Origin of the sequence: Sulfurimonas sp., assembly GCF_026988655.1 — a bacterium.
Classification (GTDB): Bacteria; Campylobacterota; Campylobacteria; order Campylobacterales; family Sulfurimonadaceae; genus Sulfurimonas.
Genome location: NZ_JALSKT010000074.1, coordinates 1 through 88,928, shown reverse-complemented (window position 1 = coordinate 88,928; position 88,928 = coordinate 1). Strand labels below are relative to the sequence as shown.

The following is an 88,928-nucleotide window of genomic DNA, read 5'->3' as shown; positions in this document are numbered from 1 at the left end:
GAGAATTATTTTAGCCGCTGCCTCTGGATTGTTCTTGCAAAAATCTATAGCTTCTTGTTCTGTCATAATATGTATGTTTAAGCAATTTTTGTGCCTATTTTTTTGTTTGGTGCTGAATGGTTACCTTATGTAAAGGTGATAGTGATAGAAAGAGTTTTACGGGATGAACCCGTAAAAAATACTTTGTTTAGTAAAGTCCCATTATTTCAAATTGAACATACCAAATGATAATAGAGATAATATAACCTACTAAAATCGTCCATGAATGTTTCATGTGGGCACCAAAAGTATAAATACCACGAAGTTTACCCATCACACCAACACCTGCAGCTGAACCAAAGGAGATAAGTGAACCACCAATACCAGCAGTCATAGTCACAAGCATCCACTGATCAATTCCCATTGTTGGAGATGATTTTAAAATAGCACTCATAACCGGTACATTATCAACAATAGCAGATAAGAAACCAACACCGATATTCGCTGCAGTAGAACCAACAGTACCGTAAAGGTCATGCACGTAATCCAAAAAGCCTAAAAAGTGTAAAGCACCAACAGCTGAGAGAATACCAAAAAAGAAAAGAAGTGTGTCATTTTCAACTTTTTGCATATTTACGTATATATCAAAGCCATTTGAACCTTTTTTATTAAGACCAAAAGAGTAGAGTTTTAAGATAGCAAGACCAAACATCATACCCCACATAGCAGGAAAATGAAAAAACTGATGTCCAAGAACAGCGATAACAATAGTAAGTACACCTAGATAAACGACTACCATTCCTCCATCTTTTACAACTGGTTTTTGCTCAGTAGAAGCATCAAAAGGTGGTTGTCCAGAAGGTACAGACATACTCAGTAAGAATGCTGTCACACCCCAACCAACGACAGATGCAGGAAAGAGATAAAGAAAATCTACAAATTCTCCCTTGTTTGCTGTCCAAGCCATAAGTGTTGTAATGTCACCAAATGGAGACCAAGCACCACCAGCGTTGGCTGCTACGACAATGTTGATAGCACCAGGGACTAAAAATGCAATATTTTTCTTGTCAATTGTAAAAAGTACAGTTGAGAGTATCAATGCTGTAGTCAAGTTGTCTGCAACCGGAGAGATAAAAAATGCTAAAACACCTGTGAGCCAAAAAAGTTTTTTATACGAATAGCCTTTTGAAACTAATTTGTACTTCATTAAGTCAAATACACCCCGTTCAATTAGTGTCTCGATAAAGGTCATAGCAACAAGCAAGAAGAAGAAAATTTCTGCGATTTCTAAGATTAATTTTTCTAACTCTTCATGCAGCGGCATTGGATCCAAGCCATTGATAGCATAGTAAATGCCCACAAGCATAAACATAAAAGTTCCGGCAAACAGTGACGGCTTAGCCTTATTTATTTCATACTTTTCTTCTGTAGCGATAAAATAGTACGCTATAACAAAAACAGCTAAACTTAGCCATCCCACCCATGTAGTTGCAAGATTTACATCAGACGCTGCATGTGCTACTGCCTGAACTGCCCCTTCTACTGCTGAACCGTGTTCCATTATTTCTCCTCAATTGTGTGAACCCCAATGGATTCATTTCTGTTTAATGCTGAGAGTACTATCTCTCTCGCCGTTAGTAAACGAAATTTCAGTAGTTTACCAATATTTTCATTTAAAAGCGCATTAATTGTGCTTAAAGCATCATTTAATCCACTTTTTGTTCGAACGATAGATACATTCTCCCACATTATGCGTCTTAACTGATTTTTAATCATTTTATCATTTTTCAGACTCATCACCTCATCGAGAATATCAAAATAAACAAATTCTTTCGCAGATTCATTTTTTAAGATATCTTCTGCTGCGCGCCTTCCAAAGACCAAACCCTCTAAGAGTGAGTTTGATGCCAATCTATTTGCACCATGTACTCGTGTTGAAGCCACCTCTCCTACAGCATAGAGATTTTTCACATTAGGCACTCTTGCATTTAAATCTGTTCTAATCCCTCCAATAGCATAATGAAATGCAGGGGAAATGGGGACTCTTGCATTTGGCACTTCATAGCCTAAAGCGCGAAGATAATTAAATATATTTGGAAATCTATGCCTAAAATACTCTTCTTCAAAATTATTTAATGCAAGATAAATCTGCATTCCTGTTTTTTTAGTGTAGTTATACATTGCTTTACTTACGATGTCTCTTGAAGCAAGTTCTCCTCTCTCATCATACTCAAACAAGAAACGTTTGCCACTTTCATCTTCTATGGTTGCGCCTTCACCTCTGAGTGCTTCAGTAAGTAGCATTTTTTGTGCATTCGCAGAATTGACAAAAACTGTAGGGTGAAACTGCAACATTTCCATGCGGTCAAGTGCAATGCCTTTCATAACACAAAGACCCTGCATATCAGCGCTAATGCAAGGTGCATTTGTATGAAATTCATAGAGTGAACCAACACCGCCACTCGCGATGATTACATTCTTAGCATAAATATTTCTGCTTTTTCTGTGATCTAGCACAGTCACACCGTAACATTCCCCATTTTCTATCAATAAATCAACGACTCTTGCATCACTTAACATTGCATGAGGATTTTGTTCTAGTAAAAAATGGTGCAAATATCTCCCAGTAGCATCACCCCCAGCATGTAAGATACGCTCACAAGAGTGGGCAGCTTCTTTAGTGTAAAGCAATTGTCCATTTTCATCAGTATCAAAGTTAAACCCATGCGCTATCAGATCATCTATAGCCTTACGAGAATTTTCACTCAATACTTCTACAGCTTCAGGATCACAAAGACCATCTCCCGCAGCAAGTGTATCTTTGATATGCGTCGGAATATCTTGCTCATCTCTAGCTAATGCTACTCCGCCTTGTGCATAAAAAGTATTGCACTTAAAAGTTTGTCGTTTATTGATTATTAAAACTTTTTTATCTTTTGGTAGATTTATAGCAGCATATAAGCCTGCTACTCCTGCACCAATTATTATTACATCATACTGTATCATTATCTACAACTTTCATTATTATCATTTTTCATCTTTTGTTTTTGTATAAAAAAATCTACATTCTCATCACCTTGCGGTGCTTTTTTTTCATAATATGGGTTAGCTTTATATCCACAAGCGCTCAAACTTAACAAAAAGCTTGCTATAATTACCATATGAAAAATGCTAGCGATATTATTAACTCTATTCAAAATAAACCTCAATTTTCTAAACTTTCTTATTATAAGTGTATAAGCAGGATACAGGCTATTTTTTCCCCACCCCTACAAAAGATGATTAAATTTGCTTACATTAAAAATGACACACTCTTTTTTGTCTTAAATCATCCGGGTGCCAAACAAGAGTTTGATAATAATATACAAAGCATTAAAAGTGCTTTAAAGTTTCATAATCCAGAGGAATGTAAGGAAAATAGTATCCTAGATATCAAAGCATTCGTCACACATACACCAGATAAGCCCAAAGAAGAGTATATCATTCAAACGCAGCATTATAAAGAACGAGCAAATGGTAACTTTAGCATAGCAATTAAAGATGAAAAACTAAGAGAACTTGTTCAAAGCATCCAAAAAATCATAAAAGATAATCATGACACTTGAACAATCAATCAAACAACTCCCCACATCTGCAGGAATTTACCAATATTTTGATAAAAATGGAAAATTACTCTACATTGGAAAAGCAAAAAATCTTGCCAATCGAGTAAAAAGTTACTGGTCTTTTACACCTTCTTTAGGTCCAAGCACAAAGCTTTCATCACGTATAAACAAAATGATACTACAAACTGTTTCAATGAATTATATAGTAGTAAATTCTGAGCATGATGCACTTATCTTAGAAAATTCACTTATCAAACAACTCAATCCAAAATACAATATTTTATTACGTGATGACAAAACATACCCTTATATTTATATTGACAATTCACAAGCATATCCTCGTTTTGAAATTACACGAAAGATTATCAATGCAAAAGAAATTAGCTACTATGGTCCCTACTCTGTTGGAGCACGAGATATCTTGAACTCTATCTACGACACCTGTAAACTTGTCCAAAAAAAAGGCTGTCTTAAATCTAAAAAACTTTGCCTATATCATCAAATAGATAAATGTCTCGGTCCATGTGAGCTTCCAATCTCCAAAGAGCGTTATGCACAAGAAGTAGCTTTAGCCACACAGCTTATAAAAAACAAAAGCGTACTTATAAAACAACTGCAAGAAAAAATGCTTTTTTATGCAGAAGAACTGCGTTTCGAAGAGGCAACAGAACTCCGTGACCGTATTGAACGCATCAAACGTTCTGAAATAAAAAGTGAAATAGACTTTGCTTCTGAAGAAAATTATGACATTTTCGCTATTGCCAACTCTGATAGTCGGGCAGTTGTTGTAAGAATCTTTATGCGCCACGGTAAAATCATCTCTTCTTCGCATGATTACATAAATATCAATGAAGGTTTTGATGAAAATGAAATTTACTCTCGAGCACTTCTAGATTTTTATAAAGATGAAAAACCACCTATTATTGCTCCTATTTTACTCAGCAATAGCTTTGAAGATATTACTCTTATTCAAGACTATCTCACTAAAGTATTTGAAAAAAAAGCACAAATAGTTGTTCCAAAGAGAGGAAAGAAAAAAGATCTCATAGCCCTAGCAACTCTAAACGCAGTAGAACTCCTCAAAAAAGATAAACGCAGTGTTGATGATAAAATTCTCAAAGAGATACAAGAGTTGTATAAACTTCAAAAAACTCCAAGCAGAGTCGAAATTTTTGACAACTCTCATATGTCTGGTATCGCTACTGTTGGGGCTATGGTTGTCTACAATGATGGGAAGTTTGATAAAAAATCTTACAGAACCTACCATCTTCATGCGCGTGATGAATATGGACAAATGAGAGAAACTCTCTCGCGTAGAGTTGAGAGTTTTGCTAAAAATTCTCCCCCAGACCTTTGGATACTTGATGGAGGAGCAACTCTTTTAAAATTAGCACTTGATATTTTAGATTCAAACGCTGTAAATCTTGATGTTATAGCAATTTCAAAAGAAAAAGTAGATGCTAAAGCACATAGAGCAAAAGGAAAAGCAAAAGACATTATCTATACTAAAGATGAAATCTTTCGACTCAAAGAGAGCGATAAAAGACTACAATGGGTTCAAAACCTTAGAGATGAAGCACACCGAAGTGCTATCACTTTTCATAAAAAAACAAAATTAAAACTTGACCAAGAGAGTAAACTTTTAAGTTTACATGGAATTTCTCCTGCAAAAGTACAAAAACTTTTAAATCATTTTGGCACATTTGAAAATCTAAAAAAAGTTACATTAGAGGATATAACTTCACTTTTAAATACAAAAGATGCAAAAACTATCAAAAATATTTATAAATAAGTTTTTTTTTCATAGGTTTATGATATATTTGTGATAATTCTAGTTAGACACTTAATTATAAGGTTTTTTAATGAGTAAAGTTGTTCCTGTAGATAAAGAATATTTCTTTGACCAAAACATAATAATCAGTCAAACAGACACCAAAGGTGTCATCACCTATGCAAACAGGTCTTTTTGCAAAGTTTCAGGTTATACAAATGATGAGCTAATTGGTAAACCACACAACATCCTTAGACATCCAGATATGCCTAAAGAAGTTTTTAAAAAAATGTGGGAAACTATCCAAAGTGGACAAGCTTGGAATGGTCTTGTAAAGAACCTAAGAAAAGATGGTTTATTTTATTGGGTAGATACTGAAATTCTTCCTATAAGAGATACCCATAATGAAATTACAGGATATATTGCTGCAAGAAAACCTGCTTCAAGAAAAGATATACAAGAAAATGAAGAAATCTATAGCAATATGCTTGAAATGCAAAACTAAGGAAGCATGATGTTAATTTACAATTTTCAAAAAGAATTTTTCGGGATTGATGCAGCTGATTTACAAACACTTGGCTACAACGATCTATCTGCCTTACGTGCTGAGGCGACAGATATTGCAGACTTGTTTGTAAAAACACCGGGATATATCCATAATTTTAAACATGTACACTGGATAGACTTCGTTGCATGTTCTGATGCTTCAGAAATTCAAAGAGTTATTATTCACGCAAATGGAAAACACTTTCGGGCAACTGTATCAGTTACAAATGGCTACCTTATAGAAAATACTTCGGCCAAAGCATATTTCGTCTATTTACATAATTTACACCAACTCAATAACGATGAAATAGATAATCTTCAACATGGTTTATCACCAGCGATTACAACACATACAAGAGTGCTTGAACAAAAAGATGCAATTCAACAAGTGGATCATCAGCCAAAACCAAAAATCAAACAAGAAGTTTCTCTTGAACCTACCCCAGTTCCAGTAGCTCCAGCAGTTTCTAAAGAAGCTCCGTCTGTTACAGTCCAAGCTCCAACCATAGAAGATAATTCTAAAATAGATATAGATTTTGAAGAAACCAAGTCAGAAATTCCAGTAGAACCTGTAAAAGAAAAAACTACAAAGCTAGCGCATAACAAAGAAAAATTTGATAATGGCTATCTATATGATCCTGCTCTAGCATCCAAAGAGTTAGGTTTACCCGTAGATTTAATAGAAGAATTTATTCAAGATTTTATAGCCCAAGCAGATGATTTCAAAGATGAACTTTATGCTTCTTTAGAAGATGGAGATATAGATAATGTCAAATCATTATCACACAAACTTAAAGGGGTTGCAGCAAATCTAAGAGTTGAAGATGCTTTTGAAACCTTAAGTGTTATTAATACAACTTCAGATATTGAAGTGATCAAAACTAACTTAGACTTATTCTATAAAATCATGGCAAAACTTGCCGGTGAAGAGGTAGAATCAGATCTTATAGACGAGATAGAAGCAGCAGAAGAAGAACTAATTATAGAAGATACAATTGAAGAATCCCTAGAAGAAGTACCAGAGGCAGTACAAAACGAGAACACTCTTGATACTGATGATGACTTTATGCTCGACTTTAAAGAGGATGAAGTATATACGCCTGAACCTAAAACAGATGTTGAACAAACAGAGGACTTAAGTTTAGGATTTAAAGATGATTTTACTTTAGAACCTGAGATGGAACTAGAAGAGACTGAACCAGAATTGGCAACTGAAACTCTTGAAATACTTCCTGAGCCTGAAACTAAACTCGAAGTTGAACCAGAAGTTGAAGTCCTTTATTCAAAAACAAAAATTGCGAATGAGATTGGACTTGATCAAGAGAGTTTTAATGAACTTTTCAATGACTATATTCAAGAAAGTTTTTCGCTTCTTGATGAACTAAAAAAATCCTTAGAAAATGATAATTTAAGTGAAATAAAAATTGAAGTTTCAAAACTAAGAGGAATGAGTGAGAATATGCGAGTAAATGATTTTGATGAAGAAATCAAACATCTAATGTTTGCAACAGATCATCAAGAACGAACCAAAGCAGTACAAAAGATAGAAGCAATTATGAAAAAATTATCTGAGCAGGGAGAGTAATTATGCAATTTAGCCTAAAGAATAGATTAAGACTTATTAGTCTTTTACCAATTATTATATTATTTATCGTGACAAGTTACTTTGTCTATAATTCTTACCAAAATTATGTGGCTGCACAACAACTACAAAATAAACTCTCAACAAATAGAGAGTTAAATGAACTTGTAAACAACATTTCTCGTGAAAGAGGAATGACTGTTATTTATTTAGGAAACTCTTCTCCAAATACCCTTAAGTCTTTAAAAAAACAGAGAAAGATAGTTGATACACTTGAAGCAAAATATCTTCATAGTATCACGGAGACTCCTTCTTTACATGATCATTCAAATGGTATTTCTAATTGTCCAACATGTAAAGCAACGAGTGAACTTGAGAGAGCCCTGAAAAATATAAAAAATCTGCGTTCTCGTGTTGAGAAACATAAAACGAACTTTGATGAAGTTTATGAAAATATTTATGGAAAAGCAGAAACTATTGCCATTAATGAACTCAAAAAGATTACTTCAGCACAAATTGACAACCAAATTAATCAATACGCTGAAAGATACATCACTTTCGTACGAGCAAATAAGTTTACGACAGCTGAACGTGATTATCTCTCATATGCCATTGCAAGATCTACGCCACTCGAAGAAGAGGATATCAATAAATGGATTTCTTTAATTGCTAAAGCTGATTCTCTCAACTATGATACTTTAAAAGATAAATCTTTAATTGAAAAGCTAAATAACATTTTTAAAAATGAAGATGCGCAAGAGCTTTTTGAAGATATTAACAATGAACGTGCAGCAATTTTGATTGCTGCTTCAACGGGTAAATACGAAACAAATGCAGGTGTTTGGTTTGCAATGCTTTCAGAAAAAACTAATATCATCTCAGAAGCAGAAAATATTCTCTTAACTGCGATGGATGAAAGAGCAATGAAAGTTAAAACTGATGCCTTACAATTACTCGCAATAACCCTAACAATCTGGCTTGTTTCTGTAATTTTGGCAATACTAGGCTTTTTACTTTCTAATGAAATTGCAAGGAATATCCTTAATCTTGAAAATGTTTTAAAAAGAGTTGCTGAAGATACAAGTGATGGGGAAAAACATTCCAATATTAACCTCCATACGGCAAAAGGTACCGAGGAAGCTTACAGACTTCTTGAAAACATCATTGAACAAACACGACGAGATAAAGAATCTGCACAAGAAGCAAGTGAAGCCAAATCAATGTTCTTCGCAAATATGTCTCATGAGATACGTACTCCACTCAATGGAATCGTTGGTTTTACGGAACTTCTCAAAGATACAGGTCTCAAAGAAGAACAAACAGAATTTGTAGAGATTATTGAAAAAAGTTCAGAAAACCTTCTTGAAATTATCAATAATATTCTTGATTTATCCAAAATTGAAAGTAACAAACTTGAGATTGAAGATGTAATATTTAATCCTATAGATGAGTTTGAGAGTGCTGTTGAAGTTTACGCAGTCCGTGCTAGTGAAAAACAAATTGATCTTGGGTGTTTTATTGATCCACAACTAGAGCAATCCATCAAAGGTGATCCAACTAAAATCAAAGAAGTCCTTATTAATCTTCTTTCAAACGCAGTTAAATTCACAAGTAGCATGGGTGCAATCAATGTTGAAATTAGAAAACTCGAATCAAAACAAGAAAACATTACAAGAATTCGCTTTGAAGTTCAAGATAGTGGTATTGGTGTAACAAGCGAGCAAAAATCTAAAATATTTGAAGCTTTTTCTCAAGCTGACACTTCAATCACTCGTAAATATGGTGGTACTGGTCTTGGGCTTACAATTTCTGCAAGATTTATAGAGCTAATGGGTGGACAACTTGATCTCAATAGTGAGCCAGGAGTAGGAACTACTTTCTTCTTTACCTTAGATTTTGAAGAGATTGAAACTGTAAATGAAAGCTCAAAAGGAGTCTATTCAAGTATCAATGCGCTTATTTTAGAGTCAGCACATAAGAGAAAAAAACAAGATGCTTATCTACGTGAATATTTAGATTTTTATGGTGTAAGCTATACAACTTTTACAGACTTACATGAGCTTGAAACATTACAAAAACAAATCAATTATGACTTGACGTTTATAGATTACGATTATACAAATGAGGAAGACCTCAAGGCTTATGGTGAATTATCTCAAAAACTAATTCTACTTACAAAATCATTCTTTATGTGTGTAGTAGAGAAAATGCAAATCAAAATTTTCAAATCTATTTATGAACCACTGAACAATTCAAAACTAAAAGTTGCTTTACAAAATTATCAAGAACTAACACAAAGTGAACGAAAAGAAGAGCTTGAAGAGGCTGCCGTATTTGATACGCAAAGTGCAAAATTCGATGCCAAAGTTCTTGTTGCAGAAGACAATATAATCAATCAAAAACTCATCAAAAGAACCCTTGAAGATTTAGGGCTTAATGTTGATATTGCCTCAAACGGTCTTGAAGCATTTCAAAAAAGAAAGGATGGTGATTATAATCTTATCTTTATGGATATACAAATGCCTTTTCTTGATGGTATAGAAGCAACACACGAAATACTTGAATACGAAGAGGATAATAATCAAGTGCATGTTCCTATTGTTGCCTTAACTGCAAATGCACTCAAAGGAGATAGAGAGAGATTTTTAGAGGCTGGACTTGATGAATATACTACAAAACCTCTTGTACGTACTGAAATCATTATGTTGCTCAATCACTTTCTTTCCCAATATATTGTTAAAACAAAAGCAGCACAAGTCAAACAAATAGATGAAAATGTAGAAGTTGAAGAAACTGTACAAGTTCAAGAGCCGATGGAAGTTGAAAAACCTGCAAAAGTTGAAAAACCTAGCTATAAAGCTGATATTTTGCTCGCGAAAAAGACTCCCTTTGAGACAAAACTTTTCAAAAAAGTTTTAGATTCACTGGGTTATAAATATGATATTGCACAAAACATGGATGAACTCAATAACGCAGTGCAAACAAATAGCTATAAAGTCATCCTATTTGATAAAGAATTTCCAGGAATGCATCTTGAAAACTTTACCACACTTGTCAAAGCATCAAGTGACTTACGAGATTTACCATCTTATCTTGTTCTTATCAATGACTCCTCTGCTGTTGAAGATCCAAATGACATCATGTATGTACATGAGACAATAAAAAATGTAGTAAACAAAGACTTACTTCGATTAGTAATTGAAAAATTTATCTAAGGAAAATATAAATGAAAAGAACTGACTTAGTTGTACTGGCTGTAGATGATGACATGATAAATTTAAAACTTTTAAAGTTAATGCTGATGAAAAGTGAACACGTTAAAGAAGTTTTAGAAGCAAAAAATGGTTCTGATGCTATTGGAGTATTAAAAAGTAGAGATGACATAGACCTTATACTTTTAGACATCATTATGCCAGTTATGAATGGTATAGAGATGCTCAAAGTGGTAAGAGCAGACGAAAGCCTCCGTCAACTTCCAATCATTGTCCTTACAACCGATGAAACAAAAAAAGCAGAAGCTTTAGAGTCTGGAGCAAATGGTTTTTTAATGAAACCTATACGAAACAACGATTTACTCAAAAAAATGGCTATGGTTATACTCTAAGCCTGATACTGCGTTTAAAACAAGTTCTACACTAGAACTTGTTTTAAAACTTCTTCTACCCTTTTTACAGGTATAATTTCTAAGGCTTCTCTAACCTCTTTTGGAATATCTTCTAAATCCCTTTCATAATTTTTTGCAGGGACTAAAACCTTTGTCATATCAGCTTTATAAGCAGCAATTAACTTCTCTTTCAATCCACCAATAGGTAGGACATCCCCAGTTAAAGAAACTTCACCCGTCATTGCTATTTCTGAACGAATTTTATATGAACTTAAAATTGATGCGATAACACTCACCATAGCGATACCTGCACTTGGTCCATCTTTAGGTGTTGATCCATCAGGAACGTGTATATGCAAATCATAGCGTTTATATACTTCACTTGGATCTACAGTAAGCTTTTCCTCTTTTTCTTTAAAAGTCAAAGGAATATTCTCTTTTGAAATTCTCAACTTTCTCTTATCAATCAAGGTTTTAACAACACTCATCGCAATTCTTGCTGACTCTTTCATTACATCACCCAAGCTACCAGTAAGCTGTAAATTGCCATTGCCTTTGATACGGATACTTTCTATTTTAAGAACATCCCCACCCACTGCTGTCCATGCAAGACCATTAACAACACCAACAACTGGAATCTTGTTTGTTTTCTCAATTTCAAATACACTCTTGTCAAAAAATGTTTTTAAATTTTTCAACGTGATAGTGACCTTGTTAACTTCACTATGTTTTAAAATTTCCAATGCTGCTTTACGGCATACCTCTGCCATACGACGACGAAGATTACGCACACCTGCTTCACGAGTATAACTATGTATCAACTCTTTAAGTGCTGGTTTAGAGATAGTTAGTTCAGACTTTTTAAGTCCATGCTTTTTAAGTTCTTGTGGTAATAAATAACGACGTGCAATCTCAAACTTTTCTTGTGGTGTATAAGAGCTTAAGGTTATAAATTCCATTCTATCACGCAGGGGAGCTGGAATACGCCCTACATCATTAGCTGTAGCTATGAAAATAACATTACTCAAATCTAAATCAAAATTCAGGTAATAATCTCTAAATTCACTATTTTGTTCAGGATCTAAGATCTCCAAAAGTGCTGCTGTTGGATCACCTCTTTGTGAACGTGTTATTTTATCTATCTCATCAAGAACAATAACCGGATTCATTTTTTTCGCATCTATGAGTCCCTGCGTAATACGTCCAGGCATAGCCCCTACATATGTACGTCTGTGTCCACGTAGTTCATTCACATCTTCAAGTCCACCTAATGCTATTCTCACAAGGGGACGCTTTAATGCTGCGGCTATAGAGTTAGCCAATGAAGTTTTACCAACACCAGGAGGTCCTGAGAAACAGATGATAGCACCTGAACTTTTTTTTGCTTTGACTCCACGAAGTTCAAGTAACTCTTTAACAGCAAAATACTCCACAATTCTCTCTTTTGGTTTCTTCAAAGAAAAATGATCTTCACTCAGTTGTTTCTCAACAGCTTCAATTTTAAGTGGTTTTTTTGCAAGCTCACCAAAAGGGATATCTAAAGCCCAATCAAGATAGGTTTGTGTCATAGATGCATCTGAAGAATCTGGATGCATACGAGAAAAACGTTCTAACTGTTTACTTATCTCCTTAAACGCATCCTCACTCATCTTCTCTTTTTTAGCTTCAAGTTTTTTCTTATACTCTTCTACCTCTTCATCACGTGAAGTATCAACACCAAGCTCTTTTTGGATTTGTTTTAACTGCTCTTTTAAAAAGTATTCTTTATTAATCTCTTCCATATGAGTATGAACTTTAGAGCGTATCTCTTTTTGAAGTTTATTCGCTTCGATTTCATCAATAAGAAGATCAATTAAATCTAAAAATCTTTTCTCTGTATCCGTCTCAACAAACAGCTTATACGCTTGTTCTTTTTTTAACTTTATAGTGGAACATACAAGATCAATAATACGGTTATGATCATGATTTTCCTCTATTGTACGCAACAAGTCTGGTGGGAAGTAATTACTAACAGCAGATAAAGCTCTTACTTTTTCACGTACCACTTCCAAAATAGCGTCAATTTTTAAAGAATCAACTTCTAATGTTTTTAAAATATCTACATGAGCAATCAATGGATCATCAGAAACTTTATAAAGTGATTTTGCTCGTGCAAGCCCTTGAAAAAGTACTTTAATTCTTCCATCTGGCAGTGAAACCTTTCTCATAATAGAGCCAACAACACCAGCATCATATAGTGCATCATAATCACGTTCACCCTCATGTAAAGGTTTTGTTGGGCAAACAATGACCAACGAGTTATCGTCAATAGCTTTAGTTACTGCCTTAATATTTTTTTCATCACTCAAAAACAGTGGTGAAATCATAAAGGGATATAAAAAAAGCTCATCTTCTGCTATTACAGGAATATCAGCAGGAAATTCTCCATAGTTACTTAGTTTCATAAAATAGTATCCTTTTTATTTTGTTAAATTTTCATCTGTGTCAGGAACACTGTTACGTGAAACAACACTTTTTGTATCTGGTATAAGAAAAGCATACCAACTTGAAGTACCGTCACCCTCAAACCACTCTCGATACCATGGAGTCTGAGCACGTTGTACTTCATCCCAATTAATCCATGGTTCAGGTTTTATAGCCCTATAAAACTTTGCAGATTTAGGCTTGTCAATGCGCTCATACAATTGCGCAATACTTTCATTAAATGAAGCATCACCAAGATAAAGCCGTGTCAATATAGAATCGACTAAAGAGTAATACATTGAGTGTGGGTGCTTTATTTTAAAAGCTTTTGCTTCTTCAATCGCTTCTTGTACAAATACCTGATCACGTCTTGGGTGTGGCAGTGATTTGTATTTTGCTTTAATTCTCAAAAACTCTGCAAACTCTATCTCATTAGTGTTAGCATATCGTTTGATGTATTCGTTTAAAAAATGTTCGCTCAAGAGATACTCTTCATTGTGCATGTGGGCAATAGCCAATATCATCGTAGCTTCAGGTAAAAGTGGTGAGCCTATATGTTCACCCTGCAATGACGAATAATAATCATCCGCCTTATCATAGTTTCCATTCGAAATAGAATCAATAATCTTACCATACCAATAAACAGCCGGCTTGTTGTATTCGTCTACCTCTTTTGAGCAAGCACTAAAGAGAATGCTAAACGCAGTAAGTACAATGAGCATACGCATTTTTGTTTTCATAAAAGTTTATTCCTTCTTGTAAATAGGCTGTTATTTTATCTAAAAGATATATAACAAGGATTAAACTTCTTAGATTTAACAATATATAAGAATAAGATATTATCAAATTAGTGTAAATCTGTTTACTTTCAGCTTTTCTAAAGCAGACTAAATGGATAATCTATTATAGCAACTGCACTTTGCTACTGAGCCCTGCTTGGGTGTGCAGTGATTTTTGTGAAAAAGGGGATTGTCATGAAAGGTAAATTATTAAAGTTAATAAGTTTTTTCACTTTCTTCATTTTTACACCTGTTCTTTTTGCTGCCACGAACTGTGTCAATACTTCCACAGCAAACTGTAAATATGATGTAACAGCGACAGAACTTGCATCCCAAATTCAAGGTATAGGGATTACAATTACTAATCCAAAAATAACATTTGGTGAGGCAACACAAGTCGGTACGTTTTCTAATGGAGTTGGTGGTGCAAAGCTAGAGATTGACGAAGGAATTATCTTAACTGCCATGTCAGTTCAAGAATCTTTTACTACCAATAGTAATTGGCGAACATCAATTACCCATACTGCTAACCTTAATGATCCTGACCTCTTAGCTATTGATCCTCGTGCGAATTTTGATACTGTTGTTTTTGAGTTTGATGTTACTTTGGATGAAAACACAAGATTGTTACTCGTTGATTACCAATTTGCTTCTGAAGAGTACAACGAGTATGTAGGTTCTAGATTTAATGACTCTTTTGGTTTTTTTGTTTCAGGTGGTGATTTAAATCAAACATATAATATCGCAAGAGTCATCGACAATCAACACTATGTAAATATCGATAATATAAATAACTATGACACAGTAACCGTAAACAATGTAAATAATGGACTAGTTGGAGTATACGATGATGGCACACCAGAAATTTTGACCAATACACAATACTATATAGATAATTGTGTTAAAGGTAAGGGTGTACCTAACTGTACACAAACAAAAGCTCCAATTAACGTAGAATATGATGGACTAACACACAAACTTCATGCTACCTTAGACAAACTAACACCAGGAGAAACATACCACTTTAAAATGGCCTTAGCCGATACCTCAGATGATCAGTGGGATACGGGCGTTTTTGTCAATAAAATCAATGGACTAAGAGAACCTAGTATCTGTTACGATTATGCTTATAAACAAAATGAACTTTATTTAACGGAAGGATATGACCCAGCAAAAGGACCATATATTAGTGGTGATGCGGTAATAAACAATACAAATGAGCCTATCGAAGTAGCAATGTACTTTCGAAATATGAAAGATTCAGAAATTGTTGCTACTGATATCTTTTTTAACCTTATTGATATTAATACTTCACAAGCCTCATACAAAGCAAATAGTACTTGGGTCACAGAACCAAATAGTTTTACAAGAACAAAAATTAGTGATGGAGTTTTGGATACTAGCAGTAGCTACGTTAAAGGCATACCTATTACTTCATTTGATGCCTATGATTATTTTTATATTTATGTTTCACTAGATCCTTATCAAACACCCTTATCTCTTCCTATAAATGCAAGAATTGATTACAATTTAACTATTCCTCTTTCAGCCGATCCAAATGATGTACTTATTATTTCAAGATCAAGCGTCATAGATCAAGATGTGCCTATATGTAGTAATGGTTCACACAATTATGCACCTGTTTATGGGAACTTCAATATCATAGAAAATGGTTTATATACTGATGAAACAAATTACTATTATAATATAAATACGCAAGTCACAAACAGAAAAGGTAATCTTAGTGTTATATCTGTAGATACCAATGAAAGTCTAAATCCAAGCCTCCATGTTCTAAAGGCTACAAGTACAGTAGTTGCTGTTGATATGCTGGACTTAAAATCATTTCACTTTACAGAAGCTTCTTGTAGTGAGATAACAAACTCTATCAGTGATAGAGAGTGGGTTGTGTTTGAAAATGTATCAAAAGTACCTTTAAACCCTGACAATGTCACCTTTAATCAGATTGCAAGAGAAGATGCTGCTTTTCGTATAAGTTACAATGTAGACCCAGATACAGGCGAGATTATTACTCTTGAGACATTAAATAACAATGGTGAAAAGCGATATAATGTTCTTAATTTTCCAGATGCTATCAAAGAAGGGGTATGTGCTGTAGGCACTAATAAAGTAGAAGATTATTGTAGCGATTCTGGGACCTCTTTTGATTCCGCAATGACAAAAAATGAGCTTGACCTTTGTATGGAATGTGTTTATGGGCTCAGTACAAAACTTGTCTGTTCACGTGATAATTTCTCCATCAGACCAGAAGCATTTTTGGCAAATATAGATGACCAAAATCAGACAAACCCTAATACTCCTAAAGTACGATTAACTACAAACTACTCAGGAGCTACAACGCTAGTACCCCAAACACTTCATTTAGCAGCTGGCTATCAGTATAACCTTGAGATTAATGCTACGAACCATATTGACAACAATGCATCAAGGGGTTATAACACTGTGCTAAACGCAGTAACAGGAACGACATCTTCGTATCAGTGGTCGCCAACAACGACAAAAACCGGCTGTAATGACACAACAAATAAAGACTTAAATATCACTATAATCAATGGGATACGAGAGATGAACTCATCTATATCTCAAGTGGGAGAGTATACACTTGCTCTTTTAGATACAACTTGGACTTCAATAGACAGAGTTGTACAAGCACATCATACTGGTAGCTATTTTACAACAACTCCTGATTGTGTAGTTGGAAGTTCTGCAGTTCCAAAATCAATCACTTTTGACCATTTTACAGGGTGTAATATTAGCTCTGTACACACAAACTTAGACAATGGCTTACAATATGTCAACTTGAGACCAACATTTCACCCCTATGAGTTTGACCTAAGAAGTATCGTACCATCAGTCGGACTCAATGATGATCCAGATATAGTGAATAGTCCATTTATCTATATGGCAGATTTAAGTAAAGATGAAAATATGTCTTATCATCTCAATGGAAATATTAAAGCAGTTGGAAAGAATGCTATTGTTACTACAAACTTCGTAGAGGGATGTTATGCAACTCCTTTGGACATCAACATTAGTAGAGATATAATCGATCTTCCGGTAGCCTACCAATATAGGGTACATATTCAAGATGAAAATGCTACAGACATACGAGATGTACTAAAAGATATAAACAACTCAAAAGAGGTTATAGCCTTAGCAAGTTCAGATTTCATAAAAAGTGCAAAAGGAGAAGTGAAAACTATTTTAAATCTCAACTATCAGAGGAAAGTGAATAAAGCAATAAATCCTCAAGCAGTAACTTTTATAGATTATGATGTTAAATGTTCAAACAGTGCAAACTGTGGATATGCAGCTGATTTTAATGTTGCGAATGAAACAAAAGGAAACATACAATTAAATCACAATATAAAGCACTACTATGCTCGTTCACATGTGCAAAGACAACGTTATTTTGGAAATGAAGGAAATGCTTCTATAACGTATGAAGTTTTTTGTGATATTTCAAATGATGGAAATAAGACCTTACTCCAAGATGATATAAACTCCACATTTACTGATGACCCAAGATGGTTTGTAAATACAAAACATACAAACAACTACGGAAAATCAGGCCAAATCAAACAAAAAGGGGCAAACTACGTTAAAATAGTTGCTGGTACAGAACCTACTGGAAATTACCCCGACATCATTACATTAAAATATGATGGGACTAATGGCTATCCATACAAAGCTACAATGCAAGACAAGGCATCCAATTGGTTGATTTATGGCAAATACAATCCAAACGCAGTAGTAAATGAGTTTGAAGTTGAATTCATAAATAATTCTGGAAATTGGGCTGGACAAGCTGAAACAGATACTACAACCAAAAAGAATGCAGCAGATCAAACAAATAGGAGACTAATGTGGTAAGAAAGAGTGCGTTTACTCTTATTGAGCTTATTTTTGCCATTGTTATTATAGCGATAACTGTAATCTCTTTGCCTATGATGAATCAAGTAGTTTCTAAAGGGATAGATAGCAATATAGTGCAAGAAGCAATTTTTGCATCTGCTACAGAGCTTAATGAAGTGGTAACTGGACACTGGGATGAAAATTCTATTGAACCTAATTCGCCAAATTCTTATGCAAGAGTTATAGATATTGGTGGCTTTTGCGATAACAACACTTCATCACCAAGATACAGACTTATGCCCGGTCATATCAATCAACCGCTTCACCGAAGATGTTTAAACAGTAGTGCGACTACTCCGGCAAATGCCAGTGCTACAGCTGTTGAAAGTCTAGAAGACAGTGAACATGTTTATCTACCTATTTTTCTCGGGTCAGCACCGAGTGCTAGCGGATATAAAGAAGAATACAAGTCTAAAATTGAAGTGGACCACAACATTACCTTTGCTGGTTCAAACAATCCAAATATAAAACGAATAACAGTAACAATTACTAATTCTAATGACAATATTATCAGTTCTTTAAGAACATACAGTGCCAATATCGGTGAAGTTGATTATTACAAAAGGACTTATTGATGAAAAGACATGCTGCCTTTACTATGCTGGAGTTGATTTTTGTCATTATCATCATGGGGATTATCGGAAAGTTCGGTGTTGAATTTGTAGCACAAGCCTATAAAAGTTTTATCTTTGCAAATGTAAATAATGAACTACAATCAAATAGCGAAACTGCCGTAGAAATTATAGCTTCACGACTGCAATATAGAATTAAAGACTCTGTCATAGCTAGGAAAAGTACAGGTGATACTCCAGTGGCAATAGCAGATGCAAGTGGAAGTACTTTTACGGTATTAGAGTGGATAGGATATCATGATGAAGGATTTCGCGGTAGTTCTGAGAACAATGCAACACCATATCTTCCAGACTGGAGTGGCATCATAGACCTCAACGGGGGAGATAAAGATAAACTCATCTCACCTGCAACGGATACAACAAAAATAGACACCATGATTTCTAAACTTTCTAGTGGTGGAAGTTCTCTCTCAAACGCAGCACTTTATTTTTTAGGTGCAAATAGTAATATTCAAACAGATTATGGCTGGAATGGCGAAATCCTCAACCAACAAGGAGCTATGCATCCAATAAAAGCAGGAGCGAATTCTAATGAGTTTGCCCCAAGAAAAACTGACTTTTCAGGCATAGATATTTATGAATATTATCAACTTGCTTGGACAGCATATGCCATTGTTTATGAAGCTGGAACAAATAACAAAGGGGTTTTGAGACTTTATTATGATTACCAACCTTGGGATGGAGACAAACTCTCAGATGCCACTACAAAAAACACTGTAATTATGGAAAATGTAAGTACTTTTCAGTTTATGTCTATAGGTTCTATTATGAAAATTCAAGTCTGTACTAAATCTGACTTAGTTGAGGAGTATTCTTTATGCAAAGAAAAAACAATATTTTAAAAAGAAGCTTCCGCTCTGGTATGGCTATGATTATGGCTATTACAATTATTGTTGTTATGGCTACCATAATGGCATTAGCTCTAGCACTCACTTCACAAACAACAAAAAAAACAGCAGATTTATATCTGTATGAGCAGTCTATTTTACTTGCTCATAGTGCAGCTGAGTATTCCTTACTAAAAATAGCACAAGATGGACCATGTAGCCATGAAAATGATCTTCATTTTCTTCAAAATGGTATCTACAATATTTCAATAACAAATCGCTTTATATATACGGCTCCAGCACCAGCAGGATGTACGACTTATACTACAGTGACTACCCCTGAACAAAATGGCTCAGTTCTTATGGATATCTCGGTTAGTGTGACAGATCCTACCGTTATTAGTGAGCCAATTAGGTATTTTAAAAGAAGTATCCAAAAATTATAATTTTATAATATTCTATAAACTTTTTAATGCTATAATTTATATAAGTGCCTGACAAGAATAAATGTCATTTATCCTTGTCAGGCACTTACATTAGAACAAAAAAGGATTTAACATGAATATTAGTATGACAGGAAGAAATTTAGAACTTACTGATGCTATCAAAGAGCATATTTCAGCTTCTATTGAAACACTTAGAAAATTTAATCTTGATATTATTTCGACAAATGTTATAGTATCATCACAAACAAAAAAAGGCAAAGAGCATTTTGTAGTTGAGTTCGTTATTAATTTAGCACATAAAAATACTATTGTAATAAAACAAAATGATCAAGATATGTATGCAGCTATAGACTTAGCTACAAACAGAGCACAAAAAGCACTTCGTCGTTTACATGATAAAGTGACAGACCATCAAAAAGTTGGTTTAAATGAGGCAAAAGCGGAAACTGTTGATGTTAAAGAAGCAGCGCAAGAGATTGAGGATGAGATTATCCCCGTTGAACTTGACCTTTACAAACCTCGTGAAGTAGAAGATGTTTTAGAAGACTTAAAAGAGAGCGGTAAAATGTTCGAGATTTTTCTTGACAATGAAAATAAAACGCGTGTTCTCTACAAAAGAAATGATGGTAAATTCGGACTATATTAATAGTCCGGGTTTACACACCTAAATCATTTTTTACTTCTTTAACTATCTTTTCATCTTCAGCAAAATCAACCCAGATAAATTGACTTCCGCTCTGACTTAAACCTTTTAACAAATCGCCACTTTTTCTAAACTTCAAATCAAGATTCGCGATGTCAAAACCACTCGTCGTATTTACAAACTCATCTAAACGTTGGGATTTGTTTTGATTTGTATAGAGATAACAATACCCCTTTAAACCTGTTCTACTCACACGACCGCGTAATTGATGCAAAGATGAGAGACCTAATCTTTCTGCGCCTACTATGACTACTGTTGTCAAACGAGGTAAGGATATACCCACTTCTACAACGGTTGTAGATATTAAAATATCTCCCTTATCCCGAAAGTCCAATAATACCTGCTCTTTATCTTTATCTTTTCCATGTGTCACATACACATTAGCAAAATTCTTTTCCCAGTACGCTCGTGCTTCATCTATGCTTTGATAATCAAGCACCTCACTTTGTGTCACTAAAGGATATACTAACAATACTTGATTATTCTTTTGTATCTCATCTTTTATCTTCGTTAGTAAATCTTTAAAATCAGATTTATGAATCACTTTGGAATCTATATCTTTCGTAAAAGGAGTAGAAGTAATCAGACTAACATCAATGTGTGCGCTCTCAATCATCGCCTGAGTTCGTGGAATAGGTGTTGCTGAAAATTGTAGGTAATGTGGTCTTTGTTCACCCTCACTGACGAGTTTTTCAAGCATATTTCTTTGCAAGGTTCCAAAACGATGTTGTTCATCCACCATGACTAAAGAAGCTTGGGGAAGTTCTCTGTATAAAAGAGCATGCGTTCCAATGATAAAATCATAAGCACTCAAATCAGATTTTTTGGTTTTATTTGTCACTAAAATAATTTTAGCCTTGGGTAAAAACTTCTCGGCCTCCTCAAAAAGCTGATTTGCGAGTATCGTTGTTGGTGCCATTAAGATAGAACGCTGCGGCAGTGACATATATGCAGCTGCAAGAATGACCATCGTTTTACCACTTCCAACATCACCCACTATCATACGTTTGGCTGCAACACTCTTACTTAAATCTCTTTGAATATCATCTACTGCGTTTAGCTGCTCTTGTGTTAGCTTAAATGGTAAAGTTTCACTCCATGGAATATAATCATTAACCTTTGAAGATATTGCCTTAAAATAGCGTCGTTTGCCTGCTAAAAGCCGCATATAAGAAAATAACTCAGTATATTTCAAAGCATAAAGCGTTTTTTCATCCAACTCTTTGTTTACAACACTTATATTTTTTGGAAAATGCAAATTTAGTAAGGCATCTACGACATCTTCTTTCAATCCTTCGCCCAAGAGATGCTCTTTTGTTAAAACACTTTCTACTAAACGCAGCATAACATCTGTTCTGAGTGCTGTTTTATATTTTGGTGTTATCTTCCCTATTTTACTAACTTTTTTAGGCATACTCATAGAGCAGTGTCCCTGTTTACAATCAATCATGCCATAATAATAATCTCTGTCTCCCACTTTATACTGATGGAGCATGTAAGGCTTAGGACGAAAAAGCACTCCTTGAACTGTATAGCCAAGATTATGTGCAAAAAAAGTTATTTGAATAGAGTTTGGAGCACGAAAAACAGACTCAACCGTTGCATCGAGCAGTTGTGGTTTTTGAGGAAGGAGTTCTTCATGAAGTTGTAAATCTTCATAAGAGTGAGGAAGGAGTAAAGCTAACTCTATATAAGAATTAATACCGAGTTTTTTAAACTTTGCTTGTGTATCTTTAGATAAATTCATAATCCCCTCGTGCAGTTCATTTGAATAACTATACACTAGAGAATGAAAATTTACTTTTTATATTGCAAAATGCAATATAAAAAGTATTATCCTTGTACTCTTTTTATTCTATCAGCTTCTTGTGCTTTATAAAGTTCAGCACAGCCTTTTGAGAGTTCACGAATTTTTAGGATATAGTTTTGTCTTTCTGTTTGTGAGATAGCTTTTCTTGCATCAAGAACATTAAAAGTATTTGAAGCCATCATACATAAATCATATGCTGGTAGTGGCAATCCTGCTTCTAGTGTTCGTAAGCACTCTGTACTTTTTGCATTAAAGTCAGCAAAAAGCATTTGAGTATCTGCCACTTCAAAATTGTACTTAGAGAACTCTATCTCACTCTCTTTATGCACGTCTTTATAGAGTGTTTTATTTCCATCTTTATCTTCATTCCAAACAATATCAAAAACAGTATCAACACCTTGAAGGTACATCGCAAGTCTTTCAGTTCCGTATGTAATCTCAACTGCAACCGGATCACACTCAATACCACCAACTTGTTGAAAGTAAGTAAACTGCGTTACTTCCATACCATTGAGCCATACTTCCCAGCCAAGTCCCCAAGCACCAAGTGTTGGAGATTCCCAGTTGTCTTCTATAAAACGAATATCATGTTTTGATACATCAAGACCCAGATACTCTAAAGATTGTAAATAGAGTTCTTGAATGTTATCTGGAGATGGTTTTATCAGTGCTTGAAACTGATAGTATGAACCAAGTCTATTTGGATTTTCTCCATATCTTCCATCTGTAGGACGGCGAGAAGGTGCGACATAAGCTGTTGCCCAAGGTGTAGAATCAAGTGAACGAAGAAAAGTAGCAGGGTGAAAAGTACCTGCACCCGCTGGAATGTCATAAGGCTGTACGATATTACATCCTTGTTTCATCCAAAATTCTTGTAGTTTTAGTAACATCTCGCTAAAAGTAATCATTTTTCTTCTCTGTCCTCATAAAGTAATTGTGCAATTATAGCTAACTACACTTTTTTAGTATTTAAACGCAACTCCAAACTTAAGATATTGGTTGTTTGCATTACTATCTGGTTCAAGATAACCAGTACCATCACTACTGTACACAATATTTGATTTTGTAATCACTTGGTTTTCATAGAGATACTCTATAAATAAAGATGTAGTTTCGTCTATATTAAATTGTGAATTCAAACTAAGATGAAAAGTATCAGCCGAACCAAGTTCAAAGTTATCTTTAATGCCTGTTGCTGTCATAATTGGACTCAATCCATATTTATACCCCAATAGTAAACGCAGTGAAATATCCCGTGTAGCAGTAAAATCCAGTCCAATTTCAGGGTTGAGATAAGCCCAGCTATAAACTTCTACTTGGTAAGAGGACAACTCTCTTCTCCAACTTCTGTATCCAACAGATCCACCTGCTATGGCATCAAAATTATTAGCAATTCTTACTCCATATAAATACTCACCCTCTACATCCAATATCGTATTGACGCTGCTACTAACCACACTACCATAACCACCGCCATTATTTAATAATGCGCCTACATACTCTGTAGTTCCCCATAATGTAGTCAAATGTAAGCCAACTTGTGAATAATCTTGCGCACTTGTATTAACAATATAATCCATCCCAAGTTCAACTCCAATAATTCCAGACAAATCAGATTTTTCACTATCGAGTATTTGATTATTATCATCATATTCACGATAATCCATACTCATACCCACTAGCCCAACAGAATATCTACTGCCCTCTTCTTTTGCACTAAGATGAATAACAAGCAAAACCAATATTATAAAAATTTTTAACTGCATCTACACTACCTTACAAATGATATCGCCAACTTCTCTACCTAAAGAGTTAGCTACTACATTACATTTTACTTTTAACAAAAAACAAACTTTATCCCTATGCGTTGGGCTTAAAGATTCATAATTTCCCATGCCTTTACTGATAACAAGATCAGCTTCATCAAATAAAATTTGAGCCTCTTTACTTGCACGGTTATACGCAAATCCAGGAGTGTTTACCCCACTATCAACAAAATTACAAAGCTTATCAAAACCAGCCTCTTTTGCTTCTTTCATTGTTACATCATTAATGATTGGTTTTCCTCGAACCATATATGTGTATACTACGTTTGGATAGAGTTCTTTGAGTGTTTGAATAAACAGATAATCAAATATATGTTCACCAACATTATCGCCCAATATGACAACTTTAGCTGCGTTTGATAGCATCTCTTCTAATGCACCAAAATCATCATGAGAAAACTCTGTATGAAAAACTTTTGAAAGTTCCTCATCCAAACTAAAAGCAACCTGTGCTGCTAAATCTATAACATTCCCAGCAACGGCAATTTTAGTAGCTGTTAGAAGTTTCTTATCTGAATTCTTGAGTTTCTCTTGTAAAAAAGGAAGAAAAGATTGCGCTTTTTTTGTAGAGAGTTCCTTAACCTCATCGTAGAGATCTTGCTTGTTGGCAATTTCTGCCATTATTTCATATACATCAGCAGCAATTTCAGGAGGGGTGTTAGCATAAGAAAAATCTTTACTCAAATGCTCAACAGTAGAGAAAAGCTTATCTTTTAGTTCATTATCAGCATGGATTGCATCAGCGACTTTTAAACTTTGATTGACGATACAACCAACACATTCATTTGCAATATTCATCTAGTTTGCATGATCATCTATGGCTTTATTCCACATAAGTTTATACTTACGTCGCATAAATTCCACTTCTTGTTGTGAGAGTTTGAGTTGTTCTTGTAGGGTATGTATAGTTTTTCTATCTTCATCATAAAGTTCTTGCAGTGAACCTAAAGCTTCACGGAGAAATTCATTTTCAACTCGCACTGCTTCTAATGTTTCGTCTTTAGCATCTAAAACTTTTTCATGAAGATTGATAATAGTACCTATTGTTTTTTCAACAAATTCAGGTTGTACCATCATTTCATGTGTATTATTTTTAGCAAGTTCTTGAAGTTTAACCGGAACAACCGTTTCAGTTGCCCCTTTTGAAGGGTCAATATAACGCACTCCATCTTCAACTTTTACAGTTAATTTTCCTCGTTTTATTAAATCATCTATAGATGAGATGTCCAAGCCAGTTAACTCTGCGTATTCGTCTTCTTGCATCCATTTCATACACGCTCTCCTTTTAGGGCACTTCTAAAAACCCTAATATTTCTCAACATTATAGCAGATGTGCTAATGCAAGGCAAAACTACGAAGGAGCTACTAGTAGCTTCAAGTGGTTTTAACGCAGCAGTAGTGCATCTGCTATATTGCCCTTCGGGAGCCAAAGAGAGGAGCAATCTTGCACAAAAATTTTTATCACTGTAGCTTTGGCTACGCTTCAAAAAATCTTTTGCACAATCTTACCCCTCTTTTTGGCTTTGAGAGATATTAGGGTTTTTAGAGGTGCCCTTTAGCTACTTACTTGATCATTGTTTCTATTTCTAAAGAATCCATTTCGACTTTTTTTGCTTTTGCTATGCGATCTTCTTGAAGTTTGATAGTTAACTCTTCATTATCAAGTGCAAGTATTTGCATTGCTAAATATGCAGAGTTAATCGCTCCAGCTTTTCCTATAGCAACAGTTGCAACAGGCATTCCAGCCGGCATTTGAACAGTTGAGAGTAAGGCATCTATACCGCTAAGTGCAGAAGCAGACATAGGAACACCAATGATAGGTTTAATCGTTTTAGAAGAGAGAACACCTGCTAAATGAGCAGCCATACCAGCCGCAGCGATAAAGACCTGCGCTCCTTTTTTCTCAGCTGTTGCTATATACTCTTTTGTACGCTCAGGTGAACGGTGTGCTGAAGAGATTATCATCTCATAACTAACACCAAAAACTTCAAGTGTGTCTGAACACGACTTCATTACTTCATAGTCACTTTTTGAACCTATTATAATTGATACAAATTTCATTTTTTACCTTTATTGTTTAATTTATTTACGCGTTTATTGGAACTCTAAAAAATGTAAACGCAGGGAATGTTGTTGGCAGTTCTATCGGGTTTACATTTCCACTATGAACCTCATCCCAAATTTTTCCATTTTCTGCTTTAATCTGTTTGAGTTTCATAAAAAATTTACCATCTTTTTCATACGTAGAGCCTATTTCATTATCTACCACTGCTACTTCACTCCCAAGAGGGAACACAACTTCCATCTCATCACCCGGGACTGTTTTATATTTACATAAAAAATGTGTTCCTTCTGGGTTTACGACACCGCTTACTTGATGTGTTCCATATTGCATAGAAAAATCAAGACTTTGGGTATCATGCTTTTCAAATGGACGAGATACAAGATAAGCATCTGTATAGCCACGGTTTTGTAGTGATTGAAGTTCATATTGGTACCTATCACTATCAACTCTATCTTCATAATAATCATCTATCGCCATTCTATATGCTTTTGCTGTAGTAGCTGCATAATAGGCTGTTTTTGTACGCCCTTCTATCTTGATAGAATCAACAGCACCACTATCTAAAATCTCTTTAATATGTGAAGCAAGATTCAAATCTTTTGAATTCATGATATATGTCCCAACACCCTCATCCTCTTCAAGCTTAAAGAGTGTACCTGTTTCAGGATTGGCTGCATATATTTCATAAGGAAATCGACAATCATTTGCACAACTCCCACGATTTGGTACACGACCACTTTGCAGGGTTGAAATAAGACAACGTCCGCTATAAGCAAAACACATAGAGCCATGAACAAAAACTTCAAGCTCCAAATCAGGCAATACCTCTTTTATCTCTTGTAAATCACGTAAAGAAATTTCACGAGCTGTAATGATACGCGTTGCACCCATTTCATGATATATTTGTGCATCAAGTACATTCATCACATTTGCCTGAGTTGAAAGGTGCAGTGGCATATCAGGAACCAAATCATGACAAAGTTTCAACACACCCGGAGTTGCAACTATAAAAGCATCAGGCTTCAGTTCACCCATCTTTATGATATGTTTTTTTAAGAGATTGAGTTGTGAGTTAAAAGGAAAACCATTTATAGTAGCATAGACTTTTTTCCCTCTCTCATGTGCGTATTTTATTCCCTCTTCAAAGTCTTCAAAACTAAACTCTTTTCCAGAGCGAATTCTAAGCGAAAAATGACTCACTCCACCATATACTGCATCAGCACCAAAATCAAGTGCGATTTTTAATTTTTCTAAAGTTCCCGCAGGAGAAAGTAGTTCTACTTTTTTCGTATTCATTATTGTCCAAATTTTTCTAATAAAGCTTCAATATCATCTGTCGAAGCCACATCTGTACTTGTATCACCCACAATATGTTTTGCAGATGATACACGTTTTTCATCCTCTATTTTACCTTCAAAAAGCGTACTCATATAACGAGAAAGTGAACGCATAACATTCACAACCCTTTCAATTTTTTGTCTATGAATATCTTGATACTGCATAATGTCCATAACATTCATGATGGCATCACCACTATTTTGCAAAGACTCCATCGTTGTACTTGCACCTACAAGTGCTTTTTCATTTGCTTCGAGCTGCGTTTGAAAAGTTTCTATATCAGGAAATTTTGCAAGTAACTTTTTAAATAATGCTACGTTGGAGTTCAATACCTCTACAATTGCATTAAGAGTCTCTTCCTTTTCCATCAAATCAGAGCTAATTCCCTCAATAATGTCAAAAATTTCACTCGCTTTTTCTTCACTCTCTTTGGTCACATCATCTAACTGATGCACCATTTTATTTTCATCAGTTGCCGGCAAAGGAAGCTCTGCTGCTTCTATACTTGCAGCTAAATCATCTTTATCGTCATCCTCTGTTACTGTTTGCACAGCACTCTCATCTTCAGCAAGAGTATCTCCAGCCTCAGACTCTTCACTCTCAAGAAGTTCATCACCCTCTAGCGTTTCATCTTCTGATACTTCATCATCCATCTCTATCCCACCGCTCATAAGTGCGTCAAGTTCTTCTTGAGTCATGTAATGTTCTCCAAAATTGAATAAGTGCCTGACAAAAATAAACAACATATTCAACAAGCTTTAAAAGGTTTAGATTCAAGGCAAACTTTATTTGGCGATACTAGTATCGTTGAATGAAGTTTAACGCTAAAGATAATCCTTTTAAAGTTTGCCCTACGGGTGAGAAAATAAGCTACAATCTGCTTCGTTAAAAACACTTGAAGCTACTAGTAGCTCCTGCGTATTTTTGCCTCACATCTTATAGCTTCTTTTCTCATTGAATTTTGTCATTTATTCTTGTCAGGCACTTAATTTATTAATTTTCACTATAATAGCATAAAATATCTAATACGAGAAAAAATATGATAGTAGATTTACACAACCATACACCTCTTTGTAATCATGCCGAGGGCTCAATAGATGAGTACATAAACGCAGCTATAAAACAAGGTACAAAAGTGTTTGGTTTTTCTGACCATGCACCTATGGATTTTGATCCTGAGTATCGCATGAAATTTGAAGATATGCAGCAGTATGAGCAAGATGTTCTCGATGCAAAAACAAAATATCAAGATAAAATAGAAATTTTACTTGGATATGAGGTCGATTTTCTTCCTGGACACATGGATGAGAGAGTACTAAACGCAGTAGTTGACTATCTCATTGGTTCGGTGCATTTTATAGAAGAATGGGGCTTTGACAACCCTGAGTTTATCGGTAGATATGAGCATGAAGACATTAATGAAATCTGGCAAAAATATTTTAATGCCATAGAAGCAATGGCAAAGAGTAGGCTTTTTGATATTGTCGGGCATTTAGACCTTATCAAAGTTTTTAAATTTATGCCAACAAAAGATATCAAAATCATCGCAAAAAATGCTCTTCTTGCCATCAAAGAGGCTGGAATGGTCATAGAGATAAATGTAGCAGGATACAGAAAGCCAGTCGCTGAAGCTTACCCTTCACAAGAATTACTTCAAGAAGCCTTTAGGCTCGGTATCCCTATCACGCTCTCTTCAGATGCACACAAGCCCGAACAAGTCGGACTCTACAATGATCAAGTGATGAAATTAATTAAAGAGGTTGGCTATACGCGATGTGCCTATTTTAAAGAGAGAAAACTACACTTTTTAGAACTCTAAGCCTAAAAACTTTTCTACTCTGATTTTGTATTTACTACCCACATAGAAAAGATGTTGAGATAATTCCAAAATGATTCTATATATTGTGTAGTAATTCCTTCTTTTTCTAACTCTTGAAGTAGTGGAATATAAAGCTCAAGCCAAACTTCTCTCGCTTTTTCATCTATGCGAAATGGTGCGTGACGCCCAACCATTTGATGTTCACCCCTACTTTGTGTAAAAAAATCTGGTCCACCTGAGATCTCTATAAGGAAATCTGCCGCATGTTTTTGTGCTTCAGCAAAATCATCATCATCAAATATAGGAAACAAAAAAGCTATATCGCTACTCTTAATTGACTCGTAGTGATCAAAAACAAGTTTTCTAAATCTTTCTTCACCTACTTCATGATAAAAGCCGGGATGTGGCTTCGCAACTGATGGTCTTATATCAATTTCACCTTTCGTAATTTTTAACTCCATATTTTACCTTCTATATTTTTTTGTAGAATGATACAAAAACTATTGAAAAATATAAATTAAAAAAATAATTTATCTCTAAAGTTAGCTTTAATCATTTCATTTGTATAATACTTACTTAACTAACAACAAAAAGGATTTACTAATGGGTAAATATATAGAATTAACTGGTGCAAATTTTGAAGCAACACTTGCAGAGGGTGTATCTCTTGTAGACTTTTGGGCTCCATGGTGTGGACCTTGTCGTATGATTGCTCCTGTAATTGAAGAATTAGCTGAAGATTATGATGGAAAAGCTAAAATCTGTAAAGTAAATACAGATGAAGAACAAGACATTGCTGTAAAATTCGGTATCCGTTCTATTCCAACTATCATGTTCTTCAAAAATGGAGAAATGGTAGATCAAATCGTTGGAGCACAATCTAAACAAGCTCTTTCAGAAAAAATCGACGCTTTATTAGCGTAATTGTAAACCTATGAGTAGAGCAAGAAAAGGAGGCAAAAGTCTCTTTTCTCTTTCTACTCTCCTCGCTTCGTTTTTTGGTGCAGCTCTCATTGCACTCGCTTTTGCTTACTTCAACTATAAGTTTTCAGAGTATAAATTTATCGACTTTAAAGAGTTTGTTTTCTATGAAAAAAGTGACATCTTTCAAGCAAAAGAACAGAAGTACATTGTAGTTTTTTATTCATCACGCCAAAGAGGAACTATGGATATGCTAGCAAAACTCAATCTCAACCTTCCTATTTTAGCTATTGATTACTACAACACAGCAAGAGCAAACAGTAAATATACAACCTTTTTACGTAGTGGAACAAATACTTCACTCAAATTCATCCAACGTTTCAACATCTATAACGCTCCTTCTATCTTTTTTATAAAAAGAGTAAAAGATTCTCTTTATAAACAAGATAGTATGATACGAAAACTCGATAATTTAAAAGAGCTCTCAAGAGAGATTAATACACTATAAAGGAAACAAAAATGATTTTAGACTGTGCAATTATAGGTGGAGGACCAGCTGGTCTGACTGCTGGACTTTATACGACACGTGGTGGACTTGAAAATGTGACAATGTTTGAAAAAGGAATGCCTGGCGGTCAAATTACACAAAGTTCTGAAATAGAAAACTATCCTGGTGTCACAGGCGATATCACAGGCATGGATTTAATGATGCCATGGCCTGCGCAGTGTCAAAAATTTGGTCTTATCCATGATATGGCTGAAGTGCGCAGACTCTCCAAAGAGGGAGATATCTTTACAATTACCAAAAGTGATGACACGACTATCCAAGCACACAGCGCTATTATCTGTACAGGGTCTTCTCCTCGTCGTGCAGGCTTTAAAGGTGAAGATGAATTTTTTGGTCGTGGAGTCAGTACCTGTGCTACCTGTGATGGATTTTTCTACAAAGGTAAAGAAGTGGCTGTAGTGGGTGGTGGAGACACAGCTCTAGAAGAAGCTCTCTACCTTGCAAAAATATGCTCTAAAGTCTATCTTATCCACCGACGAGATACATTTCGCGCTGCACCAAATACTGTAAAAAGAGTCAAAGAAAATGAAAAGATAGAATTAGTCTTAAACTCTGTACCCCAAGAGGTCTACGGAGATGCAAGTGGTGTCAATGGTATAAAGGTAAAAAATAATGAGGGAGATATTCAAGATATCGGAGTTCCTGGTGTATTTACTTTTGTGGGAAATGATGTAAACAATCAAACACTTATACAAGAAGACGGAACATTTTTGTGTGATGTCAATGAACAAGGACAAGTCATCGTTGATTTAAGCATGAAGACTTCTCTACCTGGGCTTTTTGCTGCAGGTGACATGCGTATAGAAGCGCCTAAACAAGTTGTAAGTGCAGCTGGTGATGGTGCTGTAGCAGCTCTGAGTGTAATTTCATATGTTGATGAGTTATTAAACTAAAACCTACAAAATGTTTGGTATTATTAGAAAAAAAATTGAAGGCTAAATAATGATAAAAGTTGGTGTATTTGGGGCAAGTGGAAGAGTCGGGAAACTACTTATTGAAGATTTAAAAAAAACTGAGGAGATGAGCCTCAGCACTGTGTTTGTTAGAAACACACTTGATTTTACAATTGATCCCTCGTTATTAGTTACTTCAGATATGCATTCATTTTTAAATGCTTGTGATATTGTCATAGATTTTTCACTGCCTGAGGCTTGTGAAATTCTTCTTGAAGAGGCGATTAAAACACCAAAACCTTTGGTGATAGGTACAACCGGACTGAACCAACATCAATTAAACTTACTCAAGCAAGCAAGTGAGCTTATGCCAGTCCTCTATGCTACAAATATGTCTTTAGGTGTCGCACTCCTAAACAAGCTTGTTTATCAAGCCTCAGCTGCGCTTGAAGATTTTGATATCGAGATTGTTGAGATGCACCACCGCCACAAAAAAGATGCACCAAGTGGAACTGCTTTAACTCTAGGAGAATCTGCTGCAGCAGGACGTAATTTGGACTTAGATAAAGTAAGAGTAAGCGGAAGAGATGGAAATATAGGTGAGCGCTCTAATGATGAGATAGCAGTTATGGCACTTCGTGGTGGCGATATCGTCGGTCGTCATACAGTTGGTTTTTACAATGATGGTGAATTCATCGAGCTCAACCATACAGCTACTTCTAGAAACACTTTCTCAAAAGGTGCTCTAAGAGCTGCAAAATGGCTCACAAACAAAGATGCAGGTCTTTACTCGATAGCCGACTGTTTAGAACTTTAGTATTCATTCAGCGGTTTTACCTTCAGAAGAACCTTTCCCATCTTCTTGAAGTTAATCGCTATAAGATATACTACATTTTTATTCGTACTTTTATATACTCTAAAACTATTCACGTCTCCAAGAAAATCAATATCAAACTCTGCATCACTTGACATTTCATAGCTTGATATCTTTTTAAGTGACTCCAAACGGTAGAGCTTTTTATTTTTTACCATATATATTATATAAGGATTAATTCTTCTATGAATAGAGTGAGAGCTTTGAAAATGAATAAAATCTTCATTACTTTCTCTATTGTCAATTGTAATAATTTCATTAGGCTTATAAAGAGCTAGAGAATAGTCTAAAAAAACTACTTTCTTGAGAGCTTCTATTGTTTTTATCTTATTTGCTTCAACCTTGAGGTTGTCATTAGAGATATTTACTGTCGAATAGGTCTTATAAAGATACAACATCATAATAGAAAAGATACTAATTGCAACAAGCATCTCAATAAGAGTAAACGCAGTTCTGTTAAACTTTTTCATTGTACACGCAACCGTAACATAGCAGCAGAACTCTCACCAAAGTTGAGTACTGAATTGCCAAGTTCAAGTACAATGTTAGTTCCACTTGCATTTTCATCTTCACTCAAATCAATTGTTTGTAACTCTTGATAAATAACTTTTACTTTTTGATTTTTTAGTTCACGACGCAGTTGCTTATCCATGTCAAATTCCTGTGCAAGATTATAAAGATAAGTTTCTTTATTTTCAAAACCATAATCTTTATTTCCTATAAGTAAAGAGAGATACTGATTTGCTTGACTTTGTTTTTTGTAAGAACTAAAAAGGAAAGTATTGTTAGAGTACATACGAATAAGTGCCATAATAACAACTGAGATTATCATAACAGCGACCATTACCTCAATGAGGGTAAAAGCACTGCGTGAACTCTTTTTAGTCATCACCTAAGCCGATACGTATAGCTTCATCAAGTGAAGTATCACCCGCTAAAAGCATATCTTTTAACTGCATAGAGATGGTTTGCAAACCATCCTTAACTAAAGCTACTTTTATAGTATGTTCATCTGTTGTTGTTTTGAGCATATCTTTGACTTTATCGTTCATTACAACTAACTCACCAATAGAGCGACGACCACTGTAACCAGTATAATTACAAGCTTTACAACCATGTGCCTTATAAATTATGGCACCACTATCAAGTCCATAATCATTTGCAAATTCTTCAGCAATTGTGTCTTCTTCTTTACATTCATTACAGAGTGTTCTCACAAGTCTTTGTGCTAATATTCCAAGCAAAGAAGAGGAGATTAAAAAAGGCTCTATCCCCATATCAGCAAGCCGCGAAATCGTTGCTGCTGCTGAGTTTGTATGAAGCGTTGAAAAAACAAGGTGACCCGTGAGGGCTGCACGAACAGCAATGTTTGCAGTCTCTTCATCACGAATTTCTCCTATCATAATAACATCAGGATCTTGACGTAAGATAGAACGCAAAGCAGAAGCAAAAGTAAGCCCCGCTTTTTCATTTACTTGAATTTGTGAAATAGAATCAGACTTATACTCCACAGGATCTTCAACTGTAAGGATATTAATACTCGGATCTTCAACTTGACGCAAGAAAGAGTGTAGAGAAGTTGTTTTACCACTCCCCGTCGGTCCAGTTACAAGGATAATTCCATGAGAGGAACGGATAAGTTTCTTGACATCACCAATAAGCGATGGATGAAAACCAAGCTCATCAATGTGTGGGATTTGAGAGCTCTGCATTAGGAGTCGCATAACAACACGTTCGCCATAAAATGTTGGTAAAACAGAAACACGAATATCAAGCGTTTCTCCTGCAATCTTAATCTGCGTACGTCCATCTTGAGGAATTCTTTTTTCTGAAATATCAAGATTAGAGATAACCTTGATACGACTCACGATGAGATTAACTATTTTTTTATCAAGATCAGCATTTTTTACTAGCATTCCATCGATTCGAAAACGAACTTCTCCACGTTTTTCTTGTACTTCTATGTGAATATCTGAAGCACGCTTTTTCACCGCTTGATAAAAAAGAGCATTAACAAATTTAATAATAGGAGCCGACTCTTCACTTGTTAAAATATCCGAAGAAGTCCGTAAAAAATCAGTTAAAGAGATGTCCTCCTCTTCATCTTCATTTTCTTCTTGCATACTCTCCATCGTTTTATCAGTCCTTAGTTCTAAAAAACGATTATAAAGTCTGTCATAAGAATCTTCATCAAGCATATACAGAGGATAGGGCTTTTCAAGTTTTGTATAAAAGTTACTTGCCTCAACAAGATAACGTTCACAAATAAATGCAGCAACCTGATTGTTATACTCACTAAAAAGAAGAAAGTTTTTTACGCTAAGTTCTGTTGCAATTCCCTCAGGTTCGTAGACATCAAGAGAAAGGTTATGGATGGGCTCAAGGTTTAACATCTCAGTCCTTTTTCACTTCTATACTCTCTTTTACCACTTTCTCAAATACTTTTAAATCATACTCTTTTTGAAGACGAGAAAGCATACCTAAATCTTTTTGTAGTTTTGAGAGTTTTTCACTTTTATCTATCACATATGGTGTTAAAATAACGACTAAATTATCTTGTTGATCATCAGTAGACTCAGACGAAAAGAGCCATTTTCCTATAAAGGGAATGTCGCCTAACAGAGGAATCTTACTCACTGAAGTCAGTTCAGTAGTTTTTACAAGTCCACCGATAATGATGCTCTCACCATGACGTAAAATTGCCTGCGTTGATACTTCTTGTTTAGATGTTATAGGCTGTCCTGTTGCATTTTTAGAACCATCATCAAGAACACTTTCTAAAATTACACTTACATCAAGTGTAACTTTATCATTTGAAGAAACGCGAGGCTTTATTTTTAGAGTCAAACCAACATCTTCACGCTTATAGCTACTCGTTACTCCAGTCACTCCACTTGTTGAAGTCACTGTACCACTAGACACAGAAATGGTTTTTCCAACATAAATAGAAGACTCTTTATTATTTACACAAAGAATAGAGGGATTAGAAATCGATTTTGATGCCCCATGTGTTTGTAAAAAATCTATCGCTGCACCAAGAGCAAAACCTTGTGTCACACCAGCGCCAACGAGTGATGTTGCCAAAGAAGTTCCAACAATGCCTTGCACTGGTCCTCCACCAAAATTACTTGCAAATGAATACAATCCCTCTGAGGTTAAAACACCGCCATCAAAACCATACTTAACACCTAAATTAGAAGCTTTGTTTTTATTTATCTCAATAATTCTCGCTTGCACATACACTTGATACTTCTCTTTATCTAGCTCATCAATAATAAGTTTCATACCTTTGATAATAGTAGGGTCTCCTAGGATAATAATAGAATTTATCTCTTCATTCGCCGAGATGTTTGGTTTCATAGAAGGATCTGCAAATACCTGTTTTGCAATGATGTCATTTAAACTTTTAAGTACCGATTTTGAATCTGAATTTTTCAGCTCAAAGATTTGCACACTTTGGTTGATACTAGACTCAACATCAAGTTTTTTGATTAAGATTGCAACCTTTTGTACATTTTGTTTTCGTCCTACGACAATGATACTGTTTGTATTTTGATCAAGTAGTATCTCAACCTCTTCAGATTTTACTTTAGGATTAAAGATGGACTTTGAGATATTTGCAACTTTTTGTTGCACTTTTTTCGCCTCTGTATGCTTAATTTTAAAAATTTTAACGATTAGTTCTTTTTTAGCTTCAAGATCTCTAATGATCGTTTTAATTGTTTCGATATTTTTAGGATAGTCTGTGATAAGAAGCGTATTGTTCTCTTTCATTGTCATAAGTTTTGCAGTTTTGGAAATAAGATAACGAATCTTTGCAGCCACTATATCTACATTTTCATGTTTTACTTTTATGGCTTGTGTGACCATCAAAGCACCTGATGGTTTTGTATAGCTTGGTAAGACTTTTACATTATGTTTTGCAGCTTCAGTTGAGCGAACGACTTCAAAAATTGAGCCATTTTGTACTAAAGTGTAGCCCTTTGACTCCAAAACTGCGACTAGAATACTCATCAATTCATCATCATATATAGGACTCGTACTGATAAAGTTTACTGTTCCATTTATCTTATTATTTACAAGTATATTTTTATTTGTAATTTTAGAGATAAGTTTTATAAAATCACCCACTGCTAAATTTGAAAAATTTACATTGACCTGCTCTCTCGCAGACAATACAAATACCAAACTACTTACCAAAAATATTATTCTAATGAACTTCATATATTAATTCCTTCTCTTCGTTATTTCTCATCACTACAAGTTGCAGTGTTTTTATCTTATCTATTTTAGTGTATAAATCAAATGCTTTTTTGTAAGAGGTTAACTCTACATTATTTGCTCGAATGATTACATCACCTCGCTTGAGACCAAGTTTATCCATTTTTGAGTTTGTTCTCACTCTTAGGACTTTAAAACCTTCTATCTTTGCGCCATTTTTCACTTCCGCTATTGCAATATCTTTCCATATTTCATTTGGATTTTTTTCATAATATTTTATATCCCGACGAGTAACGACATAAGGTTTGCCACTTGCAACGGGGCTAACGACAGAACTCACACCCGAACTTAAATTTGTCTTAGCTATAGGCATCTTCAAAACAAACTCTTCACCCGCTTTTGTAAAGATAACACTGTTACTTAAAATCGACTTGAGTTTGTAGCCTGAATACACTTCTCCAACGGAGACTATACTCGTTTTCTTTGGATTTGATTTGAGTGCTACAATGACAAAACCCTTTGATTTGTTTCCATATAAGCCCTTAAGCACCATGTTGGTGATATTGATACCTACTTCTGTATTTGTTTGGCTTTTTTTCGTATTTACTGCGTTTGAAGCAGTGTTTGGCTCTAACATATTTTTAAAATCTACCCGTTGATACTCTGGTTTAAAATTAGTATCTTCTTTGAGATTTACACCCTCTGCAGGAAGGAACCACCATAAAGCAAGTGCTATTGCTTTTGCCACCGCTAAAAGGATGAGCAATCGAATCAAGATACCAATAAGTGATGAGTTAGAAATTTTGGACATATTCATACTCCCCATCTGCTTTTTTTCTTAAATTTCGCAATGTTTTTCTGTAACTCGTACGCATTAACTTCGATGGCTTCAGTATCAAACTAAGATTTTTATCCAATACATTAACTACCCCATGAGCTTCACCAAATTCACCTACTGCGTTTAGCTCAATATGAAGAGGATTTATCACAGTATAGACAAGAGTAACATCACTTATTTTAAGAGGAACAAAAGAAGCGGCAACTGAACTTAGCTCAATATCTTTTGCTTCAACTTTATTGTATAAACCAAAAAGAGCTACTTGCATTTCATTTATCTTTGCACTCTCAATTGAAGCAACATAAACATCCATATTTTTCAACTCCAAGGTAAAACCTTTATCCATTACTACTTCATTTGAGACTATCACTTTAAAGTTTTTTAACTCATTTTCAGCAAAATAGTAAACACTCTCTTTGGGAGTAAAATACATAAGTGCCAAGAGAAAAAAAGTGACATAGCCAAAAAACTTTACTATTTTTACCATTTTATCTCCATTTTTAAAGATGCATTTTTCTCACTCAAGCGTTTAATCTTCAATTCTGAGATATAAAAAGTTGCATTGAGTACTTTTCCTAGCAATGTATTTAAAGCTTTAAGATCTATATTTTGTGAGCTTAAAATAATGCTAGACTTGCTAACTTTTTTGACTATATTTGCTGAACGTAGAGCTGGCTTGCGTAAAATTCGTCCAAGCTCATTTTGTACTTTCATTTTATCAAAATAATTTCGTTTAAGCCCATCAAGTTTTACTGCTAAGGCTAGTGTCTCTTTATATGAACTTTTTGCAAGACTCAGTTCTTCTTTTGCTGCATTTAACTTAAGAATACTAAAAAGTAAAATAACTACAAGTAAAATGGCAATGTGAATAGGATTTATACGATTCATAATGAAAACTCCACATACCAATTTTGGTCTTTAAATTTTGCTGTATATTGAAGTTTACTGCGTTTAAACGCAGTAATCAAATACTTCTCTTGACCTGCTTTAAGACCACTAAAAACAACATTAAGTTTTTTTCCTTTGTAAGCCAACAGTTTCATAGCATGCCCTTTTTGTAGAGACAAACCGAGCAATACCGAGAGTGTTTCACGAAGCTTTGTTTGGGTTTTGTAAATCTTTTCATACTCTTTGAGCATAGAACGATTTTGTAACATTGTTGGTTTGAGTTTATAAAGAGTAAAAAGCTCACTTTGCTGCGTTTGAATTTTTTCAACTTTTGCTTGTGTTATAAAGTATTCACTAAGTATAAGAATAATCAACACAAGAAAAAGAGCTGCGATAGTGTAAAGGCTTTTATCATTAACCAAATGTCCAAATTGCTTCAGTCTTATAGTATGTTTTGAGAGAGATAAATTACTTACATCCAAGACTTCATCTGCTTCGATAAGTGCAGCAGGTAGAAGCACAACTATTGCATCTTTAACTAAAAGTACACTCTCTTTATCTATCTTTTTAGGACTCTTGAGATTACTCAATTCGCTTTGCGCGAAATATACTGCATTTATCTGCCCTTGTGCAATCCCCTTATCACTCAAAATGTCAATAATCTTTTTATCTTCATATGCAAAAATCAGATACTCTTCGCCCTCTTTATAAGCAGTATAACTATAATTTCCCTCAGGAAGAGTATCTTCAAAAAGTGACTCCAACAGTGAACGTACTTCTCTCATAGACTTAACTGGAAGTGAAACTTTTTTCACCCAATATAATGCAGGGGATAAGATAACGTTCACACTCTTATCTACCTTGAAACTAGCAGAATTGCTATCTACAAATACTGTATCAACCTGCCCTTTAAACTTCCAAAACAAAATTAGACCCCTTTTTAGATTCTAAATTATACTCAAAACTGATATTTGCTGTTTGGTTTTTATGCATAATCCTTATTTTTATAGCTATATATGGCTCATAATAACTAATATTTTGACGAAATTTTTGCAAAGAGAGATTTTCATCTTCACTTAAAAGCAGATCATTTTGTGATGTGTAAAGACCTTCATTCGCATATAAGACTTTTGCTCTTTCTTTATCACAGCCTAAAAGAAGTTCCCATACCAAAGGTGTCGCATGGTTAAGATCAACTTTATAATTTGTTGCATTTGTCTCTTGTGAGAGATAAAAAAGTTTGCTTTGATCAATCTTTCTTAGAGCCTCATCATGAAAGCGTTCTTCATAAAACTTTTGTGCTTCTTCTAAATGTTTAGCTGAAGCGATATAATCCCTAAAAAGATAAGGATTGTCATTAAAAATATCTGTATTGTATGCACCATCTTCTTTTATACCATTCATTAAATCATGTAAAATATCCACATACTCTGGATTTACTGCGTTTGTCGAGAAAAAACTTCGCATTATTTCACTTTTTTCTTGATTTTTAAAAAGTTCAGGAGTTATTTTTGATCGTGCACTTTCAATCTCAATAATAACATTCACATCATTACTATTAAGCGGTATAAATGAAGCCTGTGCCAGAAATAAAGTCAGAGTATCTGCTGAATTGATTGCAGCAATATCTGGTGATGTTTTTAGTAATGTGATAAGGTCATCTAGTAAACTTCTACATTGCAAGATAAACTGTTCAGAATTCACACTTTGTGCGCCTTCTTTAACGTACTTCAAACCGATGCCAAGACTTAATGTTATTGCCATAATAAAAAAAAGTGTTATCATTAAAGCTATGGCTTTTCTCATTCTATTTCTCATTACTAATGAATACTCATGGAAAAAATTGGTAAAAGCATTGCAGCTACAATAAAGCCGATACTTCCACCAACAAACAACATTAAAGATGGTTCTAGAAGTGTCAACAAAGTTGCTATTTTGTCCTTATTTTCTTCAAAATAGAGTTCTGATATGTTTGTAAGTACATTTTCAACTTCTGATGTCTCTTCACCCAAAGCAATAGACTGGATAAAGGCATAGTCTATTTTTGTATCTGCTTCATTCAAGGCTTTAGAGAGTAGTTTTCCTTCTACAACTTGCTTGGAAGCATCAACAAAAAGTTCTTTAAGCACAAGATTGTTTAGTACATTTGCACTCAAGTTTACTGTTTTAACAAAAGGCACACCAGAACGTGTAAGAAGTGAAGCAATGTAAGAAAATCTTGCAAGTTCACTTTTTTCTATTATGGTTCCAAAAAGTGGTAGTTTAAGTAAAAACTTATGTACAGCATATGCAAATTTGTGACTGCGTTTCATCAGTAACATAAATGTAGCAGTTCCTACAAATATGACAGCTAACATCGCTTTAAAGTGTGTATTGAAAAAGTCTCCCATCGAGATGACAACTATTGTCGGTGTTGGAAGTTTTTGATTCATACTCTCAAAGATACCTGTAATTTGAGGAACCACAAAAGTAAGCATAAAGGAGATCATTAATAGAGAAACTATAATCATAAAAGATGGATAAGCAAAAGCTGATTTAATCTCTTTGTTTATTTTATCTTGTTCTTTTAAAAAGCGTGAAAGTTCTAAAAGAACTTCATCTAAAACCCCACCATTTTCACTTACTTTGATAGACTGCTTAAAAAATGGTGGTAAAACAACAACATTCTGCTCTTCCAAAGCGGAGTAAAAATCTTTTCCTTCATCAAGATAGGTACTTATTGTCGTTAAAAAAAGCTTTATTTTTTTGTTTTTATCATAATGTGACTGAATAACCCTCAGTGCAGCAACTATAGTTATACCTGAGCGAATATACATTGCAAGTTCACGAGAAAGTACAGAGAGTTCTTGTGGAGATATCTTATACTTTCTACTGAAATCTATACTATCAAATAGGGAAGGAGTATCTTCTGTAATACTTTTGTAGAGAATCTTTTTAGATTTTAATTTACTTTTTGCTTCAGCTAAGGACTGTGCTTCTATCTTGTCATTGACTTTTTTGCCCTCAGCATTTATCCCTTTAAACTTGTATATCATTGTAGAACTTCATTTGCCAACTCTTCTTTGGCTTCTTGTGCTTCTTGCACTGATTTGTAGACTTTTAATGGTTCAAAATAGTTTGACATGTCATAATATCTATTTTTAAATTCTATTAACACTTGTTCACCTACTCCACTTTTATCTACACCATACAAAAAACAGACATTTTCTTCAATACCATCTTTGTTAAAAAAAACTTCTTCTTTCTTTTGCACATATCCATATGATTGCTCATACCTATACACTTTCACACTCTCATCTAGTAAGCCATCTATGCTCTGCGTTTTATTTCCATCCACATAAACATCACAACTTGAGCAATCATCTAAACATATTAGCTTTGCTTCATGCTGTGGTTTTTGTGCAAGAAGATACTCTTTTAAGTTATCTAAACGCAGTGAATGTGTATCTTGACTTAATTGAGAGAAGTTACTTATAGCAAGTGTATAAATAACACCCATGATTACAATAACTATGAGTAACTCTATCAAGGTAAAAGCATTTTTTGCCAATATCTATTTACACTCACTCATCTTAATATCTGCACTTTCATCTTTACCGCCTTCTTTTCTATCAGCACCTAAAGAGATAAGTTCAACATGTCCTTCATCATTAATATATATAAATGGACTGCCCCAAGAATCTTTTGGAAGTTTATTATCTTTAAAGTACCCACTTGTAGCATAGTTTGGATATTTATCAGGATCTGGATTTTTAACAAGTGCTTCAAGCCCTTCACTCGTTGAAGGATATACGCTATTGTTTATTTTAAACATATCTAGGGCACCATCATAAATACTTTTCATCTGTACACATACAAGGTTGCGCTTCGCTTCTTCACCTTTTCCTGTAAGACTTGGCATAACCATTGCAGCCAAAAGACCAAGAATCACGATAACAATCATTAGTTCAATTAAAGTGAAACCTCTTCTCATATTTCTTTGCATAAAACTACCTTTGCTTATTTGATTACTTATTATAGTAAAAAAAAATTACATTTAAGATACAAAGCCTAAAAATTACACTTATAAGTATGAAATATCACATTAATCTGTTAATAATTAAGCGCAGTAGTAGCTAGTTTTGCCCATGGAGAATTTTTATCTGCTTGTATTGCAGATTGATAAGCAACTTTTGCCTCATCATCTCTCCATAACTTTGCAAGAACGGTACCAAGTAGATATTTTTGTCTCGCTCTTTGCTCTGGGTTTAGTTTTATTTTATTGAGGGATGAAATCACATCAAGTGCTTTGTTGTACTCTTTTTTGTTCATATATGCCCCATAAAGTGCAAACTCTACAAATGGACTCTGTGCATACGAGTTCGACTCTTTTTGTATTTGTAGTACTTTATTTGCATATTTTATAAGCATATTATCATCATGCATTTCATCTGCTAATGTTATCATCGCTACATATCTATCAATATCTTTATAGTCGAGTCCAAATATCTCTTCTATTTTCATCATCACTTTAAGCATTTTGTCTTTTTTCTCAACTCTTTTATATGTATCAAAAAGTATACGATAGACTTCTTTATAAGGTGATGTTTTTGGATTATCTATCAATGCTATCAAATCTTTAGAAGCATCTACAAGTTCAGTATAATTTCCCGTTGCAAAATCTACTTTTATATATCGATACAGCCATTTCATTCTCTCTTGAATATCTTTTGACTTAACATTTTTCATAGCAATCTTTTTAGAGAGTTGAAAATCACCACCTTGCATAGCACAGCTATATATGCCATCATCCCAGCTGTCTGAGAGTGTTATATTATGCTCATTAGATATGACCAATACCTGCGCACAATTTTTCTCTTGCAAAGCAAGTTTCATCATTCCTATAGCCGCATTATGTACAATATTCTCTACTTCAGGATAGATACCTTCATCTAGTCGTTCAAGCTGATTTTGCATCTCTAGCACTTGCGTATATTTTTTATTTGCAAGAAGAAGCTTTGCTTTTTCATAGAGTGCTCTTTCTCCAATTGTATCATCCCCATACTCTTGTATAAGTTTATCCAACTCTTGCATTTTTTCGCTAACATTTAAATCTTCAATATCAAAAAACAGTTCATCTTTGGTCGTTTGCACTACGTCAATATAATCACCATCTGGAAATTTTTTCATATACTCATTCAATGCAGCCAGTGCTTCTTCTTTTTTATCTGTTTTTGCCAACCATATTGCTTTATTTTTTAATAACTCTTCATATTCATCATACGTTGCATCTATATGCATTAAAATAGCGTCTGCAATAGCAGATGCCACTTCATAATAACCTGCATCAGCAAAGCTTTCCATCATCTTTTTAGAGACAGGTAAATCTTCCATAAAAAAGTCAGGTTTCGCTTTGACAATTTTCATAGCATACTGGGCAGCTTTTTTTGTAGACTTTCCAAGATATAGATTGACTAATTTAAACGCAGCAGTAGCAGCAACTTCCAAATCATTTGTCTGTTGCAATGCTTTTTGATAGTATTTTATAGCTTCACTTGTCCCACCAGATTCTTCAAGCATTTCACCTTTATAAATATATCCCCATTGCGCATAAACGCTTTCACTATGCTCACTAAAAAGTCTATCAAAGAAATAATCTGCATCAGTATTGAGCGACATTTTTGTATATGCTCTTGCAAGTAAAGAGAGAACTTCTGCTACATTATCACTCGAAGAGTATTCACGTAAAAATGTTTTTGCACTACTTAAGACATTTTCCCATTCTTTTAATTTATCAAATACTTTTATTTTGTAGTAGAGTAGTTCATCTTTAAAAAGAGTATTTGGATAGTATTTCAGTATATCTTCAATAGATTCTAAACAAAAGTCATATCTTTTTTCTTTATAGAATTTTTTTACTTTCAAATAGTCTTTAACATCTTCAACTTTTTTTATGTGAACAGGATTGCCTTTTAGGTCTAAACTTCCAACATAAGGCAATTTACTCTTGTCTAAAAAAAATGGAAAATCAATGGCTATCTCAGAAGTTTTTTTTTCTTCTTTCAAAAGAGGGACTTTACTTTTATATCCCAAAATAGTCCATCTCTTTGATACCCTAGCATTGACACTAAAAAATGTATCATCTTTTGTCAAATCAAAAATATCAGCTATAAGCTTTATCTTATGTACAGGTTGTATGATAAGAAAAAATATATCTTTTTTTCTTGTTGTGTTCACTTTAAAAAAATCATTTTGTAAATATTTTAAATTTTGAGATGGTTTTTTAGAAAATGCACAAATCACTTTTGTTACAACATTAAAATCATTTTTTATTGTTTGGCAAGTAAATGATGTAGGGTTTTTCAGTGTAAGTACTGAGTATTTTGTAAAGTCATCTTTTGCACTATCTATCGAAATTTCAAGTGCAAAAGAGTTTAGAGTAAAGAGAGTAAAGAGTATCCATTTTAACAAATTCCCTCTCCCCTCATAATTAGTTATTAAAACTATTAATATCCACTGTTATATACAAAAGCTGTAATAAACTCTAAGAGTGGATTTATAGCTACAAAAGCAAATATAGTTCCTATTGCTGCAATTCCAATAATAGTTTTTAATGCTAAGGTTGCATTTGCAACATACATATGCCCATCATTACCCATGACAGGTTCTTTCATAAACATATACACTATAAGTTTTAAGTAGTAGTAGCCTGCTATAGCAGAGTTAAGAGCCATGATCAATGCTAAGACTGTATACCCACTCGTCACAGCCGAACTAATAAGGTACAATTTACCCCAAAAGAGTGCAAATGGTGGTAAACCAGCAAGACTTAACATAAAAAGACCCATAATCAATGCGGCAACCGGCGCAGTTTTAATCATACCTGCAAATTTGTCATAAGAGTGATCTGACATCTGGTGCGCTGGCAAATTCTTTTGACGAGAAATCCAAAGCATTGAAAATGATCCAAGGTTTGTAAATGTAAAAAGTACCCAGTATAAGAATAAAGCACTATTTGCTTGTGTAGTACCTATCAAAATTGCTGCCATAACAAAACCAGCATGAGAAATTGACGAATAAGCAAGCATACGCTTTACATCTGTTTGTACTAAAGCCCACATATTTGAAGCAGTCATAGTAAGCACAACAAAAGCATAAAGTACAACTTCTAACCAAACGATACCACTATGCACTAAAAATTCAAAAAATCTCATAGCAACAATGAAAGCTGCTATTTTAGGCACAATTGACATATAACCAGCCATAGATGCAGATGAACCTTCATAAATATCTGGAGCCCACGTATGAAAAGGAATCAAAGAAAGTTTAAACGCAAATGCCCCAAGCATAAAAGCAACACCAACAAGGACATATCCTATATCTGCATAGCCATTTGCTGCTAAAACTAAAGCAATTTTATTAATTTCAACAGAACCTGTCAATGCATAAAACACCATAGCACCAAAACTAAAGAAGCCTGCTGCTAATGCGCCCATTGTAAAGTATTTTACTGCTGCTTCAAATGATTTGTCACGATTGTGCATAGCAATCAATGTATATAAAGCTAAAGACGAAGTCTCAAGACCGACAAATATAAGAATAATATTGTCCGTTGCAACCATAAACTGAAAACCTGAAATCATAAATAAGAAAAGAGCATAAAACTCAGGATATGAAAACTCATGAAAACGTTTATGTGTTAATGACAAAGGAATAAATAGCATTGATGCAAGTACAATAATAAACTGTGCTAAAATTGCTAAACCATCAATGAGCATTACATCAAACATACCTAAAACAGTACCATTTTGTGCAAATATACCTGCAGAATCAACTACACTAAAAAAGTCCATCGCCAAGAACAATAAGCTTAACACTACATAAAGAGACTTATGAAGTCCCCCTTTGATAACATCAAGGACTAAGATTAATAATGCACCAACAACTGGAATAAGCATTGGAGTAAGAGTCAATACATTTAAAGACTCCATTGAAATATTGATAGGTGCTAACATTAGCGTACCTCCTCTATAGTAGTCTCTTGTATAACAATCTCTTTTACCTTAACCAAATCAGGAATTCTTTCTTGCCCTAATTCTGTTATAGATTTATTATGCATAAGTTGAATAATAGATTTTACAGAGTTGTTTATCGGATCTAGTACTGGTTTTGGATAGACACCAAGCCAGATTGCCACAATAACAAGTGGAACTAAAGCAAATAATTCTTTTTTATTAACATCAGGTAAATTTTCATTTTTTTCATTTGTAACTTCACCAAAAAATACTTTTTTATACGCTGCAAGCATATAAATAGCACCAACAATAATACCAATTCCCGCTAGAAGTGTTAGGATGTGTGATTGTTGATAAAATCCAAGTAAAGATAAAAACTCTCCAACAAAGTTAATTGTTAATGGCATTCCAACCGAAGCCATCATCATAATAGCGAAGATAGTTGCATATTTAGGCATAACATGAGCTAGTCCACCAAATTCACTCATCATTTTTGTGTGACGTCTATCATAGATAACACCTACAAGCAAAAAGAGCGCACCGGCTACAACACCGTGACCAAGCATTAGAAAAATTGAACCAGTTACACCTTCAACATTCAATGCAAAAGTTCCTAAGATAATTATCCCCATGTGAGAGATAGATGAATATGCAATTACTTGTTTAATATCTTTTTGCGCATAAGCAACCATAGCAGTATATATAACCATGATAATCGCTAAAATTGCAATTGGAATCATAAAAAATGCAGATGCATCAGGAAATAATGGTAATGAAAATCTCACAAAAGCATATGTTCCCATCTTAAGTAAGATAGCAGCTAGGATTACAGAACCAATCGTTGGAGCTTGTCCATGTGCATACGGTAACCATGTATGAAATGGAAACATTGGCACCTTAATAGCAAATCCAATAAAGAATGCTGCAAATAACCAAAGCTGTAAATTTTCAGGTAAAACAAGTCTATACCAGTCAAGAAGTCCAAAGCTCCAAACACCTGTCGCTTGATAGTAAAAATAAGCCATAAAAAGCATACCTACTAGCATTACTAGAGAACCTGTAAATGTATATAAGAAAAACTTGATTGAAGCATAAATTCGTAATGGACCACCCCATGCACCAATGATATAAACCATAGGTACAAGAGAAAGTTCCCAAAATACATAAAATACAATTGCATCAAGTGCAGCAAAGACACCTACCATTGTCATTTGTAAAAATAACAAGGTAATAATCATATATTTTACATTTGCAGTATCAGTTAATGAACCAATACCAAGAAGAGTAAAAAATGCTGCTAAAACTATAATAAATAAAGAGATACCATCAACACCTAGAGTGTAATTAATTCCAAATGATGGAACTAATGGCAAACTTTCCATAAACTGCATACCAGATACACTTCCATCAAATGCGTACCATAACCACAAAGAGAGTGCAAATTCAATAGCAGCTACAGAGACACCATATGCACGCATCCCATCCTTTTGAATCATAAATCCAAATACACCTGCAAGTGCAGGAAAGAATATTAATATCGATAAAATATGATCTAACATCTACTAAACTCCTAGGGCTGATAAGATAGATAATATCTCATCAGAATATCTTGCTGCAAGTCCAAAAACTACAGCCAATGACAATAAACCAACTAAACCGGCTACCATCCATTTTAGCATAGTAGATAAGTTACCACTTTGCATATCTCTTGTTTTTTCACCAGTTCCATATATAATACCAGCGATACCATCAACTGTTGCATCCACAATTTTCATATCAACTTTCGTCCAGAATACCTCTGACATTTCTTTATATGATTTTACAATGTATTCTTCATAAAAATATGGGATGTAGTATTGGTTATATAATAATTTATAAACAAATGAGTTTTCAATTGCACTTGTTCCATCTGGAACACTGCTCCATGATGCATATTTTTTATATGCATAAAGAATAGCTAAAGCAACAAATACTTGTGTACCAACCAACATAATCAACAATGTAGTATGTGAATGTATATGATACTCATGGGCATTTAAAATTTCCTCAACCATTTCAAAGAATGGTACTTGAAATACCCCGGCAATCATAGCAAGAATCAATAATGGACTCATAGCTATAAGCATAAATCTATACGCTTCATGTGGATGAATACCAAATATTTTATATCTCTCTTCACCATGAAAGATTAAAGCAACAAGTCTAAATGAATAAAACGCTGTTAAACCTGCAGTAAAAAGAAGTACACCATAAATAACAAAGTGATGTTCTGCAAACGCAGCTTCTAAGATAGTATCTTTTGAAAAGAAACCTGCAAATGGAAAGATACCCGCTAATGCTAAAGAAGCAATAGTCATCATAATCCAAGTCCATCTCATTACTTTTTTCAATCCACCCATTTTAAATGGATCTAACTCATCATGCATAGCATGCATTACATTACCTGCACCTAAGAATAGTAATGCCTTGAAAAATGCGTGTGCCATAAGGTGAAACAATGCTACCCAATAAGCACCTAAACCTGCAGCAGCAAACATATAACCTAACTGTGAAAGCGTAGAGTACGCAATGATTCTTTTCATATCACGGTTAACAAGTGCCATTGATGCTGCGAATAAAGCAACAAAAGCACCAAGACTAGCGATAAAGAGACCAACGTTTGGAATTAAATCATAAAGCTCACCAGAACGTACCACAAGATACACCCCTGCAGTAACCATTGTTGCCGCGTGAATCAATGCAGATACCGGAGTAGGACCTTCCATCGCATCAGCAAGCCATGTATGTAATGGAAACTGTGCTGATTTACCCATAGCACCGATAAATAAAAATATACCAATCCAAGTTAATGTAGCTGTATCAAGAGTACTAAACGCAGCAAAAGCACCATCATATTGTAATGTACCAGTATTCCAATATACTAAGAAAATACCAATAAGCATACCAAGGTCAGCTATACGGTTCATAATGAAAGCTTCATTAGCTGCCCAAGTTGCGACCTCTTTATGAAACCAAAAACCAATAAGACCCCATGAACATAAACCAACACCTTCCCATCCTATAAATAGTCCAGCATAGTTATCACTCATTACAAGTACCATCATTGAAAATACAAATGCTGACAACCAAGAGAAAAATCTATTGAATCCCTTATCGTGATCCATGTAACCTATAGAGTATATATGCACGATAGTTGAAACCAAAGTAACAACCATCATCATAGTAACTGATACTTGATCAACTATAAATCCAAAAGGAATATATAAATGCCCTGTTGCCATCCATGTCATCATTTCAACATGTACAGGTTCACCACCATCTAAAATATACATTAGAAGTACAAAACTACTTACTAAAGAACTAAAGATTAATAAACTTGCAACTATACCTGTGAACATCTTCTTTGGTGTTGCAGTAAATAGTGCTGAGAACAAAGAACTGACAAGCGGAGCAAATAATGCTATATATAAATATTTTTCCATTCTTTATCCTTTCATCGAACTTAATGAATCTAAATCAATAGAACCATGACGTTTGAACCACACAATAAGAAGCCCAAGACCAACTGCAACTTCAGAAGCGGCAATAGCAATGACAAAAAATGCAAACATTTGCCCTGTTAAATCACCATAATAGTGTGAGATAGCAGCAAATGCTACATTTACAGAGTTTAGTAATATTTCTGTCGCAAAAAATAGCAAAAGAAGATTTTTTCTACGCATAACACCTACTAAACCAATAGCAAATAAAATAGTAGATAAAACTAAATAATGGTTTAAACCAATTTCCATCATGAAAGCACCTTTTTATTTTTTTCTTTTTCAAGATCTTCATCATTCATAAGCGTGATTGAAAGGTCCATTTTTTTACCGGCAAGTACAATTCCAGCTACCATTGCAACAAGCAACATAATCGCAGCAACTTCAAAGGGAACTAAATACTTCGTAAATAAAACTAAACCAACTTCTTGAGTGTTACCAACACCTTCTATAGCTGGGTAAAGTGCCACTATATTTTCAGAAACCATAGGTGTAGCAAAAATCACTACAACTAAAATAGCTGCTAAAGTTGAAAGCCCTATAATAATATATTTATTCCCCTGCTTCTCTTTCACTTCACGAGTTGTATCAAAAAACATCATACCAAAAGCATAAAGAGCCATAACAGCACCTGTATATACGATTATCTGAACCGCACCTAAAAAATCAGCACCCAAAATAAAGAAAAATGCTGATATAAAAATCATTCCTGCTGCTAAGGCAGTTAATGCATATAATGCTTGTGATGTAGTCACTGTAATGAAAAACATCGTAATAGTCAAAAATGCAAACAAGTAAAACGCTATCGCTTCAAACATAGTCTAAACTCCTTAATATGCTAGAGGTGTTTTTTTAACACGCTCGTCTTCATGTGGTGTAATAGCACCGAAACCTTCAAACTCTTTTTGAGCTTTAGCCTTCATGGTATCTATAGGTGTAAGCATATATTCGTAATCTACAAAGTGTTCTCTTTGTTCTGAAGCTTGCTCATACTCTCCACCATGTGTAATTGCCAACTCTGGGCAAACCTCTGCACAATAACCACAAAAAATACAACGACCTAAGTTAATTGTATATTCTGTTACTTCTTTACGAGAGTTTTCATCAATTTTAGTATCCATACGAATACAATCTGAAATACAAATCTTTTCACATAAACCACAACCGATACATCTCTCAGCATCAGATTCCCAAAGTCGTTTCATCTCATGCACTGCACGATAACGAGGACCTATAGGCATTTTTTCTTCAGGATATTGTACTGTGTGAATATCAAACTTAATCATCTCACGAAGTACAACCCAAAGACCAACAAATAGCTCACCCTTAAAACTTCTTCTAACTACACGCTTAAACTTACCCCAACCATCAGTAGGATAATCTTCAATATCAACTAAAAAGTAGCCATTATCAGCTACATTTCTATCATTAAATGCTTCCATTTTCATTCATTATCCCCTTAAAACATCATCACTAAACCAGTGATTACAACATTAATCACGGCTAATGGCATTAAAACTTTCCAACACAACCACATAAGTTGATCTGGTCTCACATCTGGCCAAGCTGCTCTAGTCCACAAAAAGAAGAAAAAGAAAAATGCGACTTTACCTAATAATCCAAGTGCCCCAAAAATAGTTCCATCACCAAATCCACCTAAAAAGATAAGTGGTATTACAAAAGAGATAAAAAACATATTTGCATATTCACCAATGAAGAATAGACCCCATCTCATACCAGAATACTCAGTACCAAAACCATCAATAATTTCATGATCATTCGCTATCAAGTGAAAAGGAGTACGTCCTGTTTCAGCAAACGCAGCAATCCAAAACAATATAAATGCAAGAGGTTGTGACCATATTATCCAGTCACTGATACCACCTGCTTGATATTCATTAAAATCAATAAGTGACAATGAACCAACCATCATAATTGGAGCTAAAATAGACAAACCACTTACAACTTCATATGATATAAATACTGCTGCTGTACGAGCAGCTGAAAGTAGTGCAAATTTATTCGCAGATGCCATACCTCCAAGTAATGGTCCATACAAACCAACTGCCATTACACCTAAAATATATAATATACCAATATTTAAATCTGCAACAATAGGATGAACTGTATATCCAAACACTGTAAATTCTGGAAAGAATGGAATTGCAGCAGCTGCCATAAACGCAGTAGCTGCTGTAATTACAGGAGCTATTTTAAATATAAGAGCTACTACATTTGTAGGGATGATATCCTCTTTTGTAAAAAGCTTTACACCATCTGCTGCAACTTGCAATAGTCCATATGGTCCAACATACATCGGCCCCAAACGACGTTGCATAAATGCAAGCACTTTACGCTCGAAATATGTACCAATACCTGCTAACGCAGAAAATATAAGTAAGATTACAACGACTTTGATTATCGTCTCAATTAAATATGCTGTATCCATATATTACACCTTTTGTATCGAAGCAGAATTAAAGCGATATGCCTCAAATAATGCTTCTGAGTTTAGTTTTTTGTCAAATGTTGGTAAAACTACAATATCACCTGTAATTTTATTATCACTTACTACATTTGCAGTAAGCTCACCATTTGTAGTTTTTACTTTTACAGTATCACCCTCATTAAAGTCTGATTTAGATAAGAACTCTTCACTCATATAAATACCACTTACTTCATCAAGGTTGCTTGTTTTGTTTGTAAACTCTGTAAATTGTCTTACAGGATTAGCTAGATAAATTATACTACCTTCAAGCTTATCTTCACTGAATTTATCAACACTTTCATCATCACTTACATCAACTGCTACATTTTCTAACACATATCCGCGAACTTCTGTTCCATCATTTTCGTAATGATTTGGTAAATTATCAAATTCTTCTGATTTGAATCCAACAGATATTGGCAGTTCAACAGTATAATCTATAACATTTTCAGCTTCAAGACCAAGTGCATTTGCAATATCATTAAGTTCATAACCATTATAAACTACAGCAGCATTTGTTGGGTTTACACGTTTATTTATAGATGTTAATGTTCCTTCTTGCTGATTTATAGCTGGCATATCTAAATCACCATCTCCTAAACCAGAAAGCACATAATCTCCATCTGTATTATAAGCTACAGTATATGCACCTTTTTCATCATCAAGTTCACATAGAAGTGCCACTCCAAGAGAGTTAGTAAGCGTTGGGATCATTGTTACAGAAAAAGCAGAGTATTTTTCAACCAAAGCCACTAAACGTGCAATATTTTTAGCATTTGGATGTGTATATAAATCAGGACCTACCATCAATTCAAAAGTAGTCTTTTTCTTTAGATTCTTCTCTAATACTTCCATAAATTTAGCATCAGCACTAAGAATTTCTAAGAGTTTGTTGTCATCTACTTCAACATCTTTAGCTACTTTTTTAGAAACCATCTTCGATTTTTCAACTTCAATCTCTTCTTCTTCGCCAGTTTCTTCATTCACTTTAACTTCTTGAACGATTTCAATCACTTTTTCTTTTACTGTCTCTTGGATAGTAATCGTTTTTTGAGAATGAAACGAAGCTAAATATTCTACTATAGTTGATGGTAATTTTGTTTTATCCCCAAAGAGGTCTAAGATAAGGTACAGCGCTACTTCTTCTTGCAATGGAGCATGATTTACTGTCATTATAGACTTACCTAAACCTTCAATGATAGGATCTTTAAGTGGATGGAAATATAATCCAGCACCTTTATTTACCGTCATTGAATTATTAAGCGCATATCTTGCATTAGGATTGTCCGTTTTTAAAGCAGATCCAATTGAAACTACAAAATTAGAATTATGTACTTTTTCCAAATCACTACTATAAAGTTTTGTACCACTTATCTCACTATAATTAGCTAAAAACGTTTGAAAAGCTTTTGCTTCATTATTCACAAGTTTATAACCAAATTTTTCTTTCATTTTTTGAAGTAAATAAGCTTCTTCATTTGTAATAGTTGAAGTAAACGCAATAGTGTCAGCTTTCTTGAATGCCTCAATTGCTTTTTCAAACGCAGCTTCATCTTTTGTCGCAGTAGCATTTTGATAGTCAAACCCATAACGACCAGCACCACAAAGTGAAACATAGTTCCATTCGTTCATAACACGGTATATCTTATCTTCAGGATTATCTATACTTGCATGCTTTATATCATATGTGATTTGACAACCTGCAGAACAATGTCCACAAGTTGCTGGAACTTGTTTAAGCTCCCATGCATTAGACTTGTACATAAACTGTGTATCAACAAGCGCACCAACTGGACAAACAGCAGCACATTCACCACAAGAAGTACAATCAAGTACATCAGTTCCATTTGTAAGACCAATGACTGACTTGTTTAGTTTATTCCACATGGCATATGCATCTTTAGGCATTTCTGCTTTATAATCAGCATTTAAAGGGTCAGCACCACGTGCTATAGTTTTGAGTGAATTATCACCAATCATATCTTTACAAGCAGTAACACAACGCTCACAAACTATACAAAGACCCGGATCATAATGTAAATGACCCCAGTCATGAGAGCTTCTATCTACATCTTTTACAGAATAGCTTTGTGAATCTACACCTATCTCAAGTGTATAGTTTTGTAGCTCACACTCGCCTGATTGATCACAAACACCACATTGTAGAGGATGGTTTACATCATATACTTCCATTATTGCACGACGTTCTTTTTCGATTGTCTCAGTGGAAGTTGTAATGTTCATACCATCTTTAGCTTTTGCATTACATGCATAGACTTGTTTTCCATCTGCTTCTACAAGACAAATTCTACAAGCTAGTGTGGGGCTACATCTTGTCAAATAACATATTGCAGGAATAAAAATATCATTAGCACGAGCTGCATTTAGTATATATGCACCCTCTTGCGTTTGAATCTCTTTACCATCAATATTTATAGTAATCTTACTCATTATATTACTCTCACTATTTTGGATTTTTGAAATCTATATAAACTTGACTCTTGACCTATATCAAAAACAGGGTTGAGTGCCACTGTTCCTTTAAGCTCATCATCTAGTTTAAATTTTCTTTTAATTGTTCTGTTTTGAGAAATTATTTCTATCTCGTCACCATCATTTATTTTTGCTGCAGCAGCAAACTGTGCTGAACCTCTTAATACTGTATCTTTTTCAAGTTGTTTTGTTTTATTAGTAAATTTATTGAATTGTAAAACAGGGTTACAATTATATACAACCGTACCATTAAACTCTGGCAAATCTGCGACAGGTTCAATCACCGCCTCAACTACACAAGAGACTTCATCTAAAAGATACCCTCTTATATCATCCCCATGTGGTGAGTAGAAATTCTCTAGCGAATCAAAAGCAATATTTTTAAAGCCTTTATCACTTGGTAACTCACTCGTATATTCAACTGTGTACTCTTTATCTATGTCAAAAGCCTTTGCTAAATCATTAAGAAGATAACCATCAAATGCTAGGGCTACATTCAGCGGTAACACTTTGTTATCAACATTAACGATTGTTCCTTCAACTTGATTCAGTGCTGGCATAGCTAAATCTGCTTCTTCTAATGAAGAGAGTACAAAGTCACCATCTGCATTATATCCAACAACATTTTCTGTCTCCTCATCAACATCTAGTTCACAGATAAGTGATACACCAGCAGTGTTAACTTCATTTGGAACAATCAATAAAGAAAAATTTGTATATTTTTCAATTAAAGCTGCTAGTTTTGCAATATTTTTTGCACGGGCATGTGCAAACAAATCACTACCAAGAACTAATACATGATTTTGAGTTCTACTAAATGATTTACTCATTTGCTTGATTTCATCATCGCCTACATTACTCTCAGCTTCAAGATAACCTAAATCTAACTCTTCTAAAAATGCTTTTGCATCTTCATCAATATCAGCATTTTTAAGTAACTCATTTGCTAAGAGAGCTATTACACCCTCTTCAGTTCCTACTTCATATTTGATGAATTGTGTAGCAGTATTTTTCATCAACGCATCTTCTAAAGGATGTGCATAAATTACTTTTGCGCCATTATGCTGAGAAGCCGTTCTGATTGCATATCTAACCATAGGATTATCTGTTGCTATTCTTGTTCCGATAATTACCACTGCATCTGCTTGTTTTATTGCATCCATTGAAGCACTATGATGCAACTTTCCACTTACAGAACTATATGCTTTCATAAAGTCAGCATACAAACGTGCATCTTCGTTATAAAGTTTAATTCCGAGCTTCTCTTTTAACTTTTGCAAAATCAGTACTTCTTCATTCGTTATTATTGAAGTAAAACGAATAGCATTTGCATTTTTTAAAGCTTCTAAAGCCCCTTCAAACGCAGTAGCATCTTTTTTTGCTCGATTTTCAAAATCAAAACCAAATCGTCCTGCTCCACAAAGTGAATTGTATTCAAAATTATTTTTCACTCTGTAGATGTTGTCTTCACCATTTATACCAAAATGACGAGTTTCATACTCTAATGAACATCCCGCAGAACAGTGTGCACAAGTTGATGGAACACGGGATAATTCCCATGCATTCGCAGTGTATTTAAAATCACTGCTCACAAGTGCTCCAACAGGACAAACTGCGATACATTCGCCACAGTATGTACAGTCAAGTGTTTGGGAATTTTTTGGAATAATTACAGAAGAGTAACCACCAAACTTAACATCGATGGCATCATCACCAATAACTTCATTACAAACATGAACACATTTTTCACACATAATACATAATGCAGGATCATAATTTATCAACCCCCAATCTTCTACTTTTCGTAGTTGATCTTTCGCTGAAAAATTTTGATTTCCTACATTAAATTCTAATGTCATATTTTGCAAATCACACTCGCCTGACTTATCACAAACTCCACATTCTAATGGATGATTGACATCATAAAGTTTCATGATATTGGTTCTTTCGACTTCAAGCTTATCTGAATTTATTTTTACTTCTATGCCCTCAGTAGGTGGTGTGTTACAAGAAAGTATAAAACCATCAACACCTTCTACTTCAACAGAACAGATACGACAAGACGCACAAGGCGTTGTCTTGGAGATATAACACATAGTAGGTATGTAAAGATCATTTTTTCTAGCAACTTGAAGGATTGTTTCACCTTTTTTTGCTTGAACATCTTTACCGTCAATTTTAAAATTAATAATTTTACTCATTCACGACCTCCTTATGCCTGTACCATTGCTATATAGTAACAACGCATACATCTATCTGCCTCTGCTAAGGCCTGATCTTGAGTAAATCCTAGATTCACTTCAGCATTATTATGTTTACGTATTTCGGCGTCAAGTACAGAAGAGTGCTCACGAGGAAGACCTGGCAACCAACCAGTTACTTTTTCTTTCTTATCATAAACTTTAAGTTTACTCAAATGATCTTCCATTATCTCATCATCAGTTAAAGTTATTTCACCTGTTTGCACATAGCGTGACATAACAGAAGCTGCACGTTTTGCTTGACCTACTGCGTTTACAATTGTCATTGGACCATATTCACAATCACCAGAAGCAAAAATACCTTTGCGTGATGTCATATAATCTTTACCATTTGTTTTGATAGTAGCCCATGAAGTCATCTCTATATCCCACTCTTCTGGAAGTAAGTCCAGATCAGCAGATTGAGAAACAGCTGGAATAAGATAATCAGCCTCTATCGTATATGATGCACCTTCAATTTTAACAAGTTGTGCACGACCACCATCAGGATCAGGTACAAGTTCAAATTTATCAACTAACAACTCAGTCAATATATCATCATCATTTGTTGTAATATTATTCACAGCAGAATGGAAAAGAAACTCAACACCCTCTTCTACTGCTTCATGATACTCTTCATAAGTTGTATTACGAATAATAGTTTTTTCATCACGACGATAAATCATATAAACTTTTTTCGCATTTGCACGAATAGAACAACGCACAACGTCCATTGAAGTAAATCCACCACCGACACAAACAACAGTTTTACCTGTCAAGTCAACATAATCAGTCGTGAGTAGGTTTTCTTCTTGTTCTTCTTTTGAAATTGTGTATCCATATTTTTCATAAAGATTTACTTTATCAAGGAAATCAATAGCTCCCCAATAGCCCTTTATCTCTGGTCTTTCATTTTCACAACGAACTTTTTTAGAAATTCTTGTTCCAACGGCTACCATAGTTGCGTCATACTCTTTCTCAAATCTTCTCATATCATCTGCAGAGATACGACTATTAGTGATAAAATTCACACCCATATCTCTAACACATTCGATATCTTGATTGTATTTATCAACTGGCATACGATACTCTGGAACACCAACTGCAACTTCACCACCAAGGACAGGAAGCTCTTCATATACATCTACATCAATACCTTCAGCTGCAAGATAGTAAGCAGTAGTAAGTCCTGCAGGTCCTGCACCTATAACCGCTACTTTTTTATCAATTGATGGTTTTTTCTCCATTGGATGAAAAAAGTTGTATTCGTGATTTGCTTCCCAGTCTGCACCAAGACGTTTGAGTGCCATAATTGAGATAGGCTCATCAAGATTTGTTCTACGGCAAGCATCTTCACATGGATGCGGACAGACACGACCACAAGTATGTGCTAGTGGCATCGTCTGACGCGTAGCTTCTAATGAATCATCAAAACGTAAATCTCTAACACCTTCTATATATCCAGGAATATCAACATGTGCAGGACAAGCATCCGTACATGGTGCCGTAATCTTAGCAATATAACCGATAGCATCATCATAATGTTTTGATTTTTTCTTTTCATTTATACACTCTAAAAATGTATCTTCAAAGTGATTCATCAAGTCAAGTATAGGATTTGGAACTGTTTTTCCTATCTCGCACTTAGAAGTAATCTGCATGCTTTTACCAATCTCTTTCAAATGGTCTAAATCAGCTATTTCACCTTCACCACGAGCAATTTTATCAAGTTGATCATATAAAATACGACCACCCCATCTACCAGGAGCACATCTTCCACATGCTTCTGAATAGACTTGATACTGTGCAGCATATTCCATAGCTAAACGGATAACATCCACATCCTCATTAAACAATGAAACACCATCCCAGCCTATGAAAGCCTTTGAGTCACGATGATCATCATACTGTGCTGGCAAATTATATGCTGACTCTTCCCACTCTTCTTTTGGTTTACCTATATTATTAACAAGCTCACCATTCCAAGTAGAAAAATATACTTTACTCACAGCAAATCCCTATTTTTTGACAACGATAGTCCAATCGACTTCGTTGAATTTCAGTGAGTTATAAAGTTCGTACCCACACTCTTTTACTAAATCAGCACTTCTTTGGATTGGAGTAAAATCCCCTATCTCAAAAAGAAATATCAAAGTTTCTGTCGGCTTGTGTTTTTCCTCTAAAATCTCTTTCATACGAGGTTCAAAATTGTCTTTTAAATGTCTTAAATCATATCGTTTCATTATCTGTCAACCTCACCGAATACAATATTTGTAGTACCTATAATTGATACAACATCTGGAATATAGTGGCCTGGTAAAAGGTCAGTTAAAATCCCTGTATGCCAAAAAGATGGCGCACGAAGTTTTAGTCTATATGGATATGGCCCACCTTGTGAGTTAATGTAGAATCCAAGTTCACCTTTTGGTGATTCAGTTGGAATATACACTTCCCCTACTGGTGGTCTCATACCTTGTGTAACAAGAACAAAATGCTGCATCAAAGAGTAATTTTGTGTCATGATGTCAATCTTTGGAGCAGAAATATATTTAGGTGCATGTGCCATTAAGTCAGTTTGACCATCTTTTTCACATTTTTCATACATCTCTATACATTGATAAAGAATCTTAGCAGACTCTCTCATCTCTTCCATATAAATACGGTATCTTGCAAAGTTATCACCTTTATCTGAAAAAGGTACATTAAACTCTACTTCATCATACAACTCATATGGCTCTTCTTTACGAATATCCCAAGCCACACCTGAAGCACGAAGCATTGGACCAGTACAACCCCATGAAAGTGCCATCTCGGTAGAGATCGTTCCTACCTCTTCCATTCTCATTAACCAAATACGATTAGAGTCAAGTAAATCTTCATAATCTTTGATATTTTGAGGCAGTTTATTTAAAAATACTCTTAATTGATGTAAAAAACTGTCTTGTAAATCAAGAGGTACTCCACCAATACGAATAGCTGCATGCGTTAAACGTGCACCACAATACCCCTCAATAATATCCATAAGATATTCTCTTTCACGGAAAGCAAAAAGGAAAACTGTCATTGCTCCAATATCAAGCGCTGTTGTCGCAAGCCAAAAGAGGTGAGACATTAGACGATTTATCTCTAAAAGGAGCATACGTATAACTTTTGCACGACGAGGAACTTCTAAACCAATGAGCTTTTCAACTGCAAGAGCAAAACCATAATTGTTTGAAGATGATGCAATGTAATCCATACGGTCAGTCGTTGGCATAAACTCATTATATATCATGTTCTCAGCCATTTTTTCCATACCACGATGCAAATAACCAACATCAGGATGCGCTTTTACAATTTGTTCTTGTTGTAAATGCAACATCAAACGCAGTTGACCATGTGCAGATGGATGTTGAGGACCAAAGTTCAGTACCAACTCATTATCATCTCTATCAAATGTTATATTTTCAAAAAACGGTGTTAATCTGTTTTTTACTTGTGCCATATCTTAAACCACCTTATCTTTGAGGATCATCAATAATTACTGATGACTCTTTATCAAGTTTTTTGACGAGGAATACTCCACCTTCTTCTTGGTATGATTGCGTAACTGCTGGTTCATCACCGGTAATTTTAGTCCCCTTAGGCACTTCATGTCCAAGACGTGCAAAACGCTCTGAATCATATCTATCAACTTTTGCAGGATCACGAAGTTCAGGTCCTATAATGTCACGTGCTTCTTTTCCATAGATTTTATCTACTTCATACCATGCAGCAAACTCATCACCTTCAAGTGGATACGTTTTTAAAAGAGGATTTCCTTGCCAATCATAAGGCATAAGAATTCTTTTCATAAATGGATGATTATTTGCTTCAATACCAAACATATCGAACATTTCACGTTCACTCCAGTCAGCACTTCTGAAAAGTTTTTCTACAGAATCAACAGCTTCTCCATTTTGTATAAAGTATTTTATACGAATACGTTTACGTTTTGTCATTGAAAGCATTTGGTAAAAAATTTCAAATGTATTGTCTTTTGCTAGCCAGTCAATAGCTGACATTTCTGAGAGTTGTGTATATGACAACTCATCTCTCATGAGCTCAAGCACTCCGTAAATATCATGTGCATTGATATACACAACCATTTGTTCTACTTGTATATATGCTTCTTTGACTTCAAACTTTTCTTTTATAGCAGCTAAATCGCTTGCAAAAACTTCATCTTCTTCCACAGAACTCTTTGGCATTTGTGGTGCTACATAAAATCTATCTGTATAGTAAGCTTTTGCTTGTACATCGTCTTTAGGTTTATACGCTCTCATAATTACATTAACCTTTTAGCTTTTTGTGCATTTCCTGCTTTATTAGCACGGATTTTCTTTTGTAGTAACATTACACCATACTGAAGTGTTTCAGGACGTGGTGCACAACCTGGAAGATATAAATCTACTGGGATAATTCTATCAACACCTTGAACAGTTGCATATGTATTGAACATACCACCTGTATTTGCGCATGAACCCATAGATATAACCCATCTAGGTTCAGTCATTTGATCATACAAACGTTTGATAAACTCAGAGTGTTTTTTCGTAAGTGTTCCTGCAACTATCATTACATCAGATTGACGTGGTGAAGCTCTAAAGATTGTCCCAAAACGGTCAAAGTCATATCTTGAAGCACCTGCAGCCATCATCTCAATACCACAACATGCAAGACCATATGTCATTGCCCAAAGTGAATTTGAACGTCCCCAGTTTACAATCTTATCTACACTTGTTAGTGCTATAGGTAATCCACCATCTTGTGTATAGTTTACTTTATGTTGTGCCATTCCAGCGCTCCTTTTTTCCATGCATATACAAAACCAATTGCTAACAATAATATAAACATTATCATCTCAACAAAACCAAACCAGCCTAGAACTTTAAAATCAACAGCCCAAGGAAACATAAAAACAATTTCTACATCAAAAAGTAAAAATAAAAGCGCAAACAGGTAAAACTGTGGAGACACTCTGTTGGGTTGTTTTGTGATTTCAGGTCCACACTCGTAAACTGAAAGTTTAATTTTTTCACTATCTTTAGCTGCCAGTGCACGACTCGCCAATCTCGCTACTACAGTTGTAGTAATAAATGCACCAAATGTTATAACAAAAAGTACAAATACCCCAAAATACGGATTTGCAGTACTAATATGCTCCATATAACCTACCTTTTAAATCAAAGAATACATCCCAAATAAATATATTCTTTTTTTATATTTGTCTTCTGGCTATTGTAGCCTAAGAAAAAACAGTTAATGCACTATATCAAAATGAAGATTAAAAAAAAGTTTAGTGAGAAAGAAGTAAGAGGAAATGTCACTTATTGCAACAATCCCTTGAGTCTATTTTTAGTTATTTATTTAAAAACCCCATAGATTTTTCACTATCAAAATTAGCATCTTTTTCGCGTTTGATTTCATCTATAAAATCTTTCACCCTAAAAAGGGGTTCTTCTCTTACTGCAACCTTGTAAGCTGTGTTTTTCACTATTAGATTAATTTGTCCACCGGTAAGAGAATACTCAGCAAGCTTGTTTACATCAAAGCCCTCTTCATAAGGTGCTTCTTGGGGAAGCATCTTTTTCCAAAGTTCCAGTCGCTGCGTTTGATCTGGTTTTTTAAACTCGATTTTGTAGTTAAATCTTCTTGAAAATGCTTTATCAATGTTTTCAAGTAAATTTGTCGTAGCTATAAGCATCCCTTTAAAGTTTTCTATCTGTTCTAAAAAGATATTTTGCATTTGGTTGTGCATTTGGTCTGAACCCGTAATGTTTCCGCTACTTCTTGCACCCAAAAATTGGTCTGCTTCATTAAGTAAGAGAATAGGTTCCGTTTTGGTTTTTTCACTCAGTTCATAAAAACTGTCAAAAATTTTGCGCACATTCTTCTCACTCTCACCTACATACATAGAAAGAATCTTAGAACAGTCAAAAGCAAGAACCTGACGCTTGAGCGATTTTGCCAAAGAGTACGCCGTCATCGTTTTTCCAGTTCCAGCAGGTCCATAAAAAATTATGCGTGCATCAATACCACTCTTTTTATCTTTAATTCCCCACTTCACTAAACGAGAAACAACCTGCTTATCAACCTGCTTCATCAAGTTTTCAAGTGTCTCTTTTGTTTTTTCATTGAGCACTACATCTTCTAAAGAAGTATCACTATCTACTAGCTCAAAGATATCTTGCTCTTCTACCAAGGCATTGAGTTTTAGACGTGTCACTTTTTTTGTTTTTTGTGGGTGTATGATACGTTGCAGTACCTCATCCACAATATAAAATGAACGACTAATCCCTCCAAAAGGATTGAGCATCTCTTCATAGTCTATGATGCCATTACTTAAAAGGTTGGAGCCTTCTTCTAAAAGTGAGCGATTTTTAATACGTTCATATTCATCTAAAGATATCAAATCAATCAAAGTATTCATCTCTCTTAATGATGAATCAGTTGAGCCATATTCTTCACGAAGTAATGCGATGAAAATGACCTGTTCATAATTGCTCATCTTTTTTTGTTTGAAAAATTTATCTAGCACAAGATTCTCAGAAGTCTGGCTTACTCTCTCTTCTATGCGCTTTTCAAGAAGTTGCAATTTATTTTGCAGTCTATCAATACCCAAGGAGTGTTCATGTACATTTTGACGTATTACACTCATTTTTTGATACAACTCTATTCTAAAGAATTGATCTTGAAGATACTCAAGATGATCAGAATAAGGTTTGATTTCAGGCAAATCTAAATCTAGCGTTCCATCTTGCAAAAGCTTCAAAAAAGCCGGTGTCAAACCAACTGCAGTATTTAAAAGTTCAAGTGGAGTCACTTCAGATATTTTGATAGGAGTAAAACTTTGTTGATGAATCCAACCAAGTTCAAGTAAATTTTTGAGTTCTTTTAGATGATCCAAATGTTCATAATTTTCACTCGTATACAAATCTTGTAAAAGGTCAAGTACAAGAACATCATCTTGACCTTTCATATAGCGCTGAGCAATATACTGTAATATTAACGCTTCATTAACGCTACATTTGAGATGTATAAAAATCTCAGACTTTTCAACTTCTTTTTCGTTTAAAAAATTAACTAATGTTTTCAAATATTTCCTTAAAATGTATAACCTAAACCAGCTGAAATGATGAGTACATTCGCGTTTGAAAACTCTCCATCTACATCATCATTTGTTACTTTTCTAGACTCTCTCATAGAGTATAAAGCACTCATACCGACATTGATATTTTCATCATACTGATAACGAACTCCTGCTGAAAGAGATAAAGAGTCTGAATCTGGCAACTCATAACTCAATGTCGCATCAGGGACTGGACTCTCATCCATCACGGCCCCTGCCATAAAGGTATATGCATCCATTTTTTGAGTTATCCCTAAACGGTATGCATTTGTATCCTTCCAGTCTTTTGTTATAGCATCATCAAAATAGGGAGCTAATGGTCCGACATTTCCTGCATAATTAAAATCTAGATTTTTATATGCTGACCAATTAACTCTTTCATATACAAACTCGATAGTTGTATCAGATGCTGATGTATACGCTATAGCTGCGTTTAGCGTTGCAGGAAGTGGTACAGTAACACTTGCCCCACCATCATACACTAAACTAGTAGGCCCATAAAGCTTTGCGTCTCCTTCTACTGTTAAATTTACATTTGACCTATACGTCAGTCCAATTTCCCACTCGCTATTAGGCTTGTAGGCCAAAGCAAGGTTATAGCCAAAGTCAATACTATCTCCAGTCATATCACGAGATACAGCTGCAGAACTTTTAACGATACCTGATGTAGAAATAATTCTAAAACCAACTGCCACTGCAAGCTTATCATTAATCTCAAACGCAGCTGTTGGATTAACCTCAACAACTTCAAGAGTAAACTCTTCTGCTTTGTCCTTAGCAGGAGAGTCAGTCCATCTTTTTGAAAGACCACCCGGAACAACAACACTTAATCCAACTCTAGCATTTCCCATTTTACTCGAGACATAATTTAATGATGGAATAATAAAATGTTCATTTTTCGCATTGATATCTGTTGTGCCGTCATTTGACTCATATCGCACAGGATCAAGACCTATATAGATCAAATCAGCTTCTATGTTTTGTTCATCCTTCATAAATATCATATTAGCAGGGTTATAGTATGCAGAATCTGCACCATACGAATGAGCAACTGTTGCTGCTGATAAAGCTACACCATTTAAAGATGTCTCAGGAATCTTATATCCACCCGCAAAAACCGAGCAAGATAAAGCAAGCGGTAAAAGTAGTAATTTTTTCATTTCTCCCCCAAAAAAAAGTAAATAATTTCAAATCATACCTTATTCTGCCATATTTTAAAATAAGTTGCACAAACTTTCAAATATTTTCATAAAATTCGTACCTTTAAGAGAATTCTGTTTCTAAAGTGATTATAATGAAAAATTAATTTTAAGGAGTAAACTTATGAAAAAATTTCTTTTTTCCATACTACTTGGCTTATCCATAGTCTTTACAGGATGTGGAAGTAACTCAGCAAATGAGGTGAAAACTCAAGCAGAAAAAGCGGGGGCTTATATAGTATTTGATTCAGCAAATGGAGATATTCCCTATCCAAACAACATTCTCTTTGCAGCTTCAACAGATGGCACATTAAACATTCCATACGATCCAAACGCTAGTGATGCCTCAGTAAAATCAGCACTCAATACTCTGGATGGTTTCTCAACAACTTCTCCTATCACAGTAAGTTTTAATGGTGAAATCAATGCTTCAACCTTGGTTACTGGTCTTAAAGTCTACAAAATTAACGCGCAAGCAAGTGCTGCTACAGGTGGAGTACCGATTATACAAGGTATCATAGGCGATGTAACTTTTGGTGTAGATTATGTAGCAACTGTAAGTGGCAATAAAATTGTCATACTTCCTATAAAACCTTTCGATAGTAACACGAGTTATATGGTTGTACTTACAAAAAACATTACAGATAATGCAGGGAATTCCATAGCCCCTGATGTTGCATCAGAACTACTTTTACAAACTACTCCTCTTATTGATGGTACAGGAAATCATACAGCACTTCCAGATGCAGATGCCATAAAACTTGAGGGAGTTCGTCAAGCTACACAAGCTATGATTGCTAACGCTACAATTCCAGCCAATGATATCGTAGCAATTTGGAGTTTTAAAACACAAACAATAGGTGCAGTTGCTCAAGCTTTCGCAGATGCAAATCTTACGGCTACTATGGGACTACAAGACACTACTTACACTTCACAACAAATGATTGGCGCAACAGGTGCTGATGTTTCAGCAATGAAAGGTAATGCAGAGGTCTATGCAGGTACACTCTCTTCATTACCATATTATTTAGCTAAAGGAACAGGGATTCATGATACAAATCCGTTAACAGAATCATTTCACTTTAATGGTTCAAATGCTTTACCGGAAGTAAACGCAACTATTACTATTCCTGTCCTTGCCACTGTTCCAAAAGGGCAAACAATGCCTACTAATGGCTGGCCGGTAGTTATCTTCCAACATGGGATAACACAAGACAGAACAAATCTTTTAGCAATCTCTGAGGCCTTTGCTAGTGTTGGCTATGCTGCAGTTGCCATTGATCTTCCATTGCATGGGATTGATGACAACACCAACGCTCTCTATAGGTCTGGATTAGAAAGAACATTTGATTTAGATTTGATCAACAACACAACATCTGCTGCAGGACCAGATGGAAAAATCGACCCATCAGGTAGTTTTTACATCAACCTGCAAAGTCTTCTTACTTCTCGTGATAATGTAAGACAAACGACATCTGATCTTATCGCCTTAAAAAATAGTCTTACAACAGCTGCTTTACTTGATGAAAATGGAACTCTAACAAGTACAAAATTTGACCCAACTCGAGTTGCTTTTGTAGGACATTCACTTGGAACTATTGCGCCTTTTGGTTTTTTTGCACATACATCATTAGAGAGTATCACTCTTGCTATGCCTGGAGGAGGCATAGCACAGCTACTTAATAATTCTGCAACATTTGGTCCAGTTATTGAAGCTGGTTTGGGTGCAAATGGCGTGATAAAAGGGACAAGTGATTATGATGCTTTTATGCTAGCAACACAAACAGTGATAGATGATGCAGACCCAATTAACTATGCAATTCAAGTCGGAGCAACACAAAAAGTATTTGCTATTGAAGTAGTTGGAGGCAATGGCAATCTATCTGATCAAGTCATCCCAAACCGTGTAGCAACCGCTCCACTTGCAGGAACTGACCCACTTGTAGCTTATCTTCAAGCAACTACACTCACTGGAAATAATGGTGATTATATCGCACCTAATAAAGTTGCAAGATACAACATTGGTGCTCATGGGTCTATTCTTGACCCAGAGAGTTCTCTTGATGCGACAGTATCTATGCAAACACAAACTGCTACTTTTGTTGGTTCACGAGGAACTCTTATCCCTATAGTGAACAGCAGTTTACTAAACGAAAGTTATTAAACTCTTTAGAGCTACTTTACAAATGAGTAAAGTAGTTCTATCTCCTCTCTCCAAATAGTCTCATCAATCGTCTCTAAAATAAGAGGAATGTCATCAATTCTTTCATCATTCATTATAAATCTAAAAGCATCGAGTCCTATTTCTCCTTTGCCTAGAGAGTGGTGTCTATCTACATGAGAACCAAGAGGTGGTTTAGAGTCATTGATATGCATACCACTGAGATACTCAAAACCTACTATATCGCTAAACGCAGTCCATGTCGCATCATAGGTTTCTCTTGTTCTGATGTCATATCCAGCTGTAAACATATGACAGGTATCTATACAAACACCGACACGACTTTTATCTTCTATTTTATCTATAATGTATGCAAGATGCTCAAACTTATACCCAAGATTACTTCCTTGTCCAGCTGTATTTTCTATGACAGCTTTCACATTTTGTGTCTTATCAAGCGCAATGTTAATCGACTCAGCAATAACATCAAGACATTTGTTTTCTATCTCTTGCAGTAAAGCACTGTCTTCTTTTTGTTTTTTTGTCAGTTTCGCCAAATGACTTCCTGGATGGAAGTTTAATTTATCAAGTCCAAGTGCATCGCAACGTTCAAGTTCATCTATAAACGCAGCACGTGATTTTTCAAGCTTCTCAACTTCAGGATGCCCGAGATTTATAAGATAGCTATCATGAGGTAATACATGCTTTGGAAGTATCCCACTCTCATCGAGTGCTTTTTTAAACCTATCTATAGTCTCTGCATCAAGCGGTTTAGCTACCCATTGTCTTTGGTTCTTTGTAAAAAGAGCAAATGCTTTTGCCCCTATCTCTTTTGCATTGAGTGGAGCATTGTAAACTCCACCACTAGCACTTACATGCGCACCTACAAACTTGTTGTTTTTATTTGCCATTTTATTTAAGTTCCTTTATCTTTATAAGTATATGATTTTTTTTGTCTTTAAAATAGATTTGATGAGAGTTTACCACATATTCAATGCTAAGCTCTTTTGTTTGGATATTTTGTTTAAATCCATCAGGCTTTTTTAAAACTGCTTCGCCATTATAAATCTTTCTTCCCAAAAGTACATTCTGTAAGAGCGTTTCAGGATATGCTGCGTTTAGATACTCTGTGTTGAAACTACTTTTACGCATACATCCCTCATCATCGATACAAATAAGATGATTGATATGAATACGCTTAAAAACATGCCCAGCTATAAAAAGCTCCAACTCTATGGAGTCATCTGTGTGACGCAAATACGCTATATCTGAAAATTTTATTTTTTGTGTTTTGAGTGTTAGAATCTTTGGAGTTGTGATTTCGTAGTTTTTAATGCTACAAGCACTCAACAGAAAAAGGAGTGCTATAAGAAGATATTTCATTAATCTTTTGGTAAAAATTTACCACATTTTTTCTCAGGAGTTCCACCAAAGCTTCTTACTTCAACAGCTGTACCATTTTTCGCTATTACCTGTCTTTTACATTCATCTTTTGCTATACATTCTGGATTTTCACATCCAATATTTTCTGCTACTTGTGCCATAATTTATTCCTTAATTTTTTTGGAATTATATTGAAGTTTTGTTAAATATTCTATTTATTTATATTATTTATTTCAAAAACTTCTTTTTCGTCCAACTTCATTATAAAATTGTTCTCTCAAAAGTAAATATTCAAGTTTGTATTTTAATATTTTTTTCTTAATCTCAAGCGTATATGTCTCTCTTTGGTTTAACATAAAAAGATTACTACTTCCGGCTTTATACTTTTTATTTTCTACATCTTCTAATCTTGTAACAAGTTTTACTTCTTTTGAAGAGTAGGCAATACTTTTATCTATCGTATGCAAAGAATGAATGATGTTTGCAAGATTTGTTTTGATGTTAAGAAACCTTTTCTCTTGTAATTTGTTTATGTTTTTTATACTTGTAGTGAGCTCACCTGTTTTACCTAAGTACTTTCTTCGCTCTATAGGAAAATCCATATCAACTGCAATTTTAAAGCCTTCATTATATTTAAAATCATGGACTCCATAAAGTGAAACATTTAAATTAGGGTAGCCTAGCAACTTTGCATTTTGTTTTTTAAGTTCTAGTTGCTCCTTTTCATACTTAAGCATTTTCAGATCGGCTCTGTTATGTATCGCTTCATCCAAGGCACTCTCTAAATCAACAGAAATTGTTTGCATTTGTAAAACATTTTTTAATTCATACTCTTGAAAAAATTCTTCTTCAGATATATTAAGATACTGCAAAAAAGTCTCTAAACTTCTTAGATAATTATTTTTTGCTTTGAGTACTCTTTGTTGTCTATTTATGATTTGCTGTTGGACTTCTAAGAGTGACACCTCAGCAAGACTGCCAACCTCCACTCTTTTTCTTATAAAATGTTCACGTTTTTTTGCTGTATGAAAAAGTTCTTCCTCAAAATGAAGCAACACTTTATAATAAAGTAAAGTATAATAACTTCTTAAAACTTGCGTATAAAGCATCCGTAAATTATCTTTAGAATTAAATCTATACTTCACACTATCAAGCTGTGCTACTTCAAGATTTAATTTTCTTGTATTTGTATTGTTAAGAATTGCAAAAAATGGTATCTTTACACCTACTAAAGCTTCTCCATCTTGCCCTGTTTTTATATTATTATACTCTTGTGTTCCCTTGGCTTTTCTATAGCTAGCAATAAGCTCCATCCCATTTTCCATTGGTTTTTTTAAAGAAACATCTAAGAACTCACCCGTAGTTGCTGGGTACTCTTTTTTATCATATTTTGCTGAGAGTTTTGTGTCAAATGCACCCAAGCTATACTGCTCTTTTTCTTTAGATACATACTCTTTGGCATGTGCTGTATAAACAAAAGGGTTTTCACTCCCCAGATAGCGCACTATCTTATCGCTTGTAAAAATTTCTTTAGCATCAAGAAAACTGTAAAACAAAAGTACAAAAAAGAAAATACTTTTCATTAGTATTTCTCCTCCGATGGATTGACCATTTTTGGAGGTAAAGCATTCATCAAACGCCAGATTTGGTACCAAATCGGAACTGTTGAGAGTCTTACCCACGCTGTGGCCTGCGAGCCTATTCTTAAATTGTCTCCAACAGGCCATGGCTCTTTTTTTGTCTCAAGCACATAAGCATAATAAAAACCTTTGTCATGCGAAATTTTTTCAACTTTTACAATCTTTCCAGCAAAAGAGCCATACTGTATTTTAGGCCATCCACTTACTTGTAAAGCCGGCCATCCATAAAACATAAGCCGAACGGGAAGTCCTTCTTTTATCAAAGGCATATTAAAGTCTGATACTTTTAATAACAAAGCTTTTTTCGTTACCGTTGGAGCAAAATGTAAAATCTTTTCTCCCCTTTTTATATACTTATCTTTGTCATTATTAAAAATACGGATAACATAACCATCTTTTTTTGCCACAACCTCCCTACTTTTATATCTTTGTATCCCAGTTGATTGTTTATTGAGTGTTTGCAGTAGAGTATTTAAATAGTTCTTTTTATTTAAGACAATATTTTGAATTGCTTTTATTTTATTGTTTGTGGTATTTAAAAAGCGACTTTGCTCTTTACTTAAAATATCTATATTTCTTTGCTCAATCTCAATATCAACCGCTGTTTTTTTTAACTCCGCATCTGCTTTTATAAAACTATTTTCAGCCTTATCATACTTACGTTTGGACTCTATTCCTTCTTCATACAATGACTTTACTCGTTCAAAATTTATTTTTTTAATCTTATAATTTGTTTCTGATGAGGCCTGTTTGAGCTTTAAACTTCTAATTTTATCGTGCACCTGTTTTAACTTCTGTGCATATACCTTGAGTCCTAATTCTAGATTATGACGCATATTTTTTCTATTTTCTTTAAGATTTTCAATCTCATTTTTTGTGTTTTTATACTGCGTTTGTGTTGCTTTTTTAGTCTCTAACAACCTCTCACTATAATCTTGATCTAAATCAATCATACTAAAAAGTGGAGTACCTTTTTTCACAAATTGATTTTCATGTACATAAAATTCATCAATATAGCCATCTATTGTAGCAAGGATAGGATAATCCCTTTGGCTCGGGTCATAAGCCACTATAGTTCCTTTTCCTTTGGCTGTTTGTTCCCAAGGCAAAAATAAGAGAGAAGAAAGTACCACAACGATAACAGTACTTATCAACCATACTTTTTTGACTATAGGGTTTAAACTGAGTTTACGGGTAGATTTAAACTGAAATTCATCAATCATTTTTATCACCTAAAGATATTGATAATTTATCTACTTTATAAAGCCCTTCAACAATATCATACAAAAAATCAATCTGCTTTGCAAAACCTTTTAGCGCATACGTGATCGAGACAATAATAATCTCAGCCGCGACAAATTCTCCAATAGGTAGCATACCCTCTACCACCATATAACCACCAAAGATTAAAAAGCCACTCATAATAATACCTTCTATTATAAATGTCAAAGAGAGTTGTCTAATGATAGTTTGAAACATATCCACCCTTGCATCAACATAATTTTCTAAATACCCATCAAACTCTTCTAAAGTGTCAGTTGAAGACTTCTCTTCATCTGGTATGTGCTGAAGATAGTAGATTGATTTATGTTTTGTATCAGAACGTTTGATAGCACGCATAAAACCATTTTTTCCAAGTAAAAGAAGAACACCCACATAAACAAGCAATAAAAATAATCCAAAACCAAAAAGATATGGGCTAAATGCTAAAAGCAACAAAAGACTTACAAAGATTTTTATCACTAAACCTGTTCCATCCAAAATAAGGACAGGAAAAACTTTTTGAATAGAAGTAACATCAAAAAAATAGTTCATCAGCTTATCAATAGATTTCTTCTTTTGAGATGACTCATCTTGCAATTTTGCAGCCATTTTTGAAATTCTTACAGCAGTACTGACAAAGATTTTTTGTTGAAATTTTTCTGTAATATACTCTTTTATGATCTGCAATATTGTTGTCAACGTAAATATCACTAAAACAACAAATCCCAAAACAAACATCGAAATTGTACTGTGCGCTAGAAGACTGTTAATGATAAAAGCTGAAGCTAAAGGAATAGCTAAACTTAATACAGCTTCTAGTGAGGAGAAGTAAAGAAGATAGATAATATTTATTCTATCTTCTTTAATAATTTCAGTAATCTTTTTAAAGATAGTTTGTCCTATTTTCATATGCTATTTGAACCTTAATATAAAGACTATTCTCTTTTAGAAAATGTTTTTGATTATAACATAAGAACATAACAAATTTATCTTTGCAAATTGCCATATTATTTACAATCAAGCTCCAGTTTTAGTATTATATGCGTATGAAAATCCATATTGACATCGATTGTTTTTTTGTCAGTGCTGCACGCATTAAAGAGCCTGAACTTCAGCATCTTCCAGTCGCTATAGGGGGGAGAAGTGACACAAAAATATTCAATAATGCAGCCAAAAACCAAACCGTAAATCTTGAAAATTCTGGTTCTTTTGTTCCTACTTTTTATAAAGCTTATGAAGAAAAAGATGATGATATTACTGCGTTTAAAGATCCTGATGGACGTATTCGTGGTATTTTGACTACTTCAAGTTATGAGGCGAGAGCCTATGGTGTCAAAACTGCAATGAACATTCGAGAAGCCCTGCAACTTTGCCCCGAGCTAATTATAAAAGCACCAAATATGTCACTGTATCAAGAACTCTCCCATACACTTCATGATTTTTTAGCACGAAAAATCCCCCTTATCGAGCAAGCCAGCATAGATGAGTTTTATGGAGATTTACATGGTTGGGTAGCAGATGAAGATGTCCCTGCCTTTATTGACAACCTTCGCCATGAGATAAAAAAAGAGATAAAACTTCCAGTCTCCATTGGAGCAGCAAAAACACGCTATATCGCCAAACTTGCCACCACGTACGCTAAACCTTTTGGCTGTAAAACTATTTATCCATGGGATTTTGACAAATTTATCAATCCTATTAAAGTAGAAGAGTTTGCAGGCATAGGAAGAAGTATGCAACAAAAGCTAAACGCAGCGCAGATAAAAACACTCGGAGAGCTGCGTTTAAGACGTGGGACACTTGAATCTTGGGGTCCTTATGCGAAAGAACTTTATAAACGTGTCAATGGAGAGAGTGATGCAGAGATTAAAACTCAGCACCAACGCAAATCCATCGGAATTTCACGCACTTTTGATCCTCTTTTTGATAGAAAAGAGATTAAACGAAGGATTCATATCCTTGCACGTCATTTGAGTTTTGCCATTTACAAACTTGAGGTTGTACCAACTGTATATCATCTTAGTATTGCCTATGAAATGAATCAAAAATCTCATAAAAATATCTCACTCAGTGAACTTTTCACTGAACAAAAATTTGATGCTTTATGTATACGAATGTTTCATGAAGCAGATATCCACAAGCGACTTCATATTATACGTCTAAGTATTAATTGTTCAAGTTTTACACGTGATTCTAAAAAAGAACTCTCACTTATAGGGTTTGAAGAAGATAAAAAAATGAATAGACTCACCCAAGAGACACAAAAACTAAGACAAAAGTATGGAATTGACACTATAAAATTTGCTAGTGAACTATAAGAATTTCTAAATCAATCGAGAAAAAAAGGAGAAACTTCTCCTTTTTTCTCTTAAAAATTAATTTTTAGTTATATCTTCTACACTTCGTGGAAGGATTTGTGGGTTATTGTAGTATCCAGATATACCGACAATATTTATGTTATCTCCTTCACTTACAACACTACTTGGGTCAAATCCAGCTTTACCACAATATGCAGTAGTTGTATTTCCATTAGAATCCGAAAGAGTTATAGAAGAACTAGAGACACTATCTACACTAAGAGATTTAAGTTCAACAAGTGTACCCATATTTTGCTCAAGTTCTGTTACAGATATAAACTTTGGTGCAGGAACTGTTTCATTTGCATCAATTGAGACATTGCTATCAGAAATCTTAATCTCTACAAGACCTTTGTAGCTTGTCAAATCCCCACCTACTGTTACTTTATTTCCTGCTATCAACTCTGGAATTTCAGAAGCAATATAAAGAATAATACCTTGTGTCTCATCTTGAATAGCTATATTGTTTCCAAAATTTGCTGTCACTACCCCTGAGACTCCAACATAGCTTCCATTTAATGAGTCAAAATTAGTATATAAGTCTACTATATTTGTTGTGTTTGTATCACTAACAAGATCTGCTTCTGTAGTTGATGAAGTGCTCACTACTGTTATATCTTCCGTACTTCTTGGATATATTTGTCCTTTATTGTAATATATGCCTGCAATACCAACTACATCTATAACATCTCCAACTTTTACATTAATTGGATCAAATCCAGCTTTACCACAATAAATACTAGCGTTATCCTCAGAATCATTAACAACAACAATGGAACTTCCACTTATTTCTGCTACAGTCACACTCTCAACTTTAACTAAGTTATTTAGATTGCCTAAAATTTCATTAAGCCCTACGAGCTGAGGATTTGGAATAGATGCTGTACCATCTTGAGAGATAGCATCTAGATTATCAGGCTTAATCTCAGTAAGCCCATAATAACTTATAAGTTTTCCTTTTACGCTTATATTACTGCCTATCTCATACTCTGATGTATTATTGAGATAAATAGCAACTCCTCTTGTCTCATCTTGAATAATTTTCATACTTCCAAAATCAGCTGTAAGAACACCCTCTACAGACACATAAGTGTTTTCATATTGATCAAAGTCAGTATAAAGGCTTTCAATTGATTCTACATCATAAGAAGGAGTTTCATACTCTTGATATCCATAAACTTCAACATCATCGGGACTTACAAGTTTTAACTCTTTCGTATCTCTAAATGCAGTGATTTGTCCTCTTAATGTTAACTGATCACCAACTTTAAACTCTGGATGATAACTATCACCAGCCCATACGACTATCGTACCTGTTGGATCAGTAATATCTATTAAGTTACCATCATTTTGAACATCAGTAATTGTTGCATTAACCTCTACAAACCTACCATAATAATTGTTAAAATTTTCCTCGTTTAGTATATCACCAATTTTCATAAATCGTTCATTTGTAAATTTATATACAAATGAAGCATTATAGTCTTCTCCATCATCTGTTTTTAATACAATCGTAACATTATGATCCTGATTATCTATGTTTTCTTGGCTAAGAGTTAAAGCTCCATCTATATTGTACCATATGATATTAGATGCATCTATTTCATCTAAAGTCAAAGGATTTGTAGATAAATCACCATCTATAGCATATCTAGCTGAGACTATATTTTTATCTTTGTAATATGCTTTTATTTTTATAGCATTTGTTGCGTTTATATCTACATCTACAGGTCCTAATAGGTTCATCTGTTTGACAGTGTTAGTTCCTTTATAGAATCTTGAAATTTTCCCATCATCTACATTATAAACTGCATATCCCATTGGACTACCATCTGGTGTTTTTCCTGTTTGCCACCAATCTCCACAAGGGGCCCCATCTTGATATTCTGCAATACCATCTCTGTAAACAACTCTATTATCATGTGTATGCCCTGCAGTAATAAACATTTGAAACTTATATGGATCAACAATTTTCATAAATTTTTCATAGCTAGCGCTGTCCCAAGATCCAAGAGGTTGATGATAAGAGATTATCATAAATTTATCACTATTAAGTTCTAAATCATTTTTTAGCCATTCTTGTTGTTCTTCTGGAAACCTTACTGAGCGATATCCTGTTTCAGGAATTTCTTCTGGATCTAGCATCACAAAATGATAATTTCCTTCACTATAAGAGTAGTATGTTTTAGTTTGATTATTATCTACATATTGGAAGATTAACCCATTTGCATATCTATCATCAGTTTTGTTAACATCTTTTACTTTTATTCCAGCTTGATCATGGTTACCTGGGCTAAATAAGAAGGGAATACCTTCGTTTCTTATTGGATCTATGATATTCTCTTTTGCTAAAGTAAACCACTTTTCATCTTGATCTAAGCTATTACTATCAGCTAATGCGACCAAATCTCCTGTTTGAATTACTACATCAGGATTGTATGAAATTATATTTGCCACAGCTTCTTTCATTGTACTTACAGGAGTTATCGTTCCGCCAAAAACAGATGCTACTTCATCATCAGCTGTTAAGTGGATATCTGCCATATGCGCAAAGAAAATTTGACCATAATCACCTAATGTCATGTTCACATTAGCAATCGTGCTAGAAAATTCTTCCTTCTCTCTTAAATCCTCGAAATATTTAAAAGCCTCTTGCGCTTGTTCCTGTACTAATTTTCTATCTGTTTCAGTTATTTGTTTAATATTTAGATTGTTATGCTGTGCCTCCAAAATATCTTTACTATATTTTCCAAATGCTGATATGTTTATATCACTAGCAATATAAGATATGTTCCCGTCTATCACTAAATTTGTTCCTGTTGCTTGTGCAACTAAATTTGAAGTTAAAGGAGAGACGATAAATGAATCATTTAGAGTAACAACTGCTGCTAATTTTCCATTAAAATCTTTAGTATCATTAATGGTCAGCATATTACCATCAACATCTAACTTTCCATCATCTTGAACAACTACTAAGATATTTTCATCACTTGCTATAGTATCACTAACTAAACAATTAAAATAACCAAAATTTTCTGTCTTACACTCTTCTTCTAGTTTTAACTCTACTCCATCAGTAGCATAAAGCTTTACAGTTGCGCCGACTATATAGTCATCCACTGCTACACCTGAAATTGATGTTACAGAATCATTTGTCACAGGATCATTTGTCACGGGGTCATTGACTATAGGATCACTTGTCGCTTGATTACTTGTGGAGCTACCACATCCTGAAAACATTAACAATGTTGCCAATACTAAGCTATATTTAATCATTTTTTTTCTCCTCTTTTATTTATAACTTTCTATTGTTTCAATCAAGACTATTGCAAGATAAAACAAAAACTCCATCCAGCCTCATACTTAAAATTATAAATATGGTCGTTTGAAATTGTAATGTTGGATTATTACCTCAATATTACTTAAGAATTACATTTTTATTACTCTTTTGTATAGTGACTGATTTATCTAGGTATCTATCAGATGACAATTAGCTTTAAAAAAATACTTATTTAAATATGTTACAATTGAGATATGACAAACTCTAAACTTCTTGATCAATTCCGTTCTTTTTATTTTAGAAATTATCCTCATGATTTAGAGACACAGATTGATTATTTTTCTGTATTTGGTGGACTTGATTGTGAGATAGACACCACTTTAGAAATTTCTGTACTTATTCAAACACATATCTTAGAAAATTTTGAAACACTCGATAAACTTATCACTGAGCTTACATTAAATGAAAAAAACTACAAAAGACTTCTTCGTGCCTTAGCCATTGGTGATAGGCGTATATTTACTGCGTTTAACAAAGCAGGACTCAACAATGGAAATGGAGGAGCTGCTCTAAACTATCTTCAAAACAGAGGGCTGGTACAGCTTGAGTATTCAAGAGAGGTACATCCACGAAATCTTTATCCAAAAAGTAAACTCAAACGAGAAGATGCACGGCATAGAATTTCGCATAAAGTACTTTTTACCCACCCCTTCATCCGTTTTTGGTTCTACTTTGTTGCACCAAATGCCAAAGAGATACAAGAGGGGAATTGTCAAAAGTTTTTTCATGATTTTGAACTCAAACACAACAGCTACACTAGTCTTGTTTATGAAGAGCTTTCAGAAGTTTTGTTAAATTACAACTTAAGAGATAGCCATATACTAAGTTCTGGAAGTTTTTGGAATGCTAAAATTGAGATAGATTTGCTCACAATTACACAAAATGGAAAAATCTATGTCGGAGAGTGCAAATGGACAAATCATAAAATCAACAAAAAAGAGCTACACAAGCTCAATGATAAATGCCAAAAATTAGGCATCACCCCAAATCAAATTGTCTTTTTCTCAAAACGTGGATTTTCAAAAGAACTGCAACAGCTCAGTGGTCCAAAACTCGCACTCTACAGCAGCGAAGATTTTCATGTTTTACTTAAAAACAGCTCCAAAGATACTTATAAAGAAAACTTCATCAACTAACTATGCGTAATGCCTCATATGCCTCTTGAAGGAGTTGAAATTTTTGCGTATAATGTTCAACCATAAGTGGTTCATCATAAAAAACTTTATCAGGATGGTAAACTTTCACAAGTTTTTTATAGCTTTTCTTCAAAGCATCTTGCGAAGCACCCACAGGACACTCTAAGACTGTGTAAAAATGTTTACTAGCATCGTCTTCACTTTCTCTAGCTAAACTACCAAAACTATAATTAGCAAAATCAGAATATAATTTGGACATAAAATGGTTGTCATAGACATAAGAAATTTGATAATGTAAGATATGTCTTTTATTGAGCGTACGCTCTAATCTAGCTTTTGCCTTATAATCACTTACATCCACAACAACAGAGACATCTGTGCCACGTTCCACATAAACTTTTAGCTGTGAGCGCATATAATTAAGTACCCAAGCATTCGGTGTATCTAAAGTGATAAGCACGGTATCCTTATCATAAGCATAGAGTTTGACTCTTACATTAACTGGTTCTTGTGATTTGTCAAGTTCGATTTTTATCGGTTGGCTATCATACTTAAGCATTGATCGTAAAAAAAACTCATGCTCTAAGTCATGAAGCTTTGCATGATGTTCACTCAGCTCACAAATAAATTTTTGTCTCTTGGCCACCAAATCTTCATTTCTAAACACTAAAACAGATTTTGAAAGGTATAACATACCGCGTGTATGTTGATTTAAAAATTCTATCATCCATTTTTTATTGATTGTTTCAAAATCAGTAGTAATAAGAATTAGATTATTGCGTAATACTATATTCATATATTCTGCCCTTTTGAATTTAAGAAGTATTAAGCAATTAAAGTTCCAAATTAATTAAGGTAGTTTTGAGTTTATTTATAAATATTTTGAGTATAATTGCACTTATATAACTATGATTTGTTAAGGATTAGATTTGCGCGAAAATATGAATGAAAAGTGTGCTGTTGTAGGGATTTTTGGTCATGAAGAAGCTTCAAAATTAGCTTATTTTTCTTTGCATTCACTACAACACCGTGGACAAGAAGCTGCTGGTATAAGCTCATCTGATGGGCATAAGCTTCACACTATTAAAGATCGTGGTCTTGTGATGAGAGTTTTTAATGAAGAAAAACTTGCAACACTCAGTGGTAGAAGTGCTATTGGGCATACAAGATACTCTACTGCTGGTGATGACTCTATTTTAGATGCACAACCGGTATTTGCTAGATATGATCTTGGTGAAATGGCTATAGTTCATAACGGAAACCTTACAAATGCTGAAGAAGTAAGAGCAAGACTTATAAAACGTGGCGCAATTTTTCAAACATTTATGGATACTGAAAATCTTATTCACCTTATTGCAAAAAGCGAAAAAGATAAACTTTTAGATAGAATTATTGATGCTGTTCAAAAAATCGAAGGTGCTTTTTCACTTGTATTTTTAAGCAGAACAAAAATGTTTGCTATGAGAGATAGATTTGGATTTCGCCCACTTAGCCTTGGACGTCTTCCTAATGGCGGATATATAGTTTCAAGTGAGACTTGTGCTTTTGACCTCGTTGGTGCCACTTTCATTCGTGACGTAGAACCGGGTGAGCTTTTAATCTTTGAAGAAGACAAAGCTCCAACAAGCATAAAAATTTACGAACCAACACCAAAACACTGTATATTTGAGTATGTGTATTTTGCTAGACCTGACTCATCTGTATTTGGTCAATCTGTTTATCAAACAAGAAAAAATATGGGTAAAGAGTTAGCACAAATCGAACCTGTTGAAGCAGATATGGTCATCCCTGTCCCAGATGGTGGTGTTCCCTCCGCCATAGGATACTCTCAAGAGAGTGGCATTCCCTACGAGATGGGAATTATGCGAAATCATTACATCGGACGTACATTTATAGAGCCAACGCAAGAGATGCGTGATTTGAAAGTAAAAATGAAACTCTCTCCTATGACAGACATTATTAAAGGTAAACGTGTCATCGTTGTAGATGACTCAATTGTGAGAGGAACAACCTCAAGACGTATCATCAGAATGCTTAAAGAAGCAGGTGCTAAAGAGGTACATATGCGTGTTTCATCTCCTCCAACAACTGACCCTTGTTTTTATGGCGTAGATACACCTAGCAAAGATAAACTCATAGCTGCAAATATGTCTACTCAAGAAATTTGTGACTATATAGAAGCAGATTCACTTGCTTACTTAGATGAAACCTCACTACTAAGAAGTGTGCATGCTGATGCGAATGAAGAAAAATACTGTACGGCATGTTTTACTGGTAAATACATCGTTTAATGCAACAAATATACACATACGGAACGTATCTCAAAGATAAATTTGGCGCAAAGGTTTACAAAGTAGGCATAAATATTTCAGGCTTTACTTGTCCAAATATTGATGGAACAGTCGCTCGTGGTGGCTGTACATTTTGTGAAAATGACTCTTTTTCTGCAAGTACAGATGAAGTCAAAGAGCTAAAAAGTTTTCATCTTAACCTTGAGTCAAAAAAGAATCCTTACCTAGACAAACAACTCAAACAACTTGAGCTACAGTTTGATGCAATCTCTAAGCGTCAAGCTAAAGAGTATGGTGCTGAGAAATTTCTAGTCTACTTTCAATCATTTACCAATACTTACGCCCCTTTTGAAACACTCAAAGCACTCTATGATAAAGCGCTCTCATTTGACAATGTCATAGGTTTAAGCATTGGGACACGTTCAGACAGCATTACAGAAGAAACACTTAGCTATTTGAGCGAACTCAACAAAGAAAAAGAGATTTGGATAGAGTTTGGTATTCAATCTGTTTATGATGAAACACTAGAACGCATCAACCGTGGCCACGACAGCCAAAACGTTAAAGAGTGGATACTCAAGTCCAAAGATGCTGGATTAAACGTATGTGGCCACTTAATCTTTGGTTTACCAGATGAAACACAAGAGATGATGCTAGAAACATCCAAAGAGGCATACGAATGGGGAATAGACTCCGTAAAGTATCATCCTCTTTATGTTGTGAAAAAAACTGCCTTAGCAAATGAATATATGCGAGGAGAGTTCACGCCCATCACAGAAGAACAATACCTTGATGTTTTAGTAAAATCAATCCTTATGAAACCAAAAAATGTTAGTGTACAAAGAATAACTGCAGGCATTGATGATGATTCATTACTCGCTCCACAATGGTGTAGAAATAAAAATATCCAAGTAAAACATATCAATGAAGCATTAAAAGAAGTTGGTCTGAAGTACTAAGGAGGGAGCTAATGTCCCGTAACAGTAGCAAACTGTGAAGTGCTTCTAAAATATGGTGGATATTTAAAATAAACCCGAAAGCTTTTTGCTGCTCCTGGCTGCAAGTTTTTTGCAACTATAAACTTCTTTGTCACAGTCTGTGGCTTAGTACTCATCCCTAAACCTTTAGAAAAAAAGTCTATAAATCCACTCGGTTTATAAAAATGACCACCTTTGACATTTCCTGTTGCATGCCCTTTATTAACAAGTTTTATCTCAAAAGTTACTTTACCTATTGGAAATTTACCTGTATTTTTGACTATACCGCTGTAAACAATTTTTTCAATACTTAATATTCTTTTATTTTTTAACTTATAAAGCTCAACTTTTTTTGTATATTTATCCACAACTACTACAGAGAATATAGCTAAAAATAGTGTTACTAAAGTCACAGAAAAAAGCATAGAAAGGACCATGCTCTTTTTTTCTTGTTTTAAAGAGGCTATCACACCTAGAACAAACAATACAAAAACACCAGATAGCACTATGAAGTGCCAATAATTAAATACAGTCATTTACAGCTCGCTTTTAAAGAAAGGTTATAATCCCGCGCATAAGAGAATGGCTCTACAATTATCTTAAACTCTTTTGTCTCTCCCTTAGGGATATCATACTCAAAAATCGACATTTTTTTCAAAGGTTTTAACTTATACACATAGTTTTTTAGTTTGTTTGTACTTGTTTTAAATACAGATGCAGTAACTTTGCATTTTTTAAAATTAAATTTTGATTCGTTTGTAATCTTTCCCTTGACAACTATCGCTTCAACAAAATTAAGTTTCTTTTGCGAGAGTACTTGGGTTGAGTTTTTAAATAGATACTTATGCATCTCAATATAACCAATAGTAGGTCCTAAAACTAATGTAGCAAAGCCAAAAAGAAGAAAAAATAGAGCGAGTCCAAGTTTACGTCGAAGCAATACCGCAAGTATGATAAAAAGGATAAAAAGAGCAAAAGCACTAGCAAATAATATATAATCGTAAATAAGTAAATTATGTATAAACGCAGTGATTTTCTCTTTCATAAAAGGCTTAGTCTTTTCTGGAATTTTTCTCAGCAATCCCGCTCATGTCAAATCTTCGAGCGAGTTCTTGCTTTATTCTATCTGGAGAGATATTTTTTGAAGCGAGTGCCACCAACATATGGTATGTCAAATCTGCTGCCTCATAAACCATTTCTGATTCATCATTATCTTTGTGTGCGAAACAGTATTCACCTGCTTCTTCAACAACTTTTTTCAGTATAGTATTTTCACCCTTACTTAAAAGTTTTGCAGTCCACGAAGTACTTGGGTCTGCATTTTTACGCTCTTGTATAGTATGATACAGTGTATCTATAACGCCGTAAGCCGCTTCAGTATTTACTTCAACAGCTGCGTTTATCTCGCCACTTTGCAGTTCTGTAAAGAAACATGAACGACGACCGGTATGACAAGCCACACCATTTTGCTTCACTTTAAGCAGTAAAGTATCATTATCACAATCTATAAAAAAAGAAGCAATCTCTTGTGTATGTCCACTACTTTCACCTTTTTTCCAAATACGCTGTTTACTTCTTGAAAAGTAGTGCGCAATTTTTGTTTTGAGCGAAAGTTCTAATGCCTCTTTATTCATATATGCCATCATCAAAACTTCGTTGTTACTACTATCTTGAACGATAACAGGAAGAAGCTCCTGCTTCTCCCAATCAACTCTATTTATTATCTCTTGCATACTTATTTAGCCGTAGTTCTTTGTTGTGCATTTTTCATATCTACCCAAATATTTGGAGTAGATCCACCAGGTGTTAAGAAAATTTTCGCATCTTTGTTGACTCTTAGTGCATCATTAAATTTAGTTTGTACTTTCATTTGCTCAAGCTCTAAAAGCTTTCTTGTTAAAGATTTTGCGATGAGTATATTTGCTTTTGCATTTGCATCTGCTTCAATCGTTACAGCATCTGCTCTACCTTTTGCTTCAATTCTTGCTTGATCAGCTACACCTTGTGCTTGTGCTGCTCGTTTTAGGGCTTCTTGTTTTGCACGTTGTACTTCTTGTTCTGCACGTTGCACTTCTTGTTTTGCAAGTTGTACTCTCTCGATTTGATCTTTTACTTTTTTCGGTAAAGTGATATTACGTAACTGAATAGATTGTAAAATTACAGGAGAGTTTTTCAAACTTTTAATACTCTCTCTTATCCCTAATTCAATAGCTGTTGCTATTGTATTACGTTCTACCGGAATTGATTCTGCCTCATACTTCCCAATAACATTACGAACAACATCACGAACAACAGGATTGATAATTTTATCTTCCCAGCTAAATCCCCAGTTAGAAATAGTTTGTGCTGCAAACTGTGCATTAAGTCTGTATTGAACTGTTAATTCAATCGAAACTGGAAGCCCACGTTTATCAAGAATAGTAATTGCAGGTTTTGTCGTAATGCCTGAAGCATTAGAATTTGATTCAATTCTTGATGCATAGTTGATGACACGAACTTTTGTATCAACGATATAAACTTTTTGAATCACCGGAATGATAAAATTTAAACCTGGCAAAAGTGCTTCATTTTGATATTTACCATTTGTACTTAAAATACCACGTTCACCCTCTTGAATAATGATATAAGGCTTCGCAATCACTAAAGTCAAAATAATTGCTATAAGTACATAAATAAATGCTGCTTTTTTCCCTCCACCAAAACTAAAATCTATATTTGGCATCTGTGGTCCTTTTGGACCGCCTGAGTTCCCACTCGAGTTGTTGTTATTTTTATAACCACCCCCCTCGCTCTTTTTTTTGTTAAAATAGTCATTCATATCTGATGCCATTAATATATCCTCTTTCAAATTTTCTTTCCTTTTTAGTTTATGTATGTAAGATAGTGCTCATAATCAGGATTACGACCAAATACAATATCAAAGTATCCACTTTGAATTTTTTCAGTTATCTCTCCACGAGAACCCTCTCCTATCTCTCTTGCATCTACAACAGCAATAGGTGTTATCTCAGCAGCAGTTCCTGTTAAAAATGCTTCATCTGCAACATACACTTCCTCACGTGTAATTCTACGACGAGTTACAGTATAACCCATTTTTATTGCCATTTCTATCACTGTTTTTTGCGTAATAGAAGCTAGGGCATTATCGCTTGGAGGCGTAATAATCTCACCATCTTTTATCATAAAAAATGATGCGCCACTTGCTTCTGCCACATAACCCTGATCATCAAGTAAAAGTGCTTCATCATAACCACAATCAATAGCTTCATATTTTGCCATTTGAGAGTTTAAGTAATTTGCTGTAGCTTTTGCTTTACCCATATTTGAGGTATTTGCCGGTCTTGTCATAGAGACAATTTTAAGTCTGATACCTTTACGCATCCCCTCTTCACCAAGATAAGCACCCCACTCCCATGCCGCAACTGCTGTCTCAACTGGAGCATCTTTATGATAGAGTCCCATAACACCATAGCCTAAAAATGAGAAAGGGCGAAGATAAACGTTGTCCCCAGTAAAGTCATTTTTACGAACAAGTTCAATTTGTGCTGCGTTTAGCTCTTCAACAGTGTAAGGAATATCTATCAAAGTCATCTTTGCTGACTCTTTGAGTCTTTTTGTATGATCATTTAAACGAAAAATTGCATAACCTTTTTCAGTTTTATATGCTTTTGTTCCCTCAATAACTCCATTTCCATAATGAATTGTGTGTGTTAATACATGTACTTTAGCATCTTCCCATGCTACGAATTTTCCATTCATCCAAATGTATTTGGCTGCGTCCATAAAAATCTCCAAATTGTTATAATTGTTGCTATTTTATCCAAATAGTCATTTGTTTTTGATAAATAAGCTTCTTTCATTTTTCCTTATGCTTATTTTTTAGTTTTAGTAAGCTATAATTTCAAAAAAACATGGATTATCACTTTGTCTAAATACCCTCACGAAGAACAAACAACACGATACACAGAATACGAAAATGTCGATCAAGCACAACTTCAAAAAGATATTGATGCTATCAAAAAAACTATAAAAGTAGATGAAAATGACTTTGCTCATCTCTTAAAACTTGAGAAATGGGGACGCTTTGCAACCATCAGCGGTTTTGCCCTCATAGCCATTGTTACAATTATGAACTCTTATGCCAATTCAGGAATGTCAACTTTAGACTTTTGGTTATTTGGCATCATCGGGGCTTTTTTAATCGGTGTCGGAAATGTAGCTAGATGGTCGAATGTTACGCATCCTATTTTACATGGAGCATATGACAAAGTTCCAGGTATCCCAAAACGATACACAAAAGCAGGATTTGCTCAAGGTAAACGCAGATATATTGACTGGTTAGACTGGATCAAACCAGATGCATGGGCATTTGAACACAACATCATGCATCATTATCATTTAGGTGAGCTTGATGATCCAGACAATGTAGAAAAAAACCTTGAATGGCTCCATGAGATGAAGATTCCAATGTTTTTTAAATACGCTATAGTGTACATCTTTGCAGGAATGTGGAAACTTGCATATTATGCGCCAAATACACTGAGAATTTTGGACAACAAAGAGAACAAAAGAGTCAATGATCCTCGTGCTACAAGCTATGAGCTCTCTCCATTTACAAAAAATGGTCGTGAATTATGGAAACACTACATTCTACCATACGGACTTTTTCAGTTTGTCTTTTTGCCACTTCTATTTTTACCTTTTGGTTTTGGTGCTGTTTTAACTGCGTTTGGATTTTTAGTGCTTGGTGAGATTTTTGCTAATCTTCACTCATTTTTAGTCATCGTGCCAAATCACTCTGCAGAAGATATTTACCAGTTTTCAACACCGCATAAAACCCAAGGTGAATACTATCTGCGTCAGATAATGGGCAGTGTAAATTACAATACGGGGAGTGATTTTATTGACTTTATGCATGGTTTTTTAAACTATCAAATAGAGCATCACCTCTTTCCAAACATGCCAAGTAGTTTTTATCAAAAAATGCAACCAATTGTAAAAGATATCTGTAAAAAACACAACCTAGAATATCGTCAAGAAAGCGTCTTTAAAAGAATAGTTATGACACTTGATTTAATGGTTGGAAAGACTAATGTTTTGAGGGTAGACGGAGTATAATTTAAGTAAAAACCTTACTTTCTCAGTAAGGTTTAAGTGCATGATTAATCTGTACATATGCTTCAAGAGGTGACGTCTCAAAGTACTTTAATTTATGCTTTTTAGCATATGCTTTTGTCATTTTCTGTATCTTTAAAAGATTAAAACGTGGTGCTTTTGGGAAAAGATGATGCTCTATCTGTGTGTTGAGTCCACCATAGAACCAATGAACAAATGCTCCACCACTCAGTGAACGTGAAGTTCGCATCTGTAACTCCATCCATGAAAGCTTATCACCCTCTTCTTTGTCAAAGACTTCACATCCTAAGTGATTAGTAATAAATCCAAATGCCAACCAAGGAGAAAGTGTAAAATTCAGTGTCAGATAAATCACGGCAGCATCAAAAAATGGTAAAAGATAAAATATTGGTCCCCAGATTATTGGCCAATGCAGAAGCATTAAAGCAAGTTCACCCCATTTTTTACGTTTAATGACAAAATTGTATGACTGTACGATGAAGGCTGGATACATAAAAAACATTGCTCCCCAAAAGACTAAGTATTTTGTTTTTTGCAACCAAGGCTTTTTTCCAGGCCTGTGCGTAAATGCTCCGTCCATCGCATTAATATCTACATCTTTTTCTACGATATTACACCAAGTATGATGGTTGATATTGTGTTTAAAATCCCACCACGAAGAAGAGTTACTTAAAATAATTGCAGCAAAAGGATAACTTAACTTAAAAGACAAAGATTTATTTTTAAAGTATTGTGTATGCAAAATATCGTGAGAAATAAATACTGCACGAGTAAATACTAAACTCATAAACAGACCCACAGCGATACTTTTATATAAAGGATTCACATCAATACTATTCCAATGAAACACTATGTAATATATAAAAAACATACTAACAAGTGCAGCAATCATCTCTACACTCCCACGAATAGGGACTCTTTTTAGTAATCCGGCATCCCTAACTTCAGCTTTAAGCTCTTCAAACATATCCTTTGACATACAAACCACCACATTTTTTATAATAATTATAACTAAAAGTTACTGAAATTTTCCGCTCCCATCTTGTAATCAAATTGTCACCATATTGTTATGTTACTGAAATCATTCAGGTATATCATTTCACAAACATTTTAATTACGGAGATTCTTAGATGAACAATTTTAAATTAATCACACTTAGCGTAGTAGCAGCAACAGCAATAGGTTTCACAGGATGTGGCGGTGGCGG

Annotated in this window: 81 protein-coding genes; 23 read left to right on the top strand and 58 right to left on the bottom strand. The window is 34.5% G+C overall.

Features of this window, described 5'->3' with window-relative positions; translation table 11 throughout:
• Positions 1-187: 187 nt before the first annotated feature.
• The 3 genes from nhaD to MV052_RS08215 are packed head-to-tail and all read right to left on the bottom strand — an operon-like array spanning position 188 to position 3,140.
• Positions 188-1,540, bottom strand: coding sequence for a sodium:proton antiporter NhaD (nhaD, locus tag MV052_RS08225; protein ID WP_297443021.1), 1,353 nt, complete (start codon positions 1,538-1,540; stop codon positions 188-190).
• A complete protein-coding gene (nadB, locus tag MV052_RS08220; protein WP_297443018.1) occupies positions 1,540-2,985 on the bottom strand; it encodes an L-aspartate oxidase in 1,446 nt (481 codons plus the stop codon). Before nadB ends, nhaD begins: the two co-directional genes overlap by 1 nt.
• Positions 2,985-3,140, bottom strand: coding sequence for a hypothetical protein (locus MV052_RS08215; protein WP_297443015.1), 156 nt, complete (start codon positions 3,138-3,140; stop codon positions 2,985-2,987). The genes nadB and MV052_RS08215 overlap by 1 nt, the downstream gene beginning before the upstream one ends.
• Between MV052_RS08215 and MV052_RS08210 the strand changes: the two genes are divergently transcribed.
• From MV052_RS08210 to MV052_RS08185, 6 genes are all read left to right on the top strand, one after another.
• Positions 3,141-3,584 (top strand): hypothetical protein, encoded by a 444-nt coding sequence (locus tag MV052_RS08210; RefSeq protein ID WP_297443012.1) that lies wholly within the window; start codon positions 3,141-3,143, stop codon positions 3,582-3,584.
• Positions 3,574-5,376 (top strand): excinuclease ABC subunit UvrC, encoded by a 1,803-nt coding sequence (gene uvrC / locus MV052_RS08205; protein ID WP_297443009.1) that lies wholly within the window; start codon positions 3,574-3,576, stop codon positions 5,374-5,376. The genes MV052_RS08210 and uvrC overlap by 11 nt, the downstream gene beginning before the upstream one ends.
• A 70-nt stretch (positions 5,377-5,446) precedes the next feature.
• Positions 5,447-5,860 (top strand): PAS domain-containing protein, encoded by a 414-nt coding sequence (locus tag MV052_RS08200; RefSeq protein ID WP_297443006.1) that lies wholly within the window; start codon positions 5,447-5,449, stop codon positions 5,858-5,860.
• Positions 5,861-5,869: 9 nt separating this feature from the next.
• Positions 5,870-7,486, top strand: a complete 1,617-nt coding sequence (locus MV052_RS08195) for an Hpt domain-containing protein (RefSeq protein ID WP_297443004.1) — start codon at positions 5,870-5,872, stop codon at positions 7,484-7,486.
• A 2-nt stretch (positions 7,487-7,488) separates the two neighbouring features.
• Positions 7,489-10,698, top strand: a complete 3,210-nt coding sequence (locus MV052_RS08190; protein WP_297443001.1) for an ATP-binding protein — start codon at positions 7,489-7,491, stop codon at positions 10,696-10,698.
• 11 nt (positions 10,699-10,709) lie between these two features.
• Entirely contained in the window at positions 10,710-11,087 is a 378-nt protein-coding gene (locus MV052_RS08185) for a response regulator (RefSeq protein ID WP_297442998.1), read from the top strand.
• 26 nt (positions 11,088-11,113) lie between these two features.
• On the opposite strand, the gene lon is transcribed toward MV052_RS08185, so the two are convergent.
• The gene (gene lon / locus MV052_RS08180; protein WP_297442995.1) at positions 11,114-13,531 is read right to left on the bottom strand and encodes an endopeptidase La; all 2,418 of its coding nucleotides are present in this window, start codon (positions 13,529-13,531) and stop codon (positions 11,114-11,116) included.
• A gap of 15 nt (positions 13,532-13,546) precedes the next feature.
• Positions 13,547-14,290 carry an outer membrane protein assembly factor BamD gene (gene bamD, locus MV052_RS08175; RefSeq protein ID WP_297442993.1) on the bottom strand — a complete coding sequence of 248 codons (744 nt, stop codon included), beginning with the start codon at positions 14,288-14,290 and terminating at the stop codon, positions 13,547-13,549.
• A 234-nt stretch (positions 14,291-14,524) separates the two neighbouring features.
• Between bamD and MV052_RS08170 the strand changes: the two genes are divergently transcribed.
• The 5 genes from MV052_RS08170 (at position 14,525) to raiA (ending at position 20,816) form a co-directional block, all read left to right on the top strand.
• Positions 14,525-18,223, top strand: coding sequence for a choice-of-anchor L domain-containing protein (locus MV052_RS08170; protein WP_297442990.1), 3,699 nt, complete (start codon positions 14,525-14,527; stop codon positions 18,221-18,223).
• Entirely contained in the window at positions 18,217-18,840 is a 624-nt protein-coding gene (locus MV052_RS08165) for a prepilin-type N-terminal cleavage/methylation domain-containing protein (protein ID WP_297442988.1), read from the top strand. The genes MV052_RS08170 and MV052_RS08165 overlap by 7 nt, the downstream gene beginning before the upstream one ends.
• Positions 18,840-19,739 (top strand): protein containing prepilin-type N- cleavage/methylation domain protein, encoded by a 900-nt coding sequence (locus MV052_RS08160; RefSeq protein WP_297442985.1) that lies wholly within the window; start codon positions 18,840-18,842, stop codon positions 19,737-19,739. The genes MV052_RS08165 and MV052_RS08160 overlap by 1 nt, the downstream gene beginning before the upstream one ends.
• Positions 19,715-20,170, top strand: coding sequence for a hypothetical protein (locus MV052_RS08155; protein WP_297442982.1), 456 nt, complete (start codon positions 19,715-19,717; stop codon positions 20,168-20,170). The genes MV052_RS08160 and MV052_RS08155 overlap by 25 nt, the downstream gene beginning before the upstream one ends.
• A gap of 112 nt (positions 20,171-20,282) precedes the next feature.
• Positions 20,283-20,816, top strand: coding sequence for a ribosome-associated translation inhibitor RaiA (gene raiA, locus MV052_RS08150; protein WP_297442979.1), 534 nt, complete (start codon positions 20,283-20,285; stop codon positions 20,814-20,816).
• Positions 20,817-20,826: 10 nt separating this feature from the next.
• Here the strand turns inward: raiA and recG are convergent, their stop codons facing one another.
• The 5 genes from recG to MV052_RS08125 all read right to left on the bottom strand — a co-directional run bounded on the left by recG (position 20,827) and on the right by MV052_RS08125 (position 25,781).
• Entirely contained in the window at positions 20,827-22,620 is a 1,794-nt protein-coding gene (gene recG, locus MV052_RS08145) for an ATP-dependent DNA helicase RecG (protein WP_297442976.1), read from the bottom strand.
• An 86-nt stretch (positions 22,621-22,706) separates the two neighbouring features.
• Positions 22,707-23,591, bottom strand: coding sequence for a glycine--tRNA ligase subunit alpha (gene glyQ / locus MV052_RS08140; RefSeq protein ID WP_297442974.1), 885 nt, complete (start codon positions 23,589-23,591; stop codon positions 22,707-22,709).
• Between the two features lie 54 nt (positions 23,592-23,645).
• Positions 23,646-24,449 carry a hypothetical protein gene (locus tag MV052_RS08135; RefSeq protein ID WP_297442972.1) on the bottom strand — a complete coding sequence of 268 codons (804 nt, stop codon included), beginning with the start codon at positions 24,447-24,449 and terminating at the stop codon, positions 23,646-23,648.
• A complete protein-coding gene (locus tag MV052_RS08130; protein WP_297442970.1) occupies positions 24,450-25,307 on the bottom strand; it encodes an ARMT1-like domain-containing protein in 858 nt (285 codons plus the stop codon).
• Positions 25,308-25,781 (bottom strand): DUF3972 domain-containing protein, encoded by a 474-nt coding sequence (locus MV052_RS08125; RefSeq protein WP_297442967.1) that lies wholly within the window; start codon positions 25,779-25,781, stop codon positions 25,308-25,310.
• 66 nt (positions 25,782-25,847) lie between these two features.
• Between MV052_RS08125 and MV052_RS08120 the strand changes: the two genes are divergently transcribed.
• On the top strand, positions 25,848-25,979 hold the full coding sequence (locus MV052_RS08120; RefSeq protein WP_297442964.1) for a hypothetical protein: 132 nt from the start codon (positions 25,848-25,850) through the stop codon (positions 25,977-25,979).
• A 93-nt stretch (positions 25,980-26,072) separates the two neighbouring features.
• Here the strand turns inward: MV052_RS08120 and purE are convergent, their stop codons facing one another.
• From purE to MV052_RS08105, 3 genes are read right to left on the bottom strand one after another with little or no spacing between them, the layout of a single operon-like run.
• On the bottom strand, positions 26,073-26,570 hold the full coding sequence (gene purE, locus MV052_RS08115) for a 5-(carboxyamino)imidazole ribonucleotide mutase (protein ID WP_297442961.1): 498 nt from the start codon (positions 26,568-26,570) through the stop codon (positions 26,073-26,075).
• A 25-nt stretch (positions 26,571-26,595) separates the two neighbouring features.
• Positions 26,596-27,870, bottom strand: coding sequence for a peptidase U32 family protein (locus MV052_RS08110; RefSeq protein ID WP_297442958.1), 1,275 nt, complete (start codon positions 27,868-27,870; stop codon positions 26,596-26,598).
• Positions 27,870-28,610 carry a chemotaxis protein gene (locus MV052_RS08105; RefSeq protein WP_297442955.1) on the bottom strand — a complete coding sequence of 247 codons (741 nt, stop codon included), beginning with the start codon at positions 28,608-28,610 and terminating at the stop codon, positions 27,870-27,872. The genes MV052_RS08110 and MV052_RS08105 overlap by 1 nt, the downstream gene beginning before the upstream one ends.
• A gap of 341 nt (positions 28,611-28,951) precedes the next feature.
• On the opposite strand from MV052_RS08105, the gene MV052_RS08100 reads away from it, so the two are divergent.
• Complete coding sequence (locus tag MV052_RS08100; protein WP_297442952.1) at positions 28,952-29,731, top strand: histidinol-phosphatase HisJ family protein; 780 nt, start codon at positions 28,952-28,954, stop codon at positions 29,729-29,731.
• Between the two features lie 14 nt (positions 29,732-29,745).
• On the opposite strand, the gene MV052_RS08095 is transcribed toward MV052_RS08100, so the two are convergent.
• Positions 29,746-30,192: a globin gene (locus tag MV052_RS08095; protein ID WP_297442949.1), complete on the bottom strand. Its 447-nt coding sequence runs from the start codon at positions 30,190-30,192 to the stop codon at positions 29,746-29,748.
• 142 nt (positions 30,193-30,334) lie between these two features.
• Here MV052_RS08095 and trxA point away from each other — a divergent pair, with 142 nt between their 5' ends.
• Genes trxA through dapB form a run of 4 tightly spaced genes read left to right on the top strand, consistent with a single transcriptional unit; the run spans position 30,335 to position 32,930 of the window.
• Complete coding sequence (trxA, locus tag MV052_RS08090; protein WP_297442946.1) at positions 30,335-30,655, top strand: thioredoxin; 321 nt, start codon at positions 30,335-30,337, stop codon at positions 30,653-30,655.
• A gap of 10 nt (positions 30,656-30,665) precedes the next feature.
• The gene (locus tag MV052_RS08085; RefSeq protein WP_297442943.1) at positions 30,666-31,160 is read left to right on the top strand and encodes a hypothetical protein; all 495 of its coding nucleotides are present in this window, start codon (positions 30,666-30,668) and stop codon (positions 31,158-31,160) included.
• 14 nt (positions 31,161-31,174) lie between these two features.
• Complete coding sequence (gene trxB / locus MV052_RS08080) at positions 31,175-32,113, top strand: thioredoxin-disulfide reductase (protein ID WP_297443025.1); 939 nt, start codon at positions 31,175-31,177, stop codon at positions 32,111-32,113.
• 49 nt (positions 32,114-32,162) lie between these two features.
• A complete protein-coding gene (gene dapB / locus MV052_RS08075; protein WP_297442940.1) occupies positions 32,163-32,930 on the top strand; it encodes a 4-hydroxy-tetrahydrodipicolinate reductase in 768 nt (255 codons plus the stop codon).
• Here dapB and MV052_RS08070 read toward each other — a convergent pair.
• The 30 genes from MV052_RS08070 to MV052_RS07925 form a co-directional block, all read right to left on the bottom strand.
• Positions 32,927-33,457, bottom strand: a complete 531-nt coding sequence (locus MV052_RS08070; protein ID WP_297442938.1) for a prepilin-type N-terminal cleavage/methylation domain-containing protein — start codon at positions 33,455-33,457, stop codon at positions 32,927-32,929. The genes dapB and MV052_RS08070 overlap by 4 nt on opposite strands.
• Positions 33,454-33,876 carry a prepilin-type N-terminal cleavage/methylation domain-containing protein gene (locus MV052_RS08065; protein ID WP_297442936.1) on the bottom strand — a complete coding sequence of 141 codons (423 nt, stop codon included), beginning with the start codon at positions 33,874-33,876 and terminating at the stop codon, positions 33,454-33,456. Before MV052_RS08065 ends, MV052_RS08070 begins: the two co-directional genes overlap by 4 nt.
• Positions 33,869-35,380, bottom strand: coding sequence for a GspE/PulE family protein (locus MV052_RS08060; RefSeq protein ID WP_297442934.1), 1,512 nt, complete (start codon positions 35,378-35,380; stop codon positions 33,869-33,871). The genes MV052_RS08065 and MV052_RS08060 overlap by 8 nt, the downstream gene beginning before the upstream one ends.
• Position 35,381: 1 nt before the next feature.
• The gene (locus MV052_RS08055) at positions 35,382-37,211 is read right to left on the bottom strand and encodes a secretin N-terminal domain-containing protein (RefSeq protein WP_297442931.1); all 1,830 of its coding nucleotides are present in this window, start codon (positions 37,209-37,211) and stop codon (positions 35,382-35,384) included.
• Positions 37,198-38,019, bottom strand: a complete 822-nt coding sequence (locus MV052_RS08050; RefSeq protein ID WP_297442928.1) for a hypothetical protein — start codon at positions 38,017-38,019, stop codon at positions 37,198-37,200. The genes MV052_RS08055 and MV052_RS08050 overlap by 14 nt, the downstream gene beginning before the upstream one ends.
• Entirely contained in the window at positions 38,003-38,533 is a 531-nt protein-coding gene (locus MV052_RS08045; RefSeq protein ID WP_297442925.1) for a hypothetical protein, read from the bottom strand. The genes MV052_RS08050 and MV052_RS08045 overlap by 17 nt, the downstream gene beginning before the upstream one ends.
• Positions 38,527-38,934, bottom strand: coding sequence for a hypothetical protein (locus MV052_RS08040; protein WP_297442922.1), 408 nt, complete (start codon positions 38,932-38,934; stop codon positions 38,527-38,529). Before MV052_RS08040 ends, MV052_RS08045 begins: the two co-directional genes overlap by 7 nt.
• Complete coding sequence (locus tag MV052_RS08035) at positions 38,931-39,860, bottom strand: hypothetical protein (RefSeq protein WP_297442918.1); 930 nt, start codon at positions 39,858-39,860, stop codon at positions 38,931-38,933. Before MV052_RS08035 ends, MV052_RS08040 begins: the two co-directional genes overlap by 4 nt.
• On the bottom strand, positions 39,844-40,740 hold the full coding sequence (locus MV052_RS08030; protein ID WP_297442915.1) for a hypothetical protein: 897 nt from the start codon (positions 40,738-40,740) through the stop codon (positions 39,844-39,846). The genes MV052_RS08035 and MV052_RS08030 overlap by 17 nt, the downstream gene beginning before the upstream one ends.
• A 14-nt stretch (positions 40,741-40,754) precedes the next feature.
• A complete protein-coding gene (locus MV052_RS08025) occupies positions 40,755-41,969 on the bottom strand; it encodes a type II secretion system F family protein (RefSeq protein WP_297442912.1) in 1,215 nt (404 codons plus the stop codon).
• Positions 41,966-42,484 carry a type II secretion system protein gene (locus MV052_RS08020; protein ID WP_297442909.1) on the bottom strand — a complete coding sequence of 173 codons (519 nt, stop codon included), beginning with the start codon at positions 42,482-42,484 and terminating at the stop codon, positions 41,966-41,968. The genes MV052_RS08025 and MV052_RS08020 overlap by 4 nt, the downstream gene beginning before the upstream one ends.
• A gap of 3 nt (positions 42,485-42,487) precedes the next feature.
• On the bottom strand, positions 42,488-42,919 hold the full coding sequence (gspG, locus tag MV052_RS08015; RefSeq protein ID WP_297442906.1) for a type II secretion system major pseudopilin GspG: 432 nt from the start codon (positions 42,917-42,919) through the stop codon (positions 42,488-42,490).
• 107 nt (positions 42,920-43,026) lie between these two features.
• Positions 43,027-45,384: a flagellar protein gene (locus MV052_RS08010; protein ID WP_297442903.1), complete on the bottom strand. Its 2,358-nt coding sequence runs from the start codon at positions 45,382-45,384 to the stop codon at positions 43,027-43,029.
• Between the two features lie 35 nt (positions 45,385-45,419).
• Positions 45,420-46,928 carry an NADH-quinone oxidoreductase subunit NuoN gene (gene nuoN, locus MV052_RS08005; protein WP_297442901.1) on the bottom strand — a complete coding sequence of 503 codons (1,509 nt, stop codon included), beginning with the start codon at positions 46,926-46,928 and terminating at the stop codon, positions 45,420-45,422.
• The gene (locus MV052_RS08000) at positions 46,928-48,487 is read right to left on the bottom strand and encodes an NADH-quinone oxidoreductase subunit M (protein ID WP_297442897.1); all 1,560 of its coding nucleotides are present in this window, start codon (positions 48,485-48,487) and stop codon (positions 46,928-46,930) included. The genes nuoN and MV052_RS08000 overlap by 1 nt, the downstream gene beginning before the upstream one ends.
• Before the next feature lie 3 nt (positions 48,488-48,490).
• Positions 48,491-50,410, bottom strand: coding sequence for an NADH-quinone oxidoreductase subunit L (gene nuoL / locus MV052_RS07995; RefSeq protein ID WP_297442894.1), 1,920 nt, complete (start codon positions 50,408-50,410; stop codon positions 48,491-48,493).
• Between the two features lie 3 nt (positions 50,411-50,413).
• Positions 50,414-50,722, bottom strand: a complete 309-nt coding sequence (gene nuoK / locus MV052_RS07990) for an NADH-quinone oxidoreductase subunit NuoK (protein ID WP_297442893.1) — start codon at positions 50,720-50,722, stop codon at positions 50,414-50,416.
• On the bottom strand, positions 50,719-51,285 hold the full coding sequence (locus MV052_RS07985; RefSeq protein ID WP_297442890.1) for an NADH-quinone oxidoreductase subunit J: 567 nt from the start codon (positions 51,283-51,285) through the stop codon (positions 50,719-50,721). Before MV052_RS07985 ends, nuoK begins: the two co-directional genes overlap by 4 nt.
• Positions 51,286-51,297: 12 nt before the next feature.
• The gene (gene nuoI, locus MV052_RS07980; protein ID WP_297442887.1) at positions 51,298-51,915 is read right to left on the bottom strand and encodes an NADH-quinone oxidoreductase subunit NuoI; all 618 of its coding nucleotides are present in this window, start codon (positions 51,913-51,915) and stop codon (positions 51,298-51,300) included.
• 11 nt (positions 51,916-51,926) lie between these two features.
• Positions 51,927-52,916 (bottom strand): NADH-quinone oxidoreductase subunit NuoH, encoded by a 990-nt coding sequence (nuoH, locus tag MV052_RS07975; RefSeq protein ID WP_297442884.1) that lies wholly within the window; start codon positions 52,914-52,916, stop codon positions 51,927-51,929.
• A 3-nt stretch (positions 52,917-52,919) separates the two neighbouring features.
• Entirely contained in the window at positions 52,920-55,406 is a 2,487-nt protein-coding gene (locus tag MV052_RS07970) for an NADH-quinone oxidoreductase subunit G (RefSeq protein ID WP_297442882.1), read from the bottom strand.
• Positions 55,406-57,649: an NADH-quinone oxidoreductase subunit G gene (locus tag MV052_RS07965; protein WP_297442880.1), complete on the bottom strand. Its 2,244-nt coding sequence runs from the start codon at positions 57,647-57,649 to the stop codon at positions 55,406-55,408. Before MV052_RS07965 ends, MV052_RS07970 begins: the two co-directional genes overlap by 1 nt.
• Before the next feature lie 11 nt (positions 57,650-57,660).
• The gene (locus MV052_RS07960) at positions 57,661-59,697 is read right to left on the bottom strand and encodes an FAD-dependent oxidoreductase (RefSeq protein WP_297442877.1); all 2,037 of its coding nucleotides are present in this window, start codon (positions 59,695-59,697) and stop codon (positions 57,661-57,663) included.
• Between the two features lie 9 nt (positions 59,698-59,706).
• Positions 59,707-59,931: an NADH-ubiquinone oxidoreductase subunit E family protein gene (locus tag MV052_RS07955; RefSeq protein ID WP_152183356.1), complete on the bottom strand. Its 225-nt coding sequence runs from the start codon at positions 59,929-59,931 to the stop codon at positions 59,707-59,709.
• Positions 59,931-61,172, bottom strand: a complete 1,242-nt coding sequence (gene nuoD / locus MV052_RS07950; protein ID WP_297442872.1) for an NADH dehydrogenase (quinone) subunit D — start codon at positions 61,170-61,172, stop codon at positions 59,931-59,933. The genes MV052_RS07955 and nuoD overlap by 1 nt, the downstream gene beginning before the upstream one ends.
• Before the next feature lie 13 nt (positions 61,173-61,185).
• Positions 61,186-61,992, bottom strand: a complete 807-nt coding sequence (locus tag MV052_RS07945) for an NADH-quinone oxidoreductase subunit C (RefSeq protein WP_297442869.1) — start codon at positions 61,990-61,992, stop codon at positions 61,186-61,188.
• Between the two features lie 2 nt (positions 61,993-61,994).
• A complete protein-coding gene (locus tag MV052_RS07940) occupies positions 61,995-62,504 on the bottom strand; it encodes an NADH-quinone oxidoreductase subunit B (protein ID WP_297442865.1) in 510 nt (169 codons plus the stop codon).
• A complete protein-coding gene (locus tag MV052_RS07935; protein WP_297442861.1) occupies positions 62,486-62,875 on the bottom strand; it encodes an NAD(P)H-quinone oxidoreductase subunit 3 in 390 nt (129 codons plus the stop codon). The genes MV052_RS07940 and MV052_RS07935 overlap by 19 nt, the downstream gene beginning before the upstream one ends.
• 193 nt (positions 62,876-63,068) lie before the next feature.
• A complete protein-coding gene (locus MV052_RS07930) occupies positions 63,069-64,805 on the bottom strand; it encodes an ATP-binding protein (protein ID WP_297442858.1) in 1,737 nt (578 codons plus the stop codon).
• A gap of 8 nt (positions 64,806-64,813) precedes the next feature.
• Entirely contained in the window at positions 64,814-65,998 is a 1,185-nt protein-coding gene (locus tag MV052_RS07925) for an outer membrane protein transport protein (RefSeq protein ID WP_297442855.1), read from the bottom strand.
• Between the two features lie 163 nt (positions 65,999-66,161).
• Here MV052_RS07925 and MV052_RS07920 point away from each other — a divergent pair, with 163 nt between their 5' ends.
• Positions 66,162-68,201, top strand: coding sequence for an Ig-like domain-containing protein (locus tag MV052_RS07920; RefSeq protein ID WP_297442852.1), 2,040 nt, complete (start codon positions 66,162-66,164; stop codon positions 68,199-68,201).
• An 11-nt stretch (positions 68,202-68,212) separates the two neighbouring features.
• Here MV052_RS07920 and nfo read toward each other — a convergent pair whose 3' ends face one another.
• From nfo to MV052_RS07890, 6 genes are all read right to left on the bottom strand, one after another.
• Entirely contained in the window at positions 68,213-69,109 is an 897-nt protein-coding gene (gene nfo / locus MV052_RS07915; RefSeq protein ID WP_297442849.1) for a deoxyribonuclease IV, read from the bottom strand.
• A 1-nt stretch (position 69,110) separates the two neighbouring features.
• Positions 69,111-69,581, bottom strand: a complete 471-nt coding sequence (locus MV052_RS07910; RefSeq protein WP_297442846.1) for a hypothetical protein — start codon at positions 69,579-69,581, stop codon at positions 69,111-69,113.
• Entirely contained in the window at positions 69,581-69,742 is a 162-nt protein-coding gene (locus MV052_RS07905; protein ID WP_297442844.1) for a hypothetical protein, read from the bottom strand. The genes MV052_RS07910 and MV052_RS07905 overlap by 1 nt, the downstream gene beginning before the upstream one ends.
• A 72-nt stretch (positions 69,743-69,814) precedes the next feature.
• Entirely contained in the window at positions 69,815-71,164 is a 1,350-nt protein-coding gene (locus MV052_RS07900; protein ID WP_297442841.1) for a TolC family protein, read from the bottom strand.
• Positions 71,164-72,444, bottom strand: a complete 1,281-nt coding sequence (locus MV052_RS07895) for a hypothetical protein (protein ID WP_297442839.1) — start codon at positions 72,442-72,444, stop codon at positions 71,164-71,166. The genes MV052_RS07900 and MV052_RS07895 overlap by 1 nt, the downstream gene beginning before the upstream one ends.
• The gene (locus MV052_RS07890; protein WP_297442837.1) at positions 72,437-73,393 is read right to left on the bottom strand and encodes an ABC transporter ATP-binding protein; all 957 of its coding nucleotides are present in this window, start codon (positions 73,391-73,393) and stop codon (positions 72,437-72,439) included. The genes MV052_RS07895 and MV052_RS07890 overlap by 8 nt, the downstream gene beginning before the upstream one ends.
• A gap of 131 nt (positions 73,394-73,524) precedes the next feature.
• Between MV052_RS07890 and MV052_RS07885 the strand changes: the two genes are divergently transcribed.
• Complete coding sequence (locus tag MV052_RS07885; protein WP_297442834.1) at positions 73,525-74,802, top strand: DNA polymerase IV; 1,278 nt, start codon at positions 73,525-73,527, stop codon at positions 74,800-74,802.
• A 57-nt stretch (positions 74,803-74,859) separates the two neighbouring features.
• Here MV052_RS07885 and MV052_RS07880 read toward each other — a convergent pair whose 3' ends face one another.
• Positions 74,860-78,117 (bottom strand): metallophosphoesterase, encoded by a 3,258-nt coding sequence (locus tag MV052_RS07880; protein WP_297442831.1) that lies wholly within the window; start codon positions 78,115-78,117, stop codon positions 74,860-74,862.
• Between the two features lie 258 nt (positions 78,118-78,375).
• Between MV052_RS07880 and MV052_RS07875 the strand changes: the two genes are divergently transcribed.
• On the top strand, positions 78,376-79,317 hold the full coding sequence (locus MV052_RS07875) for a DUF234 domain-containing protein (RefSeq protein WP_297442828.1): 942 nt from the start codon (positions 78,376-78,378) through the stop codon (positions 79,315-79,317).
• On the opposite strand, the gene MV052_RS07870 is transcribed toward MV052_RS07875, so the two are convergent.
• Positions 79,310-80,113, bottom strand: coding sequence for a J domain-containing protein (locus MV052_RS07870; RefSeq protein WP_297442825.1), 804 nt, complete (start codon positions 80,111-80,113; stop codon positions 79,310-79,312). The genes MV052_RS07875 and MV052_RS07870 overlap by 8 nt on opposite strands.
• A gap of 133 nt (positions 80,114-80,246) precedes the next feature.
• Between MV052_RS07870 and purF the strand changes: the two genes are divergently transcribed.
• Positions 80,247-81,608 carry an amidophosphoribosyltransferase gene (gene purF, locus MV052_RS07865; protein WP_297442823.1) on the top strand — a complete coding sequence of 454 codons (1,362 nt, stop codon included), beginning with the start codon at positions 80,247-80,249 and terminating at the stop codon, positions 81,606-81,608.
• Positions 81,608-82,567 (top strand): TIGR01212 family radical SAM protein, encoded by a 960-nt coding sequence (locus MV052_RS07860; protein ID WP_297442820.1) that lies wholly within the window; start codon positions 81,608-81,610, stop codon positions 82,565-82,567. The genes purF and MV052_RS07860 overlap by 1 nt, the downstream gene beginning before the upstream one ends.
• A gap of 8 nt (positions 82,568-82,575) precedes the next feature.
• On the opposite strand, the gene MV052_RS07855 is transcribed toward MV052_RS07860, so the two are convergent.
• The 5 genes from MV052_RS07855 to MV052_RS07835 are packed head-to-tail and all read right to left on the bottom strand — an operon-like array spanning position 82,576 to position 86,368.
• Positions 82,576-83,121, bottom strand: a complete 546-nt coding sequence (locus MV052_RS07855; protein ID WP_297442817.1) for a DUF2393 family protein — start codon at positions 83,119-83,121, stop codon at positions 82,576-82,578.
• Entirely contained in the window at positions 83,118-83,630 is a 513-nt protein-coding gene (locus MV052_RS07850) for a DUF2393 domain-containing protein (protein WP_297442814.1), read from the bottom strand. The genes MV052_RS07855 and MV052_RS07850 overlap by 4 nt, the downstream gene beginning before the upstream one ends.
• Before the next feature lie 7 nt (positions 83,631-83,637).
• Positions 83,638-84,318 carry a bifunctional phosphoribosyl-AMP cyclohydrolase/phosphoribosyl-ATP diphosphatase HisIE gene (gene hisIE / locus MV052_RS07845; RefSeq protein ID WP_297442811.1) on the bottom strand — a complete coding sequence of 227 codons (681 nt, stop codon included), beginning with the start codon at positions 84,316-84,318 and terminating at the stop codon, positions 83,638-83,640.
• A 2-nt stretch (positions 84,319-84,320) separates the two neighbouring features.
• Entirely contained in the window at positions 84,321-85,415 is a 1,095-nt protein-coding gene (locus tag MV052_RS07840) for an SPFH domain-containing protein (RefSeq protein WP_297442809.1), read from the bottom strand.
• A gap of 32 nt (positions 85,416-85,447) precedes the next feature.
• The gene (locus MV052_RS07835; protein WP_297442806.1) at positions 85,448-86,368 is read right to left on the bottom strand and encodes a branched-chain amino acid transaminase; all 921 of its coding nucleotides are present in this window, start codon (positions 86,366-86,368) and stop codon (positions 85,448-85,450) included.
• A gap of 141 nt (positions 86,369-86,509) precedes the next feature.
• Between MV052_RS07835 and MV052_RS07830 the strand changes: the two genes are divergently transcribed.
• Positions 86,510-87,703: a fatty acid desaturase gene (locus MV052_RS07830; RefSeq protein WP_297442803.1), complete on the top strand. Its 1,194-nt coding sequence runs from the start codon at positions 86,510-86,512 to the stop codon at positions 87,701-87,703.
• Positions 87,704-87,725: 22 nt separating this feature from the next.
• On the opposite strand, the gene MV052_RS07825 is transcribed toward MV052_RS07830, so the two are convergent.
• Positions 87,726-88,700 carry an acyl-CoA desaturase gene (locus MV052_RS07825; RefSeq protein ID WP_297442801.1) on the bottom strand — a complete coding sequence of 325 codons (975 nt, stop codon included), beginning with the start codon at positions 88,698-88,700 and terminating at the stop codon, positions 87,726-87,728.
• Between the last annotated feature and the right edge of the window lie 228 nt (positions 88,701-88,928).

Coding starts and splice junctions, on each gene's coding strand:
- nhaD (WP_297443021.1), bottom strand. CDS start 1,540: ATGGAACACGGTTCAGCAGTAGAAGGGGCAGTTCAGGCAGTAGCACAT.
- nadB (WP_297443018.1), bottom strand. CDS start 2,985: ATGATACAGTATGATGTAATAATAATTGGTGCAGGAGTAGCAGGCTTA.
- MV052_RS08215 (WP_297443015.1), bottom strand. CDS start 3,140: ATGGTAATTATAGCAAGCTTTTTGTTAAGTTTGAGCGCTTGTGGATAT.
- MV052_RS08210 (WP_297443012.1), top strand. CDS start 3,141: ATGAAAAATGCTAGCGATATTATTAACTCTATTCAAAATAAACCTCAA.
- uvrC (WP_297443009.1), top strand. CDS start 3,574: ATGACACTTGAACAATCAATCAAACAACTCCCCACATCTGCAGGAATT.
- MV052_RS08200 (WP_297443006.1), top strand. CDS start 5,447: ATGAGTAAAGTTGTTCCTGTAGATAAAGAATATTTCTTTGACCAAAAC.
- MV052_RS08195 (WP_297443004.1), top strand. CDS start 5,870: ATGTTAATTTACAATTTTCAAAAAGAATTTTTCGGGATTGATGCAGCT.
- MV052_RS08190 (WP_297443001.1), top strand. CDS start 7,489: ATGCAATTTAGCCTAAAGAATAGATTAAGACTTATTAGTCTTTTACCA.
- MV052_RS08185 (WP_297442998.1), top strand. CDS start 10,710: ATGAAAAGAACTGACTTAGTTGTACTGGCTGTAGATGATGACATGATA.
- lon (WP_297442995.1), bottom strand. CDS start 13,531: ATGAAACTAAGTAACTATGGAGAATTTCCTGCTGATATTCCTGTAATA.
- bamD (WP_297442993.1), bottom strand. CDS start 14,290: ATGAAAACAAAAATGCGTATGCTCATTGTACTTACTGCGTTTAGCATT.
- MV052_RS08170 (WP_297442990.1), top strand. CDS start 14,525: ATGAAAGGTAAATTATTAAAGTTAATAAGTTTTTTCACTTTCTTCATT.
- MV052_RS08160 (WP_297442985.1), top strand. CDS start 18,840: ATGAAAAGACATGCTGCCTTTACTATGCTGGAGTTGATTTTTGTCATT.
- MV052_RS08155 (WP_297442982.1), top strand. CDS start 19,715: ATGCAAAGAAAAAACAATATTTTAAAAAGAAGCTTCCGCTCTGGTATG.
- raiA (WP_297442979.1), top strand. CDS start 20,283: ATGAATATTAGTATGACAGGAAGAAATTTAGAACTTACTGATGCTATC.
- recG (WP_297442976.1), bottom strand. CDS start 22,620: ATGAATTTATCTAAAGATACACAAGCAAAGTTTAAAAAACTCGGTATT.
- glyQ (WP_297442974.1), bottom strand. CDS start 23,591: ATGATTACTTTTAGCGAGATGTTACTAAAACTACAAGAATTTTGGATG.
- MV052_RS08135 (WP_297442972.1), bottom strand. CDS start 24,449: ATGCAGTTAAAAATTTTTATAATATTGGTTTTGCTTGTTATTCATCTT.
- MV052_RS08130 (WP_297442970.1), bottom strand. CDS start 25,307: ATGAATATTGCAAATGAATGTGTTGGTTGTATCGTCAATCAAAGTTTA.
- MV052_RS08125 (WP_297442967.1), bottom strand. CDS start 25,781: ATGAAATGGATGCAAGAAGACGAATACGCAGAGTTAACTGGCTTGGAC.
- MV052_RS08120 (WP_297442964.1), top strand. CDS start 25,848: ATGCAAGGCAAAACTACGAAGGAGCTACTAGTAGCTTCAAGTGGTTTT.
- purE (WP_297442961.1), bottom strand. CDS start 26,570: ATGAAATTTGTATCAATTATAATAGGTTCAAAAAGTGACTATGAAGTA.
- MV052_RS08110 (WP_297442958.1), bottom strand. CDS start 27,870: ATGAATACGAAAAAAGTAGAACTACTTTCTCCTGCGGGAACTTTAGAA.
- MV052_RS08105 (WP_297442955.1), bottom strand. CDS start 28,610: ATGACTCAAGAAGAACTTGACGCACTTATGAGCGGTGGGATAGAGATG.
- MV052_RS08100 (WP_297442952.1), top strand. CDS start 28,952: ATGATAGTAGATTTACACAACCATACACCTCTTTGTAATCATGCCGAG.
- MV052_RS08095 (WP_297442949.1), bottom strand. CDS start 30,192: ATGGAGTTAAAAATTACGAAAGGTGAAATTGATATAAGACCATCAGTT.
- trxA (WP_297442946.1), top strand. CDS start 30,335: ATGGGTAAATATATAGAATTAACTGGTGCAAATTTTGAAGCAACACTT.
- MV052_RS08085 (WP_297442943.1), top strand. CDS start 30,666: ATGAGTAGAGCAAGAAAAGGAGGCAAAAGTCTCTTTTCTCTTTCTACT.
- dapB (WP_297442940.1), top strand. CDS start 32,163: ATGATAAAAGTTGGTGTATTTGGGGCAAGTGGAAGAGTCGGGAAACTA.
- MV052_RS08070 (WP_297442938.1), bottom strand. CDS start 33,457: ATGAAAAAGTTTAACAGAACTGCGTTTACTCTTATTGAGATGCTTGTT.
- MV052_RS08065 (WP_297442936.1), bottom strand. CDS start 33,876: ATGACTAAAAAGAGTTCACGCAGTGCTTTTACCCTCATTGAGGTAATG.
- MV052_RS08060 (WP_297442934.1), bottom strand. CDS start 35,380: ATGTTAAACCTTGAGCCCATCCATAACCTTTCTCTTGATGTCTACGAA.
- MV052_RS08055 (WP_297442931.1), bottom strand. CDS start 37,211: ATGAAGTTCATTAGAATAATATTTTTGGTAAGTAGTTTGGTATTTGTA.
- MV052_RS08050 (WP_297442928.1), bottom strand. CDS start 38,019: ATGTCCAAAATTTCTAACTCATCACTTATTGGTATCTTGATTCGATTG.
- MV052_RS08045 (WP_297442925.1), bottom strand. CDS start 38,533: ATGGTAAAAATAGTAAAGTTTTTTGGCTATGTCACTTTTTTTCTCTTG.
- MV052_RS08040 (WP_297442922.1), bottom strand. CDS start 38,934: ATGAATCGTATAAATCCTATTCACATTGCCATTTTACTTGTAGTTATT.
- MV052_RS08030 (WP_297442915.1), bottom strand. CDS start 40,740: ATGAGAAAAGCCATAGCTTTAATGATAACACTTTTTTTTATTATGGCA.
- MV052_RS08025 (WP_297442912.1), bottom strand. CDS start 41,969: ATGATATACAAGTTTAAAGGGATAAATGCTGAGGGCAAAAAAGTCAAT.
- gspG (WP_297442906.1), bottom strand. CDS start 42,919: ATGCAAAGAAATATGAGAAGAGGTTTCACTTTAATTGAACTAATGATT.
- nuoN (WP_297442901.1), bottom strand. CDS start 46,928: ATGTTAGCACCTATCAATATTTCAATGGAGTCTTTAAATGTATTGACT.
- MV052_RS08000 (WP_297442897.1), bottom strand. CDS start 48,487: ATGTTAGATCATATTTTATCGATATTAATATTCTTTCCTGCACTTGCA.
- nuoL (WP_297442894.1), bottom strand. CDS start 50,410: ATGGAAAAATATTTATATATAGCATTATTTGCTCCGCTTGTCAGTTCT.
- nuoK (WP_297442893.1), bottom strand. CDS start 50,722: ATGATGGAAATTGGTTTAAACCATTATTTAGTTTTATCTACTATTTTA.
- MV052_RS07985 (WP_297442890.1), bottom strand. CDS start 51,285: ATGTTTGAAGCGATAGCGTTTTACTTGTTTGCATTTTTGACTATTACG.
- nuoI (WP_297442887.1), bottom strand. CDS start 51,915: ATGAAAATGGAAGCATTTAATGATAGAAATGTAGCTGATAATGGCTAC.
- nuoH (WP_297442884.1), bottom strand. CDS start 52,916: ATGGATACAGCATATTTAATTGAGACGATAATCAAAGTCGTTGTAATC.
- MV052_RS07970 (WP_297442882.1), bottom strand. CDS start 55,406: ATGAGTAAGATTACTATAAATATTGATGGTAAAGAGATTCAAACGCAA.
- MV052_RS07965 (WP_297442880.1), bottom strand. CDS start 57,649: ATGAGTAAAATTATTAATTTTAAAATTGACGGTAAAGATGTTCAAGCA.
- MV052_RS07955 (WP_152183356.1), bottom strand. CDS start 59,931: ATGAAACGATATGATTTAAGACATTTAAAAGACAATTTTGAACCTCGT.
- nuoD (WP_297442872.1), bottom strand. CDS start 61,172: ATGGCACAAGTAAAAAACAGATTAACACCGTTTTTTGAAAATATAACA.
- MV052_RS07945 (WP_297442869.1), bottom strand. CDS start 61,992: ATGAGAGCGTATAAACCTAAAGACGATGTACAAGCAAAAGCTTACTAT.
- MV052_RS07940 (WP_297442865.1), bottom strand. CDS start 62,504: ATGGCACAACATAAAGTAAACTATACACAAGATGGTGGATTACCTATA.
- MV052_RS07935 (WP_297442861.1), bottom strand. CDS start 62,875: ATGGAGCATATTAGTACTGCAAATCCGTATTTTGGGGTATTTGTACTT.
- MV052_RS07925 (WP_297442855.1), bottom strand. CDS start 65,998: ATGAAAAAATTACTACTTTTACCGCTTGCTTTATCTTGCTCGGTTTTT.
- MV052_RS07920 (WP_297442852.1), top strand. CDS start 66,162: ATGAAAAAATTTCTTTTTTCCATACTACTTGGCTTATCCATAGTCTTT.
- nfo (WP_297442849.1), bottom strand. CDS start 69,109: ATGGCAAATAAAAACAACAAGTTTGTAGGTGCGCATGTAAGTGCTAGT.
- MV052_RS07910 (WP_297442846.1), bottom strand. CDS start 69,581: ATGAAATATCTTCTTATAGCACTCCTTTTTCTGTTGAGTGCTTGTAGC.
- MV052_RS07905 (WP_297442844.1), bottom strand. CDS start 69,742: ATGGCACAAGTAGCAGAAAATATTGGATGTGAAAATCCAGAATGTATA.
- MV052_RS07900 (WP_297442841.1), bottom strand. CDS start 71,164: ATGAAAAGTATTTTCTTTTTTGTACTTTTGTTTTACAGTTTTCTTGAT.
- MV052_RS07895 (WP_297442839.1), bottom strand. CDS start 72,444: ATGATTGATGAATTTCAGTTTAAATCTACCCGTAAACTCAGTTTAAAC.
- MV052_RS07890 (WP_297442837.1), bottom strand. CDS start 73,393: ATGAAAATAGGACAAACTATCTTTAAAAAGATTACTGAAATTATTAAA.
- MV052_RS07885 (WP_297442834.1), top strand. CDS start 73,525: ATGCGTATGAAAATCCATATTGACATCGATTGTTTTTTTGTCAGTGCT.
- MV052_RS07880 (WP_297442831.1), bottom strand. CDS start 78,117: ATGATTAAATATAGCTTAGTATTGGCAACATTGTTAATGTTTTCAGGA.
- MV052_RS07875 (WP_297442828.1), top strand. CDS start 78,376: ATGACAAACTCTAAACTTCTTGATCAATTCCGTTCTTTTTATTTTAGA.
- MV052_RS07870 (WP_297442825.1), bottom strand. CDS start 80,113: ATGAATATAGTATTACGCAATAATCTAATTCTTATTACTACTGATTTT.
- MV052_RS07860 (WP_297442820.1), top strand. CDS start 81,608: ATGCAACAAATATACACATACGGAACGTATCTCAAAGATAAATTTGGC.
- MV052_RS07855 (WP_297442817.1), bottom strand. CDS start 83,121: ATGACTGTATTTAATTATTGGCACTTCATAGTGCTATCTGGTGTTTTT.
- MV052_RS07850 (WP_297442814.1), bottom strand. CDS start 83,630: ATGAAAGAGAAAATCACTGCGTTTATACATAATTTACTTATTTACGAT.
- hisIE (WP_297442811.1), bottom strand. CDS start 84,318: ATGCAAGAGATAATAAATAGAGTTGATTGGGAGAAGCAGGAGCTTCTT.
- MV052_RS07840 (WP_297442809.1), bottom strand. CDS start 85,415: ATGGCATCAGATATGAATGACTATTTTAACAAAAAAAAGAGCGAGGGG.
- MV052_RS07835 (WP_297442806.1), bottom strand. CDS start 86,368: ATGGACGCAGCCAAATACATTTGGATGAATGGAAAATTCGTAGCATGG.
- MV052_RS07825 (WP_297442801.1), bottom strand. CDS start 88,700: ATGTCAAAGGATATGTTTGAAGAGCTTAAAGCTGAAGTTAGGGATGCC.